General features: G+C 71.0%; 113 protein-coding genes and 1 pseudogene (1 of these 114 running past the window's edge). 55 read left to right on the top strand and 59 right to left on the bottom strand.

Going from position 1 to position 110252, the window contains the following annotated elements; all coding sequences use genetic code 11:
- The 5 genes from ACFYZQ_RS21125 to ACFYZQ_RS21105 form a co-directional block, all read left to right on the top strand.
- Positions 1-585: the 3' portion of an ABC transporter permease gene (locus ACFYZQ_RS21125; protein WP_389149777.1), read on the top strand. 678 nt of this gene lie to the left of the window's left edge; 585 of the gene's 1263 nt are visible here — the last part of the coding sequence; the start codon falls outside the window, past its left edge; the stop codon is at positions 583-585.
- A complete protein-coding gene (locus ACFYZQ_RS21120; protein WP_389149774.1) occupies positions 582-992 on the top strand; it encodes a cytidine deaminase in 411 nt (136 codons plus the stop codon). The genes ACFYZQ_RS21125 and ACFYZQ_RS21120 overlap by 4 nt, the downstream gene beginning before the upstream one ends.
- A gap of 73 nt (positions 993-1065) precedes the next feature.
- On the top strand, positions 1066-2343 hold the full coding sequence (locus tag ACFYZQ_RS21115; RefSeq protein ID WP_389149772.1) for a thymidine phosphorylase: 1278 nt from the start codon (positions 1066-1068) through the stop codon (positions 2341-2343).
- Between the two features lie 95 nt (positions 2344-2438).
- Positions 2439-3023, top strand: coding sequence for a Uma2 family endonuclease (locus ACFYZQ_RS21110; protein ID WP_389149769.1), 585 nt, complete (start codon positions 2439-2441; stop codon positions 3021-3023).
- A gap of 50 nt (positions 3024-3073) precedes the next feature.
- A complete protein-coding gene (locus tag ACFYZQ_RS21105; protein WP_389149766.1) occupies positions 3074-3427 on the top strand; it encodes an STAS domain-containing protein in 354 nt (117 codons plus the stop codon).
- On the opposite strand, the gene ACFYZQ_RS21100 is transcribed toward ACFYZQ_RS21105, so the two are convergent.
- Positions 3311-4330, bottom strand: a complete 1020-nt coding sequence (locus tag ACFYZQ_RS21100) for a sigma-70 family RNA polymerase sigma factor (RefSeq protein WP_389149764.1) — start codon at positions 4328-4330, stop codon at positions 3311-3313. The two genes, ACFYZQ_RS21105 and ACFYZQ_RS21100, sit on opposite strands and share 117 nt — an antisense overlap.
- A 170-nt stretch (positions 4331-4500) precedes the next feature.
- Positions 4501-5784 (bottom strand): MFS transporter, encoded by a 1284-nt coding sequence (locus ACFYZQ_RS21095; protein ID WP_389149761.1) that lies wholly within the window; start codon positions 5782-5784, stop codon positions 4501-4503.
- 63 nt (positions 5785-5847) lie between these two features.
- Between ACFYZQ_RS21095 and ACFYZQ_RS21090 the strand changes: the two genes are divergently transcribed.
- Positions 5848-6798, top strand: coding sequence for a LysR family transcriptional regulator (locus tag ACFYZQ_RS21090; RefSeq protein ID WP_389149758.1), 951 nt, complete (start codon positions 5848-5850; stop codon positions 6796-6798).
- A gap of 17 nt (positions 6799-6815) precedes the next feature.
- Here the strand turns inward: ACFYZQ_RS21090 and ACFYZQ_RS21085 are convergent, their stop codons facing one another.
- The gene (locus tag ACFYZQ_RS21085; protein WP_389149756.1) at positions 6816-7580 is read right to left on the bottom strand and encodes an alpha/beta hydrolase family protein; all 765 of its coding nucleotides are present in this window, start codon (positions 7578-7580) and stop codon (positions 6816-6818) included.
- Positions 7581-7693: 113 nt separating this feature from the next.
- On the opposite strand from ACFYZQ_RS21085, the gene ACFYZQ_RS21080 reads away from it, so the two are divergent.
- Both ACFYZQ_RS21080 and ACFYZQ_RS21075 read left to right on the top strand, forming a co-directional pair.
- Complete coding sequence (locus ACFYZQ_RS21080) at positions 7694-8851, top strand: adenosine deaminase (RefSeq protein ID WP_389149753.1); 1158 nt, start codon at positions 7694-7696, stop codon at positions 8849-8851.
- A 138-nt stretch (positions 8852-8989) separates the two neighbouring features.
- On the top strand, positions 8990-9325 hold the full coding sequence (locus ACFYZQ_RS21075; RefSeq protein ID WP_389149750.1) for an ATP-binding protein: 336 nt from the start codon (positions 8990-8992) through the stop codon (positions 9323-9325).
- A 93-nt stretch (positions 9326-9418) separates the two neighbouring features.
- Here the strand turns inward: ACFYZQ_RS21075 and ACFYZQ_RS21070 are convergent, their stop codons facing one another.
- From ACFYZQ_RS21070 to afsQ1, 5 genes are all read right to left on the bottom strand, one after another.
- Positions 9419-9619 carry a PspC domain-containing protein gene (locus ACFYZQ_RS21070; protein ID WP_388791921.1) on the bottom strand — a complete coding sequence of 67 codons (201 nt, stop codon included), beginning with the start codon at positions 9617-9619 and terminating at the stop codon, positions 9419-9421.
- A 95-nt stretch (positions 9620-9714) separates the two neighbouring features.
- Entirely contained in the window at positions 9715-10257 is a 543-nt protein-coding gene (locus tag ACFYZQ_RS21065) for a VanZ family protein (protein WP_389149747.1), read from the bottom strand.
- Positions 10258-10361: 104 nt separating this feature from the next.
- A complete protein-coding gene (locus tag ACFYZQ_RS21060; protein WP_389149745.1) occupies positions 10362-10964 on the bottom strand; it encodes a hypothetical protein in 603 nt (200 codons plus the stop codon).
- Positions 10961-12547, bottom strand: a complete 1587-nt coding sequence (locus tag ACFYZQ_RS21055; protein ID WP_389149742.1) for an ATP-binding protein — start codon at positions 12545-12547, stop codon at positions 10961-10963. Before ACFYZQ_RS21055 ends, ACFYZQ_RS21060 begins: the two co-directional genes overlap by 4 nt.
- Positions 12544-13221 (bottom strand): two-component system response regulator AfsQ1, encoded by a 678-nt coding sequence (gene afsQ1, locus ACFYZQ_RS21050; protein ID WP_388791929.1) that lies wholly within the window; start codon positions 13219-13221, stop codon positions 12544-12546. Before afsQ1 ends, ACFYZQ_RS21055 begins: the two co-directional genes overlap by 4 nt.
- A gap of 239 nt (positions 13222-13460) precedes the next feature.
- On the opposite strand from afsQ1, the gene ACFYZQ_RS21045 reads away from it, so the two are divergent.
- Positions 13461-14213, top strand: coding sequence for a SigE family RNA polymerase sigma factor (locus ACFYZQ_RS21045; protein ID WP_389149739.1), 753 nt, complete (start codon positions 13461-13463; stop codon positions 14211-14213).
- Positions 14214-14428: 215 nt separating this feature from the next.
- On the opposite strand, the gene ACFYZQ_RS21040 is transcribed toward ACFYZQ_RS21045, so the two are convergent.
- On the bottom strand, positions 14429-15067 hold the full coding sequence (locus tag ACFYZQ_RS21040) for a uridine kinase (RefSeq protein WP_389149736.1): 639 nt from the start codon (positions 15065-15067) through the stop codon (positions 14429-14431).
- A 127-nt stretch (positions 15068-15194) separates the two neighbouring features.
- On the opposite strand from ACFYZQ_RS21040, the gene ACFYZQ_RS21035 reads away from it, so the two are divergent.
- On the top strand, positions 15195-15479 hold the full coding sequence (locus ACFYZQ_RS21035; protein WP_389149733.1) for a hypothetical protein: 285 nt from the start codon (positions 15195-15197) through the stop codon (positions 15477-15479).
- Positions 15480-15550: 71 nt separating this feature from the next.
- Here the strand turns inward: ACFYZQ_RS21035 and ACFYZQ_RS21030 are convergent, their stop codons facing one another.
- Genes ACFYZQ_RS21030 through deoC form a run of 3 tightly spaced genes read right to left on the bottom strand, consistent with a single transcriptional unit; the run spans position 15551 to position 18829 of the window.
- A complete protein-coding gene (locus tag ACFYZQ_RS21030) occupies positions 15551-16441 on the bottom strand; it encodes an aldehyde dehydrogenase family protein (protein ID WP_389149731.1) in 891 nt (296 codons plus the stop codon).
- Positions 16434-17870: an aldehyde dehydrogenase family protein gene (locus tag ACFYZQ_RS21025; RefSeq protein ID WP_389149728.1), complete on the bottom strand. Its 1437-nt coding sequence runs from the start codon at positions 17868-17870 to the stop codon at positions 16434-16436. Before ACFYZQ_RS21025 ends, ACFYZQ_RS21030 begins: the two co-directional genes overlap by 8 nt.
- Positions 17871-17875: 5 nt before the next feature.
- On the bottom strand, positions 17876-18829 hold the full coding sequence (deoC, locus tag ACFYZQ_RS21020) for a deoxyribose-phosphate aldolase (RefSeq protein ID WP_389149725.1): 954 nt from the start codon (positions 18827-18829) through the stop codon (positions 17876-17878).
- A gap of 136 nt (positions 18830-18965) precedes the next feature.
- Here deoC and ACFYZQ_RS21015 point away from each other — a divergent pair, with 136 nt between their 5' ends.
- Complete coding sequence (locus tag ACFYZQ_RS21015; RefSeq protein ID WP_389149722.1) at positions 18966-19652, top strand: PH domain-containing protein; 687 nt, start codon at positions 18966-18968, stop codon at positions 19650-19652.
- A 498-nt stretch (positions 19653-20150) separates the two neighbouring features.
- Here ACFYZQ_RS21015 and ACFYZQ_RS21010 read toward each other — a convergent pair whose 3' ends face one another.
- The 4 genes from ACFYZQ_RS21010 to ACFYZQ_RS20995 all read right to left on the bottom strand — a co-directional run bounded on the left by ACFYZQ_RS21010 (position 20151) and on the right by ACFYZQ_RS20995 (position 23922).
- Positions 20151-21782 (bottom strand): phospho-sugar mutase, encoded by a 1632-nt coding sequence (locus tag ACFYZQ_RS21010; RefSeq protein ID WP_389149719.1) that lies wholly within the window; start codon positions 21780-21782, stop codon positions 20151-20153.
- A gap of 424 nt (positions 21783-22206) precedes the next feature.
- Positions 22207-23031, bottom strand: a complete 825-nt coding sequence (locus tag ACFYZQ_RS21005) for a purine-nucleoside phosphorylase (RefSeq protein ID WP_389149716.1) — start codon at positions 23029-23031, stop codon at positions 22207-22209.
- A gap of 111 nt (positions 23032-23142) precedes the next feature.
- A complete protein-coding gene (locus ACFYZQ_RS21000) occupies positions 23143-23427 on the bottom strand; it encodes a type II toxin-antitoxin system RelE/ParE family toxin (RefSeq protein ID WP_389149713.1) in 285 nt (94 codons plus the stop codon).
- A 54-nt stretch (positions 23428-23481) separates the two neighbouring features.
- Entirely contained in the window at positions 23482-23922 is a 441-nt protein-coding gene (locus ACFYZQ_RS20995; protein ID WP_389149711.1) for a gamma-glutamylcyclotransferase, read from the bottom strand.
- Positions 23923-24052: 130 nt separating this feature from the next.
- On the opposite strand from ACFYZQ_RS20995, the gene ACFYZQ_RS20990 reads away from it, so the two are divergent.
- Both ACFYZQ_RS20990 and ACFYZQ_RS20985 read left to right on the top strand, forming a co-directional pair.
- Positions 24053-25501 carry an NAD(P)H-quinone dehydrogenase gene (locus ACFYZQ_RS20990; RefSeq protein ID WP_389149708.1) on the top strand — a complete coding sequence of 483 codons (1449 nt, stop codon included), beginning with the start codon at positions 24053-24055 and terminating at the stop codon, positions 25499-25501.
- A 166-nt stretch (positions 25502-25667) separates the two neighbouring features.
- Positions 25668-26624: a DeoR/GlpR family DNA-binding transcription regulator gene (locus ACFYZQ_RS20985; RefSeq protein WP_389149705.1), complete on the top strand. Its 957-nt coding sequence runs from the start codon at positions 25668-25670 to the stop codon at positions 26622-26624.
- A 371-nt stretch (positions 26625-26995) separates the two neighbouring features.
- Here the strand turns inward: ACFYZQ_RS20985 and ACFYZQ_RS20980 are convergent, their stop codons facing one another.
- Both ACFYZQ_RS20980 and ACFYZQ_RS20975 read right to left on the bottom strand, forming a co-directional pair.
- A complete protein-coding gene (locus ACFYZQ_RS20980; RefSeq protein ID WP_389150400.1) occupies positions 26996-27571 on the bottom strand; it encodes a TetR/AcrR family transcriptional regulator in 576 nt (191 codons plus the stop codon).
- A gap of 210 nt (positions 27572-27781) precedes the next feature.
- Complete coding sequence (locus ACFYZQ_RS20975; RefSeq protein ID WP_389149702.1) at positions 27782-29554, bottom strand: acetyl/propionyl/methylcrotonyl-CoA carboxylase subunit alpha; 1773 nt, start codon at positions 29552-29554, stop codon at positions 27782-27784.
- Between the two features lie 373 nt (positions 29555-29927).
- On the opposite strand from ACFYZQ_RS20975, the gene ACFYZQ_RS20970 reads away from it, so the two are divergent.
- Positions 29928-30455 carry a hypothetical protein gene (locus ACFYZQ_RS20970; protein ID WP_389149699.1) on the top strand — a complete coding sequence of 176 codons (528 nt, stop codon included), beginning with the start codon at positions 29928-29930 and terminating at the stop codon, positions 30453-30455.
- Here ACFYZQ_RS20970 and ACFYZQ_RS20965 read toward each other — a convergent pair.
- The 4 genes from ACFYZQ_RS20965 to ACFYZQ_RS20950 all read right to left on the bottom strand — a co-directional run bounded on the left by ACFYZQ_RS20965 (position 30427) and on the right by ACFYZQ_RS20950 (position 33125).
- Complete coding sequence (locus ACFYZQ_RS20965) at positions 30427-31044, bottom strand: Maf family protein (protein WP_389149696.1); 618 nt, start codon at positions 31042-31044, stop codon at positions 30427-30429. The two genes, ACFYZQ_RS20970 and ACFYZQ_RS20965, sit on opposite strands and share 29 nt — an antisense overlap.
- Positions 31045-31076: 32 nt before the next feature.
- Positions 31077-31205, bottom strand: a complete 129-nt coding sequence (gene mmpB / locus ACFYZQ_RS20960; RefSeq protein ID WP_351351856.1) for a morphogenic membrane protein MmpB — start codon at positions 31203-31205, stop codon at positions 31077-31079.
- Between the two features lie 81 nt (positions 31206-31286).
- The gene (locus tag ACFYZQ_RS20955) at positions 31287-31496 is read right to left on the bottom strand and encodes an acyl-CoA carboxylase epsilon subunit (RefSeq protein ID WP_389149693.1); all 210 of its coding nucleotides are present in this window, start codon (positions 31494-31496) and stop codon (positions 31287-31289) included.
- A gap of 9 nt (positions 31497-31505) precedes the next feature.
- Positions 31506-33125, bottom strand: coding sequence for an acyl-CoA carboxylase subunit beta (locus ACFYZQ_RS20950; RefSeq protein WP_389149690.1), 1620 nt, complete (start codon positions 33123-33125; stop codon positions 31506-31508).
- A gap of 110 nt (positions 33126-33235) precedes the next feature.
- Between ACFYZQ_RS20950 and ACFYZQ_RS20945 the strand changes: the two genes are divergently transcribed.
- Positions 33236-34093 (top strand): biotin--[acetyl-CoA-carboxylase] ligase, encoded by an 858-nt coding sequence (locus tag ACFYZQ_RS20945; RefSeq protein WP_389149687.1) that lies wholly within the window; start codon positions 33236-33238, stop codon positions 34091-34093.
- A gap of 220 nt (positions 34094-34313) precedes the next feature.
- On the top strand, positions 34314-35441 hold the full coding sequence (locus ACFYZQ_RS20940) for an adenylate/guanylate cyclase domain-containing protein (protein WP_389149684.1): 1128 nt from the start codon (positions 34314-34316) through the stop codon (positions 35439-35441).
- 38 nt (positions 35442-35479) lie between these two features.
- On the opposite strand, the gene ACFYZQ_RS20935 is transcribed toward ACFYZQ_RS20940, so the two are convergent.
- On the bottom strand, positions 35480-36073 hold the full coding sequence (locus ACFYZQ_RS20935; protein WP_389149681.1) for a hypothetical protein: 594 nt from the start codon (positions 36071-36073) through the stop codon (positions 35480-35482).
- A gap of 188 nt (positions 36074-36261) precedes the next feature.
- Here ACFYZQ_RS20935 and ACFYZQ_RS20930 point away from each other — a divergent pair, with 188 nt between their 5' ends.
- The 3 genes from ACFYZQ_RS20930 (at position 36262) to hutH (ending at position 39926) form a co-directional block, all read left to right on the top strand.
- Complete coding sequence (locus tag ACFYZQ_RS20930; RefSeq protein WP_389149679.1) at positions 36262-37056, top strand: enoyl-CoA hydratase/isomerase family protein; 795 nt, start codon at positions 36262-36264, stop codon at positions 37054-37056.
- A 100-nt stretch (positions 37057-37156) separates the two neighbouring features.
- Complete coding sequence (locus tag ACFYZQ_RS20925) at positions 37157-38299, top strand: diguanylate cyclase domain-containing protein (protein ID WP_389149676.1); 1143 nt, start codon at positions 37157-37159, stop codon at positions 38297-38299.
- Positions 38300-38387: 88 nt separating this feature from the next.
- Positions 38388-39926, top strand: coding sequence for a histidine ammonia-lyase (hutH, locus tag ACFYZQ_RS20920; protein ID WP_389150398.1), 1539 nt, complete (start codon positions 38388-38390; stop codon positions 39924-39926).
- Positions 39927-39984: 58 nt separating this feature from the next.
- Here hutH and ACFYZQ_RS20915 read toward each other — a convergent pair whose 3' ends face one another.
- Together ACFYZQ_RS20915 and ACFYZQ_RS20910 are read right to left on the bottom strand one after the other, a co-directional pair.
- On the bottom strand, positions 39985-40776 hold the full coding sequence (locus tag ACFYZQ_RS20915) for a hypothetical protein (protein ID WP_389149673.1): 792 nt from the start codon (positions 40774-40776) through the stop codon (positions 39985-39987).
- Positions 40777-40817: 41 nt separating this feature from the next.
- Positions 40818-41138: a hypothetical protein gene (locus ACFYZQ_RS20910; protein ID WP_389149670.1), complete on the bottom strand. Its 321-nt coding sequence runs from the start codon at positions 41136-41138 to the stop codon at positions 40818-40820.
- Positions 41139-41247: 109 nt separating this feature from the next.
- On the opposite strand from ACFYZQ_RS20910, the gene ACFYZQ_RS20905 reads away from it, so the two are divergent.
- From ACFYZQ_RS20905 to ACFYZQ_RS20885, 5 genes are all read left to right on the top strand, one after another.
- The gene (locus ACFYZQ_RS20905; protein WP_389149668.1) at positions 41248-41589 is read left to right on the top strand and encodes a hypothetical protein; all 342 of its coding nucleotides are present in this window, start codon (positions 41248-41250) and stop codon (positions 41587-41589) included.
- Positions 41590-41823: 234 nt separating this feature from the next.
- On the top strand, positions 41824-43074 hold the full coding sequence (locus ACFYZQ_RS20900; RefSeq protein WP_389149665.1) for an Ig-like domain-containing protein: 1251 nt from the start codon (positions 41824-41826) through the stop codon (positions 43072-43074).
- A gap of 168 nt (positions 43075-43242) precedes the next feature.
- Complete coding sequence (locus tag ACFYZQ_RS20895) at positions 43243-44748, top strand: ABC transporter permease (RefSeq protein ID WP_389149662.1); 1506 nt, start codon at positions 43243-43245, stop codon at positions 44746-44748.
- Positions 44749-44785: 37 nt separating this feature from the next.
- On the top strand, positions 44786-45469 hold the full coding sequence (locus ACFYZQ_RS20890; protein WP_389149659.1) for an ABC transporter ATP-binding protein: 684 nt from the start codon (positions 44786-44788) through the stop codon (positions 45467-45469).
- A 317-nt stretch (positions 45470-45786) separates the two neighbouring features.
- Entirely contained in the window at positions 45787-49026 is a 3240-nt protein-coding gene (locus ACFYZQ_RS20885; protein ID WP_389150392.1) for a S8 family serine peptidase, read from the top strand.
- A 76-nt stretch (positions 49027-49102) separates the two neighbouring features.
- Here the strand turns inward: ACFYZQ_RS20885 and ACFYZQ_RS20880 are convergent, their stop codons facing one another.
- Positions 49103-49996 (bottom strand): helix-turn-helix transcriptional regulator, encoded by an 894-nt coding sequence (locus ACFYZQ_RS20880; RefSeq protein ID WP_389149657.1) that lies wholly within the window; start codon positions 49994-49996, stop codon positions 49103-49105.
- 117 nt (positions 49997-50113) lie between these two features.
- On the opposite strand from ACFYZQ_RS20880, the gene ACFYZQ_RS20875 reads away from it, so the two are divergent.
- Positions 50114-51154, top strand: coding sequence for an NAD(P)-dependent alcohol dehydrogenase (locus ACFYZQ_RS20875; RefSeq protein WP_389149655.1), 1041 nt, complete (start codon positions 50114-50116; stop codon positions 51152-51154).
- Positions 51155-51233: 79 nt separating this feature from the next.
- Here the strand turns inward: ACFYZQ_RS20875 and ACFYZQ_RS20870 are convergent, their stop codons facing one another.
- Positions 51234-51968, bottom strand: coding sequence for a Type 1 glutamine amidotransferase-like domain-containing protein (locus ACFYZQ_RS20870; RefSeq protein WP_389149653.1), 735 nt, complete (start codon positions 51966-51968; stop codon positions 51234-51236).
- 220 nt (positions 51969-52188) lie between these two features.
- Here ACFYZQ_RS20870 and ACFYZQ_RS20865 point away from each other — a divergent pair, with 220 nt between their 5' ends.
- Positions 52189-53715: a lysyl oxidase family protein gene (locus tag ACFYZQ_RS20865; protein ID WP_389149651.1), complete on the top strand. Its 1527-nt coding sequence runs from the start codon at positions 52189-52191 to the stop codon at positions 53713-53715.
- A 62-nt stretch (positions 53716-53777) separates the two neighbouring features.
- Here the strand turns inward: ACFYZQ_RS20865 and ACFYZQ_RS20860 are convergent, their stop codons facing one another.
- The 6 genes from ACFYZQ_RS20860 to ACFYZQ_RS20835 form a co-directional block, all read right to left on the bottom strand.
- On the bottom strand, positions 53778-55055 hold the full coding sequence (locus ACFYZQ_RS20860; RefSeq protein ID WP_389149649.1) for an ATP-binding protein: 1278 nt from the start codon (positions 55053-55055) through the stop codon (positions 53778-53780).
- Between the two features lie 130 nt (positions 55056-55185).
- Positions 55186-55776, bottom strand: a complete 591-nt coding sequence (locus tag ACFYZQ_RS20855; protein ID WP_389149647.1) for a DUF4291 domain-containing protein — start codon at positions 55774-55776, stop codon at positions 55186-55188.
- A gap of 80 nt (positions 55777-55856) precedes the next feature.
- Positions 55857-56963 (bottom strand): serine hydrolase domain-containing protein, encoded by a 1107-nt coding sequence (locus ACFYZQ_RS20850; protein ID WP_389149644.1) that lies wholly within the window; start codon positions 56961-56963, stop codon positions 55857-55859.
- Positions 56964-57166: 203 nt separating this feature from the next.
- Positions 57167-57307 (bottom strand): hypothetical protein, encoded by a 141-nt coding sequence (locus tag ACFYZQ_RS20845; RefSeq protein ID WP_389150389.1) that lies wholly within the window; start codon positions 57305-57307, stop codon positions 57167-57169.
- Between the two features lie 108 nt (positions 57308-57415).
- A complete protein-coding gene (msrA, locus tag ACFYZQ_RS20840) occupies positions 57416-58081 on the bottom strand; it encodes a peptide-methionine (S)-S-oxide reductase MsrA (protein ID WP_389149641.1) in 666 nt (221 codons plus the stop codon).
- 133 nt (positions 58082-58214) lie between these two features.
- On the bottom strand, positions 58215-59333 hold the full coding sequence (locus ACFYZQ_RS20835; RefSeq protein WP_389149638.1) for a hypothetical protein: 1119 nt from the start codon (positions 59331-59333) through the stop codon (positions 58215-58217).
- 130 nt (positions 59334-59463) lie between these two features.
- Between ACFYZQ_RS20835 and ACFYZQ_RS20830 the strand changes: the two genes are divergently transcribed.
- Positions 59464-60618, top strand: a complete 1155-nt coding sequence (locus tag ACFYZQ_RS20830) for a cystathionine gamma-synthase (protein ID WP_389149635.1) — start codon at positions 59464-59466, stop codon at positions 60616-60618.
- A 29-nt stretch (positions 60619-60647) separates the two neighbouring features.
- Here the strand turns inward: ACFYZQ_RS20830 and ACFYZQ_RS20825 are convergent, their stop codons facing one another.
- From ACFYZQ_RS20825 to ACFYZQ_RS20815, 3 genes are all read right to left on the bottom strand, one after another.
- Positions 60648-60896 carry a hypothetical protein gene (locus ACFYZQ_RS20825; RefSeq protein WP_389149632.1) on the bottom strand — a complete coding sequence of 83 codons (249 nt, stop codon included), beginning with the start codon at positions 60894-60896 and terminating at the stop codon, positions 60648-60650.
- A gap of 34 nt (positions 60897-60930) precedes the next feature.
- A complete protein-coding gene (locus tag ACFYZQ_RS20820) occupies positions 60931-61434 on the bottom strand; it encodes a sigma factor-like helix-turn-helix DNA-binding protein (protein WP_389149629.1) in 504 nt (167 codons plus the stop codon).
- 159 nt (positions 61435-61593) lie between these two features.
- Entirely contained in the window at positions 61594-62100 is a 507-nt protein-coding gene (locus tag ACFYZQ_RS20815; protein ID WP_389149626.1) for a MarR family winged helix-turn-helix transcriptional regulator, read from the bottom strand.
- Between the two features lie 164 nt (positions 62101-62264).
- Here ACFYZQ_RS20815 and ilvA point away from each other — a divergent pair, with 164 nt between their 5' ends.
- From ilvA to ACFYZQ_RS20800, 3 genes are all read left to right on the top strand, one after another.
- Positions 62265-63494: a threonine ammonia-lyase gene (gene ilvA / locus ACFYZQ_RS20810; protein WP_389149623.1), complete on the top strand. Its 1230-nt coding sequence runs from the start codon at positions 62265-62267 to the stop codon at positions 63492-63494.
- A gap of 181 nt (positions 63495-63675) precedes the next feature.
- Positions 63676-64677 (top strand): ATP-binding cassette domain-containing protein, encoded by a 1002-nt coding sequence (locus ACFYZQ_RS20805; protein WP_389149620.1) that lies wholly within the window; start codon positions 63676-63678, stop codon positions 64675-64677.
- A complete protein-coding gene (locus ACFYZQ_RS20800) occupies positions 64674-65531 on the top strand; it encodes an ABC transporter permease (protein ID WP_389149617.1) in 858 nt (285 codons plus the stop codon). The genes ACFYZQ_RS20805 and ACFYZQ_RS20800 overlap by 4 nt, the downstream gene beginning before the upstream one ends.
- A 70-nt stretch (positions 65532-65601) precedes the next feature.
- Here ACFYZQ_RS20800 and greA read toward each other — a convergent pair whose 3' ends face one another.
- Both greA and ACFYZQ_RS20790 read right to left on the bottom strand, forming a co-directional pair.
- Positions 65602-66102: a transcription elongation factor GreA gene (gene greA / locus ACFYZQ_RS20795; RefSeq protein ID WP_389149614.1), complete on the bottom strand. Its 501-nt coding sequence runs from the start codon at positions 66100-66102 to the stop codon at positions 65602-65604.
- Between the two features lie 168 nt (positions 66103-66270).
- On the bottom strand, positions 66271-66669 hold the full coding sequence (locus ACFYZQ_RS20790) for a DUF4307 domain-containing protein (RefSeq protein WP_389149611.1): 399 nt from the start codon (positions 66667-66669) through the stop codon (positions 66271-66273).
- Positions 66670-66768: 99 nt separating this feature from the next.
- On the opposite strand from ACFYZQ_RS20790, the gene mca reads away from it, so the two are divergent.
- On the top strand, positions 66769-67650 hold the full coding sequence (gene mca / locus ACFYZQ_RS20785) for a mycothiol conjugate amidase Mca (protein WP_389149608.1): 882 nt from the start codon (positions 66769-66771) through the stop codon (positions 67648-67650).
- A gap of 1 nt (position 67651) precedes the next feature.
- On the top strand, positions 67652-67897 hold the full coding sequence (locus ACFYZQ_RS20780) for a hypothetical protein (protein ID WP_389149605.1): 246 nt from the start codon (positions 67652-67654) through the stop codon (positions 67895-67897).
- Positions 67898-67904: 7 nt separating this feature from the next.
- Here the strand turns inward: ACFYZQ_RS20780 and ACFYZQ_RS20775 are convergent, their stop codons facing one another.
- The gene (locus tag ACFYZQ_RS20775; RefSeq protein ID WP_389149602.1) at positions 67905-71102 is read right to left on the bottom strand and encodes a tetratricopeptide repeat protein; all 3198 of its coding nucleotides are present in this window, start codon (positions 71100-71102) and stop codon (positions 67905-67907) included.
- A gap of 105 nt (positions 71103-71207) precedes the next feature.
- Positions 71208-71594, bottom strand: coding sequence for a hypothetical protein (locus ACFYZQ_RS20770; protein ID WP_389149599.1), 387 nt, complete (start codon positions 71592-71594; stop codon positions 71208-71210).
- 115 nt (positions 71595-71709) lie between these two features.
- On the opposite strand from ACFYZQ_RS20770, the gene ACFYZQ_RS20765 reads away from it, so the two are divergent.
- Both ACFYZQ_RS20765 and ACFYZQ_RS20760 read left to right on the top strand, forming a co-directional pair.
- Positions 71710-72288, top strand: a complete 579-nt coding sequence (locus ACFYZQ_RS20765) for an ArsR/SmtB family transcription factor (RefSeq protein ID WP_389149596.1) — start codon at positions 71710-71712, stop codon at positions 72286-72288.
- A complete protein-coding gene (locus tag ACFYZQ_RS20760) occupies positions 72269-74299 on the top strand; it encodes a thioredoxin domain-containing protein (protein WP_389149593.1) in 2031 nt (676 codons plus the stop codon). The genes ACFYZQ_RS20765 and ACFYZQ_RS20760 overlap by 20 nt, the downstream gene beginning before the upstream one ends.
- Before the next feature lie 25 nt (positions 74300-74324).
- On the opposite strand, the gene ACFYZQ_RS20755 is transcribed toward ACFYZQ_RS20760, so the two are convergent.
- From ACFYZQ_RS20755 to ACFYZQ_RS20740, 4 genes are all read right to left on the bottom strand, one after another.
- A complete protein-coding gene (locus ACFYZQ_RS20755) occupies positions 74325-75056 on the bottom strand; it encodes a Mut7-C RNAse domain-containing protein (RefSeq protein ID WP_389149590.1) in 732 nt (243 codons plus the stop codon).
- Positions 75057-75089: 33 nt separating this feature from the next.
- Positions 75090-75725 (bottom strand): TetR/AcrR family transcriptional regulator, encoded by a 636-nt coding sequence (locus tag ACFYZQ_RS20750; protein WP_389149587.1) that lies wholly within the window; start codon positions 75723-75725, stop codon positions 75090-75092.
- Positions 75726-75727: 2 nt separating this feature from the next.
- Positions 75728-77320, bottom strand: coding sequence for an MFS transporter (locus ACFYZQ_RS20745; RefSeq protein ID WP_389149584.1), 1593 nt, complete (start codon positions 77318-77320; stop codon positions 75728-75730).
- Between the two features lie 115 nt (positions 77321-77435).
- Entirely contained in the window at positions 77436-78149 is a 714-nt protein-coding gene (locus ACFYZQ_RS20740; protein WP_389149581.1) for a hemolysin III family protein, read from the bottom strand.
- Positions 78150-78497: 348 nt separating this feature from the next.
- On the opposite strand from ACFYZQ_RS20740, the gene ACFYZQ_RS20735 reads away from it, so the two are divergent.
- Both ACFYZQ_RS20735 and ACFYZQ_RS20730 read left to right on the top strand, forming a co-directional pair.
- Positions 78498-80321, top strand: a complete 1824-nt coding sequence (locus ACFYZQ_RS20735) for a phosphoenolpyruvate carboxykinase (GTP) (protein WP_389149578.1) — start codon at positions 78498-78500, stop codon at positions 80319-80321.
- Positions 80322-80503: 182 nt separating this feature from the next.
- Positions 80504-80680: a hypothetical protein gene (locus tag ACFYZQ_RS20730; RefSeq protein WP_389149575.1), complete on the top strand. Its 177-nt coding sequence runs from the start codon at positions 80504-80506 to the stop codon at positions 80678-80680.
- A gap of 412 nt (positions 80681-81092) precedes the next feature.
- Here the strand turns inward: ACFYZQ_RS20730 and ACFYZQ_RS20725 are convergent, their stop codons facing one another.
- Positions 81093-81503, bottom strand: coding sequence for a hypothetical protein (locus tag ACFYZQ_RS20725; protein ID WP_389149572.1), 411 nt, complete (start codon positions 81501-81503; stop codon positions 81093-81095).
- A gap of 52 nt (positions 81504-81555) precedes the next feature.
- Positions 81556-82767 (bottom strand): pyridoxal phosphate-dependent aminotransferase, encoded by a 1212-nt coding sequence (locus ACFYZQ_RS20720; protein WP_389149569.1) that lies wholly within the window; start codon positions 82765-82767, stop codon positions 81556-81558.
- A gap of 124 nt (positions 82768-82891) precedes the next feature.
- On the opposite strand from ACFYZQ_RS20720, the gene ACFYZQ_RS20715 reads away from it, so the two are divergent.
- Both ACFYZQ_RS20715 and ACFYZQ_RS20710 read left to right on the top strand, forming a co-directional pair.
- Complete coding sequence (locus ACFYZQ_RS20715) at positions 82892-83575, top strand: hypothetical protein (protein WP_389149566.1); 684 nt, start codon at positions 82892-82894, stop codon at positions 83573-83575.
- Between the two features lie 154 nt (positions 83576-83729).
- Positions 83730-84602, top strand: a complete 873-nt coding sequence (locus ACFYZQ_RS20710; RefSeq protein WP_389149563.1) for a serine protease — start codon at positions 83730-83732, stop codon at positions 84600-84602.
- 64 nt (positions 84603-84666) lie between these two features.
- On the opposite strand, the gene ACFYZQ_RS20705 is transcribed toward ACFYZQ_RS20710, so the two are convergent.
- Together ACFYZQ_RS20705 and ACFYZQ_RS20700 are read right to left on the bottom strand one after the other, a co-directional pair.
- Positions 84667-86280, bottom strand: a complete 1614-nt coding sequence (locus ACFYZQ_RS20705; protein ID WP_389149560.1) for an amidohydrolase family protein — start codon at positions 86278-86280, stop codon at positions 84667-84669.
- A 9-nt stretch (positions 86281-86289) separates the two neighbouring features.
- Complete coding sequence (locus ACFYZQ_RS20700) at positions 86290-87561, bottom strand: amino acid deaminase (protein WP_389149557.1); 1272 nt, start codon at positions 87559-87561, stop codon at positions 86290-86292.
- 194 nt (positions 87562-87755) lie between these two features.
- On the opposite strand from ACFYZQ_RS20700, the gene ACFYZQ_RS20695 reads away from it, so the two are divergent.
- The 10 genes from ACFYZQ_RS20695 (at position 87756) to ACFYZQ_RS20650 (ending at position 96738) form a co-directional block, all read left to right on the top strand.
- Positions 87756-88739 carry a sugar kinase gene (locus ACFYZQ_RS20695; RefSeq protein ID WP_389150387.1) on the top strand — a complete coding sequence of 328 codons (984 nt, stop codon included), beginning with the start codon at positions 87756-87758 and terminating at the stop codon, positions 88737-88739.
- Positions 88736-89497, top strand: coding sequence for an IclR family transcriptional regulator (locus ACFYZQ_RS20690; RefSeq protein WP_389149554.1), 762 nt, complete (start codon positions 88736-88738; stop codon positions 89495-89497). The genes ACFYZQ_RS20695 and ACFYZQ_RS20690 overlap by 4 nt, the downstream gene beginning before the upstream one ends.
- A complete protein-coding gene (locus ACFYZQ_RS20685; RefSeq protein WP_389149552.1) occupies positions 89494-89904 on the top strand; it encodes a RidA family protein in 411 nt (136 codons plus the stop codon). The genes ACFYZQ_RS20690 and ACFYZQ_RS20685 overlap by 4 nt, the downstream gene beginning before the upstream one ends.
- 138 nt (positions 89905-90042) lie before the next feature.
- Positions 90043-91518 carry a GntP family permease gene (locus ACFYZQ_RS20680; protein WP_389149549.1) on the top strand — a complete coding sequence of 492 codons (1476 nt, stop codon included), beginning with the start codon at positions 90043-90045 and terminating at the stop codon, positions 91516-91518.
- A 54-nt stretch (positions 91519-91572) separates the two neighbouring features.
- A complete protein-coding gene (locus ACFYZQ_RS20675) occupies positions 91573-92097 on the top strand; it encodes a hypothetical protein (protein ID WP_389149546.1) in 525 nt (174 codons plus the stop codon).
- A gap of 98 nt (positions 92098-92195) precedes the next feature.
- Positions 92196-93176, top strand: a complete 981-nt coding sequence (locus tag ACFYZQ_RS20670; protein WP_389149543.1) for a DUF4129 domain-containing protein — start codon at positions 92196-92198, stop codon at positions 93174-93176.
- A gap of 35 nt (positions 93177-93211) precedes the next feature.
- A complete protein-coding gene (locus ACFYZQ_RS20665; RefSeq protein ID WP_389149540.1) occupies positions 93212-93709 on the top strand; it encodes a hypothetical protein in 498 nt (165 codons plus the stop codon).
- A 64-nt stretch (positions 93710-93773) separates the two neighbouring features.
- Positions 93774-94781, top strand: coding sequence for an AAA family ATPase (locus ACFYZQ_RS20660; RefSeq protein ID WP_389149538.1), 1008 nt, complete (start codon positions 93774-93776; stop codon positions 94779-94781).
- A 65-nt stretch (positions 94782-94846) separates the two neighbouring features.
- Positions 94847-96124: a DUF58 domain-containing protein gene (locus ACFYZQ_RS20655; RefSeq protein WP_389149535.1), complete on the top strand. Its 1278-nt coding sequence runs from the start codon at positions 94847-94849 to the stop codon at positions 96122-96124.
- Positions 96121-96738, top strand: coding sequence for a hypothetical protein (locus tag ACFYZQ_RS20650; protein WP_389149532.1), 618 nt, complete (start codon positions 96121-96123; stop codon positions 96736-96738). The genes ACFYZQ_RS20655 and ACFYZQ_RS20650 overlap by 4 nt, the downstream gene beginning before the upstream one ends.
- Before the next feature lie 67 nt (positions 96739-96805).
- On the opposite strand, the gene ACFYZQ_RS20645 is transcribed toward ACFYZQ_RS20650, so the two are convergent.
- On the bottom strand, positions 96806-98149 hold the full coding sequence (locus ACFYZQ_RS20645; protein ID WP_389149529.1) for a M14 family metallopeptidase: 1344 nt from the start codon (positions 98147-98149) through the stop codon (positions 96806-96808).
- 293 nt (positions 98150-98442) lie between these two features.
- Here ACFYZQ_RS20645 and ACFYZQ_RS20640 point away from each other — a divergent pair, with 293 nt between their 5' ends.
- Genes ACFYZQ_RS20640 through ACFYZQ_RS20630 form a run of 3 tightly spaced genes read left to right on the top strand, consistent with a single transcriptional unit; the run spans position 98443 to position 99450 of the window.
- Positions 98443-98769 carry a PadR family transcriptional regulator gene (locus ACFYZQ_RS20640; RefSeq protein ID WP_389149526.1) on the top strand — a complete coding sequence of 109 codons (327 nt, stop codon included), beginning with the start codon at positions 98443-98445 and terminating at the stop codon, positions 98767-98769.
- Positions 98766-99122, top strand: a complete 357-nt coding sequence (locus ACFYZQ_RS20635) for a DUF1048 domain-containing protein (protein WP_389149523.1) — start codon at positions 98766-98768, stop codon at positions 99120-99122. The genes ACFYZQ_RS20640 and ACFYZQ_RS20635 overlap by 4 nt, the downstream gene beginning before the upstream one ends.
- A 1-nt stretch (position 99123) precedes the next feature.
- Positions 99124-99450, top strand: coding sequence for a DUF1048 domain-containing protein (locus ACFYZQ_RS20630; protein WP_389149520.1), 327 nt, complete (start codon positions 99124-99126; stop codon positions 99448-99450).
- A gap of 78 nt (positions 99451-99528) precedes the next feature.
- On the opposite strand, the gene ACFYZQ_RS20625 is transcribed toward ACFYZQ_RS20630, so the two are convergent.
- Positions 99529-100356, bottom strand: a complete 828-nt coding sequence (locus ACFYZQ_RS20625; protein WP_389149517.1) for a hypothetical protein — start codon at positions 100354-100356, stop codon at positions 99529-99531.
- The gene (locus ACFYZQ_RS20620) at positions 100337-100558 is read right to left on the bottom strand and encodes a DUF397 domain-containing protein (RefSeq protein WP_389149514.1); all 222 of its coding nucleotides are present in this window, start codon (positions 100556-100558) and stop codon (positions 100337-100339) included. The genes ACFYZQ_RS20625 and ACFYZQ_RS20620 overlap by 20 nt, the downstream gene beginning before the upstream one ends.
- A gap of 80 nt (positions 100559-100638) precedes the next feature.
- Here ACFYZQ_RS20620 and ACFYZQ_RS20615 point away from each other — a divergent pair, with 80 nt between their 5' ends.
- On the top strand, positions 100639-100824 hold the full coding sequence (locus ACFYZQ_RS20615; protein ID WP_389149511.1) for a hypothetical protein: 186 nt from the start codon (positions 100639-100641) through the stop codon (positions 100822-100824).
- Positions 100825-100961: 137 nt separating this feature from the next.
- On the opposite strand, the gene ACFYZQ_RS20610 is transcribed toward ACFYZQ_RS20615, so the two are convergent.
- On the bottom strand, positions 100962-101819 hold the full coding sequence (locus ACFYZQ_RS20610; RefSeq protein WP_389149508.1) for a hypothetical protein: 858 nt from the start codon (positions 101817-101819) through the stop codon (positions 100962-100964).
- Entirely contained in the window at positions 101816-102385 is a 570-nt protein-coding gene (locus ACFYZQ_RS20605; protein WP_389149505.1) for a SigE family RNA polymerase sigma factor, read from the bottom strand. Before ACFYZQ_RS20605 ends, ACFYZQ_RS20610 begins: the two co-directional genes overlap by 4 nt.
- Before the next feature lie 492 nt (positions 102386-102877).
- On the opposite strand from ACFYZQ_RS20605, the gene ACFYZQ_RS20600 reads away from it, so the two are divergent.
- A complete protein-coding gene (locus ACFYZQ_RS20600; protein ID WP_389149502.1) occupies positions 102878-104476 on the top strand; it encodes an RICIN domain-containing protein in 1599 nt (532 codons plus the stop codon).
- Positions 104477-104654: 178 nt separating this feature from the next.
- Here ACFYZQ_RS20600 and ACFYZQ_RS20595 read toward each other — a convergent pair whose 3' ends face one another.
- Both ACFYZQ_RS20595 and ACFYZQ_RS20590 read right to left on the bottom strand, forming a co-directional pair.
- A complete protein-coding gene (locus ACFYZQ_RS20595; protein WP_389149499.1) occupies positions 104655-106358 on the bottom strand; it encodes a chitinase in 1704 nt (567 codons plus the stop codon).
- A 147-nt stretch (positions 106359-106505) separates the two neighbouring features.
- The gene (locus ACFYZQ_RS20590; protein WP_389149497.1) at positions 106506-107135 is read right to left on the bottom strand and encodes a hypothetical protein; all 630 of its coding nucleotides are present in this window, start codon (positions 107133-107135) and stop codon (positions 106506-106508) included.
- An 18-nt stretch (positions 107136-107153) separates the two neighbouring features.
- Between ACFYZQ_RS20590 and ACFYZQ_RS20585 the strand changes: the two are divergent.
- Positions 107154-107231 (top strand): annotated as a pseudogene (locus ACFYZQ_RS20585) (IS630 family transposase); the annotation flags it as partial.
- A 31-nt stretch (positions 107232-107262) separates the two neighbouring features.
- Here the strand turns inward: ACFYZQ_RS20585 and ACFYZQ_RS20580 are convergent.
- Positions 107263-108135 carry an SDR family oxidoreductase gene (locus tag ACFYZQ_RS20580; protein ID WP_389149494.1) on the bottom strand — a complete coding sequence of 291 codons (873 nt, stop codon included), beginning with the start codon at positions 108133-108135 and terminating at the stop codon, positions 107263-107265.
- A 143-nt stretch (positions 108136-108278) separates the two neighbouring features.
- Between ACFYZQ_RS20580 and ACFYZQ_RS20575 the strand changes: the two genes are divergently transcribed.
- Complete coding sequence (locus ACFYZQ_RS20575) at positions 108279-108683, top strand: winged helix-turn-helix transcriptional regulator (RefSeq protein WP_389149492.1); 405 nt, start codon at positions 108279-108281, stop codon at positions 108681-108683.
- A 245-nt stretch (positions 108684-108928) separates the two neighbouring features.
- On the opposite strand, the gene ACFYZQ_RS20570 is transcribed toward ACFYZQ_RS20575, so the two are convergent.
- The 3 genes from ACFYZQ_RS20570 to ACFYZQ_RS20560 all read right to left on the bottom strand — a co-directional run.
- Positions 108929-109333 carry a contact-dependent growth inhibition system immunity protein gene (locus ACFYZQ_RS20570; RefSeq protein WP_389150384.1) on the bottom strand — a complete coding sequence of 135 codons (405 nt, stop codon included), beginning with the start codon at positions 109331-109333 and terminating at the stop codon, positions 108929-108931.
- A gap of 203 nt (positions 109334-109536) precedes the next feature.
- A complete protein-coding gene (locus ACFYZQ_RS20565) occupies positions 109537-109803 on the bottom strand; it encodes a hypothetical protein (RefSeq protein WP_389149489.1) in 267 nt (88 codons plus the stop codon).
- Positions 109804-109805: 2 nt separating this feature from the next.
- Positions 109806-110252: hypothetical protein (locus tag ACFYZQ_RS20560; protein WP_389149486.1), on the bottom strand; the 447-nt coding region annotated here is incomplete at its 5' end.

Below are 110252 nucleotides of genomic sequence, written 5' to 3'. Positions count from 1 at the left end.
TGGGTGCTGTGGCGGACCGCCTTCGGCCTGCGCCTGCGCTCCTGCGGTGAGAACCCGGTGGCGGCGGAGTCCCTCGGCGTCAACGTGTACAAGTACAAGTACATCGCGGTGATCATCTCCGGCGGCTTCGCCGGCCTCGGCGGCGCGTTCCTGTCGATCGTGGCGTCCAACGTGTACCTCGACGGCCAGACCGCCGGCCGCGGCTACATCGGTCTCGCCGCGATGATCTTCGGCAACTGGATGCCGGGCGGCCTCGCCCTCGGCGCGGGCCTGTTCGGCTACACCGACAGCCTCAACCTGCGCGGCGGCACGGTGAACGTCCACGCGCTGATCCTGCTGCTGGCGATCCTGCTGGTGTTCGGGGCGGCGTACCTGGCGTGGCGGAAGAAGTACGTCCCCGCCGTCGTCACGTTCGTCATCGCGGCCCTGATGTTCGTCTGGTACACCTCCACGAACGAGGTCCCGCGCCAGCTCGTGACGGCCACCCCGTACATCGTCACGCTGCTCGTCCTCTCGCTGTCCGCGCAGAAGCTGCGCATGCCGAAGGCGGACGGTCTGCCCTACCGGAAGGGACAGGGCAAGTGACGCCGACCCCGTCGGCCGCCGACTTCGACTGGGAGGCGCTGCGGGCCGAGGCGCGGGAGGCCATGTCCCACGCCTACGCCCCCTACTCGGGCTACCCGGTCGGGGTCGCCGCCCTGGTCGACGACGGGCGCACGGTCACCGGCTGCAACGTCGAGAACGCCTCCTACGGGCTCGGACTGTGCGCCGAGTGCGGGCTGGTCTCCCAGCTGCAGCGCACCGGGGGCGGCCGGCTGACGCACTTCACGTGCGTGGACGGCACCGGCGGCCTGCTGGTGCCGTGCGGCCGCTGCCGCCAGCTGCTGTACGAGTTCGGTGGGCCGGACCTGCTCCTGGACACCCCCGCGGGCGTCCTGCCGCTCTCCGAGATGCTGCCCCAGGCCTTCGGGCCGGACCATCTCACCAAGTAAGTCCCGTACGGCCCCCCTCGACGCGTTCAGGGGGGCCGTGCACTTCGCAACCCCGGAAGGGAAACCCATGGCCATGGACGCCATCTCCGTCATCCGCACCAAGCGGGACCGCGGTGAACTCAGCGACGAGCAGATCGACTGGGTCATCGACGCGTACACGCGCGGGGAGGTCGCCGACGAGCAGATGTCGGCGCTCGCGATGGCCATCCTGCTCAACGGCATGAACCGCCGCGAGATCGCCCGCTGGACCGCCGCGATGATCGCCTCCGGCGAGCGCATGGACTTCTCGGCGCTGTCCCGTCCGACGGCCGACAAGCACTCCACGGGCGGCGTCGGCGACAAGATCACTCTTCCCCTGGCCCCGCTCGTCGCCGCCTGCGGCGCGGCCGTCCCGCAGCTCTCCGGCCGCGGCCTCGGCCACACCGGCGGCACCCTCGACAAGCTGGAGTCGGTCCCCGGCTGGCGAGCCCTGCTCTCCAACGAGGAGATGCTGCACGTCCTGGACACCACCGGCGCGGTGATCTGCGCGGCGGGCGACGGACTGGCCCCGGCGGACAAGAAGCTGTACGCGCTGCGGGACGTGACCGGCACGGTGGAGGCGATCCCGCTGATCGCGTCGTCGATCATGTCGAAGAAGATCGCGGAGGGCACGGGCTCGCTGGTCCTGGACGTGAAGGTGGGCACGGGCGCCTTCATGAAGACCATCGAGGACGCCCGGGAGCTGGCCTCCACGATGGTCGGCCTCGGCACGGACCACGGTGTGAAGACGGTCGCGCTCCTCACGGACATGTCCACCCCCCTGGGCCTGACGGCCGGCAACGCCCTCGAGGTCCGCGAGTCGGTCGAGGTCCTCGCGGGCGGCGGCCCCGCGGACGTGGTCGAGCTGACGATCGCCCTGGCCCGCGAGATGCTGGACGCGGCCGGCGTGAAGGACGCCGACCCGGCGAAGGCCCTGGCCGACGGTTCGGCCATGGACGTGTGGCGCCGCATGATCGCGGCCCAGGGCGGCGACCCGGACGCTCCGCTCCCCACGTCGAGGGAACAGCACGTGGTCAAGGCCCCGTCCTCCGGCGTCCTCACCCGCCTCGACGCCTACGACATCGGCGTCGCCGCCTGGCGCCTCGGCGCGGGCCGCGCCCGCAAGGAGGACCCGGTACAGGCGGGCGCGGGCGTCGAGATCCACGCCAAGCCGGGCGAGCCGGTGCGAGAGGGCGAGCCCCTTCTCACCCTGCACACCGACACCCCCGAGCGCTTCGAGTACGCGCTGCAGTCGGTGGAGGGTTCCTTCGACATCGCGCCGGAGGGCACGGAGTTCTCGGCGTCGCCGGTGGTGCTGGAACGTATCGCCTGACCAGGGGAATTCTCTTTCGTGTGAACGGGATCGGTGGACCTCCGCCGGTCCCGTTCGGCATGCTGAGATCGGTGACGCACCGATAGGAGACCGCCATGAGCGCACTCACCGTGGGCCACGACCCCGAGCAGGGCTGGGACGACCTCGTCCGGTTCTGGGAGGAGATGGAATGGCCTGAGGGCAGCAAGGTGGAGATCATTGAGGGGATCATCACCGTGTCACCTGCTCCCGCGTTTCGCCACAACGTGATCGCGGCTCGCATCCAGCGTCGCCTGTACTCAGTGATCCCTGAGGACTGGGAAATCTTCCAGACACTCGCGATCTCCGTGCCGTCGCGCCTGGGAATGCTCATCCCGGACCTGGTGGTCGCCCCAGTGCAGGAACACCCGGAGTCGGACTCCCATATTCCGGCGGCCCTGGCTGAACTCGTCGTCGAGGTCACCTCCAAGTCCAACGCCCGCCAGGACCGCGTCAGCAAGCCAGCCGCATACGCCACCGCGGGGATTCCGCTGTATCTCCTCATCGACCGTTGGGCTCCCGAAGGCCCCACCGCGACGCTCTACGGAGAACCGAAGGGCGACGTCTACCGCCCGCTGAGCAGTGCCAAGTTCGGCGAAGCGCTCAAGATTCCCGCCCCCTTCGACCTCGTGATCGACACCAGTGAGTTCCCTACCGAGTAGGGGCCCACCCTGATCCGATGAGTTAGGGGTGGCCACCCGGTCTACAGCACGTGGACCCCAAGACACCCCCCGTACTCGTCCTCCCCGGCCCCGTCACCAAAGACGACGTGCCGGGGCTCTGTGACGACCTACGGGCGCTGCTGGACGCGACCGGAGGCGGAGTCGTCGTCTGCGATGCCGCCGGGCTCGGGCCCCCCGGACTCGGCGCCGTCGACCTGCTCGCCCGTCTCGCCCTCACCGCCCGCCGGGCCGGAGGCCGCATACGCCTGCGGGACCCCACTCCCGGACTACGCGCCCTGCTCGACCTGGTCGGTCTCCGCTTCCAGGTGGAGGGGGAGGTCGAAGAGCGGGAACCAGCGCTTGGTGTCGAGGAAGAAGTGGAACCCGGTCAGTCGGCCCTCTGATATCTCCAGCACCTGCACCGCCCACGCGGTGAACCCGCCGGCTTCCGGGTCCGGCTTGTACTGGGCGAAGCCCGGCAGCCCGTTGACCTCGACCGGCAGCAGCCGGGAGCCCGCGCAGGCCGCGCCGAGGGTCGTCATGAAGCCCGTGATGTCGTCGTGGCCGGTCAGCCACAGGTCGAACGGCGGCATCGTCATGACGGCGTCCTCGTGCAGCAGGGCCGTCAGCGCCGTCATGTCGTACCCCTCGAACGCCTTCACATAGCGCTCCAGGAGCTTCTGCTGCTGCTCGTCCAGCGGATCGGACACCGCCGCCCCGGCGCCCTTGTCGTCCCGCTCGGCGAGCGTCGCCCGCGCCCGCTGCAGCGCGCTGTTGACCGAGGCGACCGTGGTGCCGAGCAGCTCGGCGACCTCGCTCGCCCGCCAGGCCAGCACCTCGCGCAGGATCAGCACGGCCCGCTGCTTGGGCGGAAGCTGCTGCAGCGCCGCCATGAAGGCGAGCCGGACCGACTCCTTGGCGACGGCGGCCTCCGCCGGGTCCTCGACCGTCGGCAGCACACGGGCGTCCGGCATCGGCTCCAGCCAGGTGTGGTCCGGGCGGGGGGAGAGGGCCGCCCGGGCGAGCGGCGTCGACTCCGTGAGATCCATCGGCCGGGCCCGCTTGTTGCCCGCGGACAGCATGTCCAGGCAGACGTTCGTCGCGATCCGGTACAGCCAGGAGCGCAGGCTGGAGCGGCCCTCGAACTTGTCGTAGCTCCGCCAGGCACGGACCAGGGTGTCCTGTACCGCGTCCTCCGCCTCGAAGGACGAACCCAGCATGCGGTAGCAGTAACCCGTCAGCTCGGTCCGGTGCTTCTCCAGTGCGACGTCGAGGTCCGTCCTCGTCGCCGTGCCGCCGTCGCCCATGGTCCACCCACCCCTGCCCGATCCTTCGCGCGCCTTCGCGCCCCAGCACTTCGGAAGCTACCGCAGCCCACTGACAACGGCCCCCGGAGCGCTCGAAAGGGCAGGTCAGGGCCATGACGGGGCACGGTCAGACGAGCTGCTTCACGGACATCAGCAGATGCCGGTGTGGTTCAGTGCGCGCCGACCGGCTCCCGGCGGGCCGCGACCCGGGCCGCGTGCGAGCCGAACACCGTGATCGCCACGACGCCGAGGACCGCCAGCAGGCCGACCCCGACCGTGCCGGCCCAGCCGCCCGCGTGGAAGGCCGTCGCGCCGAGCGTGCTGCCCACGCTGGAGCCGATGTAGTACGTGGACTGGTACAGCGCCGCCGCCTGGGCCCGGCCTGTCGTCGCCGTCTTGCTGACCGCCGAGGACGCGACCGCGTGGCCCGCGAAGAACCCCGCGGTGATCAGGACCAGGCCCAGCAGGACCAGCGGGAGCCAGGCGGTGAGGGACAGCAGCAGGCCCGTCGCCGTCGTGCCACCGGCCAGGTACAGCGCGCCGCGCCGGCCGAGGCGGCCCACCAGCCGGCCCGCCGCCGACGCCGAGACCGTACCCACCAGGTACACCAGGAAGATCGAACCGATGATGCCCTGCGGCAGCCCGAACGGCTCCTCCGTCAGGCGGTAACCGATCACCGTGTACACGCCGCCGAAGACGGTCATGAAGAGCGCGCCGATCGCGTACAGGCGGCCCAGCAGCGGGTTCGCGAGGTGGTCGCGGACCGTGCGGGCCAGCACCCGCGGGCGCAGCGAGCCCGGTGTGAAGTGCTTCGGGGCCGGCAGCAGCAGCCGGAACGCCACCGCGCAGGCCACCGCGACCGCGCCGACCACGCCGACCGCGACGCGCCAGCCCCACTCCTGGGCCACCCAGCCGGTGATCACCCGGCCGCTCATACCGCCGACGCTGTTGCCCGCGACGAACAGGCCGATCGCCGTGACCAGCGCCTTCGGCCGGACCTCCTCGGCGAGGTACGCCGTGGCGGAGGCCGGCACCCCGGCCACGGCCGCGCCCTGGAGCGCCCGCAGCACCACCAGGACGCCCAGTGACGGCGCGAACGGCACCAGCATCCCCACGGTCACCGCCACCGCCAGCGAGGCCGTCATCACCGTGCGGCGGCCGAAGCGCTCCGACAGCGCGCTCATCGGCAGCACGAACAGCGCCAGCCCGCCGGTCGCCGCCGCCACCGTCCAGCTGGCCTCGCTCGCCGCCACCCCGAAGTCGTTCGAGATCAGCGGCAGCAGGGCCTGGGTGGAGTACAGCAGGGCGAAGGTCGCGACACCGGCCAGGAAGAGTGCGAGCCTCATCCGGCCGTAGCCGGGGCCGCCGGGGGCCAAACGGGAGTCGGAGGAATCGGAGGAGTACGACGTTGCGGCGCCCACGACGGTGGACGCCCCGGTATCGGCGGGAGACATGTTTCGAACCTACGGACGAGCCCTTTCATCCGTCCAATGCACAGACTCGTCATAATCGTTCCCATGGTGCATCAGCCGAGGTCACAGGAGCGTCTGTCACGATCCAGTGACACAGAAGACATCGTCATGTTGCTCGCGCCACGCCTGGCGTACTTCGCCGGCGTCGCCCGCACCGAGCACGTGACCCGCGCCGCGCAGGAGATGAGCGTCCCGCAGTCCACGCTCTCACGCGCCATGGTCCGCCTGGAGCAGGACCTGGGCGTCGACCTCTTCGCCCGCCACGGCCGCACCGTGTCCCTCACCCCCGCGGGACGCACCTTCCTCGGCTCCGTCGAACGCGCCCTCGCCGACATCGGGCGGGCCGCCGAAGAGGTGCGCGCCGACGCCGACGCGACCACCGGCAAGGTCGCCTTCGGCTTCCTGCACACCATGGGCGCCGAGACGGTCCCCGGTCTGCTCCAGGCCTTCCGCGCCGACCACCCCCGCGTCCGCTTCAGCCTCGTCCAGAACTACGGCGAGGCCATGCTGGAGCGGCTGCGCGCCGGGGAACTCGACCTCTGCCTGACCTCCCCGGTCCCCGACGCCCCCGACCTGGTCGCCCGCCGACTCGACGAGCAGAAGCTCCGCCTGGTCGTCCCCGCCGACCACCCCCTGGCCGGCCGCAGGCGCGTCCGGCTCGCCGAGGCCGCCGACGAAACCTTCGTCACCCTGGAACCCGGCTACGGTCTGCGCCGCATCACCGACGACCTCTGCAACGAGGCGGGCTTCAAACCCCGCGTCGCCTTCGAGGGCGAGGAGGCGGAGACCCTGCGGGGTCTGGTCGCGGCGGGGCTGGGCGTGGCCCTGCTGCCACCGCCGGTGTTCCCCCGGCCGGGCGTGGTGGAACTGACGGTCACGGCACCACGAGCGGCACGCGAGATCGGCGTGGCCTGGCTGGCGGGCCACCCGGACACGCCTCCGGTGGCCGCCTTCAAGAGGTTCCTGCTCTCACGCCGCGGGAATCTGCTGCCCTGACCGTGCCGGCCCCTGCGTCAGCCTCTGCGGATCGACCGCCCGAACCCCGCGGCCAGCGGCATCCGCAACCCGATCGGCGGCGGCGCGGCCAACGCGTCCTCCAGCGGACGGGCCAGCGTGTGCCCGAACAACGCCCCCATCGTGAAGTCCTCGACCAGCGCCTGCACTTCACTGCGGTACTGGTGCAACCCGTGTCCGTCCGAGTGCACTTCGAACCGGCACACCTCCCGGTTCGCCTTCTTCGCCCGGACCGCCAGCCGGAACGACAGCTCGGGGTCACTGCGTCCGTCGTTGGTGCCGTGCACGAGCAGGACGCGTCGTCCTGCCAGCTGCTTCACCGGTTCCGCGGGGGCGGCCATGTCGTCCTCGGGCAGCCAGGGCGCGACCGCCACCACGGAGTTCACGGCCTCGTGCCCGCCCGCCCGCAGTGCCGCCCGCCCGCCCATCCCTACGCCCACCAGGCAGACCGGGACGTCGCCGTAGCGCCGTACGACCTCGTCCGCCGCCCAGGAGGCGTCGCCCGCCAGATGGGCCGCGCCGCCGTTCCAGCCGCGGTAGCGGTAGTGGACGACATGGGTGGCGAGCCCCTCGTCGCGGCCCGCGCGTGCGAGCCGGCGTCCGAGGGCGCGGACGAAGGCCGTCGCCCAGACGGGGGACGGCCTGCGGTCGGATACCTCCTCGCCGCCGGGCAGCAGCAGGACCGCGCCGCTCACCGCCGACGGCACCGGTCCGACTGCCCTGCCCAGCCGGGCCGTTCGGGCCGGCGTCACTTCCTGTGCCATGACAGAACAGTGTCAGAAGTGCCGGTGTACGCCACCCGTCCGTGCGGTCACTGTTACGTATCGGCGGAAACGTAAACCGGGTGATCTACGCGCGTAGGAGGTAGAGTGCGGAAATGACGAGCCAGAGCACCGCGAACACCCCGACGCCGGACCGGATCCGCCGGGCGCCCAAGGTTCTGCTGCACGACCACCTCGACGGCGGACTGCGTCCGGGGACGATCGCCGAACTCGCCCGCGAGTCGGGGTACTCCCAGCTTCCCGAGACCGATCCCGGCAAGCTCGGCGCCTGGTTCGCCGAGGCCGCCGACTCCGGGTCCCTGGAGCGGTACCTGGAGACGTTCTCGCACACCGTCGGTGTGATGCAGACCCGCGAAGCGCTCGTCCGGGTGGCCCGGGAGTGCGCCGAGGACCTGGCCGAGGACGGGGTCGTGTACGCCGAGGTGCGGTACGCGCCCGAGCAGCACCTGGAGGGCGGACTCACTCTCGAGGAGGTCGTCGAGGCCGTCAACGAGGGCTTCCGGGACGGGGAGGCGATCGCCCGCCGCAACGGTCACCGCATCCGGGTCGGCGCCCTGCTGACCGCCATGCGGCACGCGGCCCGCGCCCTGGAGATCGCCGAACTCGCCAACCGTTACCGCGACCTGGGCGTCGTCGGCTTCGACATCGCGGGCGCCGAGGCCGGTTACCCGCCCACCCGGCACCTGGACGCCTTCGAGTACCTCAAGCGGGAGAACAACCACTTCACCATCCACGCCGGCGAGGCCTTCGGGCTGCCGTCCATCTGGCAGGCGCTGCAGTGGTGCGGCGCCGACCGGCTCGGGCACGGCGTGCGGATCATCGACGACATCCAGGTCCGTGAGGACGGCTCGGTCGAGCTCGGCCGGCTCGCGTCCTACGTCCGGGACAAGCGCATCCCGTTGGAGCTGTGCCCGAGCTCCAACCTCCAGACCGGGGCCGCCGCCTCCTACGCCGAGCATCCGATCGGGCTGCTGCGGCGCCTGCATTTCAGGGCCACCGTGAACACGGACAACCGTCTCATGTCCCACACCAGCATGAGCCGGGAATTCGAGCATCTCGTCGACGCGTTCGGCTACACGCTCGACGACATGCAGTGGTTCACCGTCAATGCCATGAAATCGGCGTTCATCCCTTTCGATGAACGACTGGCGATGATCAATGACGTCATCAAGCCCGGATATGCCGAACTGAAATCCGAATGGCTTTTTCAGCAGACCGCCTCTACCAGCGGTTCTGTGGATCCGGAGAGCTGACCGGAGGGCGGCCGGCGGCATGGAATGCGGGCGGCTTCCCGCCAACCGTCCGCATTTCAATGTTTGCGGGGGTGGCTTCGCGTGTTTACGGTCGTGGACCGCTCAGTCCCCCGTCATCCAGTCAAGGACGCATTCAAGATGAAGCAGTCTGCTGTCAAGACCCTCGGTGTCGCCGCCCTCGGTGTCGCCATCGCCGCCGTCGGCGCGGGCACGGCCGACGCGGCCGCGGGCCCGAACGCCGGAAAGACGCTGGACGGTGTCACCAAGACGCTGCCGACCAAGAACGTCGAGAAGGCGCTGCCGGGTGCCGGCCAGGCGCTCTCCAAGGGCCGGCCCGCGGTCCTGGCGGGCACCACCGCCGCCCGGCCGGTCGCCGACCAGGCGCTCCGGCAGGGCCCGACCTCGCCGGTCGGCGGGCTGCTCGGCGGCCTGCCGGTGGTGGGGGGCCTGGCGAAGGGCCTTCCGGTCGCCTGATCCGGGCCACCGCACCTGCCGTCGGGGCGCGGCCGTCACGCACGGCGCGCCCCGACGGGGAACGGTGCGGGCATCCCCAGGACCCGTCAGGCCCTACCAGGCCGTGCGCGCCTTGTCCTCCGCGGGCAGCAGGATCCACAGCGCTATGTAGAGCAGGAACTGCGGCCCCGGCAGCAGGCAGGAGACCAGGAAGATCACCCGCATCGTCGTCGCGGAGGTGCCGAAGCGCCGCGCCAGCGCTGCGCACACTCCGCCGATCATGCGGCCATGGGTGGGGCGGGCAAGGGCGGTCATGGTCGGCTCCTTCGTGAGCGTCTGTGGCGAGGCCACCCGGTCGGCTGCCTCAACTGACATCCACGCTACGCGGACGAAGCGGACGAAGCGTCGCTCTACGGTGCGATACCGACCCTGGGAATCGTCGGGGTCCGACCCTGAGAGCCCTCCTCCTGCGGGGGGCGGCCACGCTCGTTCCTGCGGCGGAGCCAGGACCGGCCCGCCGGGACGAGGGCGAGGTGGGCCAGCACCACACCGGCCGTGTTCAGCAGCAGGGAGTCGATGTCGACGACCCGCCCGGGCACACCCGTCTGCAACAGCGCTATGCCCAGGGAGATCAGGGCGCCCGCCGTGGCCGTACGGATCAGGGAGGCGAGCGGGGACACGGCGAGCCTGCCGTGCGCCATCGGCAGCAGCACGCCCAGCGGTGCCAGCAGTGCGAGACCCTCACCGATCCGGCGGGACGCCTCGGCCCAGCCCAGCGCCAGGTCGGCCCGGATCCCGGCCAGCGGACGCAGATTGGCGGGCATCATCCAGGGCACGTCCAGGGGCCGCAGCGTGAGCCAGGCGACGAGCGCGAGGTGTGCGACCAGGAGGGCACCCCCTGTCACACGGACGCGGATCGCGGCGCTGCCGCCGATGGAGCCTTGACGCTGCACGCCCCCGTAGACGCGCGCGCGTGCACGATCGGTTCCGGATCCGCCTCACGCGGGTACACAAGGCTTCCGGCGCACCCGGCGCCGCACGGGCGGTGCCCGGCCCGTCAGCCCGCCGTCACCTTATTGGACGTCGGTTTCCCGCTGCCCGGCCGGTTCCGCACCTCGTCGGTGCACTCGTACCGGCGCAGCGGCCCGCCACCCGGCCCGCCCAGGATCACCGAACCGTCCCCCTCGGCCGCGGCCGAGTCGGAGAAGGTGCACACGATCTGGGCGAGGGCGTAGGGCGTGAGCTGGTCGGGGGCGGTGCTCAGCCGCAGCGCGTCCTCCGGGTCCTTCGGGTGCGGCCCGGTCACGGCCATGCCCCCGTGCACGTACGTCGTGTATCCGGCGTTCTTCTCCCCGGTGGACGGCGTCTGGGCGAGCTGGTCCAGCAGTCCCTGGGCCACGAGCACCCGGCGCTTGGCGTCCGCCGTGCCGTCCGGGACGCGCACCGACCGGTCCACGGTGACCAGCGACGAGCCGCACAGCAGGAAGACCTGCACGGGCACCCCGTGCGAGGACTGCGTGGTGCGGTCCGGCTCGGTCAGCGAGCATGGCACGCGGGAGGGCGCCGCGCCGAAGTCCGTGGGGACCTGGGTGGCCCTGATCCCGCAGCCGGTCAGCAGCGCGGCGAGTATGGGGAGCGCCAGCAGGCGTCGCGCGTTCATGACGCCTCTTCCTTCGAATCCGCAAGACCCTTCGAACCGTCGCCCTTGCCGTCGCTCCCCTCCGCCAGCGCGGAGGCGTCCTTCGGCAGCCGCAGTGTGAACACCGCGCCGCCCTCGGGCGAGTTGGCGGCGGTGATCCGGCCGCCGTGGATGCCCGCGTTCTCCATCGCGATGGACAGGCCCAGGCCGCTGCCCTCGGAACGCGGCCGGGAGGCGCTGGCCTTGTAGAAACGGTCGAAGACGTGCGGCAGGACGTCCTCGGGAATGCCGGGACCGTGGTCGCGCACGGCGACGACCAGGTCCTCGCCGTCGATGTGGACCGAGACCCGCACCGGCGACCCGCCGTGCTTGAGCGCGTTGCCGATCAGGTTGGCGAGGATGACGTCCAGGCGGCGCGGGTCGAGCCGGCAGTGGATGCCGCGCTCGGCGTCCAGCTCCACGGCGTCCAGCCACGCACGGGCGTCGATACAGGCGGTGATCTGGTCGGCGATGTCGACGTCGTCCAGGACCAGACGGGCGGTGCCCGCGTCGAAGCGGGTGACCTCCATCAGGTTCTCGACGAGGTTGTTCAGCCGCCGGGTCTCGCTCACCACCAGCCGCACGGCGGGCTCGATCATCGGGTCGATGCTGCCGGACTCCGCCTCCAGCTCCTCCTCCAGCACCTCCGTCACGGCGGTGATGGCGGTCAGCGGAGTGCGCAGCTCGTGGGACATGTCGGCCACGAACCGCCGGGACGCCTCGTCCCGCGCGGCCATCTCCGCGACCCGCTGCTCCAGCGCCTCGGCCGCGTTGTTGAAGGTCCGCGAAAGATCGGCGAGTTCATCGGTGCCGGAGACCCGCAGCCGGGTGTCCAGTCTGCCCTCGCCGAGCCGGCGTGCGGCGACGCCGAGCCGGTGCACCGGCTTCAGCACGGTCCCCGCCGCGGCCTGTGCGAGCAGCGCCGAGCCGATCAGCGCCAGCCCGGTGGCGATGCCCAGCGACCAGGCGAGGGAGTTGAGGTCCTTGGCCTCCGGCTCCAGCGACTTGACCATGTAGCCGGTCGGGCCGCCGCCGATCACCTTCGTGCCGGCGACCAGGTACGGGGTGCCGTGGTCGACGACCCGCTGCCAGTACAGGTGGTACGGCGACTTGTTGCCGTCGGCCACCTTCTGCTGCTTGTTCACCGCGGCCCGCAGCGATCCGGGCACGTCGCCCAGCGCGAACCCGTTCAGGCCGCCGGAGTTGCCGTACACCGTCTTGCCGTCGGCGTCCGTCGCGACCAGCAGCACACTGAAGCGCTGACTGCTGGCCGCCATCTGCCCGGCGGTGCGCTGCAGTTCGTCCTGGGTGGGCGGCACGGGCAGCGCACCGGCCCGGTTCTGCATCTCCTGCTGGAAATCGCGCAGCACCGCGTCCTGGGCGCGGGTCAGCACCGCCTCACGGTTCAGCCAGTACGCGATGCCGGAGGCCGACACGGCGGCGGTGAGGGCGACCAGCCCGAAGACCACGACCAGCCGCAGCCGCAGACTGGTGAAACGCAGCCGCGACACAGCTCCCCTGCGCCCCGCGGACCAGCCGCGGAACCCCCCTTGCTCCTTGGTCACTGAGGCGTGTCCAGCCGGTAGCCCACACCACGGACGGTACGGATCAGCGTCGGGGACGACGGGACGTCCTCGACCTTGGCCCGCAGCCGCTGCACACAGGCGTCCACCAGCCGTGAGTCACCCAGGTAGTCGTGCTCCCACACCAGCCGCAGCAGCTGCTGCCGGGACAGCGCCTGCCCGGGCCGCCGGCTCAGCTCCAGCAGCAGCCTCAACTCGGTCGGCGTCAGCTGGAGGTCCTCGCCGTTCTTCGTCACGGTCATCGCCGAGCGGTCGATGACGAGACTGCCGAACGTCGCCGAGTCGCTGGACTCCCGCTCGCCGCGCCGCAGCACGGCCCGGATCCGGGCGTCGAGAACCCGGCCCTGCACCGGCTTGACGACGTAGTCGTCCGCCCCGGACTCCAGCCCGACCACCACGTCGATGTCGTCGTTGCGGGCGGTCAGCAGGATGATCGGCAGCTGGTCCGTGCGCCGGATGCGCCGGCACACCTCGAACCCGTCGATGCCGGGCAGCATCACGTCCAGCACGATCAGGTCCGGCCGCTGCTCGCGCAGCAGCTTCAGGCCGTCCTCGCCGGTGGCAGCGGTGGCAACCCGATGACCCTGGCGCGTAAGAGACAGCTCCAGGGCCGTACGGATGGCGTCGTCGTCCTCGATCAGCAACAGGGAAGGCACGGGCTCATTCTGGCCTATGGAGGGGCTCCTGGACGACCTGTGGGCCGGGGTGCCCTCCCGGCACCCCGTACCGCCACTACCTGTGCGCACGGTGTGACAGCCGTGTGGCCGACCCCTGTGACAGGTCTGTGACAGTCGGCGGACATGGCCATGAAGTGCCGTCGGCAAGCTTTTCGGCACAGGCAAGCCAGACCGCCTGAGCGAGACGAACACCGGAAGTCCACGACGGGGGGCGCGAGATGAGCACGCTGCACGGCACCAGCACCAGCGCAGTGGTCACGCGGCTGCACGACGTGAACCGGGGTTCCGAGAAGTCCGGGGCTGTGAGCATGCGGGGGTGCGCTCGCGGCGCCGGGCGTCAGCTTCCGGCATACATGTCGGTGGTTGACGCGCACACGGGGGAATCGCACGGGGGAGCCGCGTACAGGGAGGACTCGGGGGAGCGCCGCTCGCTGACGGAGACTGTGGATGCCGAAGCGGCGTTCACCGCCTACGTCCAGGAGCGCCGCGCCTCCCTGTACGCAACCGCCTACCACCTCACCGGTGACCGTTTCGAGGCCGAGGACCTGCTGCAGAGCGCGCTGTTCTCGACGTACCGGGCCTGGGACCGGATCAGCGACAAGGCCGCGGTCGGCGGATACCTCCGCCGCACCATGACCAACCTGCACATCAGCGCCTGGCGGCGCCGCAAGCTCAACGAGTACCCGACCGAGGAACTGCCGGAGACGCCCGGCGACACGGACGCCATGCGCGGCACCGAGCTGCGCGCGGTGCTGTGGCAGGCGCTGTCCCGGCTGCCCGAACTCCAGCGCACCATGCTGGTCCTGCGCTACTACGAGGGCCGCACGGACCCGGAGATCGCGGAGATCCTCGACATCAGTGTCGGCACGGTCAAGTCCAGCATCTGGCGGTCGCTCCGCCGGCTGCGCGAGGACGAGGTCCTCAGCTTCGGCCGTGACGAGGAATACGCCTTCGGGGAGCTGGTCGCCTGAAGGTAGGGGCCCGCGGCCGTCGGCCGCTGATGGGCTCGGTGGGGGAGTACCACCCGGGGGGAACACGGGGGAAGTACACGGGGGAAGCAAGGGGGATCGCGGGGAACTCCGTCACGGGGGACGTGGACGGAGTGCGGGACTGGAGGGCCGGGGGGTCCGTCCAGTCCCGCTTTTTTTTTGCGCCCGCTTCTCTGCGTTCGGCGTACGTCCGCCGGTCAGGCCGCCGTACGCGTGCCCCGGGTCTGCCGGCCCACCGCCGCGGCCGCCAGCCTGCCCAGGGCCTCGTCCCGGTCGCAGGGGTGGGCGCCCAGCGAGACCTGGCGGGCGACGATCGACCGTTCCGCGCGCATCAGCCGCCAGCCGCGGCGCAGCAGGAACGGCACCGACTTGCGGCCCTCCTGCAGATCCCGCAGGAAGCGCCGGCGGAAGGTGGTGACCGGCCCGCGGGTCAGGCAGAGCGCGTCCGCCAGCACCCCGAGCTCACGGCAGCGCTCGACGATCTCGGCGGCGAAGATGCCCTCCGCGATGAACAGCGGGGCACGCCCGATGCGCAGCGTCTCCTCGCCGGTACGGGCGCTCAGCGCGATGTCGTACACCGGTACGGGCGTCGATCCCTTGGCGCACAGCCGGGTGATGGCCTCGACCGCGACGTCCGCGTCCCACGACTGCGGATGGTCCCAGTCGATGTCCGAACTCCCCTCCACCAGAGGCAGCGTCGGGTCGTCGCCCTCCTTGTAGAAGTCGTCGAGGCGCAGGACAGGGAGCCCGGAACGGGCGGCGACGAGTGACTTGCCCGAGCCCGAGGGGCCGCACAGCAGTACGACACGGGCGGGGGACGGGGGTTGAATGCTCACGGAACACCAGTTTGACGCATGGTGAGCCCTCTGCCGACCCCGCGGGTCGGCTTTGGAGTGAGCATCACACCTCTACTACTCTTCGTGTTTGCTTCCTCGCTGTGCGTACCGGAAGGCGGCATCAGCAATGGCACGAGACACGTTCCCCCGACCCTCCGCGGTGCGGCGCGACCTGATCGCCCTCGCGGCCGCCGTAGCGGCCCTGGGCGCGGGCGCGGCGACGGCGTCCGCGGACGTCTCCCTGGGTGGCCCCCTGCCGTACGTGCTCGGTCCGGTCACCGGCTTCGACCCCGACGCCCTCGCGGGCGCCGGCGTCGGCCCGATGTCCGGCCCGACGGGGCAGGCGGCGCCGTTCGGCCAGACGTCGGCGGGCCGGCAGGTGACGGCCGAGCAGGGCGTCGTACAGGGCTGACGCCCCGACGAGAGAGCCGCGCCTCCCCTGGTCGGAGGGGAAGCGCGGCTCTCGGTCTTGTCGCGGCCTGCTCAGTACGACGAGCCAGACGCGCCCAGCGACCCCGTCGGGTGCCAGACCGTCTTCGTCTCCAGGAACGCCGTCATGCGCTCGGTCCCCGGAGTCGCCGACCAGTCGTCCACAGGCTGTGGACGAAGAACCCGCTTCAGGTTGTCCGCCGCCGCGATCTCCAGCTCCTTCGCCAGCACCTCGTCGGCGCCCGCCAGGTCGATCGCGTTGACGTCCTGGTGCGCGGCCAGCGGCGCCGCGATCTCCGCCGTGCGGCCGGACAGGACGTTGACGACTCCGCCGGGCAGGTCGGAGGTGGCCAGCACCTCGCCCAGCGACAGAGCCGGGAGCGGGGCCTTCTCGGACGCCACCACGACCGCCGTGTTGCCCGTCGCGATCACCGGGGCGATCACCGAGACCAGGCCCAGGAAGGACGACTCCTGCGGGGCCAGCACCGCCACCACGCCCGTCGGTTCGGGCGAGGAGAGGTTGAAGAACGGGCCCGCGACCGGGTTGCCGCCGCCGACCACCTGGGCGATCTTGTCGGTCCAGCCCGCGTACCAGACCCAGCGGTCGATGGTCGCGTCGACCTGGGCCGCGGCCTTGGACTTCGACAGGCCCTCCGCGTCGGCGACCTCCTGGACGAACTGGGCCCTGCGGCCCTCCAGCATCTCGGCGACGCGGTAGAGGATCTGCCCGCGGTTGTACGCCGTCGCGCCCGCCCAGCCGCCGAACGCCTTGCGGGCGGCGACCACCGCGTCTCGGGCGTCCTTGCGGGAGGAGAGGGGGGCGTTCGCCAGCCACTTGCCTTTAGCGTCGGTCACCTCGTACACCCGGCCGCTCTCGGAACGCGGGAACTTCCCGCCGACGTACAGCTTGTAGGTCTTGAAGACGGAAAGTCGCTCATCAGACATCGAGGTACGCCTCCAGGCCGTGGCGGCCGCCCTCGCGGCCGAAGCCCGACTCCTTGTAGCCGCCGAACGGCGAGGTCGGGTCGAACTTGTTGAACGTGTTGGACCAGACGACACCGGCGCGCAGCTTGCCCGCGACGGCCAGGATGCGGGAGCCCTTCTCGGTCCAGATGCCCGCCGACAGTCCGTACTGCGTGTTGTTCGCCTTGGCGACCGCCTCGTCCGGCGTACGGAAGGTCAGCACCGACAGCACCGGGCCGAAGATCTCGTCGCGGGCGATGGTGTGCGCCTGGGTGACGTTGGTGAAGAGCGTCGGCGCGAACCAGTAACCGGCCGTAGGCAGGTCACAGGCCGGCGACCAGCGCTCGGCGCCCTCCGCCTCGCCCTGGTCGGCGAGCGCGGTGATCCGGGCGAGCTGCTCGGCGGAGTTGATCGCGCCGATGTCGGTGTTCTTGTCGAGCGGATCGCCCAGACGGAGGGTGGACAGTCGGCGCTTGAGGGAGTCGAGCAGCTCGTCGTGGACCGACTCCTGGACCAGCAGGCGCGAGCCCGCGCAGCAGACCTGGCCCTGGTTGAAGAAGATGCCGGTGACGATGCCCTCGACGGCCTGGTCGATGGGGGCGTCGTCGAAGACGATGTTGGCGCCCTTGCCGCCCAGCTCCAGGGTGAGCTTCTTGCGGGTGCCGGCGACCGTGCGGGCGATCTCCTTGCCGACGGCGGTCGAGCCGGTGAAGGCCACCTTGTTCACGTCGGGGTGCGCGACGAGCGCGGCGCCCGCGTCACCGTAGCCCGGGAGGATGTTGACGACACCCTTGGGCAGGCCCGCCTGACGGCAGACGTCCGCGAAGAACAGCGCCGACAGGGGAGTGGTCTCGGCCGGCTTCAGGACCACCGTGTTGCCGGTGGCCAGCGCCGGGGCGATCTTCCACGCCAGCATCAGCAGGGGGAAGTTCCAGGGGATGACCTGACCGGCCACGCCCAGCGGCTGCGGGTTCGGTCCAAAGCCGGCGTGCTCCAGCTTGTCCGCCCAGCCCGCGTAGTAGAAGAAGTGCGCGGCGACCAGGGGCAGGTCGGCGTCGCGGGTCTCCTTGATGGGCTTGCCGTTGTCCAGCGTCTCCAGGACGGCCAGCTCACGGCTGCGCTCCTGGATGATGCGGGCGATGCGGAACAGGTACTTGGCGCGCTCCGAGCCGGGCAGCGCCGACCACTTCTCGAAGGCCTTGCGGGCGGCCTTCACCGCACGATCGACGTCCGCCTCACCGGCCTGCGCGACCTCGGAGAGGACCTCCTCGGTGGACGGGCTGACCGTCTTGAAGACCTTGCCGTCGGCCGCCTCGGTGAACTCGCCGTCGATGAACAGGCCGTACGAGGGCGCGATGTCGACGACTCCGCGGGACTCGGGCGCGGGTGCGTATTCGAATACCGATGCCATGGTGATCAGTCCACCGTCACGTAGTCGGGGCCGGAGTAGCGGCCGGTGGCCAGCTTCTGACGCTGCATCAGCAGGTCGTTCAGGAGCGAGGAGGCGCCGAAGCGGAACCAGTGGTTGTCCAGCCAGTCCTCGCCGACGGTCTCGTTGACCAGGACGAGGAACTTGATCGCGTCCTTGCTGGTGCGGATGCCGCCGGCCGGCTTCACGCCGACCTGAACCCCGGTCTGCGCGCGGAAGTCCCGCACGGCCTCCAGCATGAGCAGGGTGTTGGCGGGCGTGGCGTTCACCCCGACCTTGCCGGTGGAGGTCTTGATGAAGTCGGCCCCCGCCAGCATGCCGAGCCAGCTCGCGCGCCGGATGTTGTCGTACGTCGACAGCTCGCCCGTCTCGAAGATGACCTTCAGGCGGGCGGAGGTCCCGCAGGCCTCCTTCACCGCGACGATCTCGTCGTACACCTTCAGGTACTTGCCCGCGAGGAACGCCCCCCGGTCGATGACCATGTCGATCTCGTCGGCGCCGGCGAGCACGGCCTCGCGGACGTCGGCCAGCTTCACGTCGAGGGCGGCACGGCCGGCCGGGAAGGCGGTGGCGACCGAGGCGACCTTCACGCCCGAGCCGGCGACGGCCTCCTTGGCGGCGGTCACCATGTCGGGGTAGACGCAGACGGCCGCGGTCGCGGGGGTCGTACGGTCGGTCGGGTCGGGGTGGACGGCCTTGGCGCCGAGCGCCCGGACCTTGCCCCGGGTGTCCGCGCCTTCCAGCGTCGTCAGGTCGACCATCGAGATGGCGAGGTCGATGGCGTACGCCTTCGCGGTGGTCTTGATGGAACGGGTGCCGAGCGAGGCGGCGCGCGCCTCCAGGCCGACCGCGTCGACGCCGGGCAGCCCGTGGAGGAAGCGGCGCAGCGTGCTGTCGGACGCGGTGACGTCAGCGAGAACAGCGGGTGCAGTACTGGGCATGGTCACCAGCCGAGCATATCTACGCGCGTAGCGGCTGTACACCCCCAGGTACTCGTCCCAAGGCCGGCGCCGTGGCCGAGTACCCGTCCGGGACCGCGTACGTGGGCTGCCGGAAGCGTCGGGCAGAATCGGGAGCATGACGACCCCGGACCACCAGTCACCCGCGCCGCAACCCCCGGCGCCCGCCGCCAAGGACCGGATCTACCGCTCTCCGATGGCGCTCCTGGGCGGTGTCCTGCTGCTCGCCATCGTCGCGTGGCTCGGCGTCGACGCGCTGGTCAAGGGGCACGGCCGCACCCCGTGGCTGGCGCTCGCCGGGCTCATCCTCGTCGTTCCGCTGGTGACCGCCTTCACCCTGCGCCCGGCGGTCTTCGCGGGCGACGACCGGCTGCGTGTGCGCAACCCCTTCCGGGTGATCACGCTGCCCTGGGGTCAGATCGCCTCCCTGCGCTCCGGCTACTCGAACGAGGTCGTCACCAAGTCCGGCACCAAGTACCAGCTGTGGGCCATCCCCGTCTCGCTGCGCGCCCGCAAGAAGGCCACCCGGCGGCAGACCCGCGCCGAGGCGCAGGCCCGTGCGGGCGGCACGACCGGCGGACCGGGCGGCGGGTTCGGCGCCGGCGGCCAGCGGGGCTCCGCCGTGCCGGACGGCCCGACCCGTGCCGAGACCGACAAGATCATGGACGAACTGCGCGGGCTCCTCGAGGACCGCGAGCAGGCGGAGACGGCACAGGGCGAGGTCACCGTCCGCTGGGCGTACGAGATCGCGGCGCCCGCGGTGGCCGGGGCGATCCTGCTGACGATCCTGCGCTTTACAGGCTGACGGGCCGTCGGGTTGACGGATCCGGCTGGAGCGCAGGTTCGGCCTGCCGTGCCCCTGCCGGCGGACGCCCGCCGAGGCGGTGGCCACCATGAACCGGGCCGCGCCCGCTCCCGGCCCGGACGGCCCGCACCGCGCAGGCCTCCGTGTCGCGCGTCGTCGCGCGACCGCCCCTCACGCCCACCACCCCGGGATCACCGCCCCGCGGCGCACCGCCCCGCGCCTGCCCGCCCCGGCCGACGCCGCTACCGCGGCCGCCGCCCGCCTCGCCGCCGTCGGCGGGGCGGCTGCCGTAGGGTCTGTCCGGCGGGATCAGGTCGCAGGAAACGGACGGTGCCTCATCGGCGTGCCAAGCCCCGCGTCCGCGGCATGATCCGCCGGACAGACCCTAGCGAGCCGGCAGGACGGGCCCGGCCGGACAGCACCGATGGGATGCCCCTGGCGGCAGGGACATCCCATCAGCGTGACGTGACCGGCACGGCGGCACGGCGTCCGTACGGCTCAGATGCCGGCGACCGCCGACAGATCGCGCCTGACCGCCGCGAGCAGTTCGGCGGCCCGGGCGCGGGCGGCCGGCAGCCCGTCGTGCGAGGCGACCGGCACGACGACCTCCAGGTAGCACTTCAGCTTCGGCTCGGTGCCGCTGGGCCGGACGATGACGCGTGCCCCGTCGAGGGTGTAGCGCAGGCCGTCGGTGGGCGGCAGCCTGTCGGTCCCCTCGGTGAGGTCCTCGGCCCTGGTGACGGAGAGCCCGGCCAGCTCGGTCGGCGGCTGCTCGCGCAGACGCCGCATGGCCTCGGAGATGACCGACAGGTCCTGGACGCGCACCGAGAGCTGGTCGGTGGCGTGCAGCCCGTGTTCCACGGCGAGGTCGTCGAGCAGGTCGAGCAGGGTCCGCCCCTGCTCCTTGAGCTCGGAGGCCAGCTCGGTGACGAGCAGGGCGGCCGTGATGCCGTCCTTGTCCCGTACGCCGTCCGGGTCGACGCAGTAACCGAGGGCCTCCTCGTACCCGTACCGCAGCCCGTCCACCCGGGCGATCCACTTGAAGCCGGTGAGGGTCTCCTCGTACGGCAGCCCCGCCTTCTCGGCGATCCGGCCGAGCAGCGACGACGACACGATGGACTCGGCGAAGGTGCCGGTCGCCCCGCGCCGCACCAGGTGGGCGGCGAGCAGGGCACCCACCTCGTCCCCGCGCAGCATCCGCCACTCGCCCCGGTCCCGCACGGCGACGGCGCACCGGTCCGCGTCGGGGTCGTTGGCGATGACCAGGTCGGGCTCCGCCTCCCGCGCCTTCGCGAAGGCCAGGTCCATCGCCCCCGGCTCCTCCGGGTTGGGGAAGGCGACGGTCGGGAAGTCCGGGTCGGGCTCGGCCTGCTCGGCGACGAGCACGGGCTCCGGGAACCCGGCCCGCGCGAACGCGGCCAGCAGCACGTCCTTGCCGACGCCGTGCATCGCCGTGTAGACGGCACGGGCGGTACGCGGGGAGCCCTCGGCCAGAACAGCCTCGGTACGGGTGAGATAGGCGTCGAGGACCGAGTCGTCGAGGGTCTCCCAGCCGGTGTCGGGACGCGGGACGTCGTCGAGGGAGACGATCCCGTCGATCTCCGCGGCGATCTCCGCGTCGGCGGGCGGGACGATCTGGGAACCGTCGCCCAGGTACACCTTGTAGCCGTTGTCCCGGGGCGGGTTGTGACTGGCGGTGACCTCGACGCCGGCGACCGCGCCGAGGTGCCTGATGGCGAAGGCCAGGACGGGCGTCGGCAGCGGCCGGGGCAGCACGGCCGCGCGCAGCCCCGCGCCCGTCATCACGGCGGCGGTGTCGCGGGCGAAGTCCTCGGACTTGTGCCGGGCGTCGTAGCCGATGACGACGACTCCGCCGGCCTGCCCCTTCTTCCTCAGATACGCCGCGAGCCCGGCGGCGGCCCGGATGACCACGGCCCGGTTCATCCGCATCGGCCCCGCCCCCAGCTCGCCCCGCAGCCCCGCGGTACCGAACTGCAGCGTCCCGCCGAACCGCGCGGCGAGCTCCTCGACGTCCCCGGCGTCGATCAGCGCGGCGAGTTCCTCACGGGTCTCCACGTCGGGGTCCTCGGCGAGCCACGCCTTGGCCCGTGCGATCAGATCGTCGTGCACGTCGGGTCAACCTCTCGTTGGTGTCGCTTACTGCTTGCCGTATGCCGGGGGCTGCCGCCCCCAGACCCCCGCTTCGGCCTGAACGCCCTCGTCCTCGAACGCCGGACGGGCTGGATGATGCCGGGCGGCGCCGGAGCCTCCCGCCAACGGAGCCCGATGGAGTGCGGGGCAGGAGCCCCGCGAGGGGCTGTACTGGCGGAAACCCGCGAAGGATGAGGGGCGGCGCCCCGCGAAGGATGAGGGGCGGCGCCCCGCGAAGGATGCAGGGGCGGAGCCCCGGGGGTGCAGGGGGCGGAGCCCACGCTGGGGTCTGGGGCGGAGCCCCAGGGGGCCACTTTTCAGTTGGCTGTCACGGGTGGGTGGGTGGGAAACGCCGGGGTCTGGGGCGGAGTCCCAGCCGGCCCCCGCCAGAGCCGACCCGCGCCTACAACCGGCCGAGCACGCGCGCGAGCAACGTCCCCATCCGCGCCGCCGAGTCCCGCCCGGCCTGCAGGACCTCCTCGTGGTTCAGCGGCTCCCCGGTCATACCGGCGGCGAGATTCGTCACGAGGGAGATACCCAGCACCTCCGCCCCGGCCTCCCGCGCCGCGATGGCCTCGAGCACCGTCGACATGCCCACGAGGTCCGCCCCGATCACCCGGGCCATCCGGATCTCGGCCGGCGTCTCGTAGTGCGGGCCGGGGAACTGGGCGTAGACGCCCTCCTCCAGCGACTCGTCGATCTCCTTGCACAGCGCCCGCAGCCGCGGCGAGTACAGGTCGGTCAGGTCCACGAAGTTCGCCCCGACGATCGGCGAGGTCGCCGTCAGGTTGATGTGGTCGCTGATCAGCACCGGCTGCCCGGGCCGCATGCCCTGCCGAAGACCCCCGCATCCGTTGGTGAGCACCACGGTCTTGCAGCCCGCGGCCACCGCCGTACGCACCCCGTGCGCCACGGCGGCGACACCGCGGCCCTCGTAGTAGTGCGTACGTCCCAGGAAGACCAGCGCGCGCTTGTCACCGATGACGTACGAGCGGACCTTGCCCCCGTGGCCCTCGACGGCCGGCGCCGGGAACCCGGGCAGCTCGGTGACCTGGAACTCCGCGTCGGGAGCCCCCAGGGCGTCGACGGCCGGAGCCCAGCCGGAGCCCATCACGAGGACGACGTCGTGGGTCTCGGCGCCCGTGAGCTCGCGCAGGCGGGCGGCGGCCGTGTCGGCGGCGGCGTAGGGGTCGCCCTGGATGTCGTCCGGAAGAAGAGATGCGTTCACGCGGACGAGGGTAGCCGCTCCGAGCCTACGCGCGTAGATGTCGGAGCTCACGGGAACGCGATCGTTGTCTTGTCGTTTCCGGCGAGCCGGGCGACGGGCGCCCGGACCGGGTCAGCCCTCGCCTGGGATGAGGACGTCCTTGTCGTTGAAGACCTCGACGATGAAGATCAGCAGTCGTCCCCGGCTGACCGTGTACTCCACCAGGATGTTCTGCGTGAGCCGGATCGTGCGGTCGTCGCCGGTGGAGCTTATGGGGCGGGACACCGGGAGGAAGGGGTCGCGGGACAGGAGCGCGATGCCCTTGTCGAAGGCGTTGCGCTGCTGGTCGTCGAGCCGGTCGCGGGCCGCGGCGGCCTGCTCGGTGTAGTACACGTCGTACGTGGTGATGGGGGCCATATGGGTGCCCTCCCGTTCCTGCTCCGGTCGGACCGATTTTAGAGGCGTACCTCCTCAGCAGGGCCGTTTCCGCAGCTCCATCACATAGTCGTGCGGGGCCCCCGCCGACTCCGCCGCGTCCGCGATCTCCCCGAGGTACCGGGCCGAGGGCAGCCCGCCCTCGTACCCGTTCAGCACGTACACCCACGCCGGCTCCGACCCGTCCAGCGTGTGCACCCGGACGCGCATCCGCCGGTAGATGCCGAGGCCGACGCCCTCCCACCGGTCGATGGACTCCTCGTCCATCGGCGCGATGTCGTACAGCGCCACGAAGACCTGCGACAGGGGGTCCTCGACGAGTGTGGCCAGCGCACCCTCCCAGCCCAGCTGCTCACCGCCGAAGGTCAGCCGCCACCCGTTCAGCCAGCCGGTGGCGCGCAGCGGCGAGTGCGGGGCGCGGCGGGACATCAGCCGCGCGTCGAGATTGCCGGCGTACGCGGCGTAGAGCGACGACATGGATCGAGGGTACGGCAGTGGGAACGCCCGGCCTCGTCATCCCGGTCCCACCAGGCGGCCGGCACGGGGGCGACCTCGCGGAGCGAGGCCCGGCGCCCCCGGACGGAAGCACTTCGAGGCGTGCGGGACAATGGAGTACGTGACTCGGATCGTGATCATCGGTGGCGGACCCGGCGGCTACGAAGCGGCGCTGGTGGCCGCGCAGCTCGGCGCGGAGGTGACCGTCGTCGACTGCGACGGTCTGGGCGGAGCGTCGGTGCTGACCGACTGCGTGCCGTCGAAGACGCTCATCGCGACGGCGGAGGTGATGACCACCTTCGACTCGTCGTACGAGGAGCTGGGCATCATCGTCGCGGACGACACCCCGCCGCTGGAGCAGGCGGCCCGGGTCGTCGGGGTGGACCTGGGGAAGGTCAACCGCCGTGTGAAGCGGCTCGCCCTCGCCCAGTCCCACGACATCACCGCCTCCGTCACGCGTGCCGGCGCCCGGGTCATGCGCGGCCGCGGCCGGCTGGAGGGCATGCAGGCCCTCGACGGCTCCCGCAAGGTCGTCGTCCGCGCCGCCGACGGCACCGAGGAGACGCTCACCGCCGACGCCGTCCTCATAGCCACCGGCGGTCACCCGCGCGAGCTGCCCGACGCCCAGCCCGACGGCGAGCGCATCCTGAACTGGACCCAGGTCTACGACCTCACCGAGCTCCCCGAGGAACTAATCGTGGTCGGCTCCGGTGTCACGGGCGCCGAGTTCGCCGGCGCCTACCAGGCCCTCGGTTCCAAGGTCACCCTCGTCTCCTCCCGCGACCGCGTGCTCCCCGGCGAGGACCCGGACGCCGCCGCCGTCCTCGAGGACGTCTTCCGCCGCCGCGGCATGAACGTCATGGCCCGCTCCCGCGCCCAGTCCGCCAAACGGGTCGGCGACCGGGTGGAGGTCACCCTCGCCGACGGCCGCGTCATCTCCGGCTCGCACTGCCTGATGGCCGTCGGTGCCGTCCCGAACAGCGCGGGCCTCGGTCTGGAGGAGGCCGGCGTACGGCTGCGCGACTCCGGGCACATCTGGACCGACCGGGTCTCCCGGACCAGCGCGCCCGGTGTGTACGCGGCGGGCGACGTCACCGGGATCTTCGCCCTCGCCTCCGTCGCCGCGATGCAGGGACGTATCGCCATGTACCACTTCCTCGGCGACGCGGTGACCCCGCTCAACCTCAAGACCGTCTCCTCGAACGTCTTCACCGACCCCGAGATCGCCACCGTGGGCCACTCCCAGGCCGACGTCGACGCGGGCAAGATCGACGCGCGGGTCGTCAAGCTCCCGCTGCTGCGCAACCCGCGCGCGAAGATGCAGGGCATCCGGGACGGCTTCGTCAAGATCTTCTGCCGCCCGGGCACCGGGATCGTCGTCGGCGGCGTGGTCGTGGCGCCGCGCGCCTCGGAACTCATCCACCCGATCTCGATCGCCGTCGACAACAATCTGACGGTCGAGCAGATCGCGAACGCCTTCACCGTGTACCCGTCGCTTTCGGGGTCGATCGCCGAAGTGGCACGGCAGTTGCACACGCGCAAGACGGGTGCCGAGATCTGACGGCGATACGAACTTCCCGCTGGTCACGGGGGGTTGCCGGATCATGCGCGCGGCATAGGCGGGATGGATAGGTCCTATACCACTTCCCGCCCTGCCGTGCGAACAACTTCTGTTATTCGGCGCAAACCGCTGAAAGCAGACGGTCACCCGCGTTACTGTCAGTTTCGTGTTCGCTGCAGAACGTCGCCAATTGATCCTCGAAATGGTGCGAGCGAACGGGGCCGTGTCGCTCCGTGAGCTCGCCCGTGTCGTCCAGACCTCCGAAGTGACCGTACGACGGGACGTGCGGGCACTGGAGGCAGAAGGACTCCTCGACCGCCGGCACGGCGGTGCGGTACTGCCGGGCGGGTTCACGCGGGAGTCCGGCTTTCCGCAGAAGTCCCATCTCGCGACCGCCGAGAAGACGGCCATCGCCGACCTCGCCGCGGGACTCGTCGAAGAGGGCGAGGCCATCGTGGTGGGGGCGGGGACCACCACGCAGGAGCTGGCCCGTCGGCTCGCCCGGGTGCCCGGCCTGACCGTCGTCACCAACTCCCTGCTCGTCGCCCAGGCGCTCGCCCACGCCAACCGCGTGGAGGTCGTGATGACCGGCGGGACCCTGCGCGGCTCCAACTACGCCCTCGTCGGCTCCGGCGCGGAGCAGTCCCTGCAGGGGCTCAGGGTCTCCAAGGCCTTCCTCTCCGGGAGCGGCCTCACCGCGGAGCGCGGGCTGTCCACGTCCAACATGCTGTCGGCGTCCGTCGACCGTGCCCTGGTGCAGGCGGCCGCGGAGGTCGTGGTCCTCGCCGACCACACCAAGCTGGGCACGGACACGATGTTCCAGACCGTCCCCACGGACCTCATCACCCGTCTGGTCACCGACGACCCGCCCGCCCACGACGACCGTGCCGCCACCGAGCTCCAGGCCATGGCCGACCAGGGGGTGCAGATCGCCGTGGCCGGGGCGACGGGAAGCCTGGGGGGTGACCACGTCCCGGCGCGTCAGCAGCGCCGGGACGTGCCCCTGCCCGGCCCCCGTCGCGGCCAGGTCCCCGGTACGGGCCTGCGCTCCGCCTCCGTCCTGGGCACCGACCAGCCCACGACCGCGGACCGCCCCCGCGTGGCGGACATGCGCCGTCGCTAGGCGCTGCCGCGAGCGGGGCGGTCCGGGCGTCTTGCCGTGAGGGCCGCTGTGCCGCGCCGCCGTCAGGGCTGCCGCTGGTCCTGCGGCGCCTCTGTGGGCGGGCCCCGCGCCCGGTGCCCTGCGGACGGCCGGGAGTGGCTGCTCGCCGCTCGCGGCCCGGACGACTGCGTCCCCTGCGCCCCTGGGCCTTGTTTCCCACCCACCCGTGACGGTCGGCTGAGCAGTCACCCCACCCTGGGGCTCCGCCCCAGACCCCGGCAGGGCTCCGGCCCTGCGCCCCGGCGGAGCGCAGCGTGCGGGCTGCCACGCTGCCCACTGGCTCCCCGTTCCGGTCTGCACGTCGGTGCGCCCGGTCGGACCGGATCGTCCGATCACCCCTTGGTAGGGCGTGTGCCTTCCTCGGGAGCCCTCAGCCCCCGGAGGGTGAGCCGCAGCAAGCGGTCGGCCAGGTCGGGGTCGCCCGGGGACTCGTCGGCCGCGAGGGCGATCGCGTGGGTCAGCTGGAGGAGGTCCCCGATCGGGACGTCCGGCCGTACCGCGCCCGCCTCCTGGGCGCGGGCCAGCAGCGCGCCGCCCGCCTCGCGGATCGGGGTGCTGCAGCGGGCCAGTGCCGAGGAGGGCTCGGCGGACACCGACATCAGCGCCCGTGCCAGACCGCGGTACTCACCGGCGTGCGTGACCATCTCCCGCAGCCAGGTCACCAGGGCCGAACAGGGCTCGGGGGAGTCGAGGAGCTCACGGGCGCGGGCGAGGAGTTCGCCCACCGCGTCCTCGAAGACCGCGCTCATCAGCGCCTGCCGGTTCGGGAAGTGCCGGTAGAGCGTGCCGATGCCGACGCCCGCGCGCCGCGCCACGTCCTCCAGGGAGGCGTCGGTGCCGTACGCGGCGAACGCGGCGCGGGCCTCGGCGAGCAGCCGCTCGTGGTTCCGGCGGGCGTCGGCGCGCATGGCCCGCGGGACGCCGGGCGGCACCGCCGTGCCCCCGGGCCGGGCAGCCCCCTCCCCGGTCGCACCCACCTGGCCTCCACCCGCCCTCTCGCCGCCCCGACTCGCCTCCAGGATGCCACCGGGCCGGAGAGACCCGCCCGGCAACAGGACGCCCGGCGGACGAGTGCTTCGTCCGCCGGGCGCCCGGAGTCCTGTATTACTACCGGAAGATCAGTCCTTGATCTCGCAGATCGCCGCGCCGGAGCTGATGGACGCGCCGATCTCCGCGCTGAGACCCTTGATGGTGCCCGCCTTGTGCGCGTTCAGCGGCTGCTCCATCTTCATGGCCTCCAGGACGACGACCAGGTCGCCCTCCTTGACCTCCTGGCCCTCCACGACCGCGACCTTCACGATCGTGCCCTGCATCGGGGAGGCGAGGGTGTCGCCGGAAGCCACCGGGCCGGACTTCTTCGCCGCGCGCCGCTTGGGCTTGGCGCCCGCGGCCAGCCCGGTGCGGGCCAGCGACATGCCCAGCGAGGAGGGCAGGGAGACCTCGAGCCGCTTGCCGCCGACCTCGACGACGACCGTCTCACGACCCGGCTCCTCGTCCGTCTCGCCGTCGGCCGGAGCGGTGAAGGGCTTGATCTCGTTGACGAACTCGGTCTCGATCCACCGGGTGTGGACCTTGAACGGTTCCGCCGAGCCGGTCAGCTCGGGGGCGAACGCCGCGTCCCGGACCACCGTACGGTGGAACGGGATGGCCGTGGCCATGCCCTCGACCTGGAACTCGTCCAGCGCACGCGCGGCCCGCTCCAGGGCCTCCTTGCGGGTGCGGCCGGTGACGATCAGCTTGGCCAGCAGCGAGTCCCACGCCGGGCCGATCACACTGCCGGCCTCCACACCCGCGTCCAGCCGGACACCCGGACCCGAGGGTGCGTCGAAACGGGTGACCGTGCCGGGGGCGGGCAGGAAGTTGCGGCCCGGGTCCTCACCGTTGATACGGAACTCGAACGAGTGACCGCGCAGCGGCGGGTCGTCGTAACCGAGCTCCTCGCCGTCGGCGACGCGGAACATCTCCCGCACCAGGTCGATGCCGGCGACCTCCTCGGTCACCGGGTGCTCGACCTGCAGACGCGTGTTGACCTCCAGGAAGGAGATCGTGCCGTCCTGGCCCACCAGGAACTCACACGTGCCGGCGCCGACGTACCCGGCCTCCTTCAGGATCGCCTTCGACGCCCGGTAGAGCTCCGCGACCTGCTCCTCGGACAGGAACGGCGCGGGAGCCTCCTCCACCAGCTTCTGGTGCCGCCGCTGGAGGGAGCAGTCACGGGTCGACACCACGACCACGTTGCCGTGCTGGTCGGCCAGGCACTGCGTCTCCACGTGCCGCGGCCGGTCGAGGTAACGCTCGACGAAGCACTCGCCCCGGCCGAACGCGGCCACGGCCTCACGGACCGCCGAGTCGTACAGCTCGGGGACCTCCTCCAGCGTCCGGGCGACCTTCAGACCCCGGCCGCCGCCACCGAACGCCGCCTTGATCGCGATCGGCAGCCCGTGTTCCTTGGCGAACGCGACGACCTCCTCCGCGCCCGAGACCGGGTCCGGCGTACCCGCCACCAGCGGGGCGCCCGCACGCTGGGCGATGTGACGGGCCGCCACCTTGTCACCCAGATCGCGGATGGCCTGCGGCGGCGGACCGATCCAGATCAGACCGGCGTCCAGGACGGCCTGGGCGAACTCCGCGTTCTCCGACAGGAAGCCGTAGCCCGGATGGATGGCGTCGGCGCCGGACTCACGGGCGGCACCGAGGACCTTGTCGATGTCGAGGTAGCTGGTGGCCGGAGTGTCACCGCCCAGAGCGAACGCCTCATCCGCGGCGCGGACATGCAGAGCGTCCCGGTCCGGGTCGGCGTAGACGGCAACGCTCGCGATACCCGCGTCCCGGCATGCCCGGGCCACGCGGACAGCGATTTCGCCACGGTTGGCGATGAGCACCTTGCGCACGATTGAGGCTCCCTCCTTGAAACAAGCCGAGTTTAGGGACTGCCGACACGGCACTTCGACCCGTCCCCAATGGTGAGCTTGCCCACACGGAGCGTGATTCGAGGCTCGCTCGACCCGCGAAAGCCCATGTCGCACCCAGGTGCGCAGGACCCCACCGGGCAACCCTAGTCCCGTCATGTGGTCAAGGTCTCTGTGAGAGCGTGCCGCGCCCCACTCGGTTTCTTTGTCGAGTCCCTACGAATGGCCCAACGACTCTTTGCTTCCGACCGGACCCTTGTCCCGAGGTTTACCCGTTAGTAGCGTTCAGGATGTCTCGGACGTACTGCAGGCAACGCGGCTCTGGTCGAGCCGCGGTCGAAAGTGGGTGGGGCCGGTGGTGCGCAGACCGGTGGCGTGGATCGTGGCGGTCATACTCCTCGCCGAGGCGTTCGGTGTCGCGGCACTGAACTGGTTCCTCGGAGTGGTCGTCGACCACCAGAACATGTCCCTCGCCGGCCTCGACGCGGACAAGATGGCACTCTCCTCGAAGATCGGCGGAGTGCTCTTCGGTCTGTACTTCGCGCTGTGCGCCCTGGTGGCGCTGCTGGTGGCCGTCCGCGACCGCGCACCGGCCGGCTTCGGCCGCGTCCTGCTGATCAGCGTGGCGGTGGTGCACGGGTTGCTGGGCGCGTTCGCCGTGGGACTGGTGGGCTGGAAGGCGTTCACCTTCATGGCGGTGGTGCTCGCGCTGATCGTGCTGCTCCTGATGACGTACGACCGTCAGGAGGGCCCCGCCGTTGCTGCGGCCGGGGGCACGCCCGGCGACGGCGGCGGCCCCGGCGGCGCCCCGGCCCCGGACCCCGAGCCGCAGGACGAGGTGCCCCCCGTCCCGGTCACTCCGCCGGCGCCCACAACTCCGTGATACCGACGCCCAGTTCTCCCAGCAGCCGCCGGACCAGAGGCAGGCTGATGCCGATCACGTTGCCGTGGTCGCCGTCGATGCCCTCGATGAACGGTGCCGAGCGGCCGTCGAGGGTGAACGCGCCGGCGACGTGGAGGGGCTCGCCCGAGGCGACGTAGGCGGCGATCTCCTCGTCGGTGGGTTCACCGAAACGGACCACGGTGGAGGCGGTCGCGGACACGTACCGCTTGGCCGCCGTGTCCCACACGCAGTGACCCGTCTGGAGGATCCCGGCCCGCCCGCGCATGGCCTTCCAGCGGGCGGCGGCCTCCTCGGCGTCCGCCGGTTTGCCCAGCGCCTGCCCGTCGAGCTCCAGCACCGAGTCGCAGCCGATCACCAGGGCGCCCTGCACCTCCGGCCGGGCGGCCACCACGGAGGCCTTCGCCTCGGCCAGGGCGAGGGCCAGCTCGGCGGGGGTGGGTGCGGTGACGGCGTCCTCGTCGACCCCGCTCACGATCACCTCGGGCTCGATCCCGGCCTGCCGGAGCAGACCGAGCCGGGCGGGGGACTGGGAGGCGAGCACGAGTCGCCTGCGCGGCTTGGCAGTCATGCGGTCAGGTTAGCGATGCCGGTCCGGCCCCTTCACCTCAGCCCGATCACGATCATCGCGAGCACCATGGCCAGCGCCATGAGAAGGCCGAGCCGCCGAAGCATGTCCTGCATGTCGCGCAGTTCTTTCGGCGGCTCGTTCTCAGGGTCGGACCACAGCATCTCCCCATGGTCCGGCGGAGCCCGGGGCCGGCGCCTGAGTACGCGTACTCAACTTGGCCGCGAGGGTTCCGCTTGTCCGGTTCACCCGGGCCAGTAGGTGCGGCTCCACGCCGCCGGGCCCGGCTGGGGCAGCCGGTGGGCGGCGATGCGGGCCGGGTCGGCCCAGGAGTCCCGGGGTCCCTCCGCGCCGGACGGCGTGTCCGCCGCCGCCGCGGCGCGGGCCCGGACCACCGCCAGGGCGGCGGCCAGCTCCTCGGGGGTCGGATTGCCCCGTACGACTCTGATCGTCACAACGGCTCCTTACAGCGGAATGTTGCCGTGCTTCTTCGGAGGAAGGGATTCCCGCTTCGTACGCAGCTGACGCAGGCCCCGCACCACGTGACCGCGCGTGTCGGCCGGCATGATCACCGCGTCGATGTAGCCGCGCTCGGCCGCGACGTACGGGTTGAGCAGGGCGTCCTCGTACTCCTGGATGAGCCGCGCCCGGGTGGCGTCCGCCTCGCCGGCGGCCTCCGCCTCGGCGATGGTGCGGCGGTGCAGGATGTTGACCGCGCCCTGCGCGCCCATCACGGCGATCTGCGCGGTCGGCCAGGCCAGGTTGAGGTCCGCGCCCAGGTGCTTGGAGCCCATGACGTCGTACGCCCCGCCGAAGGCCTTCCGGGTGATCACCGTGATCAGCGGGACGGTGGCCTCGGCGTACGCGTAGATCAGCTTGGCGCCGCGCCGGATGATGCCGTCGTGCTCCTGGTCGACGCCCGGCAGGAAGCCCGGCACGTCGACGAAGGTGATGACCGGGACGTTGAAGGCGTCGCAGGTCCGCACGAACCGGGCCGCCTTCTCGCTCGCCGTGATGTCGAGGCAGCCCGCGAACTGCAGCGGCTGGTTGGCGACGATGCCCACCGGGTGGCCCTCGACCCGTCCGAAGCCGGTGAGGATGTTCGGCGCGAACAGCGGCTGCGTCTCGAAGAACTCGGCGTCGTCGAGGATGTGCTCGATCACCGTGTGCATGTCGTACGGCTGGTTGGCGCTGTCCGGCACCAGCGTGTCCAGCTCCCGGTCCTCGTCGGTGACGGTGAGGTCCGCCTCCTCCGGGAACACCGGGGCCTCGCTGAGGTTGTTGGACGGCAGGTACGACAGCAGCTGCTTGACGTACTCGATGGCGTCCTTCTCGTCGCCCGCCATGTGGTGGGCCACCCCGGAGGCGGTGTTGTGGGTCCGGGCGCCGCCCAGCTCCTCGAAACCGACGTCCTCACCGGTGACGGTCTTGATGACGTCCGGGCCGGTGATGAACATGTGCGAGGTCTGGTCGACCATGACGGTGAAGTCGGTGATCGCGGGCGAGTACACGGCACCGCCCGCGCAGGGGCCGACGACCAGCGAGATCTGCGGGATGACACCACTGGCGTGGGTGTTGCGCCGGAAGATCTCCCCGTACGCGCCCAGCGAGGCCACGCCCTCCTGGATCCGCGCACCGCCGGAGTCGTTGATGCCGATGACGGGGCAGCCGGTCTTCAGCGCGAAGTCCATGACCTTGACGATCTTCTGCCCGTACACCTCGCCCAGCGCCCCGCCGAAGACGGTGAAGTCCTGCGAGAACACCGCGACTGGACGCCCGTCGACGGTCCCGTAACCGGTCACCACCCCGTCCCCGTAGGGCCGGTTCTTCTCCAGCCCGAAGTTGGTGGACCGGTGCCGGGCGAACTCGTCCAGCTCGACGAAGGAGCCCTCGTCGAGCAGCAGTTCGATCCGCTCACGGGCCGTCAGCTTGCCCTTGGCGTGCTGCTTCTCGACGGCGCGTGCGGAGCCGGCGTGCGTCGCTTCCTCGATACGGCGCTGGAGATCCGCGAGCTTGCCCGCGGTCGTGTGGATGTCGATCCCTTGGATCCCTTGGATCTCTTGACGCTCTTCCGGCTCGGACATCGGGATGCGGCTCCCTGCCTGCTCAAAAGTGGGGACGGTTACTCATCGGAAGCCTAGTGGTGGGCCCGCCGGTCGGCAGTGCGGTGTATGCCACACCTAGGGTGGCTTGCATGACGCCACGAGATGCAGCAGACAGCCGTTGGTCCGATCTGGACCGCCCGCCCCTGAACGCCGCGGCACTGCGGCGGGCGCTGGTGCGGGAGGGCGGTCTGTGGACGGGGCTGGAGGTGGTGCAGCGCACCGGATCCACCAACAGCGACCTGGTGGCCCGGGCCGACGAGGGCAAGGCCGCCGAGGGCGCCGTGCTCGTCGCCGAGGAGCAGACCTCCGGCCGGGGCCGCCTGGAGCGCCAGTGGACGGCCCCCGCCCGCTCCGGCCTGTTCTTCTCCGTCCTGCTGCGCCCCGCCGAGGTGCCCGTGGCCCGCTGGGGCTGGCTGCCCCTGCTGACCGGGGTCGCCGTGGCCACCGGCCTGTCGCGGGCGGCGGGCGTCGACACGGCCCTCAAATGGCCCAACGACCTGCTGATCACCGTGGGCGGCGAGGAACGCAAGGCCGGCGGAATCCTCGCGGAGCGGGCCGGGGACGACGGGGTCGTCATGGGCGTCGGTATCAACGTCTCCCTGCGCGCCGAGGAACTGCCGGTCCCCCAGGCCGGTTCCCTGACGCTCGCCGGCGCGGTCACCACGGACCGCGACCCGCTGCTGCGGGCGGTGCTGCGCTCGCTGGAGGACTGGTACGGACGGTGGCGGCGGGCCGGGGGCGACCCGACGGCGAGCGGCCTGCAGGAGACCTACGCGGCGGGCTGCGCCACCCTCGGGCGGCACGTACGGGCCGAGCTGCCGGGGGACCGGTCGGTCGTCGGCGAGGCGGTGGCGATCGACGGGGACGGACGGCTGGTGCTCGCGACGGAAGAGGGGGGACGGGAGCCGGTGGGGGCGGGGGACATCGTGCACCTGCGACCGGCGTGAGTATGCACAGCCTGTCCGGCCTTTGAGGACGAGGCCGTTCAGGCCGAAGCGGGGGTCTGGGGGCGGCGGCCCCCAGCCGACGACAAGGTCACCAGGGCATCAGCAAACCGGCACCGGCCACTGAACCCCCGCCGAACCCAACGGAGTGAGCTGGCGCACACCTGCCGTAGAGTGAAGGCCGGTCGATAACTGACCGTGGCAGATCGGAAGGGCAGCAGGCGTGACCGTCGACGACACGGGCTCCGGCGCGGACGCGGACGGCCGGGTGGACCCCCTTGCCGCCGACTCCGGCGAGGACAACCCGCTCGCCCTGCGCCTCGAGCACCTCATCCTGGGCGCCGAGCGGCGCTACACCCCTTTCCAGGCGGCCCGCAGCGCCGGCGTCTCCATGGAGCTGGCCTCCCGCTTCTGGCGGGCCATGGGCTTCGCCGACATCGGGCAGGCCAAGGCGCTGACGGAGGCCGACGTACTGGCGCTGCGGCGGCTGGCCGGTCTCGTCGAGGCGGGGCTGCTGAGCGAGGCGATGGCCGTGCAGGTGGCCCGCTCCACCGGGCAGACCACCGCCCGGTTGGCGGAATGGCAGATCGATTCCTTCCTGGAGGGGCTGACCGAGCCGCCCGAGCCGGGCATGACCCGCACCGAGGTGACGTACCCGATCGTCGAGCTGCTCCTGCCCGAGCTGGAGGAGTTCCTCGTCTACGTCTGGCGCCGCCAGCTCGCCGCCTCGGCCGGCCGGGTCGTGCAGGCCGCGGACGACGAGGAGATGGTCGACCGCAGGCTGGCCGTCGGCTTCGCCGACCTGGTCGGCTTCACCCGGCTGACCCGCCGGATGGAGGAGGAGGAGCTCGGCGAACTGGTCGAGGCGTTCGAGACGACCGCCGCCGACCTGGTGGCCGCACGCGGCGGCCGGCTCATCAAGACCCTCGGTGACGAGGTCCTGTACGCCGCCGACGACGCGGGCACGGCCGCCGACATCGCGCTGCGCCTGGTGGAGACGATGGCGAACGACGAGACCATGCCCGAGCTGCGCGTCGGCATGGCGTTCGGCACGGTGACCACGCGCATGGGCGACGTCTTCGGTACGACGGTGAACCTCGCCTCCCGGCTGACGTCGATAGCGCCCCGCGACTCCGTGCTCGTCGACAGCGCCTTCGCCGAGGAGATCATCCGCACCGGCGAGGCACCCGCGTCGGAGGCGGAGGCGGCCGAGGCCGCGGCCGCCGCCGAGAAGGAGGGCGAGGAGCCGCCGACGTACCGCTTCGCGCTCCAGCCGATGTGGCAGCGCCCGGTCCGCGGCCTCGGCGTCGTCGAGCCGTGGCTGCTCTCGCGACGGGACAGCGACTCCTAGCGGGCTCCTGGCGGACTCCTGGCGGAGGAGACCGGCTCCTAGCGCGAGGTCCGCTCCACGCACAGCCCTATGATCGGCACGCACACGCCCCCTGGCTGGCTCCGCGTCGGCGCGGGACCGCCCGTGCTCCGGCTCGGTGCCGGCGCCGGGGCCTGGGGCGACGCAGGGGCGCGGTGTGTCGTCGACGGCCTCGGCGTGGCCGCCGGGGCCCCTGGGGCCTCGGCCTTCGTGGGGATGGTCGTCGGGACGGTCGCCGGGGGTGCTGTCGCCGCGGCGCGGGCGGAGCCCGGGAGTGCCATGGGCGACGACGCGGCGGCCGGCGTGGGGCGCACACTCGCCCCGCCCATCGTGGAGGTCGCCGAAGGCAGTTCCGTCGGTACGGCGCCGATGGTGACGGACCGGTCCGTGGTGGCGCCGGTGTCGGGCCGTGGTTCGGCCTCCGCGGTGCGCGGGACGCCGACCCCCGCGTCCGGTGCCAGCCGTACGAGGCTCAGGGCACTGGCGGCAAGGGCCAGGCCGCCGGCGGCGATCAGGGCCTTGCGGGGGCGGGGCTTGCGGTGGCGGCCGCGCCGGAACATCGGTGCGGAGTTCCGGGCCGGGACCGTATTCGCGTGTATGTCCGTGTCTGTCATGTCGCTCCCTCCCCGCCGCGTGCCCCGATACCCCGAGCAGCGCACGCTATGCGCTCCCGTGGGCGGTTGGGCCCGACTCGGGCGGGATGTCACTCGAACGGGGTAGCGGTCCGCCTCTTTCCCCGGTCGGGTGCGGCTGCGATGATCAGGTGCGTCAGGGAGTTAACCCGCGTTAACCGGAGGGTGTCATGAGCGAGGAGCGGTTCGGGGAGTTCGTGCTGGTGCGACGGCACGGGCACGTCGCGGAGCTCGTGCTGGACCGGCCGGGGGCCATGAACGCCGTCTCGACCGACATGGCCCGGTCCGTCGCGGGCGCATGTGCCGCGCTCGCCGCCGACCGGGACGCGCGCGTGGTCGTGGTGACGTCCTCGCACGAACGGGCGTTCTGTGTCGGGGCCGACCTGAAGGAGCGCAACTCGTTCAGCGACGCCGACCTGGTGCGGCAGCGGCCGGTGGCCCGGGGCGCGTACACCGGGGTGCTGGAACTGCCGATGCCGACCATCGCCGCGGTGCACGGGTTCGCGCTGGGCGGCGGCTTCGAGCTGGCGCTGTCCTGCGATCTGATCGTGGCCGACCGCACCGCCGTGCTCGGGCTGCCCGAGGTGTCCGTGGGCGTGATTCCGGGCGGCGGCGGTACGCAGCTGCTGCCGCGGCGCGTCGGGGCGGCACGGGCCGCCGAGCTGATCTTCACCGCGCGGCGGGTGGAGGCGCCCGAGGCGCTGGAGCTGGGGCTGGTGGACCAGTTGGTGGAGGCGGGACGGGACCGGGACGAGGCCCTGTCGCTGGCCGCCCGGATCGCCGGGAACTCGCCGGTCGGGCTGCGGGCGGCCAAGCGGGCGCTGCGGCTGGGGCAGGGGATGGAGCTGCGGGCGGGACTGGAGATCGAGGACGCGGCCTGGCGGGCGGTGGCGTTCTCGGGGGACCGGGCGGAGGGGGTGGCCGCGTTCAACGAGAAGCGGAAGCCCCAGTGGCCGGGGGAGTGAACGGGACGGCGAACGGGCCGTAGTCGCACCGCAGACCCGTTTGGCACCGTATTGCCGTCTTTTTCCGGAGGTTCCGGTGAAACGTACCTAACCTGGGGTGATGGGTGAGGACAAGCGGCTCGCCGCCGTGGTCGCACTGGCGCAGGGCATGGCGGCGGCGCGCACGCCCCGTGAGTCCTGGCGGGCCGCCGCGCTCGGCGCGTGCCGGGCGCTGGACGGGAGCTTCGCCGCGCTGTCCGTGTGGGAGCGGGACCGGGGGCAGCTGCGGGTCCTGGTGAACGTGGGGGAGCGGGCCCCGGACGAGGAGGAGTTCCCGGCCCACGAGGCCTATCCGGTGCACCAGTTCCCGGAGATCACCGAGTTCCTGCACGAGCGGTGGGCGGGCGGTCAGGGACCCAACGCCTGGGTGGAGACCGCCGAGGGGCCCGCCGCCGGCCGTCCCGGCTACTTCCACCAGCGCGTCGCCGCCCTGCGCCGCCGTGGACGCGGCTGCTGCGTGGTCGCACCGGTCCTGCTGTACGGCAGGGCCTGGGGCGAGCTGTACGTCGCCCGCGCGGCCGACGTACCTGTCTTCGGCCGGGGCGACGCCGACTTCGCGACCGTGCTGGCGGCGGTCGTCGCCGCGGGGCTCGCGCAGACCGAACGGCTGCAGGAGGCCCGGCGGCTGGCGTACACCGACCCGCTGACCGGCCTGGCCAACCGCCGCGCCGTCGACGTACGCCTGGAGGAGGCCGTCGAGCGGCACCGGCGGGAGGGCGTCGTGGTCAGTCTGGCCGTGTGCGACCTGAACGGGCTCAAACGGGTCAACGACACCCAGGGCCACGCCGTGGGGGACCGGCTGCTGGAACGCTTCGGCTCCCTGCTCTCGCTGTGCGGGGCGACGCTGCCCGGGGCCCTCGCGGCCCGTCTGGGCGGGGACGAGTTCTGTCTGCTCGCGGTGGGGCCGCCGGCCGACGCCGTGGTCAAGGCGGCGGACGAACTCTGCCGCCGCGCCGCGGAGCTGGACCTGGGCGAGGGCGTGGCCTGCGGAGTCGCGTCCACCGCGGACCCCATCGGTGACGTGCGTTCCGCCCGCCGGCTGTTCCGGCTGGCCGACGCGGCGCAGTACCGTGCGAAGGCACTGGGTGCGGGCCGGCCGGTGGTCGCCGGACGGGCGGGCCCCGACGATCCGGTGGTCCGCCTCGCCGACGAGCCGTCGCCCGAGCGGGCCGAGCGCCGCCGGTTCCGCGGCCGCCGGCCGTGACCGCCGATGTGTCCGGCCGAGTAAGGGTCGCACCCGCACCCCACTAGTGACATCCCCGCATTCAATGCGTACGCTCCTGAATATGGATATGCACACTGTGGTGGTGGGGACGACGGGTGTCACCGCGTCCGACGTTCTCGCCGTGGCGCGCGGCGGCGCCCGCGTCGAGCTGTCGCGGGAAGCGGTGACGGCCCTCGCGGCGGCCCGGGGGATCGTGGACGCCCTGGCGGCCAAGCCGGAGCCGGTCTACGGCGTGAGCACCGGCTTCGGAGCCCTGGCGACCCGGCACATCAGCCAGGACCTGCGCACCCAGCTGCAGCGCAACATCGTCCGCTCGCACGCCGCCGGCATGGGACCGAGGGTGGAGCGGGAGGTCGTCCGGGCCCTGATGTTCCTGCGCCTCAAGACCGTCTGCTCGGGGCACACCGGTGTCCGGCCCGAGGTCGCCCAGACCATGGCCGACGTCCTCAACGCCGGAATCACCCCGGTCGTGCACGAGTACGGCTCGCTCGGCTGCTCCGGCGACCTCGCCCCGCTGTCCCACTGCGCCCTGACCCTGATGGGCGAGGGCGACGCCGAAGGTCCCGACGGGACGGTCCGCCCCGCCGGTGAGCTGCTCGCCGAGCACGGCATCGCGCCGGTCGAGCTGCGCGAGAAGGAAGGCCTCGCCCTCCTCAACGGCACCGACGGCATGCTCGGCATGCTGGTCATGGCCCTCGCCGACCTCGACCTGCTCTACAAGTCCGCCGACGTCACCGCAGCCCTCAGCCTGGAGGCGCTGCTCGGCACGGACAAGGTGCTCGCGCCCGAGCTGCACGCCATCCGCCCCCACCCCGGACAGGGCGCCTCCGCCGCCAACATGCTGGCCGTGCTCAAGGGCTCCCAGCTCACCGGCCACCACCAGGACGACGCACCCCGCGTCCAGGACGCCTACTCGGTGCGCTGCGCCCCCCAGGTCGCCGGCGCCGGACGCGACACCCTCGCGCACGCCCGGCTGGTCGCCGAGCGCGAGCTCGCCTCCGCGGTGGACAACCCGGTCGTCCTCCCCGACGGTCGCGTCGAGTCCAACGGCAACTTCCACGGCGCCCCGGTCGCCTACGTCCTGGACTTCCTCGCCATCGCCGCCGCCGACCTCGGCTCCATCGCCGAGCGCCGCACCGACCGGCTGCTCGACAAGAACCGCAGCCACGGCCTGCCGCCGTTCCTCGCGGACGACGCCGGCGTGGACTCCGGGCTGATGATCGCCCAGTACACACAGGCCGCGCTGGTGAGCGAGATGAAGCGGCTCGCCGTGCCGGCGTCCGCCGACTCCATCCCGTCCTCCGCCATGCAGGAGGACCACGTGTCGATGGGCTGGTCGGCGGCGCGCAAGCTGCGCACCGCGGTCGGCAACCTGGCCCGGATCATCGCCGTCGAGCTGTACGCCGCCACGCGTGCAGTAGAACTCCGCGAGGGGCTCGCCCCGGCACCTGCCTCGCAGGCGGTCATCGACGCCGTACGGGGCGCGGGCGTGCAGGGCCCGGGACCGGACCGGTTCCTGGCCCCCGACCTGGCCGCCGCCGAGACGTTCGTGCGCGACGGCGGGCTCGTGGCCGCCGTGGAGACGGTCACCGGACCGCTGCAGTAGGCCTGTGCCGGAAGAGGGGCCCTGTCCTCGGACAAGGGCCCCTCTCACATGCCGTGCGTCACTTCAGCTTGGCCGCCTGGGCCTTGATCACGGCAGCCGACACCGTGTAGGCCTTCTTGGTCATCGCGGCGCCGATGTTGATGGTGCTGTACGTCGCGACGGTGTTCCCGTGCCGCACGACCTCGCCGTGGAGCGGAACGGCCCCGTCCGGTGTGTCGTTGGTCGCGGTGAAGGCCAGCGACTCGTCACCCGTGGCCGAGGACTTCTCCTCGGCGACCTTGGTGAACTTCCCCTTCTCGCCGGCCTGGTCGCCCGAGAAGCCGCCCGCGCACGCCTTCACCGCGTCGGAGACCGACCGCAGGGCCTGCTCGGCGCCGTCCCCGTCGTACGAGGACAGGGTGACCACGGTGACGTCCGAGACCATGGAGTCCTTGAGCGCGTCCTCGAACTTGCCGTCGGCCAGGTCGTCCAGGGACGTGGCGTCGTCCGTGGGGTCCTTCTTGTCCTGCCTGGCCATGCGGCTGGTGTTCGTCTCGGGGTCGCCCGGCGCGACGCCGGTCAGGACGTCGAGCAGCGGGTCGCACTTGGCGTCGTCCGTCTTGACCGCGCTGTCGGCGGGGATGCCGCCCTGGACGGCCCCGACCTTGAAGCCGGGCACCTCTCCCTTGGCGATGATCAGCTTCTTCAACTCGGCGGCGCTCAGCGCCTTCGCGGCCGGCTTCTCGCTCTTGCCGTCCTCGCCGTTCCCGGAATCGCCGGAACCCCCGTCGGAACAGCCCGTGACAAGGGCGAACGACAGCACGCTCACTGAGGCAGCGGCGCAGAGTCGCACGCCCGATGATCTCTTCATGAGCGGACTATGAGAGACGAGTCAAAGAATCGTCAAGTCCTTTAAAAGCCGAGGCGTTCCCGGCGTACCGAATACACCACGAAACCGGCGCCCACGGCGAGGCAGAAAGTACCGCCGATGACATACGGCGTGGTGTCGGGGCTTCCGGTGTCGGCGAGCCGGGCGTCGTCCGCCGAGGCCGACGTGGTCTCCGCCTCCGTCTCCGCCGCGGACACCGCCTTCGCCTGCGTGACCTGCGTCGCCGGGGTCTCCGCTCTCACCGTGGTGTCCTGCGACGCGTTCGCGGACGGGACGAACCACAGGGCGCCCAGGAGGGTGCCCGCGGCGGTGGCGGTCAGCAGCGGGCGGCGAACGGATGACACGGAATATCGATCCCCTTGTGACGCTGGCGAATTGGCCGTGTGGGGCGATGTTAGTGAAAGGCGCGGGTCACAGGAAAGTCACGGGAGGTTTCCGCCGTACTCTCCGGGCATGAGCACTGAAGAGACATCACGTTTTGTACGGCTTCGGGTGGAATTGGTCCTCGAAGTGGAGGACGACGAAGAGGTCACCAGGGCCGCGCTGCGCCGGCTCGCGGCGGATCCGGAGCTGCCGGACGACGAACGGGCGCAGGCTGAGAGCACTGTGACGGAAGACACCGCGGAGGCCCTGGCCTACCTGGTCGATCCGTTCGACCTGGTCGGTGAGGTGCCGGGGGTGGAACTCCAGCAGGCCTCCTGGTCCACCGAGCGGATCGACTACGACCCCGATTCGCCCGACTGGGACCTCGACGAGGATGATGACGAGGAGGAAGACGAAGGCGACGAGGCCTGAAGCGGCGGCATCGGCTGGGCATCAGGGGGACGAGCGACCTCGGACGGCAACCGCCGACCGGGGTTTCGTCGTCTCAGGGGGCGCACGACCTACTCCCGCACCACCCGCCCCTCGCACGTGGTGTGGCCCACACCTGCCGGGAATGCGGAACGGGGCGCACCGGTCGTAGCGTTGAAGATTCGCAGCGGGGGACTCGGGGTCTTTGGGGATTCGGCGAACATGGAGAAGCGTGTGATGACGGACAGTAAGCGGCGCAAGGGCCTGATGGCCGCGTCCGCACTGCTCGGTGGTGTACTGGTGCTCTCGGCGTGTTCCGGTGGCGACGACAAGTCCTCCGGCAGCGGCGGCGGCGACAGCTCGCAGGCCCAGGCCGACGAGGCGGCGGCCAAGAAGTCCTCCGAGGCCCGGATCACGATCACGCCCAAGGACGGTTCGGACAACGCGTCCATCAACAAGTCCGCCGCCGTCCAGGTCGCCAAGGGCACGCTCACCGAGGTGACCATGACGACCGCCGACGGCAAGGCCGTCGCGGGCCGGCTGGCCGCCGACAAGAAGAGCTGGAAGCCCAGCGTCCAGCTCGAGCGCTCCACCACCTACAAGGTCGCCGCGGCCGCGAAGGACTCCGAGGGCCGCGTCGCCCACGAGAACGCCTCGTTCACCACGGTCTCCCCGGCCAACAGCTTCATAGCCAACTTCACGCCGGAGGACGGCTCCACGGTCGGCGTCGGCATGCCCGTGTCGATCAACTTCGACAAGGCGATCACCAACAAGGCCGCCGTCCAGAAGGGCATCACGGTCTCCTCCAGCAGCGGCCAGGAGGTCGCCTGCCACTGGTTCGGCGCCAACCGCATGGACTGCCGTCCGCAGGACTACTGGAAGGAGAACTCCACCGTCACGCTGAAGCTCGCGCTCGACGGTGTCGAGGGCGCCTCCGGTGTCACCGGCGTCCAGCAGAAGACGGTCACCTTCCACATCGGCCGCAACCAGGTCTCCTACGTCGACGCGAAGACCAAGCAGATGAAGGTCACGCAGGACGGCAAGACCGTCAAGACCATCCCGATCTCCGCCGGTTCGCCCGAGAACAAGACGTACCAGGGCGTCATGGTGATGCAGGAGAAGTTCAAGCAGACCCGTATGAACGGCGCGACCGTGGGCTTCACGGACGACGACGGCAAGGGCGAGTACGACATCAAGGACGTGCCGCACGCCATCCGTCTCACCAGCTCCGGCACCTTCCTGCACGGCAACTACTGGGGTGCGAAGTCCATCTTCGGCAGCGTCAACACCAGTCACGGCTGCGTGGGTCTGTCGGACACCAAGGGCGCGAACGACCCGAACACACCGGCCGCGTGGATGTACAACCACTCGATCCTCGGTGACGTGGTCGTCGTGAAGAACACCGGCGACAAGACCGTCGCCCCCGACAACGGCCTCAACGGCTGGAACATGGACTGGGCGCAGTGGAAGGCCGGCTCGGCCGTCTGACGCTCACCCGACCCACATCCTTCCGGTGCCGCCCCCAGGGGCGGCACCGGTGTTTCCGGGGTCTTTCCGGGCTCCTTCACGGGTCTTTCCGGGGCCGGCCACAGCCTTCTCATGCTCCTCTTATTTCGGCCTTATCGAGTCATCACGGTCCGTCCCTACCTTGCGGCCATGTTCTTCACCTACCTGAGGCGCGAACTGCGCCGCCGCAGAAAGGCGGCCCTCGTCGTCGCCTCCGGACTCGCATTGGGCATCGCGCTTGTCATCGTGGTCAACTCCGTGTCGAACGGCATGGGGAAGGCGCAGGACAAGGTCCTCCAGTCGCTGTACGGCCTGGGTACGGACATGACGGTGACCAAGGCGGCCACGCCCACCGCCGGCAGCTCGCAGCAGCCCCGCTTCCGGTTCGACGCCAGGGGCGACGACGACAACTCGACGCAGAGCAGCGACCGGGTCCGCGTGCAGGGCTTCACCACCCTGTCCGCCTCCACCGTCACCAAGGTCGCGGACCAGCAGGGCGTCTCCTCCGCCGTCGGCGGGCTGAGCCTGAACGTGGTGAAGATCAGCGGCCAGTTCACCCGCGGCCAGTTCCAGCAGAACCAGAACCAGAACTCCGGCGCCGGCCGGGAGGGCGGGCCCGGCCAGGGCGAAGGCCGGCCGCAGGGCGAGGTGCGGGGCGGCGGCGCGAACTTCGACGTCAACCAGTACACGGTCTTCGGAACCGACGTCACCAGGACCGCACTGGGCCCGCTGACCTCCTCGAAGATCACCAGCGGCCGCACCTTCAGGACGACCGAGACGAACGCCGAGGTCGCCGTGGCCGACTCGGCCTACGCGAAGACGAAGAAGTACAAGGTCGGCTCCACCGTCACCATCAAGGGCGTCAAGTTCAAGGTGATCGGCATCGCCACCGCCAGCAGCGGTGACTCGGCGGCCAACCTGTACATCCCGCTCGAGCAGGCGCAGACCCTCGCGGACGAGAAGAACAAGGTCACCACGATCTACGTCAAGGCGACCGACTCCCAGAAGATCGACTCCGTCAAGGGTGCCATCCAGAAGAACGTCTCCGGTACGACCGTCACCACCTCCGCGGACCTCGCCAAGACCGTCTCCGGTTCGCTGTCCACCGCCTCCAGCCTGGCCACCAACGTCGGCAAGTGGCTGTCCATCGCGGTGCTGGTGGCCGCGTTCCTGGTCGCCGGCCTGCTCACCTCCTCGGCGGTGTCCCGGCGGGTGCGCGAGTTCGGCACGCTCAAGGCGCTGGGCTGGAAGTCGGGCCGGGTGACCCGGCAGGTGATCGGGGAGGCCATGGTCAACGGCCTGGTCGGCGGTGCCCTCGGTATCGGGCTGGGCCTCGCGGGCGCGTACGTCGTCACCGCGATCAGCCCGTCGCTGCAGGCGCAGCTCGGCAGCACCGGCGGCGGCGCGGGCGGTCCGGGCGGCGGCCCCGGCGGGGGCTTCGGCGGCGGGGCCGGCTTCGGTGGCGGGGGCGGCTTCGGCGGCCCGGGACGGCGGGCCGCCAAGACCCTCGAGGTCGCACTCACCGCGCCGGTCAGCGTGACGACCATCGTCCTCGCCGTCGGTCTCGCGGTGGCCGGTGGCCTGATCGCGGGTGCGTTCGGTGGCTGGCGGGCGTCGCGGCAACGGCCCGCGGACGCGCTGCGGCGCGTCGAGTAGTCCAACCCCACTAGTTCCCACAGGAGTTGCACCCACCATGTACGAACTCAGAGGCGTCACCAAGCGCTACACCCGAGGCAAGGACATCGTCCACGCCCTCGACGGCGTCGACCTGGCCATCGGCGACGGCGACCGCCTGGTCATCCAGGGGCCCACCGGCGGCGGCAAGTCGACGCTGCTTCAGATGCTCGGTGGCCTGGACCGCCCCACCTCCGGCGAAGTCGTCCTCGACGGTACCGACCTGGCCAAGCTGTCCGAGGCCCGGCTGACGAGGGTCCGCAGCGAGAACATCGGCTTCGTCTTCCAGTCCTTCAACCTCATCCCCACCCTGACCGCCCAGGAGAACGTCGAGACGGCCCTCGTACCGCTCGGGGTGAAGGGGAAGGAGCGGCGCGAACGGGCCGCCGAGGCGCTGAAGTCGGTCGGCCTCGGTGAGCGGCTCGGGCACCTGCCGTCGGAGATGTCCGGCGGACAGCAGCAGCGCGTCGCCATCGCCCGGGCGCTGGTGAAGCAGCCGAAGGTGCTGCTCGCCGACGAGCCCACCGGCAACCTCGACGAGGGGATGCGTGACGAGATCATGGACGTTCTCGAACGCCTGTGGAAGGAACACGGGTTGACCTTCATCATGGTCACCCACGACTCCTCGATCGCGAAGAGGGCACCGCGACTGGCGACCATCCGCAAGGGGCAGATCACCGTGAAGGAGAACGCCGCCACCTGAAGGCGCATCTGAGGCCGCACTTATAACACCGTGCGCCGGTGGTGCACTTCCCGATTCTGTAACGGTGTTCCCCCTGGTGCGTAACAGTTCCCGGTAGCGCTTTCTCACCTGTCTCTCATCTATTGAGTCGTCAGATCACTCCCCGGCATACTGCGTGCTCCGGGGGGTTGACGTTCATGCGTACGAGACTGCCCCCGGCCGGGTGAACGGGGAATTCGCCCGGTACTCCGTCTCCAGGGGGAGTTTTGCGCAGACAAGTGAAAAGAGCGGCTGCGGCCACCGTGGCCACTGCGGCCGCCGTCGCCCTCGCCGCGGGTATGACCAGCCCGGCGTCGGCGAGGCCCGAGCAGCGGTCGACGACCGCGGCCACATCGCTCACGTCCAAGCACCGCATCACCCTGATCACCGGCGACCGGGTCGCCGTCGACGCCAAGGGCCGGGTCGTCGGCCTGGAGCGGGCCAAGGGACGCGAGCACATCCCGTTCCAGATCCGCAAGGCCGACGGACACACCCTCGTCATTCCCGCCGACGCAGCCCACCTGGTCGCCTCCGGCAAGCTGGACCAGCGACTGTTCGACGTCACCGAACTCAACAAGGCCGCCACCCGCAAGTCCCAGAAGAACGGCCTGAAGGTCATCGTCGGCTACAAGGGGGCCGCCACGGCCGCCAAGTCCGACGTCCGCGACGCGGGCACCCTCCGCCACAGCCTCAAGACGCTGAACGCGGACGCGGTGCAGACCCCGGCCAAGGAAACGCCCGAGCTGTGGGACGCGGTCACCAACGGTGACAAGACCGCCTCCGGCATCGCCCACGTCTGGCTCGACGGCGTCCGCAAGGCCAGCGACGACAAGTCCGCCCCGCAGATCGGCGCCCCGACCGCGTGGGCGGCCGGCTACACCGGCAAGGGCGTCAAGATCGCCGTCCTGGACACCGGTGTGGACACCACCCACCCGGACCTGAAGAGCCAGGTCATCGAGTCCAAGAACTTCTCGACGGCGGCCGACGCCAAGGACCACTTCGGCCACGGCACGCACGTCGCGTCCATCGCTGCGGGCACCGGAGCCAAGTCCAACGGCAAGTACAAGGGCATCGCACCCGACGCCAAGATCCTCAACGGCAAGGTCCTGGACGACAGCGGCTCCGGTGACGACTCCGGCATCCTCGCCGGCATGGAGTGGGCGGCCTCGCAGGGCGCGAGCGTCGTCAACCTCAGCCTGGGCGGCTACGACACGCCCGAGGTCGACCCGCTCGAGGCCGAGGTCAACAAGCTCTCCACCGAGAAGGGCATCCTGTTCGCGATCGCCGCGGGCAACTCCGGCCCCCAGTCGATCGGTTCGCCGGGCAGCGCGGACGACGCGCTCACCGTCGGCGCCGTCGACAAGAACGACAAGCTGGCGGAGTTCTCCTCCACCGGCCCGCGCACCGGTGACGGCGCCATCAAGCCGGACGTCACCGCGCCCGGCGTGGACATCACCGCCGCCGCGGCGCCGGGCAGCGTCATCGACACGGACCCCGAGGTCCCGCACCCGGCGCCCGGCTACCTGACCATCTCCGGTACGTCGATGGCCACCCCGCACGTCGCGGGCGCCGCCGCGATCCTCAAGCAGGAGCACCCGGACTGGGGCTTCGCCGAGCTGAAGGCCGCGCTGACCGGCTCCGCGAAGGGCGGCAAGTACACGCCGTTCCAGCAGGGTTCGGGCCGTATCGCGGTCGACAAGGCCATCAAGCAGACCGTGGTCGCCGAACCGGTGTCGGTGAGCTTCGGCACGCAGGCGTGGCCGCACACCGACGACACGCCGGTCACCAAGCAGGTCACGTACCGCAACCTCGGCACCAAGGACGTCACGCTCAACCTGGCCGCCACCGCCACCAACCCCAAGGGGCAGGCGGCTCCGGCGGGCTTCTTCAAGCTCGGCGCCACCAAGGTGACGGTCCCCGCGGGCGGCAAGGCCTCCGTCGACCTCACCGTCAACACCAAGCTGGGCGGCACCCTCGACGGCGCGTACTCCGCGTACGTGACGGCGACCGGCGGCGGCCAGACCGTGCGCACGGCCGCGGCCGTGCAGCGTGAGGTGGAGTCCTACACGGTCACCCTCAAGCACACCGGCCGTGACGGGAAGCCGACGGGCTTCTACGACACCGAGCTGTCCGGCTACACGGGCATCGCCAAGGACCAGTTCTTCACCGCGCAGCCCGACGCCTCCGGCACCACGACCCTGCGTCTGCCCAGGGGCACGTACCTGCTGGACTCCCAGATCAGCAAGGACTTCACCACGTTCGAGGGCGGCATCGACTGGCTGGTGCAGCCGAAGCTGAGCGTCACCAAGAACCTCACGGTGGACCTGGACGCCCGGACCACCAAGGCGGCCGACATCACGGTGCCGGACGCCCAGGCCAAGCCGAAGTCGGCGATGATCGACTACATGTACGACCCGGTGGGCGGTATCGGCATCGGCTTCGACAGCTTCGACAACATCCGCATGGCGCACCTCGGCCCGGAGGTCGCGAACGGTCTGACCCAGACCTGGAGCGGCCAGTGGACGAAGGACGCGAGCACCGAGTACGACGTGGCCACCAGCGCGAAGGTCAAGAAGATCCAGGGTGGCAAGGTCCGCCACTTCAAGACCGGTGAACTGGCCACGGTGAAGAACGCGGTCGGCGCCGCCGCCTCCGGCAAGACCGGCGGCATCTCCCCCTGGGCCGTCCTGGGCGACGACATAGTGTTCGGCAACCCGGTGGAGCAGAAGCTGCCCGGTACGCGCACGATGTACGTGTCGGCCGTCGACGGCGCCCGGTGGAGCTTCGACGTCGACCAGTACTCGGGTCACGACGCCGACGGCTTCCCGATCCCGGACGCCTTCTACTCGCTGGGCAACCCGCAGACCTTCAAGGCGGGCCAGACCTACAACAAGACCTTCAACACCGCGGTCTTCGGCCCGCACCTCAACTCCGAGTACGGCCTGTTCCGGCAGGACAACGAGATCTACGGCTCCCTGCCGCTGTTCGCGGACAGCAGCGGGCACGCCGGTTCCTCGGACTTCACCGCGGTGACCACCACCCTGTACCGCAACGGCACCAAGGTGGGCTCCAACAAGGACCCGCTGTTCGGCGAGACCTTCAAGGTTCCCGCCGGTGACGCCGAGTACAAGCTGACCACCTCGGTGACGCGGACCGTCAAGGTCGCGGCCGCCTCCACCCGGATCGACGCGAGCTGGACCTTCCACTCCAAGAAGCCGGCCGGCGGTTTCGCCCAGCTCCCCGCCTCCACCGCCCGCTTCAACGCCAAGACCGGCCTGGACAGCCGCGTCGAGGCGGGCAGGACGGTCACCTTCCCGGTCACCGTCGAGGGTGCGGCCGCGGGCCGCAACCTGAAGTCCCTCGCGGTGTGGGTGTCGTACGACTACGGCCAGACCTGGAAGCAGGTCACGGTCAACCACGGCAAGATCACCGTGAAGAACCCGGCGAAGGGGAAGGCCATCTCCTTCCACGCCAAGATCGCCGACAAGAAGGGCAACAAGTCGACGATCTCGATCTACAACGCGTACTACGGCAAGTAGTTCGTAGGCAGTAAGAGGGGCGTACCGGAGATCTCCGGTACGCCCCTCGCCGTGTGCGAGGCCGGGCGCCGCCCGATCAGCCGGCGGCCCCCGCCCGGGTCGCGTCCGCTCCCCAGCTGGCCAGCAGGCGCAGGGCCTCCGCCGACGGGGAGCCCGGTTCGGCGTGGTAGACGATCAGGGACTGGTCCGCGTCGTCCGTCATCCTGAAGGACTCGAAGTTCAGGGACAGCGCACCCACCAGCGGATGCCGCAGCCGTTTGACGCCGTGGCTCTTCTCCTTGACGTCGTGGGTCGCCCACAGGCGCCGGAAGTCCTCGCTCTTCACGGAGAGCTCACCGACCAGGGCGGACAGCCGGGGATCGTCCGGGTAGCAGCCGGCGTCCATCCGCAGGGCGCAGACGATGTCGATCGCCTTCTGCTCCCAGTCCTCGTACAGGTCCTGGTACTCGGGCCGCAGGAACACCAGCCGCGCCCAGTTCCGCTCCGCCGCCGGCAGCTCGGACCAGTCACCGAAGACCGCCGCCGCCATCCGGTTCCACGCGAGGATCTCCGAGCGCCGCCCGACGACGTACGCGGGCACCGCGTCCATGGTCTCCAGCAGCTGCCCGATCGACGCCCGCACCTGCTGCGGCCGCGCCGACGGCTTCTTCTTGTGCTGCTTGCCCTTGGCGAGACGGGTGAGGTGGGCCTGCTCGGCGTCCGTCAGCCTGAGGGCCCGGGCGATGGAGTCCAGCACCTCCGCCGACACGTTCTGCCCGTTGCCCTGCTCCAGCCGTGTGTAGTACGCCACGGACACCCCGGCCAGCTGCGCCAGCTCCTCACGGCGCAGGCCCGGCACCCGCCGGTGCCGCCCGAGGTCGGGCAGCCCCACGTCCTGCGGCTTCAGCCGGGCCCGCCGGGTGCGCAGGAACTCGCTCAGCTCGGCACGCCGGTCGAGGGAGGGGCCGGAAGGCTGGGGTTGTGCGTCCATAAGGCCAGTATTCATGGTCGTACGTCCGTGAGCCTGACCCCGCCAGTGGTAGGCACGGCAGTCGTACGAAGAGGCGTGATCTGGGTGGAGCCGGAGTCCTGGGGCAGGCTGGACGTCATGACCACTGTTGCTGCATACGCCACCCCCGCCGCGAAGGCCCCGCTGGAGCGGACCACCATCGAGCGGCGGGCGGTCCGCGAGAACGACGTACTGATCGACATCAAGTTCGCCGGCATCTGCCACTCCGACATCCACCAGGCCCGCGAGGGCTGGGGCAAGGCCATCTTCCCGATGGTGCCCGGCCACGAGATCGCGGGCGTCGTCTCCGAGGTCGGTCCGGGCGTGACCAAGTTCGCCGTCGGCGATCGCGTGGGCGTCGGCTGCCTGGTCGACTCCTGCCGCGAGTGCGACAACTGCAAGGCCGGCCTGGAGCAGTACTGCACCGGCGGCGCCGTCGGGACGTACAACGCGGTCGGCAAGGACGGCGAGCCCACCTACGGCGGCTACTCGGAGAAGATCGTCGTGGACGAGCGCTTCGTCGTCCGCATACCCGACGGCCTTTCGCTGGACGAGGCCGCGCCCCTGCTGTGCGCCGGCATCACCACGTACTCGCCGCTCCGGCACTGGAACGCCGGCCCCGGCAAGAAGGTCGCCGTCGTCGGCCTCGGTGGCCTCGGCCACATGGGCGTCAAGATCGCGCACGCGCTCGGCGCGGAGGTCACCGTCCTCTCGCAGTCCCTGCGCAAGAAGGACGACGGCCTCAAGCTGGGCGCCGACCACTACTACGCCACCAGCGACCCCGAGACGTTCGAGGAGCTCAAGGGCTCCTTCGACCTGATCCTCAACACGGTCTCGGCGCCGCTCGACTTCGCCGCCTACCTGTCCCTGCTGCGCACGGACGGCGCGATGGTCAACGTGGGCCTGCCCGAGGAGCCGGTCAACATCACCCTCCAGTCCGTCTTCGGCAACCGCCGCAGCCTCAGCAGCTCCGGCATCGGCGGCCTCCCGGAGACCCAGGAGATGCTGGACTTCTGCGCCGAGCACGGCCTGGGCGCCGAGATCGAGCTGATCAGCGCGGACCAGATCAACGAGGCGTACGAGCGGGTGCTGGCGAGCGACGTCCGCTACCGGTTCGTGATCGACACGTCGACGATCTGATCCGACAGCCTCGTCAACTGACCCGGGCCAGGCCGGCTCAGCCCTCGCGGCTGACCGGCCTCCCGGGTTCCCCGACCCGTCAGTCGACCGGTGTGACGGGAAAGGTCCCGCCGGCCGAGTAGGACTGCAGGAGTACGTCCCCGTCGCCCGTCGGCCGTACGACATGCGCGCGGCCGAGCCCCGAAACCCGGGCGTGTCCGTCGCCGGCCACCTCCACCAGCGTGTTCTCGTCGAGCGCGACACCGTACGGCATGTCGCCACGCCCGACGGCGGCGATCAGCCGCGGCAACGTCCCCCACTGTGCGGCGTGCACGTCCACCCCGAAGGGCACGAGCCCGAGCCCGGCCCGCACGTCGACCTCCGCCAGGTCCTCCGCGCTGTCCTGCGGGCACACCGGCACTCCGTCCAGCAGCCACCCGCCCACCACGGCGCGGCGCGCGGCGACCGCGGCCCCCGCGGAGAACCCGGCGTACGGAAGACCCCGCTCGGACAGCAGCCGGCGAAGGCCGTCGAGGCACCCCGCGAACGCCTCCTGGTACGCGGGTGTCAGCCCACCGCACACCAGCACCCCGTCGACGTCCGCAAGGAGCCCCGGCTCGAACCGCCCGCCGACCGGCACCAGCAGCGGTACCGGTGTGCAGTCCCCGGCCTTCGCCAACGCCCCTTCGTACCGGGCGAACTGCTCCTTGCCGTCCCCCTCGTCGACGATCACGCACCCGATGCGCGGCGCGGCCCCTGCCGCCCGCAGAAACGGCCCGTAGACCTCGGCGGGGGCGTCCCACCCGCCGCCTGTCAGAAACGTGCGACTGCTCACCGTGGTTCCTCCTCCGTGCCGGGCCGTGCCGGGCCCGGCCGCGAATCCACGAGAGCGGGCAGCGGTCGCAAACCGGCAACTGGCCGACATTCAGGGCGACTTCCGGATGCCGGGCAACCTGGAGCCGCTTTTGGCACTTTTCACAGGTGGCGCAAAGAACCTCCATAGGCGCTTGCAAGACGCGCACTGCACGTCCCGATCAACGCACAGCGAGGAACTCATGACCACACACCACCGTAGAGCCTTACGCCGCTCGACGATCATCGCCGCCGCCGCCCTCACCGCCGCCACCGCCGGGACCCTCGCCGCACCCGGCGCGGGAGCGGCCGCCCAGGCGGGCGCTCCGAAGCTCAAAGTAGTCGCCGTCTCCGACAAGGTGACCCTCGAGCGCTATGAGGAAGAGGGAGGTGTCTACCTCGACCTCGGCACCTATGTGACGGTCGACGGGGGGCCGTTGGACCTGCGGGTGACGCGCAAGTCCTACAACGACCCGATCGTCGCGTCGCAGGTCATCCACTCCGGCAGCCGCACGGTGACCAAGTCCCTGCCGAGCGGGCTGGTGAAGGACTTCTCCGGCCTGCCGGACTTCCTGAAGATCAGCATCACCAACCAGTCGGGCGCCAAGGTGCTCGACACCACGCAGTCCTTCTGTCCCAACAACCGGACGGGCCGCGTCCGGCCGGACGCCCCGGCCGACTCGAAATACCCCGACACTTGCGCCTACAACCCGTTCGCGCTCGGCGGCGTGTGGGGCGTGGACAAGGGCTGGGCGGCGGTCACCACCTCGGGCTACGACGGCAAGTCGGTGGATCTACCGGTCGGCGAGTACACCGCCAAACTTTCGGTGGCGAAGAAGTACCGCGACCTGTTCGGCATGCCCGACACGACCCGGACGATCAAGGTGACGGTTCGCAAGGGCTCCGAGGGCGGCGAGGGCGAGGGGCACGGCATCACCCGCGGCGACCACGCCCACAAGGGCTCGCTGAAGACCCTGAAGCCGGCGTCCAAGCGCCCGGTCGGCAAGGGCGCCGTCCCCGTCAACACACCCAAGCCGGACCTGCGCGCCCTCCCCGCATGGGGCATCACCGTCACCGACGGCGAGGAAGGCGGGGAAGGCGCCGCCCCGGGCAAGGAGTACCTCGCCTTCGGCGCCACGGTCTGGAACGGCGGGCCCTCGCCCCTGGTGGTGGACGGGTTCCGCACCCCGGGCAAGGACAAGATGGACGCCTACCAGTATTTCTACGACGCCAACGGCAAGCAGGTCGGCTACAACAAGACCGGCACGATGGAGTGGGACCCCCGGGAGGGCCACCAGCACTGGCACTTCAGTGACTTCGCCAGCTACCGGCTGCTCGGCGCGGACAAGAAGGAGATCGTCCGCAGCGGCAAGGAGGCCTTCTGCCTGGCCAACACCGACGCCATCGACCACACCGTGAAGAACGCCAACTGGCACCCGTACAACACGGACCTGGAAAGCGCCTGCGGTGAGTACAACTCGCTCTCCGTCCGCGAGGCCCTGGAGGTCGGCAACGGCGACACCTACGAGCAGTTCCGGCCCGGCCAGTCCTTCGACATCTCGAACCTGGCGAACGGCACGTACTACATCCAGGTCATCGCCAACCCGGACAACCGGCTCGCGGAGCAGAGCAAGGCCAACAACGTCACGTACCGCAAGGTCGTCCTCGGCGGAACGCCGGGGCACCGCACGGTGACCGTGCCGAAGTACGGCCGCGTCGACGCTCCCTGACCACCCCGCGCGGACGGGGGCCCCGCCCCCGTCCGCGCACCCCGCCCGTGACCGCGCGGGGATCAGAGCCGGCTGTACTTCTCGATGTCCTCGGTGAACTCCTCGATCGCCCGAGTGGTGAGCGTCGGCCGGGTGTCGGCGATGGCCGCCATGAAGTCCTCGGTGGTGGCCGACCGGCCCCGCCGGTGCGCGACCTCCTGCTCGAACGCCGCCTGCGCGCCCTTGCGGGCCGCGAACTCGATGTCGGCCGGGGTGAACAGCTCGCTGGCCTCGACCAGCCGGGCGAGGTCAACGGAGCCGGCGGCGGCCGTGAGATAGCGGGTCCAGATCGCGCGGCGGGCGGTGGGGTCCGGCGGCCCGATGGGGATGACGTAGTCGAACCGGCCCGGCCGCAGGAACGCCGCGTCGAGAGAACGGACCGAGTTCGTGGCGCACGCCAGCAGCCGCGCGTCCTGCTCGCGGAAGACGGGGATGAGCTTGAGCAGCTCGTTGGTCACACCGTGCCCGGGATCGACCGCCTTCCCGGACCGCACGCCGGCGATCTCCTCGACCTCGTCGATGAAGAGCAGCACCGAGTCCAGCTCCGCCAGCTCCGCGAAGACCTCCCGCAGCGCCGCGGCCAGCCCCTCGCTCGTGTCGGCCGCCAGCCGGGAGGGGAAGAGCTCCACGAACGGCCAGCCGAGCCGTGAGGCCACCGCCTTGGCGAAACTGGTCTTCCCGGTGCCGGGCGGACCGAACAGCATGACCGCCTTGGGCGGAAGGACGCCGTAGCGGTCGGCCAGCGCCGGTTCCGTCAACGGCAGCACGACACGGCGCTCGACGACCTGCTTCTCCCGCTCCATGCCGGCCATCGCGTCCCAGAGCCCGTCGGGCAGCATGCGGCCGCCGAGCGCCGCGAGAACCCCGGCCTCGGCCGCACCTGGCGGCTCGAACTTCTCGTAGTAGGTCAGATCCTCGCGGAACCGGTAGCCCGAGTTCTCCAGCGCCTTCGTCCCGGCCGCGCCCGCGGGCAGTAGCGCGCTGATGTGCCGCACTCCGAGCGCCCGCAGTCGTCGCTCCAGCTCGGCGAGGAGAGCGCTGCCGATCCCGCGCCGGCGCCAGCGGGAGGCGAGCGCGACCTGCAGGATCCACCCCCGCTTGCCGTGCGCCTCGGCCACGGCCATGCCGACCAGTTCCTCACCGACCGCCGCGACCACCGCGGGCTGCCCGGCCTTCGCCGCGGCCATCACCTCGGACACCGGGAACACGGGGTCCTCGTCGGCATGGCGGCTCTGGTCCCAGATCTGGATCGCCTGGTCGAGATCGTCGTCGTGATAGTCACGCAGACGCCATGCGGGCATCGTCACCACCTCGCCCGTCCCGGGAGCCTCATTGTCTCCCGCCGACCCGCTGAGGCACGAGCGCACACGGGAGCCGGGGCCTGGTCCCCGTGCCGGCCACGGCCTGTCGCCACGGCCCGGTCACCTCACGTCACCGCAGGTGGGCCATCAGTGCGTCCTCGGCGGGGTACGGCCGTTCCTCGGGCAGCAGCCGGCTCGCCGCCTCCAGGTCGCCGTCACCCACTCGGGCCCGGATCTCGGTGGCGAGCGGGGTCACGTCCCTGATGGAGACCGTCCACTCGTCCGCGTACCGCCGTACGGCCTCACCGGAGAGCCCCAGTTGCAACGACCGGTAGGGCAGGGGCTGAAGCCGCAGATCCCGCTCGGGGTCCCACTGCACCCGGGCCGGTGCACGCTTCAACTCCCGTTGCCAGGCACTCCGGTCCGGATGCAGCCCCCGTACGTAACTCGACAGGCACGCGTTGCGCAGCGCCCACTCGAAGCCGTCCCGAGCGATCTCGACGGCCAGCACGGTCTCCTGCCCCGGCTTCGTGCCCCAGCCGCAGCGGTACATCATCCACAGGAACGACGGCTTGATCCACGTCATGCGGTCCCGCTTCCACACGGCGGGAAAACGGCCACGGCGAACCGCGGGCACGCCGATCTCCGGCGAGTACGCCTGGTAGACGGTGATCGTGGAGGCCGTGTGGAGCGCGCGGATCCTGTGTTGTGGTTCTTCCATGGCGTACAGAGTGCGGCCGACGCGTTCGGCCGGGCCAACGGTTTTCGAATGGGCAGGCCCGGCCGGTCCGCCGTCCTGGCTCAGCCGCGCAGGCCCCCCAGCCCGTCGTAGGCGGCCATCACCAGTTCCAGTCCCCGGTTGTCCTCCGCCGGTTCGCGCATCTGGTCGGTCACGTACGCCACCGCCATACGGTTCTCCGGATCGATCATGACCAGCGAGCCGCCCCAACCGCCCCAGCCGAAGGTGTCGCCGAAAAGCCCGTAACCCAGCCCGTAACGGACCGACATGCCCAGGACGCGGTCCTCGCCGCTGAACTGCTCCTCCCGCGCACGGTCAGCACCCGCCCGCGACAGCAGTCGCACCCCGCGCACTGTTCCTCCACAGGCCATCACCGACTGCACGAGGGCGACCGAGCGGGCGTTGCCGAAGCCGCTCGCGGCGGGGATCTGCGCGCGACGCCAGGCCACACTGTTGCCGTCACGGACCCGTATGACGGTGGCGGCGGAGGGGGACGCGCCGCTGCCGGGTGCGCTCGCCGCGTAGTCCTCGTCCCGGGACGACGGCGGGACGCTGAGCGCCACCCGGTGGTCGTGCTCGGCGGGCAGTCCGACGTGGAAGTCGGCACCCAGCGGTCCGGCCACCTCCTCCGCGAAGAACTCGCCCAGGTTTCGGCCGGTTACCCGGCGCACGACCTCACCCACGAGAAACCCCTGGGTGAGCGAGTGGTACCCGGCGGCGCTGCCCGGTTCCCACTGGGGAGCCTGCGCCGCCAGACGTGCCGTGGCGGAGGGCCAGTCGTAGAGCTCCTCGACGGGTCCGTTCCAGTCGGGCAGGCCGGCGGTGTGCGCGAGCAGGTGCCGCACCAGCACGTTCTCCTTGCCCGCCGTGGCGAACTCGGGCCAGTACCGGCCGACCGGTGCGGCCGGATCGAGCTCGCCGCGGTCGGCCAGGATCAGTGCGCACAGTGCCGTCATCGTCTTGGTGACGGAGAAGACGTTGGTGATCGTGTCCCGCTGCCACGGGATCGTGCGGTCCGCGTCCGCGTACCCGCCCCAGACGTCCACCACCGGCTCGCCGTCCACGAAGACCGCGACCGAGCCGCCCGCGTCTCCGTCGTCCAGCAGTAGGGCCAGTGCACTCGGCACCGCGGTGAACAGATCATCGTATGAGCCCTGAATGTCGGCCATACGCCGTATTAGCGCCTGTCCGGCCCGTCATGGGCAACCGGATTTCCCAGTTTCACGGCGACGCACTGGCGAGGAGGTCTGCGTAGGCACTCAGGATGCTGCGAGTCTCTCGCGGCGCCGTCCGCAGCTCGCCGGCGTGCAGCCAGGCCTCCTCGTGGTCGCGGCGTGAGCGGTCGGCGGGGCGGCGCGCCTCCCACTGCAGCTCAGTGCTTCCCCAGCTCGCGGGCGTCGGCCCGGGCGGCCTTGGTCGCGACGGTGGCATTGACCGTGAACTCGACGCGTCCCGCCGAGTTGTGTGCGGACTTCTGGAAGCCGAGCAGGGCCCAGGAAGCCGGGTGGGGCAGTTCGAAGATCTGTCCCGATCCCTTGAAGCCGAGCGCGCGCAGACGGGGGGGGCGATCCGCGTGCGGATCATGGAGGCGAACAGCTCCTGTGCCGTGGGCACCGGGCCGTCAGCCGTTGGCGGGCGCGACCCCGATCGGGCAGGACACGCCGGTCCCGCCCAGCCCGCAGTACCCCGCAGGGTTCTTGTCGAGGTACTGCTGGTGGTATGCCTCGGCCGCGTAGAAGGGGCGGCCCTCCGACGGGAGGATCTCCGTGGTGATCGTGCCGTGGCCGGAGGAGGTCAGGACCTTCTGGTAGGCGGCCCGGGAGGCCTCGGCGGCGGCGGCCTGTTCGGGGGTGTGGGTGTAGATGGCGGAGCGGTACTGGGTGCCGACGTCGTTGCCCTGGCGGAAGCCCTGGGTGGGGTCGTGGGACTCCCAGAAGGTCTTCAGGAGACGGTCGTACGAGACCAGCTTCGGGTCGTAGACCACGCGGACGGCCTCCGTGTGGCCGGTCAGCCCCGAGCAGACCTCCTCGTACGTGGGGTTCTCGGTGTAGCCGCCCTGGTAGCCGACCAGGGTCGTCCACACCCCCGCCGGAAGCTGCCAGAACTTGCGCTCGGCGCCCCAGAAGCAGCCCAGGCCGAAGTCGGCGACCTCCAGGCCGTCGGGGTAGGGGCCCTGGAGCGGGTTGCCCAGAACGGTGTGCCGGGCGGGGACCTCGAACGCGGGCGCGGGCCGGCCCTTGAGCGCCTGCTCGGGCGTGGGCAGCTGGGGCGTGCGGCCGAAGAGCATGGGGTCTCCCTGTCGGTCTGGGGGCTGGAACCACCGGCTCGCGATGGCACCCCTTACAACGTGCGGGGGGCCCGTCGCATTCCGGTCAGGCCGATGCCCCCGCGAGCACGCGTACCGCGACCGGTCCGGGAGGTCAGCTGAGCAGCGTCGCCGGGCTGCCGCCGTTCGCCTCGTAGCCCGCCACCGCCAGGGCGCGGTGCAGGGCGAACTCGGCGGCCGGGTCGGCGGACAGGATCCAGGGGAGGGCGCCGACATGGCCGTCGACGTGTATCAGCTGGTTCATGGCCTCCGACCAGCGCTCGGCGCGCACCAGGAAGAAGAACAGCAGATGGCGGACGTGGGCCTGGACCGGGTCGTCGGGGCGGGCCGCGTGCACCGCGTGGAGCGCGCCGTGGATCGCCCTGGTGACGACCTCGCTCTGGTAGAAGCTGCTCACGAGGTTCACCTCGGGCAGGTGCTCGAACACCGCGAACAGCGGCATCGCGGCCAGCAGGGAGCCCTGCGGGGCGCGGGCCGCCGCGGCCTCCGCGAAGGAGTACGCCAGCTCCCGGGAGCCGTGCCACTTCTCGCACCAGTAGTGCAGGGCCGCCAGATGGGCGCCCATGTGGGCGGGGGCGCGGTCGAGGATCCTCAGCCAGAGCTTCTCGAACTCCGGTTGGGACCAGCCGAGTCCGCGCGCCACCGACAGCTCGACGATGTGCGGGACCGGGTCGCCGGGCGCCAGCAGGGCCGCCTGGGCGCAGGCCTCACTGGCTTCCTCCATGATGATCCGGAAGTCGTCCGTGCCCGGCGTCGACGTACGCCACGCCTGCTGGACCAGGAACTCCGCGTGCACCGCCGCGCCGCCCGCGTCCTTGGGCTGCTCGGCCCGCCACACCCGCAGCCACTGTCCGCCGGGCGTCTCGTGCACCCCACCGGGCCGCTGCCGCAGCTCCAGCGCCGCCGCGCCCGCGAAGGCCTGTACGCGCTGCCAGCGCAGCTCGCCCTCGGACTCGGTGCCGGCCAGCAGCTGGGCCGCCGCGCGGTAGTCCTGGGTGCGCTGCACCAGGTCCAGGACGTCCAGCAGGTCCTGGTCGGGGCCGGGCATCCGGACGTCCAGGTCCTCCTGACGCACGAAGCCGTAGTCCGCCGGGTCGGCGGCGTCCGGGTGGTCCGGGGTCACCTGCTCGATCATCCCGCGCCTGCGCCGCAGCGTCGGCAGCAGCACGAAGCTCAGCATGAGCAGCGCCATCAGGACCCAGAGAATCGCCATGCGACAAGCGAACCAGACGCCGCCGACAATTGGCCAACCGGTTGGGGACGCCTGTGGAAAACCCTCCCGCTCCGCCGCCCGGACCCGGGCGTCCGTCATCAGCCCCGCGGGCGCATTACGCTCGGTCCCCATGAGCGACAGGCACATCAGTCAGCACTTCGAGACCCTCGCGATCCATGCGGGCAACACCGCCGATCCCCTCACCGGCGCCGTCGTCCCGCCGATCTACCAGGTCTCCACCTACAAGCAGGACGGCGTCGGCGGCCTGCGCGGCGGTTACGAGTACAGCCGCAGCGCCAACCCGACCAGGACCGCCCTGGAGGAGAACCTGGCCGCCCTGGAGGGCGGTCGCCGGGGCCTGGCGTTCGCGTCCGGGCTGGCGGCCGAGGACACCCTGCTGCGTACGCTGCTCAGCCCCGGCGACCACGTCGTCATCCCCAACGACGCGTACGGCGGTACGTTCCGCCTGTTCGCCAAGGTGGTGGCCCGGTGGGGGATCGAGTGGTCCGTCGCCGACACCAGCGACCCGTCCGCGGTACGGGCGGCCATCACCCCTGAGACCAAGGCCGTCTGGGTGGAGACCCCCTCCAACCCGCTGCTCGGTGTCACCGACATCGCCGCGGTCGCTCAGGTCGCCCACGACGCGGGCGCGAAGCTCGTCGTGGACAACACCTTCGCCACGCCGTACCTGCAGCAGCCGCTGTCGCTCGGCGCCGACGTCGTCGTGCACTCCCTCACCAAGTACATGGGCGGCCACTCGGACGTGGTCGGCGGCGCGCTGATCGTGGCGGACCAGGAGCTGGGCGAGGAGCTGGCGTACCACCAGAACGCGATGGGCGCGGTCGCCGGGCCGTTCGACTCCTGGCTGGTGCTGCGCGGCACGAAGACGCTGTCGGTGCGCATGGACCGGCACAGCGAGAACGCCACGAAGATCGCCGACATGCTCACCCGGCACGCGCGCGTGACGAGCGTCCTGTACCCGGGCCTGCCCGAACACCCCGGTCACGAGGTCGCCGCCAAGCAGATGAGGGCGTTCGGCGGCATGGTCTCCTTCCGGGTCGCGGGCGGCGAGGAGGCGGCCGTCGAGGTGTGCAACCGGGCGAAGGTGTTCACCCTCGGCGAGTCCCTGGGCGGCGTCGAGTCGCTGATCGAGCACCCCGGTCGCATGACTCACGCGTCCGCGGCGGGCTCGGCCCTGGAGGTGCCCGCCGACCTGGTTCGCCTCTCCGTGGGCATCGAGAACGTCGAGGACCTCCTGGAGGACCTCAGGCAGGCGCTGGGCTAGAACCCTTCTCCAAGGAGCCGGACCGCGGGTCACCAGCCCGTCAACGGTGGAGTCGTCCGGGACGGCGGCTCCACCCAGGGGCGGGCCGTCAGCGCCCAGACGGTGAAGGCCACGCACGCGGCGCACAGCAGCAGCCACAGCAGGCGGCGGGTCAGGGCCCTGCGGCGCAGCAGACGGCCGCCGCGCCGTACGGCGTCGGCGCACAGTTCCGTGGGCACCGGCGGCGGCGTACGCTCCATCATCCGCCGCACGGTCGCCTCGCGCTCGGACCGGTTCACCTCGGCTCCCCGCCGTCCCGTAGGCGTACGCCGGTCATGACGGCGCCGCCTTCGCCCGCACCACCGCCGGTGGCGGTCTGCGGGGCGGATGCAGAACGGTCGCCGTCGCACGGTCGCAGATGGCGTGCACCCGCTCGGTGGGCAGCCCGAGCAGGGCCGCCACCTGTTCCTCGGCGACTCCCTCGTACAGCCGCAGGACGAGGATCAGCCGCTCCCGCGGGGTGAGGGCGGCCAGTGCGTTGCGGGGATGGGGGCGGGGACGGGCGAAGCCGCCGTACTCGTGCCAGGCGCCATGGGCGAAGCGGGTGGCCAGGTACTGGCGGGCACAGTCGTAGGGATCCTCCCCGCGCAGCCGGTCCCAGCACGCGTACGTGTGCGCGAGCGCCAGCGTCAGCAGGCGCCGGGCGCGCGGGTTGTCGTCCGGCGCCTCCCCGGTGAGCAGGGTGGCGGCATGCAGCAGCCGCCCGCCCGCACCCGTGACGAACGCCTCGAACTCCCGGGCACGGCGGGCGGGTCCGGACGCCTTCCGTTCTCGCACCGCGCCTCCCCGCCTGAGGGGAACCCGCCGGCCCACGACGAACGCGAACGCCGTGTGCCACGAGGACCCGGTCTCATATGAGGCCAGTGGCGGCCCGCGGTCAAGAGCCGTGCGGCACGCGCGTGTGCGGGCCTGCCGTCCGTCGGGGCGCGGGCGGTCTCAGGAGACGGTCGGCGTCTCCGGCGCCGGCATGCCCTGGACCGCCATGCGCGCGGAGAGAGCGCTGTTGAAGCGCGTGAGGAGCGTGCAGAACGTCTCGCGCTCCTCCGGCGCCCAGTCGTGTGTCAGCTCTGCCATCAACTGACGCCTGGACGAGCGCACCTCCTCGAGCCGGGACAGCCCGCGCGGGGACAGCTGGAGCACCACCGCGCGCCCGTCCTCGGGGTGGGAGGTGCGCTTGACGAGTCCGGTGTCCACGAGTGGAGCAACCTGCCGGGTGACCGTCGAGGAGTCGATGCCCATGCTCGCGGCAAGCGCCTTGACGCCCATCGGGCCTTCCTTGTCGAGGCGGTTGAGCAGCAGGTACGCGGCGCGGTCCATGGAGTTGCGCACCTGCCCGACGCCGCCGAGCCGGGTCTGTTCGGCACGGCGGGCGAACACCGCGACCTCGTGCTGCAGCGTGTCGAGGAGGCCGGTGTCACCGACGGTCGTCATGTCCATCGACATTTCAGGTGTTGTGGGCATGGCCGGGGGCTCACTTCATGAAAAGGGGTGCTGGGTTGGGGGACAGGGTACGCGGCCCGGGGGCGGCCCGTACCGGCGCTGCGCAAACCGGTCTCGGAGCTTGGTCACACCACTCGGGGACGACTGTGAACTGCGAGACTGGAGTCATGAGCTACAGCACGGCTGACTCCTCCCTGCCCGTGACCCTCGACGACGTGCGCGGCGCCCAGAAGATGTTGTCGGGGGTGGCGCGGGTGACCGCGATGGAGGGCAGCCGGCACCTGTCCCAGCTGGTCACGGCGCCGGTGCACCTGAAGTGCGAGAACCTCCAGCGGACCGGTTCGTTCAAGCTGCGCGGCGCGTACGTCCGGATCGCCGGGCTGCTGCCCGAGGAGCGGGCCGCGGGCGTGGTCGCCGCGAGTGCCGGCAACCATGCGCAGGGCGTGGCGCTGGCGTCCGCGCTGCTCGGGGTGCACGCCACCGTGTTCATGCCGAACGGCGCACCCCTGCCCAAGATCAGCGCCACCCGTGACTACGGGGCCGAGGTCCGCCTGCACGGCCAGGTGGTCGACGAGACCCTGGCCGCGGCCCAGGAGTACGCGGCCGAGACCGGCGCGGTGTTCATCCACCCGTTCGACCACCCGGACATCATCGCGGGGCAGGGCACGGTGGGCCTGGAGATCCTGGAGCAGTGCCCGGAGGTGCGCACGATCGTCGTCGGCATCGGCGGCGGTGGGCTCGCGGCCGGCATCGCGGTGGCGGTGAAGGGGATCAGGCCGGACGTACGGATCGTCGGCGTGCAGGCGGAGGGGGCGGCCGCGTACCCGCCCTCACTCGCGGCCGGGCGTCCCGTGGCGATCGAGAACGCGGCGACCATGGCCGACGGCATCAAGGTCGGGCGGCCCGGCGACGTGCCGTTCGGCATCGTCGGCGACCTCGTCGACGAGGTCCGCACGGTCAGCGAGGACGAGCTGTCCGCTGCGCTGCTGCTGTGCCTGGAGCGGGCCAAGCTGGTCGTCGAGCCGGCGGGGGCCAGCCCGGTCGCGGCGCTCCTGAGCGACCCGGGCGCCTTCCCCGGGCCGGTCGTCGCGGTGCTCTCCGGCGGCAACGTCGATCCGGTGCTGCTCCAGCGCGTCCTGCGGCACGGCATGGCCGCTCAAGGGCGCTACCTGGCCGTCCGGCTGCGCCTGACCGACCGTCCCGGCGCCCTCGCCACGCTCCTCGGGGCGTTGACGGTGGTCGACGCAAACGTCCTCGACGTGAGCCACGTGCGGACCGACCCGCGGCTCGGGCTCGCGGAGGCCGAGGTGGAGCTGCACCTCGAGACGAAGGGGCCGGCGCACTGCGCCGAGGTCCGGCAGGCTTTGCGCGAGGCGGGTTACACGATCATCTCCTGAGGCCGGTGGCCTCCGGGTCACCCGTTCGAGAAAATCCGTTGAGGGACGCGATACATCGCGTTAGTGTGTGTCTCGTCCGCCACCTGCCCGCGTCACGGCGACGTGAGGTGACAGGGGCGGGCGTAAATCGGCGCACAGTACCTAACCTTGCCAAAGCATCCCCGACGACGTGGAGACACACATGCCAGGCGCCATCTATGCCGAAGGTCTGGTGAAGACCTTCGGTGACGTAAGGGCATTGGACGGCGTCGACCTCGACGTCCCCGAGGGCACGGTCCTCGGACTGCTCGGGCCGAACGGCGCGGGCAAGACGACGACCGTCCGCTGTCTGACGACCCTGTTGCGCCCCGACAGCGGCCGGGCGGTCGTCGCGGGCATCGACGTGCTCAGACAGCCCGACGCCGTACGCCGCTCTATCGGCCTCTCCGGCCAGTTCGCGGCCGTCGACGAATACCTGACCGGCCGCGAGAACCTGCAGATGGTCGGCCGTCTCTACCAGATGAGAGCCAAGGAGGCGAAGGCCCGCGCGGCGGAGCTGCTGGAGCAGTTCCATCTGGCGGACGCCGCCGACCGGCCGACCAAGACCTACTCCGGGGGCATGCGCCGCCGGCTCGACCTCGCGGCCGCCCTCGTGGTCTCGCCGCCGGTGATGTTCATGGACGAGCCGACGACCGGCCTCGACCCGCGCAACCGGCAGCAGCTCTGGGAGGTCATCAAGCAGCTGGTCTCCGGCGGGACGACCCTGCTGCTCACCACCCAGTATCTGGAAGAGGCCGACCACCTCGCCCACGACATCGCGGTCGTCGACCAGGGGCGCGTCATCGCCAAGGGCACCTCCGACCAGCTCAAGGCCCGCACCGGCGGTGAGCGCGTGGAGGTCGTGGTGCACGAGCGGGAGCACATCGCGGTCGCCGCGGAGGTGCTGGGCGGCTTCGGCAAGGGGAACACCACGGTCGAGGAGCACACCCGAAAGCTCACCGTGCCCGTCACCGGCGGCGCCAAGCTGCTCGCCGAGGTCATCCGCGAGCTGGACACCCGCGGCATCGAGATCGACGACATCGGACTGCGCCGCCCCACCCTCGACGACGTCTTCCTCTCCCTGACGGGGCACGCGGCCGAGGCGAAGGACGAGGAGAGCGGCGCCGCGACAGCCGGCACGAAGACCAAGGAGAGCGTGAAATGAGCGCCGTCACCGACGCCGTGCCGGTCGCGGCACCCCGCAACCCCGTCGGCCAGTCCGTCCGGGACTCGCTGATCGTCGCCCAGCGGAACCTGATCCGCATGTCCAGGATTCCCGAGATGGTGATTTTCGGGCTCATCCAGCCGATCATGTTCGTGGTGCTGTTCACCTACGTGTTCGGCGGCTCCATGCAGATCGGCGGCAGCACCAGCCCGGCCACCTACAAGAACTTCCTCATGGCGGGCATCTTCGCGCAGACCGTCACGTTCGCCACCGCCAGCTCCGGTGCCGGCATAGCCGACGACATGCACAAGGGCCTCATCGACCGCTTCCGCTCACTGCCCATGGCCCGCGGTGCGGTGCTCACCGGGCGCACACTCGCCGACCTGGTCCAGACGGCGCTGACCCTGCTCGTCCTGGCCGTGGTCGCCCTGCTGGTCGGCTGGCGCGTCGGGACGGTGGGCGACACCAACGCCCTCAAGGTCCTGGCCGCCTTCGGTCTGCTGCTCCTGCTCGGGTACGCGTTCACCTGGGTCGGCGCCCTGATCGGCCTGTCCGTGCGCACGCCCGAGGCGGCCACCTCCGGCGGGCTGATCTGGCTCTTCCCGGTGACCTTCATCTCCAACGCGTTCGTCGACACCAGCCACATGACCCCGTGGCTGCGCCACATCGCGGAGTGGAACCCGTTCAGCGCCACGGTGCAGGCGGCCCGCGTCCTGTTCGCCAATCCGGGCCAGTCCGCCTCGGACGCCTGGCCCATGCAGCACCCGGTGTGGGCCTCGCTGATCTACTCGGTCCTGATCGTGGTCATATTCCGGACGCTGGCGGTCCGCAAGTACCGCTCGGCGACGGCATGACAACGCCCCCGGTGTCGCGGGGACGCCGGGGGCGGTCGGGAGACTGTCGGCCGGGCCGGGCGGGAGCCGCTCAGTCCGAGTACGGCTCGGCCTTCAGGATCCGCACCGAGGCCTTCTTGCCGTTGGGCAGCTCGTAGTCCGCGTCCTCGCCGACCTTGTGGCCGATCACGCCGGCGCCCAGCGGGGACTGCGGCGAGTAGGTCTCGACGTCGGCGCTCGCGTACTCGCGCGAGGCGAGCAGGAACGTCAGGGTGTCGTCCTCGTCACCGTCGAAGGCGATCGTGACGACCATGCCTGGCGCGACCGCACCGTCGGCCGAGGCCGGAGCCTCACCGACCTTGGCGTTCTCCAGGAGCTGGGTCAGCTGGCGCACACGGAGCTCCTGCTTGCCCTGCTCCTCCTTGGCCGCGTGGTACCCGCCGTTCTCGCGCAGGTCGCCTTCCTCGCGCGCGGCCGCGATCTTGGCCGCGATCTCCGTGCGCGCAGGACCAGTAAGGTACTCAAGCTCATCCTTGAGCTTGTTGTACGCCTCCTGGGTCAGCCAGGTGACGTTCTCGCTGGTCTGGGTCACAGGTGCTCCTCGTCGGTACTGGGAATACAAAGCATCGCCCTACCCAGAAGAATGTTCCTCCATGGATGGGCGAAACCACGAGCCTAACAATTCGAGCGCCGAAGGGGGAGGACATAAGCCACCAGAATCACATCAGCGCAGGTGAGCGCCTACGTATTCCGGACGGCCTCAGTCGGCGTGGCACCCGAGCAGCTCGGCCGTCATGCCCTTGGCCGTCGTCCGGAGCGTGACGACCTTGTCGATCCGGGTGGCGGAACCGGTGAAGCGGAAGTCCGCCCGTCCCACGTCGTTGCCGTCGGCGCCCTGGGAGCGCAGGGTGCAGTAGCCGGAGGCGCCGGAGTCCTTGTGGACCTCCAGATGCACCTTGACCGCATCGTCCGAGGCCTGGAAGGCGACCACCTGAGCGCTGATCTTGTTCTGGACGACGTAGTGGTACGCGAGGTAGCCGACCAGCGCCAGCACAGCCGCGCCGAGGACCACCGCGGCGACCCTGAGCCTGTGGTCGGCGCGCTCGTCCGAGGAACGGCCGTATCGCCCCTCGGGCAGCCGCATGCTCGCCGTGCTCATGGTCGTCCCTCCGCGGAATTATTCGCCCGCCGTTTCGGTCACTATAGAAGCGCCGATTGCGCCCGAAGACACGGGGGCGCCGACTACGAGGATTGAGTCTTGACTGACCAACTGCGACTGATGGCCGTCCACGCGCACCCCGACGACGAGTCGAGCAAGGGCGCGGCCACCATGGCGATGTACGTGTCGGAGGGGGTGGACGTGCTGGTGGTGACCTGCACCGGCGGGGAGCGGGGCTCCATCCTCAACCCGAAGCTCCAGGGCGACAAGTACATCGAGGAGCACATCCACGAGGTCCGCAAGAAGGAGATGGACGAGGCCCGCGAGATCCTGGGCGTCAAGCAGGAGTGGCTGGGCTTCGTCGACTCCGGCCTGCCCGAGGGCGACCCGCTGCCCCCGCTGCCCGAGGGCTGCTTCGCCCTCGAGGACGTCGACAAGGCGGCCGGCGAGCTGGTCAAGCAGATCCGCGCCTTCCGTCCCCAGGTGATCACCACCTACGACGAGAACGGCGGCTACCCGCACCCCGACCACATCATGACCCACAAGATCTCGATGGTGGCGTTCGAGGGCGCGGCGGACACCGAGAAGTACCCGGAGGCCGAGTTCGGCCCGGCCTACCAGCCGCTGAAGCTGTATTACAACCAGGGCTTCAACCGCCCGCGCACCGAGGCACTGCACAAGGCGATGCTCGACCGGGGCCTGGAGTCGCCGTACGGCGAGTGGCTCAAGCGCTGGAATGAGATCGAGCGCAAGGAGCGCGTGCTCACCACCCACATCCCGTGCGCCGACTTCTTCGAGATCCGGGACAAGGCGCTGATCGCGCACGCCACCCAGATCGACCCCGACGGCGGCTGGTTCCGCGTGCCGATGGACGTCCAGAGGGAGGTCTGGCCCACCGAGGAGTACGAGCTGGCGAAGTCCCTCGTCGATACCTCCCTCCCCGAGGACGACCTCTTTGCGGGCATCCGCGACAATGCCTGACATGAGCGCAAGCCTGGCACTGACGCACCTCGTCCCCCTCGCCAAGGAGGTCGACGAGAACAAGGTCACCCCCGGCGTCCTCGGCTTCATCGTCTTCGCGGTGATGGCCGTGGCCGTGTGGGGCCTGATGAAGTCCATGAACAAGCACATGCAGAAGGTCGACTTCAAGGAAGCCCCGGACACCAAGGCCGAGGCCGCGGCCGAGACGGGGGCCGCCCCGGCCGAGCCCAAGTCGCACCAGGGCTGAGGGCGGTTCACTGCCTGGCCGGCACGGGGACGCCCATCACCTCCCGGGCATGCCGGTCGGGCACCATGCCCAGCCGCCACGCCTGCCAGCCCGCCTCCAGACTGACGCCTCGTTCCAGGAGCAGCTGGTACGCACCGGCGTACTCGCCCAGCTTCTCGTCCCTGGCCGGATGGCCGGTCCGGGCGAGCTGGGCCAGTTCCTCCTGGGCGACCGCCGTGCCGACCTCCACCCCGCCGGGGGCCGCATACGGCAGCAGGGTGCAGCGCAGGAAGCGGGCCCAGTCCGCACCGCGGTGGTCGCCGTAACCGGTGAAGAGGTCGAGCGCCTCGTCGCACAGGGCGAGGGCCTGCTGGGTACGGGCATTGCCCGCGTCGACGACCGCCAGCTCCAGGCAGGTCCACGCCTCGCCGTGAGCGACGCCGATGCGCTGGAAGTCGGCGCGCGCGTCGACCAGCAGCTGGCGGGCGAAGCCGGAGTTCAGCAGTGAGCCGGTCTGGGCGGCGCGCTGGTCGCGGGTGACGCGCGCCGAATGATGGCGGGCGCAGGCCAGGCCGTAGACGTCACGCATCCGCGAGAACATCGTGCGGGAGCGCTCCAGCTCGCGGACCGCCTGGTCCAGGTTGCCCGTCTCCTCCAGTGCCTGGCCGAGGTAGTACACCGTCCAGGCCTCCCCGCGCACGTCCTCGTTCTCCCGGTGCCGGACGGCCGCCCGGCGCAGACCCTCCACCGCGGGGGACGCGTCGCCGTCGACCAGACGGGCCCGGGCCAGCTGGGTCAGGGCCCAGGCCTCACCGCGGGCGTCACGGGTGCGGCCGTAGAGGTCGAGGGCGGCCTGAAGCTCGGTCTCCGCCCGCGGCACGTCGCCCATGCGCAGCGCCAGCTGGCCGAGCTGGAAATGAGCCCAGGCCTCGCCGTGCACAGAGCCGCCCTCGCGGTGCAGGACCAGGGAACGGGTCAGCAGATCCAGGGCTTCGCCCAGGCGGGCCCGGTCGCGCTGGACCGCGGCCAGCGCGTGCATCGTCCACGCACGGTCCGTGGCCAGCTCGGGCGCCGCCTGCAGGTCCAGCGCCTCCTGCAGCTTGGCCGCCGCCTCCGTGAGGTTGCCCTGATGGTGCAAGGTGATGCCCAGCGAGCACAGGGCACGGGCGGCACCCGCGTCGTGGTGGGCCTCCAGATAGAGGTCGACCACGGAGGTCAAGGTGGTGCGCGCCTTGTCCAGCTCGCCCAGCTGGCGTGCCGCGATACCGGTGCGCCACTGCACGGAACGGACCAGCAGCCCCTGGTCCACGGCCTGCGCGAGCTCGCTGATCTCGCCGAGGCGGTAGAGGTCGCCGCGCAGCAGGCAGTAGTCGCACAGCGCGCCGAGCAGATTCAGCACCGCCGACTGGTCCACGCCCTCCGCGTGGCGCAGCGCCGCCGTGATGAAGCTCGACTCGTCGTCCAGCCAGCGCAACGCCTCGTCGAGGGAGGTGAAACCGTGCGGACCGAAGCGGTCCGAGCGGGTCGACATGTTGCCGTCGACCAGACGGAGCACCGAATCGGCCAGTTCCGCGTAGTTCACGATCAGACGTTGCTGCGCCGCCGTGCGCTCGGCCGGGTCCTCCTCGTCCAGCAGTCGGGCCTGGGCGAAAGCGCGCACCAGGTCGTGCAACCGGTAGCGGTTGCCGCGGACGTGGTCGATCAGGCCCGCCCGCGCGAGCGCGACGAGATGCCGGGTCGCTTCCGCGTCGTCCGCGGCGAGCAGCGCGGCCGCCGCCGCGGCACCGAGCGAGGCCCGGCCGGCCAGCGCCAGCCGTCTCAGCAGCCGCCGGGCCGGCTCCGACTGGTCGGTGTAGCGCAGCCACAGCACACGCTCCACCGGCTCCACCGGGCCGTACGCGGCCAGGTCCGTGGCCAGCCCACGAGGCGAGCGCCCGCCCAGGCAGGAGCCCGCGATGCGCAGCGCCAGCGGCAGGCCGCCGCACAGCTCCCGGATCCGGTCACCGGCCTCGGCGTCGTACGGCCCCGAGGCGTCCTGCGCCACCGCGCCCAGCAGCTCCTCCGCGCCCGCCGTGTCCAGGGGCTCCACCGGGAGCTGGTGAACCCAGGCCGACAGGTCCGCGGGCAGGTCGAGGGGCTCGCGGGCGGTGACCAGGACCAGGCTGTCGGAGCGCTCCGGGACGAGGGCGCGGACCTGCTCGGCGTCCGAGGCGTCGTCCAGCACGATCGTCACCGGCAGGCCCGTCAGATGCTGGTGGTACAGCTCGCTCAGCCGCTTGATCTGCTGGTCGGGCGAGGACCGCTCGCGGAACAGCAACTGTTCGCGGGGCGCGCCGAGCCGGTTGAGCAGGTGCAGCAGTGCGTCCCGGGTGGGCAGCGGGGGCTCCTGACTGTCGCCGCGCAGGTCGACGACGACCGCTCCGCGGAAGTGGTCCTTCAGGTCGTGCGTGGCGCGGACCGCGAGAGTCGTCCGTCCGGAGCCGGGCGCCCCGTGCAGCACGACCACCGTCGGCCGGGTCTCGGTGGTCGCCCGGGCCGCCTGCACCCACTGCCGGATCCGGGCCATCTCCTGGCGGCGCCCCGCGAACGGGCCGTCGGCATCCGGCAGTTGCCCGAAGGACTGCTCCAGCACCGTGCGCCTGCGGGCCGCCGCGCTCTTGTCCGAGCCGCGCAGTTGGGGCCCGTTCTTCTTCGGACCCGTGGAAGCGGCGAGCACCCGCTGCTGGTCGAGGAAGGGACGGATGCCCCGCACCTCCAGCGCCGTCAGCCACTCCAGCCGGAGTTGTTCCGCACCGCCCGGCTGGCCCGCCGCACCCGCCCGGTGGTGGGCGGCGGGCAGATGGGAACCGGCCACCTTCACCACGGTGGCCGCCGCGGCGACGACCCCGACGGCGGCCCCCGCACCGAACGCGGTCGCCGCACCGGTGCCGAGAGAGAGGTCGGCGACGGTAGCCGCGACCGCTGCTACCGCCGCCACCAGCAGAGGAGTTCCGGCACCCTCGCGCGCGTACCGCTGGCCGAAGGTGAGCCGACCCGCCTCCGCCTCGTCGAGGGCGCGCGTGTACGCCTCGTACTCCTCGGAGGCCGTCCGGGCCATGGCGTCCAGTGCGCCCCGCGCCCGTGACAGCAGCACCTGTCCGTCGACGCGGCCGCCCGAGCGTCGCACCTCCTCCTCCACGGCCCGCACCACCAGCCGCTCGGCCTCCGCCCGATGGCCGTCCCGCATGTCCCGTCCCCCTCCGGCGTCAACTCCTTGGCCTATGAGTGTCCTTCGGTGAAGCCCGGAGCGCGAGGGTGTGGCGATCAGCGGATCCGTGTCATCGAATCCGTGTCATCCGGGGTTCGCCCTGCCACGCCCCTTCGACAGGGCCAGGAACACGCACGCCACCGCCAGCCCCCCTTCCGCCACCGCGCACGCCAGCGCTTCGAGGAGGGGGCCGCCGACCCGCGAGGTGGTTATGTCGAACCAGGCGTCCAGCACGGCGACGGAAGCGGTCGCCGAAGCGGTCAGCCGGGCCCGGGGGTCGCCGCGCAGCCCCAGTAAGGCCGTGGTGGCACAGCCCGCCGCCATCAGCACATCGAGGCCGATCCAGGCCAACGACCAGTTGTGCACACGGGTGCTGGCCGGAAGCGTCAGGGCCAGCACCACCATCCAGGGCACGAGCAGCACGGCCGCCGCCCCCAGCAGCACCAGCGCCCACTTCCTCTTCACGGCCATCGACATCACAGAACCTCCCCTTCTGCCACTACGTGTGCCCAGCCTAGACCGCAGAGAAAATTCTGCAGAGAAAGTTCTGCAGAAATCAGGGACGTCTCAGGGATACCGTGACGACATGACCGAGATGACCAGCCTTGAGCGCACCGCTCTCTACAAGTCCCTCGGCAACCCCCTGCGCCGCCGGATCCTCGAGTACCTCGGCCGGCACGGCGAGGCCAACTCCACCGTGCTCGCCCGCGAACTCGGTGAGAGCTCCGGCACCACCAGCTACCACCTGCGCAAACTCGCCGAGCAGCGACTCATCGAGGAGATCCCGGAGAAGTCCGGCGGCCGCGAACGCTGGTGGCGGGCGCTCCCCTTCAGCCACACCACCCCCGACCCGGCCACGATGTCCCCGGAGGAGTACGCGGCGGCCGAGCACCTGGCCCTGCTGAAGATCGAGGTCGACACCGAGCTGTACCGCCGCGCCCACCGGGAGTACCGGGGCCCGGAGGGCTGGGCCCAGGTCCAGCGGCACGGCTCCTGGATGACCAGGGAGGAGATGCTCGCCTTCATGCGCGACTACCAGGAACTCCTGTCCCGCTACGGCCACACCCGCGAGGAGGCCCCCGAGGGGGCGCGCCCGGTGAGCTTCCGTTTCTACGCCGTGCCGGACGGCGTGGGAGAGTGGAACGGTGAACCGACTGGCCCATGAGACGTCCCCGTACCTGCTTCAGCACGCCGAGAACCCGGTCGACTGGTGGCCCTGGTCGGACGAGGCGTTCGAGGAGGCCCGCAGAACCGAGAAACCCGTCCTCCTCAGCGTCGGTTACAGCAGCTGCCACTGGTGCCACGTGATGGCGCACGAGTCCTTCGAGGACGAGGCCACAGCGGCCTACATGAACGACAACTTCGTCAACATCAAGGTCGACCGCGAGGAACGCCCCGACGTCGACGCCGTCTACATGGAGGCCGTTCAGGCGGCCACCGGGCAGGGCGGCTGGCCCATGACGGTGTTCCTCACCCCGGAGGCCGAGCCCTTCTACTTCGGCACCTACTTCCCGCCCGCCCCCCGGCACGGCATGCCGTCCTTCAGGCAGGTCCTGGAGGGTGTCCGGCATGCCTGGAGCGACCGGCGCGACGAGGTGACCGAGGTCGCCGGGAAGATCGTGCGGGATCTGTCGCAGCGGGAGATCGGCTACCAGACCGCGCAGCTCCCCGGCGAGCAGGAAGTCGCCCAGGCCCTGCTCGGTCTCACCCGGGAGTACGACCCGCAGCGCGGCGGGTTCGGCGGCGCCCCCAAGTTCCCGCCGTCCATGGTGCTGGAGTTCCTGCTGCGCCACCACGCCCGCACGGGCGCCGAGGGCGCGCTGCAGATGGCGCTGGACACCTGCGAGCGCATGGCACGCGGCGGGATCTACGACCAGCTCGGCGGCGGGTTCGCCCGGTACTCCGTCGACCGCGACTGGGTCGTGCCGCACTTCGAGAAGATGCTCTACGACAACGCCCTTCTGTGCCGGGTGTACGCCCACCTGTGGCGGGCCACCGGCTCGGAGCTCGCGCGCCGGGTCGCCCTGGAGACCGCCGACTTCATGGTCCGCGAACTGCGCACCGCGGAGGGCGGGTTCGCCTCCGCACTGGACGCCGACAGCGACGACGGGACCGGCCGGCACGTGGAGGGCGCCTACTACGTGTGGACGCCGCGGCAGCTGACCGACGCGCTCGGCCAGGAAGACGCCGAGTTCGCCGCACGGTACTTCGGGGTGACCCAGGAGGGCACCTTCGAGCACGGGCAGTCGGTGCTTCAGCTTCCGCAGCAGGACGGCGTGTTCGACGCCGAGCGGATCGGGTCCGTCCGGGAGCGTCTGCTGCGGGTGCGCGGCGAGCGGCCCGCCCCCGGCCGCGACGACAAGGTGGTCGCGGCCTGGAACGGTCTCGCCATCGCCGCCCTGGCCGAGACCGGCGCCTACTTCGACCGCCCCGACCTGGTCGAGGCCGCGGTCGGCGCCGCCGATCTCCTCGTACGGCTGCATCTGGACGAGCACACCCACCTGCTCCGCACCAGCCGCGACGGCCGGGCGGGCGTCAACGCCGGTGTGCTGGAGGACTACGCCGACGTGGCCGAGGGCTTTTTGTCGCTGGCGTCCGTGACCGGGGACGGGGCGTGGCTTGAGTTCGCGGGGCTGCTCCTCGCCCATGTGCTCACCCGTTTCACCGATCCGGAGTCCGGCGCCCTCTTCGACACCGCCGCCGACGCGGAGCGGCTGATCCGCCGGCCGCAGGACCCCACCGACAACGCGACCCCGTCCGGCTGGACCGCCGCCGCGGGCGCCCTGCTCGGCTACGCGGCCCACACGGGTTCGGAGAAACATCGCGCCGCCGCGGAGAAGGCGTTGGGCGTCGTGAAGGCGCTCGGCCCGCGTGTCCCCCGGTTCGTCGGGTGGGGGCTGGCCGTCGCGGAGGCCCTGCTGGACGGGCCCCGCGAGGTCGCCGTCGTCGGTCCCGCCCTCGACGAGGAGGCCACGAGGTCCCTGCACCGTACGGCGCTGCTGGGCACCGCTCCGGGTGCGGTGGTCGCCGTCGGCACCCCGGGGAGCGACGAGTTCCCACTGCTCGCCGACCGGTCCCTGGTGGGCGGTGAACCGGCCGCGTACGTCTGCCGTGACTTCACGTGCGACGCGCCGACGGCCGACCTGGAGCGGTTGCGCGCCGCGCTGAGCGGCTGACCGGCCCGCCACACTCGGGCGGGCGCTAACCTCGGTCGGCGAACTCCGCGAGGGCGCGCTCCACGATGGCCTCCAGATGGTCGTGGTGCGCGCCCTTCCAGTAGGCGCGGCCGCACTGCGCGCAGTGCGCGAACACGTCGTACGAGCGCCGGGTGCCGTGTTCGAGCTGGTCGGCGACCTCTTCCTTCGTGGCGTCCCGCAGCAGCCCGTTGCACGCGGTGCAGCGGGTCCAGGGCCGCAGCTCGGGGCGGAAGCGGCCGAGGACGTCGCGGAGCTGGTCGTCGGGCCGGGTGCTGTAGACGAAGGCGCCCGCGAACAGTTCGCGGCGGCGCAGCAGGCCCCGGTCGCGGCTGAGCATGACCCGCTGCTCGGCCGCCGAGCGGGCGGCCAGCGCCGGGTCGCCGATGTCGGTCGACTCGTACGCGGTGTCCACGCCGAGCAGGCGCAGCTGGCGGGCCAGGGTGCCGAGGTGGACGTCGAGGAGGAAGCGCAGGGGAGCGCCGGTCACCTTCTGGGGGCGTGCGACCTTCCGTACGTCGACCCGCTCGCCGGCCGCCGGGATGTGCGAGGCGGGCACCTCGCGGCCGTTCACCACCAGTGCGCCGACCTCGGTCAGCGGGACGCCGAGGGACTCGACGACATGGCCGAGGGTCGAGACGCCGTCGGTGGGGACGGCGGTTGCGCCCAGGCGCCGGGCCTGCGGGACGAACAGGTGCAGCTCGGGGGCGACTTCGACATGGATCTCGGGACCGTTCACCTGGTCAGGATGGCACGGGAAGGGGGCCGGGCCTCACTGGTTTCCGGCGGGGAGGCCGTGTTCCAGGACATCCAGGGCGCGGTCCATCATGTCGCGGAGGTCGTCCTGGAAGCCGTTCTCCGCCCAGGACATGTTGACCTCCATCAGGCCGCCGACCAGGGCCATGGCGTAGACACGCACTTCGAGGCTGTCCGGGGTCAGACCGTGACGCTCGGCGAGAGCCGCACGGAGCATTCGTCCGGTCTCCGACATGCTCTCGACCATCCGTGAACGGACGGCGGGGACCTGGGCCGCGAGGTGGGCCCGCGTCCGGACCACCTCGGGGTCCTGGGCCATCATCGCGTCGATGGCCTTGTGCATCACGTACCGCACCGAGTCCGTCCACGACTCCCCGGCGGGCCGGGCGCGCAACTCCTCCAGCATCAGGGGGTCGTACTCGTCCGTGAGGACGATGTCCTCCTTGGTCGGGAAGTACCGGAAGACGGTCGACGGCGAGACCTCGGCCCGGTCGGCGATCTGCTCGATGGTGGTGGCGTCGTAGCCCTGTGCCTCGATCAGGGCGTACGTCGCCGTGCGGATCGCCTCGCGGGTCTTGATCTTCTTCCGCTCCCGCAGGCTCAGCGGGGGGCGGTCGGCCGGGGAGGAGGTGCTTGCCGTCATGGTGGTCATTGTCAGGCATCGAGGTCGGAGGCGGCCACGCCCGTTACGGACGCCCCCGCGTCCGCGTCCGGCGCCGAAGCTTTCGCGTCCGTGGCCGGCGCCGCGGGCAGGAACGCTCCCGCCAGCAGTGCGGTGACCAGGGAGGCGATGCCGCAGACCAGCAGGACCAGGCCCATGCCGTGCACGTAGGCGGCGTTCGCGGAGGCCGCCAGGTGCGCCCCGTGTCCGGGACCCGCCTGCGCGGCGACGAGGTGCGCGGCGACCACGGACTCCCCGGCGGTGTGCGCGGCCGCGCCGGGCAGTCCGGTGACGTCCAGCCGGTCGCGGAAGGCGCTCGCGAGCAGGCTGCCCAGCAGGGCGATGCCGATCGCGCCGCCCACCTGGCGCAGTGTCATCAGCAGCCCGGAGCCGCTGCCGGCCCGGTCGGTGGGCAGGGCGGCGAGCGCCCCGTCCATCGCGGGCACCACCGAGAAGCCGAAGCCGAGCCCGGCGACGGACAGCCACAGCGCGGTGAAGCCGTAGCCGGAGTCCACGGTCGTACGGCTGCCCAGCAGCGCGGCGAAGGCGAGCACCACAAGACCCGCGCAGACCACGGCCCGTGCCCCGAACCGGGCGACGACCGGCTGCGCGCCCTTCGCGGCGACCATCAGCCCCCCCATCATGGGCAGCAGCCTCAGCCCGGTCCCGAAGGCGTCATGGCCGAGGACGGCCTGCAGGTAGGGCGGCAGGACGAACATCAGTCCGGACAGGACGAACATCACCAGGGTCGCCGCGACGGTGTTGAGCAGGAAGCCGCGCCGGCCGAGCAGGGTCATGTCGAGCATGGGCCGGGTCATCCGGCGTTCGCGCAGCACCAGTGCGGCGAGGAGCACGACGGCGGCCGCGAACATCCCGGCGATCAGCGGGTCGCCCCAGCCGCGGTCGGGGGCTTCGATGATCGCGTAGATGAGGGTGCCGAGGCCGGCCGCGGTGAGCGCGGTGGAGGGCACGTCGAGCTTGGGGGAGGCCGGGTCGCGGGTCTCGGGGAGCAGGAAGACGCAGGCGGCGACGCCGATGCCGACCATGGGCACGTTGATCAGGAACACCGAGCCCCACCAGAAGTGGTTGAGCAGCCAGCCGCCGATGATCGGACCGAGCGGCATGCCGAGCGCGGAGGCGGCGGAGATGATGCCGACGGCCTTGGTGCGCTCCTCGGGCCCGAACAGCGACGGCAGGATGGACAGCGCCAGCGGCATGATCAGCGCCCCGCCGACACCCATGAACGCGCGCGCGGCGATCACCCAGTCGACGTCCCCGGCCAGCGTGCCGGCCAGGGAGCCCGCAAGGAAGAGGCTGAGCCCGGCGACCAGCATCCGGCGGCGGCCGAAGCGGTCGCCGAGCAGTCCGGCGGGGAGCATCAGCGCGGCGAAGACGATGACGTACGCGTCCGCCATCCACTGCTGTTCGCCGGTGGTGGCGCCGAGCTGCTCCGCCATGGTCGGCAGCGCCACGTTGAGGATCGTCATGTCGAAGCCGAGCACCAGCATGCTCGCGACCAGGGCCCCGAGGGCCCACCAGCGGCGGGGGTCTTGCCGCGTCTCCACGCGCTCTGTGAGAGTAGACATGAAATGAGAGTAACTATCAAAAGATGGCGAGCGTCAATAAGGCGGCAGTGTCAAGCACGAGAAATGGCCACGGCTCAAGAGCCGTGGCCACTGTGGAGAGGATGGAGCGGGTGTGTCAGCCGTGCTGGTACGCCACCAGGGAGATGCCCACGTAGTGGACGACGAAGGCGGCGAGGGTGAAGGAGTGGAACACCTCGTGGAAGCCGAACCAGCGCGGTGACGGGTTCGGCCGCTTGATCCCGTAGATCACGCCGCCCGCGCTGTAGAGGAGACCGCCGACGACCACCAGGACCAGGACGGCGACGCCCCCGGTGCGCATGAAGTCGGGCAGGAAGAAGACGGCGGCCCAGCCCATGGCGATGTAGCAGGGGGTGTAGAGCCAGCGCGGGGCGCCGACCCAGAAGACCCGGAAGGCGATGCCCGCGGCGGCCGCCGCCCAGATGCCCCACAGCAGCCACCGCCCCTTGGATCCGGGCAGAAGGAGCATGGTCAGCGGGGTGTAGGTGCCCGCGATGATCAGGAAGATGTTGGCGTGGTCGAGTCTGCGCAGGACGCGGTCCATGCGCGGGCTCCAGTTGCCCCGGTGGTACAGGGCGCTGACACCGAACAGCAGACAGGCGGTCAGGGCGTAGATGCTGCAGGCGATCCGGCCGCGGGGGGAGTCGGCGAGGGCGGTGAGCACCAGGCCCGCGATGAGTACGGCCGGAAACATGCCGAGGTGCAGCCAGCCCCGGAGCTTGGGCTTGACCGGATGCGGCAGGGAGAGCGCCACGGGACCGCGGCCGGCGGCCGGTGGTTCCATGGGCGCATCGGAGGCGGACGCAGTCATGTCCGGCATCGTACCTACGGAACCGTAAGTCGCCGATGGGTGCGGCCCGCTGACCGGCGCGGAGTGTTCATCGTCTCATGGGAGACCCGGTGCCGTGGCGCAAAAAGTCTCCCAGGTGAACCCAACGTGCGCGCAAAGGATCCCGGAGTTATCCCGGAGGTATCCCGGATGGGCGCGGTTAACCGTGGCCTTCCTCACGTCGCTCACATGTGAGGCCCTCTGGACAGATGCGCAGTACCATCGGATGATCAAATGAGTGCGGTCGACACCGGATGAGCGGCTACGAAGCATCCGGGTCGCAGCCCCCACGGGGCCAAAGATCAAAAAATCCCTCACTTAGGAGCAATCGTGGCGCGCGACATCGCGGCTCCCCCCGTCATCCCCACCAACCACCAGGAACTGATCTCGTGGGTGAACGAGATCGCCGAACTGACGCAGCCGGACAACGTGGTCTGGTGTGACGGATCCGAGGCCGAGTACGAGCGACTGTGCGAGGAGCTCGTCGCGAAGGGCACCTTCACGAAACTCGACCCGATCAAGCGCCCCCACTCCTACTACGCCGCCTCGGACCCGACCGACGTCGCCCGGGTCGAGGACCGGACCTTCATCTGCTCCGAGAAGGAGGAGGACGCGGGTCCCACCAACCACTGGAAGGCGCCCGCGGAGATGCGGGAGGTCTTCCAGGGTGAGAACGGCCTGTTCCGCGGCTCGATGCGGGGGCGCACGATGTACGTCGTGCCCTTCTGCATGGGCCCGCTGGGCTCGCCGCTCTCCGCGCTCGGCGTGGAGATCACGGACTCGGCGTACGTGGCGGTGTCGATGCGCACGATGACGCGCATGGGCAAGCAGGTGCTGGACGAGCTCGGTGACGAGGGCTTCTTCGTCAAGGCCGTGCACACCCTCGGCGCCCCGCTGGAGCCCGGCCAGGAGGACGTGCCCTGGCCCTGCAACCCGACCAAGTACATCTCGCACTTCCCCGAGAGCCGCGAGATCTGGTCCTACGGCTCCGGGTACGGCGGCAACGCACTGCTCGGCAAGAAGTGCTACGCCCTGCGCATCGCCTCCGTCATGGCCCGCGACGAGGGCTGGCTGGCCGAGCACATGCTGATCCTCAAGCTCACCCCGCCGCAGGGCGAGTCGAAGTACGTCGCCGCGGCCTTCCCCTCCGCCTGCGGCAAGACCAACCTCGCCATGCTGGAGCCGACGATCTCCGGCTGGACGGTGGAGACGATCGGCGACGACATCGCCTGGATGCGCTTCGGCGAGGACGGCCGCCTCTACGCGATCAACCCCGAGGCCGGCTTCTTCGGCGTCGCGCCCGGCACCGGTGAGCACACCAACGCCAACGCGATGAAGACCCTGTGGGGCAACGCGGTCTTCACCAACGTCGCGCTCACCGACGACGGCGACGTGTGGTGGGAGGGCATGACCGAGGAGCCGCCCGCCCATCTGACCGACTGGAAGGGCAACGACTGGACCCCGGCGTCCGACACCCCGACCGCCCACCCCAACGCCCGCTTCACCGTCCCGGCCTCCCAGTGCCCGATCATCGCGCCGGAGTGGGAGGACCCCAGGGGTGTGCCGATCTCCGCGATCCTCTTCGGCGGGCGCCGTGCCAGCGCGGTGCCGCTGGTGACGGAGTCCTTCGACTGGAACCACGGCGTCTTCCTCGGCGCCAACGTGGCCTCCGAGAAGACCGCGGCGGCCGAGGGCAAGGTCGGCGAGCTGCGCCGCGACCCCTTCGCGATGCTGCCGTTCTGCGGTTACAACATGGGCGACTACATGGCCCACTGGGTGGACGTGGCCAAGGGCAAGGACCAGTCCAAGCTGCCGAAGATCTACTACGTCAACTGGTTCCGCAAGAACGACGAGGGCAAGTTCGTCTGGCCCGGCTTCGGCGAGAACAGCCGCGTCCTGAAGTGGATCGTGGAGCGCCTGGAGGGCAGGGCGCAGGGCGTCGAGACCCCGATCGGCGTGCTGCCGACCCGGGAGGCCCTCGACACGCGCGGCCTCGACCTCGCCGACTCCGACCTCGACTTCCTGCTCACGGTCGACAAGGAGGCCTGGCGCGAGGAGGCGGGTCTGATCCCCGACCACCTGAACACCTTCGGCGGCCACACCCCGAAGGAGCTGTGGGACCAGTACCACGCCCTGGTGTCCCGCCTGGGCTGACCCACCCGAACTCCGCGGCCGGCCCGACTCAGCCCTGACCTGCGACGTCGTCCCGCCGGCCGCGGTGGCGCACCGAAGCCGGGCCCGCACGAAAGCGTGCGGGCCCGGCTTCGCGCCGTGGTGCAGCCAGGGCCTGCCCGGGTACTCGGTGGGTCCATCCCGTGACGAAAGGGTGATGAGCCATGGCAGGCGGTGGTGACTTCTACGACCGGGACCGTCCGGAGAACCCACAGCTGGCGGAGGACCGCCCGCGCGGCGGAGGCCCGGAGGACCGGCCCCGCAGCGGCGGGAGGCTGCTGGTCCCGATGCTCATCGTCGCGGCGGCGCTGATCGTGATCCTGTTCCTCATCTTCATCTGACGGCTGCGCACCTGCCTGGTCGGCGGGCCGCTCTGCCGCGGTGTCCAGGCCGCTGGGGGAGTCGGCCGGAGACCGTTCAACCTCCGGCTGCTCGCCAGGATCCTTGTCGGCGGCAACCCCGATCCGCCACAACGGCGCTCGACCACAACGGCGTCGACCGGCGGTCTGGCCGTCGGTGGTGAGCGCCAGCACGTCGCTCGGCCCGCGACAGGGGCCGCGCCGCGCTTGCGCGCCGGCGCGACAGGGAACGCCGCGCCTGCGCGTACGGCTCGGCCTGCGGCAGGCGACCCCGCGCGCATCCACACACCGCCGACCGAAAAACCTGGCCAGGGCCGACGCAGTGCTGTGGCTCCCGGTCCGCGCGTCGCTGCGGGTGCACGCGAACCGGGGCCGATGAGGGGACCCCGAGGGGTCAGTGGGCGGCGCTGACCGGTTCCTGGGCCGCCGCGTGGGCGTCCATCCGCTCCGCCGCGAGGATCGCCGCCGCCGTGTCCGCCCGGGAGGCCGCGACGACCAGGGCGCGGCCCGCGAGGGCGTGGGCCCGCTGGTGGAGCGTCGGCGCCCCGTCGGCCGTGGCCGTGGACGCGCGGAGCGGAGCCCGGCCGCCCCGCAGTCGCGACACCTGCGCGGCGAGCTGTTCGGCGGCCGTGTCCAGGTCGGTGGAGGGAGCCAGCGCGCGCAGTTCGTCCGTGACGGCGAGGAGTGCCGCGAGATGTCCCGCGAGCTGGATGTCCAGCTCCTCCTCGCGCGACCGGTGGGGGAAGTTCGAGGTGGTGCCGGCCATCGTGCGGTGGACCGACTTGCTGCGGATCGGTTCGTACATGGGAGATGGCCTCCTGTGCTCTGACAGGAAGCCATCCTAGCTTAGATTTCGTCTAAAGTTGGCTGTAACCGTCGAGGAAGGTGCCGATCCGCGTCACCGCGTCCCGCAGATCGCCCACCGACGGCAGGGTGACCACCCGGAAGTGGTCCGGTTCGGGCCAGTTGAAGCCGGTGCCCTGGACCACCATGATCTTCTCCTGGCGCAGCAGGTCCAGGACCATCCGCCGGTCGTCCTTGATCTTGAAGACCTGCGGGTCCAGGCGCGGGAAGAGGTACAGCGCCCCCTTCGGCCGTACACAGCTCACGCCCGGGATCTGGGTGAGCAGGTCGTACGCGACGTCCACCTGTTCCTTCAGCCGTCCGCCCGGCAGCACCAGGTCGTTGATCGTCTGGCGTCCGCTGAGCGCGGCCACGACACCGTGCTGCCCCGGCATGTTCGCGCACAGGCGCATGTTGGCCAGGATCGTCAGGCCCTCGATGTAGGAGTCGGCGTGCGCGCGGGGGCCGGAGATCGACATCCAGCCCACCCGGTAGCCGGCCACCCGGTAGGCCTTCGACATGCCGTTGAAGGTGAGGGTCATCAGGTCCGGGGCGATCGCCGCGGTCGGCGTGTGCGTCGCGCCGTCGTACAGGATCTTGTCGTAGATCTCGTCCGAGCAGACCAGCAGGTTGTGGCGGCGGGCGATGTCGGTCAGTCCGCGCAGCACCGTCTCGTCGTACACCGCGCCCGTCGGGTTGTTCGGGTTGATGATGACGATCGCCTTGGTGCGGTCGGTGACCTTGCGCTCCACGTCGGTGAGGTCGGGCATCCAGTCGGACTGCTCGTCGCAGCGGTAGTGGACCGCCGTACCGCCGGACAGGGAGACGGCCGCCGTCCACAGGGGGTAGTCGGGCGCCGGGACGAGGACCTCGTCGCCGTCGTCGAGCAGTCCCTGCATCGCCATCACGATCAGCTCGGAGACGCCGTTGCCGATGAAGACGTGCTCGACGTCCGTCTCGATGCCGATGGTCTGGTTGTGCATGACGACCGCGCGGCGGGCGGCCAGCAGTCCCTTGGCGTCGCCGTAGCCGTGGGCGGTGGAGACGTTGCGGAGGACGTCCTCGAGGATCTCGGGCGGGCACTCGAAGCCGAAGGCGGCGGGATTGCCGGTGTTCAGCTTCAGGATGCGGTGCCCTGCCGCCTCCAGCCGCATCGCCTCCTCGAGGACCGGGCCCCGGATCTCGTAACAGACATTGGCGAGCTTGGTCGACTGGATCACCTGCATGTCAGGAGCTTACGGCCCGGTAACGCCTGCCGGGTCGTGTTTTCCGACACGTGAGACGGGCGTTTTGCTCCGTTATCGCCGGTAGCTGTCCCAGGAGCCCCACCCGTACCTAGAATCGCAGCCCATGTCGAGCCCCACCCCGCCGCAGCCGGACGGCGAGTTCCTCCCGCCGCCGAACGTGTATCACCCGTCGGCCCCGGTGGCTCCGGCGTACGAGGAGTACGCCGATCCCGCGGCGGCCCACGGCTGGCAGAACGCCTACGACGAGACACGCGAGCTGCCGGCGGCCGTCGGTGAGGTTCACCGCGGCGCGGGAGGGGCCGTACGGCACCGCGCCGCCGGGCGCGGCTCCCGGAGGCGGGCGGGCGGGCGGCATGGCCGCCGTGCGGCGGTCGCCGTCGGAGCGGTGGGCGTCGCGTCGCTCGCCGCCGTGATCGCGGGACTCTCGGTCCCGGGGTCGTCGGACGCGCCGCAGGGACGGCACGGGCGTACGGCGTCGACGGCGGGGGGCGAGGCGTCGGTGCCCGAGCGGTCGGCGTCCCCGTCCGAGTCCGCGAGTGCCGCGACGCCGGGCACGCTCAAGGCCGTCGAGTCGGCCGCCGTCGGTGCGGCGGGCACGGCGTCCGCCGGCGGAAACGCGGACGGCACGACGCGGTCCGCGACCCCCGTCGCCACATCCGCCGCGCCTGCCGGCACCACGCCGGCCGTCTCGGCCACCGCGACGCCGACCGCCGCCGAGACGACGGCCGTGTCCGGCCCCGGCAACTCCAGGGGGCACGGCAGGGGGAGCACCAAGGGTCCCAAGTAGTCGCGTTTCGTGGTGGGTTGACCCTCGCGCGGCGAGCGGTGCATTGTCTGCGGCTTATTGCCGTCACCCCTCGATGAACATAACAATGCTCATGACAAGACGGCAGGCGGCCGGAAGATTTCCGGTCGCTCACGTCTGCAGAGGGGACCCCCACATGAACAAGCCTCTCCTTGCCGCGCTCGCGACCCTGGTGATCACCGGGGCGGGCATGGCACCGGCGGCAGCCGCCACGGCGGCCGAGGGCGCCACCGCGACCAAGACCACCGCGGCCAAGAGCGCGGCGCCCGCGATCAAGGCCGTCAACTTCGCCGGCACGGTGTCGCTCAGCAACTGCTCCGGCTCGGTCGTCCGCTTCCCGAAGTCCGCGGACAGCGACCCGGCGCTGGTGATGACGAACGGCCACTGCCTGGAGACCGGCTTCCCGGACCCCGGCGAGGTGATCGTCGGCCGGTCGTCCAGCCGCACCTTCGGTCTGCTCAACTCCTCGGCCACCCGGGTCGGGACGCTGCGCGCCAGCAAGGTCGTGTACTCGACGATGACCGACACCGACGTCACGCTCTACCAGCTCACCACCACGTACGCGCAGATCAAGAGCTCGTACGGGATCAGCGCGCTGACGCTCCAGGACACCCACCCGATGGCCGGCACCGCCATCACCGTCGTCTCCGGCTACTGGAAGAAGACGTACGCCTGCAACGTCGACGGCTTCGTCTACCGCCTGAAGGAGGGCGACTGGACCTGGAAGGACTCGGTCCGCTACACCTCCGCCTGCCAGACCATCGGCGGCACCTCGGGCTCCCCGGTCATCGACAACGCCACCGGCAAGGTCGTCGCCGTCAACAACACCGGCAACGAGGACGGCGAGCGCTGCACCGAGAACAACCCCTGCGAGGTCGACGCGAACGGCAACGTGACCGTCCGCAAGGGCATCAACTACGCCGAGGAGACCTACAACATCCCGGCGTGCTTCACCACCGGCAACAAGCTGGACCTCACCCTCAGCGGCTGCACCCTGCCCAAGCCGTGACAGGGCCATGATGGGCCGGTCATGACGGGCCGACCATGACGGACCGGGCATGACGGGCGGGCGGTCAGCACGGAGGAGTCCGGCGGACCGCCCGGCCCGCCAGCACGTCCGTCCGCCGGCCGTCCTCGGTCACGAACCGCCCGTCGACCAGGACGTACGGGATGCCGAGGGGCAGCGTGCGCGGCTGCTCGAAAGTCGCCCCCGCCGCGACCGTCGCCGGGTCGAACAGGACCAGGTCGGCGCGGTACCCCTCACGGACGAGCCCCCGGTCCGGCAGACGCAGCCGGGCCGCGGGCCGCGCGGTGAGATGGTGCACGCACTCCTCCAGCGACAGCACGCCCAACTCACGTACGTAGTGCCCGAGATAGTGCGGGAAGGTGCCGTACGCCCGCGGATGCGGCTTGGCGCCCTGCAGGATGCCGTCCGAGCCGCCGGTGTGCGTGCGGTGCCGCATGATCGCCCGGACGTTCTCCTCGTGCCCGACGTGCTGCAGGATCGTCGAGCCCAGCCGGTCCTCGACCAGCAGCCGCCGGGCCGTGGCCCAGGGCTCCTCGCCGCGCAGCCCCGCGGACTCCAGCACCGTACGGCCGACGTGGTCGGCGAGGGCCGGGTCGCTCACGCCGGAGATCTCGATGGTGTCCCACTCGACGGTCACGCCGTGGCAGCCGTCCGAGCCGGTGACCTCCAGATCGTGCCGGATCCGCTCGGCCGTCGCCCCGTCCGCGAGCCGCGCGAGCACCGCCTCCGGGCCGCCCGAGCTCGCCCAGCTCGGCAGCAGCGCGGCGAGGGTCGTGCAGCCGGGCGTGTAGGGGTAGGTGTCGAGGCTGATGTCGGCCCCGGCGGCGAGCGCGTCGTCCAGGAGGGCCAGCAGGTCGGCCGCGCGGCCCTTGTTCACGCCGAAGTTCATGGTGGCGTGGGCCAGGTGCAGCGGGCAGCCCGCCTTCCGGGTCAGCTCCACCATCTCCGCGTACGCCTGGAGCGCGCCCGCCCCGTACGAGCGGTGGTGCGGGCAGTAGTAGCCGCCGTACGACCCCACCACCCGGCACAGCTCGGTCAGTTCGGCGTCGTCGGCGTACATGCCGGGTGTGTAGGTGAGCCCGGACGACATGCCGACCGCGCCCTGCTCCATCCCCTCGGCGACCAGCTCCCGCATCCGGACGATCTCCTCCGGCGTCGCCGGACGGTCCTCCCAGCCGACGACCAGCGCCCGGACGGTGCCCTGGGGGATCAGATAGGCGGCGTTGACGGCGATGCCCCGGTCCAGGCGGTCCAGGTACTCGCCCACCGACCGCCAGTCGAAGTCGATGTCGTCGCCGTACCCGTTCCAGCCGGTGATGGCCCGGCGCACCCCGTCGAGCGTGCGGTCGTCGACCGGCGCGTAGGACAGCCCGTCCTGGCCGATGACCTCCAGCGTCACTCCCTGCGCGGCCTTCGCGCTGTGGTCGGGGTCGCGCAGCAGGGCGAGGTCGCTGTGCGCGTGCATGTCGATGAAACCGGGGGAGAGGACCAGGCCCTCCGCGTCCAGCTCCCGCATCGCGCGCGGGCGCTGGCAGCCCGCGGCGGCGGCCTCCTTGACGATGGCGGTGATCCTGCCGCCGTCGACGACCACGTCCGCGCGGTACGACGGCTGACCGCTGCCGTCGACGACGTCGGCGTCCCGGATGACGAGGTCTTCCACGCGGGCCTCCTAGAAGAACGTGCGGATGTAGTCGACGACCGTGCCGTCCGCCTCGGCCACCGGGATCAGCGGCCACTTGTCGAAGGACGTGCACGGGTGGGACAGCCCCATACCCACCCAGTCTCCGACCTCCAGGTCCGCCTCGGCGGTGGTGCCGAGCCAGGCGTGCTGGTCGGACAGCGCGGTGACCGTGACACCCGTGGCGGGCCGTTCGGCACCGTCCCGGCGGACCACCTGGGCGAACGGCAGGTCGAGGTCGTAGGCCGCGTCCCGCTTGCCCGCGTTCACGAACGCCTGCTCCTGCGAGGGGCGGGACACCACCTGCGCCCACAGCCGGAACGCGGGCTCCAGGGCGCCCTCCTCTGGCACCCGGTTGAACGGGGTCAGCTTGCGGTAGTGGCCGTCGTCGTGCGAGACGTACGCACCGGAGCGCAGCAACTTCAGCACCGGCAGGGAAAGTGCGGGGATGCCGGCGAAGACGTCGGCGACCGCGTCGAACCAGGCGCTGCCGCCCGCGCTCACCACGATCTCGTCGAGGCCGGCCGCCGCGAACCGCCCCGCCTTGTCGAAGTCGACGGCGAGCGCCACCAGCCGCCCCAGCCAGGCCGCCACCCGCTCCGGATCGGCCCGGGGCACCTCGCCCTCGTAACCGGCCACCCCGACCAGCCGCAGCGTGGGTACGGCGGCCACCGCGTCCGCGACCGCCGCGCACTCCGCCTCCGTACGCGCCCCGGTGCGGGCTCCCTCCCCGGCGGCCAGCTCGACCACCACGTCCACCGGACGGACGGCCCCCTTCAGTGCCGCGTCCATCAACTCCACCCCGCGCACCGAGTCGACATAGCAGACGAACCGGAAGGACGGGTCGGCGGCCAGCTCGGCGGAGACCCACCTGAGGGCCGCCGCGTCCACCAGCTCGTTGGCGAGGAACACCCGCTCGATCCCGAACGCCCGCGCCACCCGCACCTGGTGCGGCACCGCGAGCGTGATCCCCCACGCCCCGTGCTCGATCTGCCGCTGGAACAGTTGGGGCGCCATCGAGGTCTTGCCGTGCGGCGCGAACACCAGGCCGTGGCGGGCCGCGTACGCCTCCATCAGCTCCAGGTTGTGCTCCAGGCGTTCGGCGGACAGGGCGAGGACCGGGGTCGCGAAGCCGTCGGTGAAGAGGTTGCGGCGCTGGGCGGCCAGCTCGCCGACGGTGAGGCCGTCGGCGTCCGGCGGGAGGCCCTTGAAGCGGTGGTCGACGCGCTCCTCGGCCAGTCGGGCGAGCGCTTCGATGCTCATAAGGCCTCCTGAAATGCGGTGTTGCATCGTGTGCAACAGTCGTTGCGTATGTCGCTCACCGCTGTCTAACATCTCGGCCACGCCGGGTCAACGGCGTCCGCCCCCACCCGGACCGAGGAGCTACGACGATCGTGACCACCACCGGATCCCGCAAGGCCCCCGACGTCGTGGACGTCGTCGCGCTCGGCGAGTCCATGGTCACCTTCCTGCCCACCCGGCCCGGCCGCCTCGCCGACGTACCGTCCTTCGACCGCGCGATCGGCGGCGCCGAGTCCAACGTCGCCTGCGTGCTGGCGTCCGCCGGCCACTCCGCACGGTGGGTCAGCCGGATCGGCGCGGACGGCTTCGGCGACCACCTCGTCGAGACGATCGGCGGATACGGCGTCGACGTCACCACCGTCCGCCGCGACGAGGCCCGGCCCACCGGCGTCTACTTCCGCACCGCCGGGGACCGCGGCACCGACGCCCACGAGGTGGCGTACTACCGGGCGGGATCGGCGGCCTCCGCCATGTCGGCGGACACGGTGGACCTGACGGCGGCGCGCGCCGGACGCGTACTCCACCTGACCGGGATCACCCCCGCACTCTCCCCCGAGTGCCTGGCCCTGACCCGCGAGCTGACCGCCCCCCACCCCGGCCGCCCGCTCGTCTCCTTCGACGTCAACCACCGGCCCGGACTGTGGCGCGGCGCGGACGGACCCGGCGTCCTGCTGGGACTGGCCCGGGCCGCGGACATCGTCTTCGTCGGAGAGGACGAGGCCGAGGAGCTGTGGGGCATCGGGGGAGGCCCTGCCGCCCTCCGCGACGCGCTCCCGGAACCCGAGGTCCTCGTCGTCAAGCAGGGCGCGCACGGGGCGACGGCCCTGCACCCGGGCGGTGCCGCCTTCGTCCCGGCCCTCAGCGTCGACGTCGTGGCCACCACCGGCGCCGGGGACGCCTTCGCCGCCGGTTTCCTCTCCGCCACCCTGCGCGGACTCCCCGTCCCCACCCGGCTCCGGCACGGCCACCTGACGGCCGCCGCCGCCCTCACCGTCCCCGGCGACCTCGCCACCCCCTGCTCCCGCGACCACGCCGACCGGCTGGCCGCCCTCGACGAGGAGGCGTGGGGGACACTTCGACTCGGCCCCGGCTGGACACACGCCGACCACTGGGCCGACGAGGAGGTACGCACACCATGAGCCAGACCGTCGACCGCGCGCTGAGCATCCTGCCGCTGCTCGCCGAGGGCCCCGCCGACCTCGGCCAGGTCGCCGGCCGTCTCGGCGTGCACAAGTCCACGGCCCTGCGGCTGCTGCGCACCCTCCACGAGCACGGCCTCGTCTACCGCCAGTCCGACCAGCGCTACCGCCTCGGCGCCCGCCTCTTCGCCCTCGCCCAGGAGGCCATGGAGAACCTCGACATCCGCGAGATCGCCCACCCCCATCTCATCCGGCTGAACGAGAGCTGCGGGCACACCGTCCACCTCGCCGTGTACGAGGAGGGCGAGGTCCTCTACATCGACAAGGTGGACAGCCGCTACCCGGTGCGCATGTACTCGCGGATCGGCAAGCCGGTCGCCATCACCGTCGCGGCCGTCGCGAAACTCCTCCTCGCCGACCTCCCGGAACCCGAGCGCCGCGCCCTCGCCGACAAGCTCGACTACCCCATGTACACGGCCCGTTCGACCCCCAACGTCACCGCTTTCCTGCGGGAGTTGGAGAAGACACGCGAACAGGGCTGGGCCACCGACCTCGGTGGCCACGAGGAGTCCATCAACTGCGTCGCCGCGCCGATCCGGGGCGCCGACGGCCGCGTGGTCGCCGCGATGTCGGTCTCCGCCCCCAACGTCGTCGTCACCGCCGACGAACTCCTCACCCTGCTCCCGCTGGTGCGCCGTACGGCGGACGCCATCAGCGGCGAGTACTCAGGCAGGACCCCGATCAAGGAAGCCACATGACCGACAAGATCGCGCTCACCCCCAAGACCCACACCACCCCGCCCGCGAAGTTCTCCCACGGCGTCAGGAAGGGCAACATCCTCCAGGTCGCCGGCCAGGTCGGCTTCCTCCCGGCCGAGGAGGGCAAGCCGCCGACGCCCGCCGGACCCACCCTGCGCGAGCAGACCCTCCAGACCCTCGCCAACGTCAAGGCGATCCTCGAAGAGGGCGGCGCCGGCTGGGACGACGTGATGATGATCCGCGTCTACCTCACGGACACCGCCCACTTCGCCGAGATGAACGAGATCTACAACACCTACTTCGAGGAGCAGGGCCTCACCCAGCCGCCCGCCGCGCGCACCACGGTCTACGTCGGCCTTCCCGCCGGGCTCCTCATCGAGATCGACGCGCTCGCCGTACTCGGCTGACACCGGCCGCACTCGGCCGACCTCCGCCGACTCCCGCACCCCGTACGTCTCCACGGTACGGCGCCCCACCACCCCCACGGGCGCCGCGCCGCGATCCCCCCTGCCCGAAAGCTTCATGAACTTAACCAGAGGACCCCCATGTCCCACCCGCTCGCCGCGGCCACCCCCACAGCCCCGCCCCACACCGGAGGGCTGCTCCTCCTCGTCGACGGCACCACCGGCCTGCTCCTGGTCGCCGCCCTCGGAATAGCCCTCCTGCTCTACCTGATCATCAAGGTGAGACTGCAGCCGTTCGTCGCCCTGCTCGCCGTCTCCATAGCCGTCGGCCTGCTCTCCGGCCTGTCGGTCACCGAACTCTTCGGCACCGTCCAGCGCTCGGACGCCGTCTCCACCATCGAGTCCGGAATGGGCGGCATCCTCGGCCACGTCGCCATCATCATCGGCCTCGGCACCATGCTCGGCGCGATCCTCGAAGTCAGCGGCGGCGCCGAGGTACTGGCCTCCCGGCTCCTCAACCTCTTCGGCGAACGGCGAGCCCCCCTCGCCATGGGCCTGACCGGCCTGATCTTCGGCATCCCCGTCTTCTTCGACGTGGGCATCTTCGTCCTGGCACCGATCGTGTACGCGGCGGCCAAGCGAGGCGGGAAGTCGATCCTCCTCTACTGCCTGCCCCTCCTCGCCGGCCTCTCCATGACGCACGCCTTCCTGCCTCCGCACCCCGGCCCGGTGGCCGCCGCGGGACTGCTGCACGTCCAGCTCGGCTGGATCATCCTCATGGGCGTCGTCTGCGGCATCCCCGCCGTGCTCGCCGCCTGGGCCTTCTCCGCCTGGATCGGCAAGCGCCTCTTCGTCGCCGTACCGCAGGACATGGTCGAGGCGGCCGACGAGGCCAAGCGCGCGGTGGTCGAGGAGCAGCGCCGCGCCGGCGTCGAACCGCGGGAGGACCCCGTACCCCTCGGCACCGTCCTCGGCATCATCGGCACCCCGCTGATCCTCATCCTCGCCGCCACCTTCTCCTCCGTCGCCCTCGACCCCTCGACCGGTCGCTCGGTCCTCGAGTTCTTCGGCCACCCCTTCGTCGCCCTCACCATCGCCCTGCTGCTCGCCTACTACCTCCTCGGCATCCGGCGCGGCTGGTCCCGCAAGTCGCTGGAGGCGGTGTCGACCGCCTCGCTGAAGCCGGTCGGCAACATCCTGCTGGTGGTCGGCGCGGGCGGTGTCTTCGGCGCGGTCCTCAAGGCGAGCGGCGTCGCCCAGGCACTGTCGGACACCTTCCACGACGTCGGCCTGCCCGTGCTGGTCCTCTCCTACCTGATCTCCGTCGTCCTGCGGGTCGCCCAGGGCTCGGCCACGGTCGCGATCGTGACGACGGCGGGCATCGTGGCACCCCTGCTCTCCGAGGGCGACCACTCCCAGCCCTTCGTCGCCCTGGTCATCATGGCCATCTCCGCGGGCTCCATCGTCGCCTCCCACGTCAACGACGGCGGCTTCTGGATGGTCGCCAAGTACTTCGGCATCAGCGAGCGGGACACGCTGAAGACGTGGACCGTGCTGGAGACGGTGCTGTCGGTGGTGGGGTTCGCGGTGGCGGGGGTGTTGAGCGTGTTCGTGTAGCCGCGTGAGCCACCCGACTGGTTCCGGCACAGCAAAGTCGTCCATACTTCCGCCGTGGAGCAGCGCATAGGTTCGAGCAGCCAGCCCCTGGAGGGCGCCGGATTCGACCCGGCCTTCATCCCCGGGCTCAACTCGCCCGCGGCGGCGGAGTCCGAGGACGCCAAGCCCGACAAGGAGGACGCCAAACCCGAGAGGGCGGGGGCGGCCACGGAGGCGTCGTCCGACGAGCCGGCCACCGCCGCGCAGGTCGAGGACCACGAAGAGGAGGCGGACGAGGCGGCCGAGGCGGACGAGGCCCCGGAGGGCCCCGTCTTCGAGGCCTCCGACCGCCGCGCCAGAATCGTGGCCGACCGCAGGGGCGTCCGCCTGAGCCTGGACGAGGAGGCGTGCGAGTTCCGTTGGGACGAGATCGGCGCCGTCGAGACGGAGTCCCCCCGCTTTGGCAAGCGGTACACCGTCACGGTGCACACCCCTGACCGCCGCTGGTACCCGATCGAGATCGAGGCCTCGTCCAGGAGCCGCTTCCAGGAGTGGGACGAGCAGCTGGACGCGGTGCTGGACGCCTACTTCGAGGAGTAGCCGCCGCACGGGCAGGCCCTGGCTCCGCTGACCGGACAGGTCGGTGATACGCCGTCGGCCGGTGTGCGATGCTGCCGATCACAAGGGGGGGGTGTGGCGTGGGGCGGGAGCCTACGGCGGGCGGGCGACGGCCGCACAGCGCGATCGGCGCCGCACAGGCCGCGCCGGCCGTGCTGGTGGTGGGCGGATTGGCCCTGGGAGCACTGCTGCTGCGACCCGACACGGGCCTGTTGGCCAAGGGCCGCGGGCCACTCGGCGGCAACGCCGTTCTCGTGGTGGGCCTCGCCCTGCTGTCACTCCTGGGCGGCTTGGCGCTGCGCGAGAAGTACCGGGAGCAGGTCGGCGCCACCCGGGAACTCGACCCGGTGGAACAGCGGGTGGTCGACGGCGTGAACCGTGTCCTGCTGACCGCCTCGCTGGTCGTTCCGCTGCTGGTCCTGGTCCTGCACCGGTTCGGATCGTCCGGCGGCAGCCACCAGGCCGGCCGGGAGGGCGGCCGCGAACCGTTACCGCTCCCCAGCCCGCGACAGGACCCGGCACCCGCCCCGCCACCCGCACAGCACACCGGCCACAGCATGCACTTAGGGCTGACGCGCGTTCTGCTCGGCCTCGGCATCGCCCTGCTCGTCGTGGTCGTCGCGACCGCCGCGCTGCACCTGTGGCGGCATCTGACCCGGCCGCCGATCCTCAACTCCCCGGCGACGTACGCGACGCTCGACGACGAGCAGGAACGCCTGGCCCACGCCGTGGACTCCGGGCGCCGCGCCCTGCTGGACGGAACCGACGCCCGCGCAGCCGTCATCGCCTGCTATGCCGCCATGGAGAAGTCACTCGCCGACTCCGGCGTGATCCGGCGCGTCTCGGACAGCCCGCAGGATCTGCTGGAGCGGGCCGTCGCCGGTGGCCTGCCCACGGGGACGGCCGCCGGCACGCTCACCGCCCTGTTCCGCGAGGCCCGTTACTCCACGCACGCGATGGACGGCGGCCACCGCGACCGGGCCGCGGCCGCGCTCGCGGAGATCGCCGACGGCCTGCGCTCGCGGACGTCCGGCCCCGAAGCCGTGACGGGTACCCCGTGAAGGCGCCTGCCCCAGTCCGGGCCATCGTCAACTCCATGTCGTCCAAACCCGGTTCGGTACGGCACTCGCTGGTGGTACTTGGCACCGCCGCGGTCGCGACCGAGGTGCTGCTCGCCCTGGCCGACGGTGCCGCCGCGGCCGCCACCGGCCTCGCCCTCATCACCGCGGTCGCGCTGGCCCTGGGGCGCTATGCCGCGGGTGCGGCCGCCCAGGACAGCGGCCATCGCAGGCCGGTGCGCCTGCTGGACAGCCGGGCCCCGGCCCTCGGCGGGTGGCGGCGCATCGTGGCCAAGACCCTCGCGGACGACGGCGAAGCGCACCTCGCCACCGTCATGCGGCCGCAGTTGCAGCGGCTGTTCGCCGCCCGGCTCGCCGAACGGCACGGCGTGGCGATGTACCGGGACCCGCGGCGGGCCCGGGCGCTGGTCGGAGCCGAGCTGTGGCCATGGATCGATCCCGAGACGACCGCTCCGCGGCCCACTCTTCCCGAGCCCGTCCTGCGCTCCCTGCTCGACCGCCTGGAAGCCCTGTGACCAGTGGCGCTGCGGCCGACCCCGCAGCATGCGCATCCCGACCCCGCCCCGTGAGGAACCGACCGTGACCAGCCCGCAACCCACCTCGCACCACGACACCCTGACTCCCCGCCAGGCAGGTGAAAGGGCCGCGGCCGTGCTCGACGAGATCCGCACGGCCGTGGTCGGCAAGGCGGAACCGCTGGCGCTGGTGATGCTCGGCATCCTCGCCGGCGGCCACGTCCTCATCGAGGACCTGCCGGGACTCGGGAAGACGCTGCTGGCACGCTCCTTCGCCACCACTCTCGGCCTGGACTTCCGACGCATCCAGTTCACCCCCGACCTGCTGCCCTCCGACGTCACCGGAGCTCCGTTCTACGACCAACGCACCGCCGACATGGTCTTCCGGCCCGGGCCGGTCTTCACCCACCTGCTGCTCGCCGACGAGATCAACCGCACCCCGCCCAAGACCCAGGCCGCGCTGCTGGAGGCGATGGCCGAGTCCCAGGTGTCCATCGACGGAAGCACCCGGTCGCTGCCGAAGCCCTTCGTGGTCGTCGCCACCGCCAACCCCATCGAGTACGAGGGCACGTACACCCTGCCCGAGGCCCAGCTCGACCGGTTCCTGGTGCGGGTTCGTATGGGTTATCTGGCGGCGTCCGAGGAGGCGGGCATGCTGCGCGCGCGTGTCGACCGGGCGGCGCCCGAGGCCGTGCTGCGCACGCTCAGCGGTCCGGGCGAGGTGCTGGCCATGCGCGCCGCCGTCGAACGCGTCCAGGTGGACGACGACCTGCTGGAGTACGTCGTCGCGCTGGTCCGCGCCACCCGGGCCCACCCGCATGTCCAGGTCGGCGCATCTCCGCGCGGCGGCCTGGCCCTGGTGCAGCTCGCCCGCGCCCGCGCCGTCCTGGACCTGCGGGACTACGTGACCCCGGAGGACGTCAAGTCCGTGGCGGTGCCGGCCCTCGCGCACCGCGTCACCCTCAAGCCGGAGCTGTGGGTCCGGCAGATCGACGGTGACGACGTGATGCGCGAGGTCGTGCAGTCCGTGCCGGCCCCGCAGACCTTGCCGCGCACGCCCATCGCGTCGTGACGGGGCCCAGGCCGGCCCGCAGAGCGGCTGCCGCCGTTCGACGTGCCCTGGACGGCCGCCAGGACATGACCGCCCAACCTCCGCCGCCGCCTCCGCTCGGCCGGCGCGCCGGTGAACGCGCCCTGCGGCTGAGCACGTTGGCCGTCGTCGCGCTGACCGCCGCGCTGGTCACCGGGCGCCCCTGGGTCCTGGCCCTCGCCGCCGCGCCCCTGGTGCTGCTCGCCCTCGCCCTGCCGAGCGGACCGCGCCCGGAGGCGGTGACGGCCGAGGCCGAGGTGGAGCCGCGACGATGCTTCGAGGGCGAACAGGTGACGGTTCGGATCACGGTGTCCTACGACGGTGAGACCGGCCGCCTGGACCCGGGCGTCACCCTCGGCCACGGGGTCCGGCTCGACCACCTCGCCGTCGGCCCGCACCGCGTCGATCTCGTCCTGACCGCGCAGCGCTGGGGCCGCTGGACGCTCGGCACCGTCGACGTCGACGTCTACGACCGCGGCGGGCTGGCCCGGCGCACCGTCCGGGCCGAACTCGGTGAGATCGCCGTCTTCCCACAGCCCGGACACGCCGGCCTCACGCCCATCCCGGTCCGGCTGCCGCAACGGCTCGGCGAGCACACCGCCCAGCAGCGCGGAGAGGGCGTCGAGGTCACCGGCGTGCACCCGTATGTGCGCGGCGAACGGCAGCGGCGGATCCACTGGCCGGCCACCACCCGCCGGGGAACCCTGCAGGTCCACCAGTTCGCCGCGGAGCGCACCGCCGACACCGTGGTGCTGCTGGACGTGCTCACCGACGTGGTCGACCCGGTCACCGGAGCGTCCTCGCTCGACGAGACCTTCCGGGTCGCTGCCGGGCTGGTCCGCGCCTACCTGCGCACCCACGACCGGGTCGGCGTCGTGTCGGTCGGCGGCGCGACCCGCTGGCTGCGACCGGGCAGCGGCCAGGGGTACTTCTACCGGATCGTCGAGAGCGTGCTGGGGGTCCGCAAGGACCTCGCGTACCGTACGGAGGGACTCAGCCGGCTTCCACCGCCCGCGTTGCCCCAAGGAGCGCTGGTGTACGTCATCACGCCGCTGATCGACCAGCGGATCCTCGACATCCTGCACCAGGTGCGCGGACGGGCCAACCCGATGGTCGTGGTCGAGATCCCAACCGGCGAGCCGGTCCTGGAGCCCGGCGACACCGAGGGCGAACTCGCGCTGCGGCTGTGGCGGGCCGACCGCGACGCCATGCGCTTCGCCTTGGTGGAACGCGGTATCGCAGTCGTCGCCCACCGGCCCGGCGAGACCCTCGACCTCGCCCTCGCGCCGTTGCTGCGCACCCGCATCCGTGGGGGGACCCGATGACCACCGCCCCCGATCGGACCGCCGGACCGGGCTCGCGCCCGGCCGGCAGCCGAGCCGCCCTGCTCATCGCCCGTCTCACCTCCCCCATCACCTCCCGCATCACCGACCGCTTGCTCGGAACGGCCCTTGCCGTCGCCGCCTGCGACCCGCCCGCCGCCCTGCACGCACCACTGCCGGTCAGGTTGCTGGTCCTGGGAGCGGTGGCGGCCGCGTGGTGGGCCGCTCCGATGGTCGACGCGCGCCCCGTCCAGACCTCCATGCGCCGACGGACCCTCGCGGCCCGCCACCGGACCACTCTGCTGCCGGCCGCGGCGATCTCGGTCGCCGCGGCCACCGGTCCCCCGGTCTGGCTGGTCGTCTGCATCGCCGCCCTGCTGCCTGCCTATCTGCTCGTCACCGACCCGTGGACAGCCGGTGTCACCGCCCCGCCCGGCGGCCCACGAGCGACACCCGCACTCGCGGCCGCCGCCGCCACCGCAGTGGTACTGCTCGCCGCCCAGGCGCCGGCCGCGGGCACCTCCTGGGCACGTCTGCCCGCCTCACTCGCCATCGCCGCGACCACCGTCTGCCTGGTACTGGCGCTGCGCAGCCGTCGCAGGCCGCCCGGGGAGTAGCCGGCGGGCAGGTGGGCCCGAGGGGGGTCTTGTGGATCATGCCGGGGTCGCAGGGGCAAGACACCCCCTAGCCGCAGTACTGGGCCTGCTTCCCGATGGACCGGTACATGCAGTCCGCGTTCTCCAGAAGCTGGAACACCGCGTCCTTGTTCCGCGAGGTCTCCCGCTCGATCACCTCGTCGGGCGGGTAGAAGCCTCCGTCGAAGCTGGACGTCGGATACATCTCGAACGTGTAGTCGAAGATCTTCTGGGTGCCCCAGAGGTAGTCGTCGATCGACCCGTCCGTGATGTACAGGTCGCTGGACTGCTCCGCCGTGTAGCCGTTGCTGGCGGCCATCTTCTGCCCCACGGCCTTGAAGGCGGCGGCGTCGTCCGCCGTCATCCCGGTCGCCGTGTCGGAGTACGTGTACCCGAACGGCCACAGCACCAGCTCGCTGTACGTGTGGAAGTCGATGCCCGCCTTGATCTGCTGCCTCCCGCCGACGACCCGGCCGCGCACGAAGTCGGCGACCACCTTCACCTCGGGCGCCGACTCGGCGGCGGCCCCCCGGTAGGTCTCGGACGACGTCGACCCCGACGAGCCGCCGCAGCAGCCCCACTTGTAGTTCCAGTTCCGGTTGAGGTCGGTCCCGACGTACGACGAACCGGCGTTGGGCTGCCGGTTCTTCCGCCAGGACCGGTAGGACCCGGTCGCGATGTCGTACTCGCCGCCGTCCGGATTGAGATCCGGCACGATCCAGATCTCCCGGCTGTTCACGAGGTTCGTGGTGCGGGAGTCGCTCCCGTACCCGGCGCCGAGCTCGCGCAGCAGGTACAGCGCCATCTCCACGGTGAGGTGCTCGCGGGCGTGCTGATGGAAGGTCAGCAGCACCTCGGGCTCGTCCTCGTCCGTCCCGACGTTGTCGCTCACCTTGATGGCGACGATGTCCCGGCCCTGGTACGACTTGCCGATCACCCGCTTGCTCATGATGCCCGGGTAGGCGGCCAGCCGCTGGTCGATCTCCGTGTTCATCTCGGCGTAGTTGTGGTACTTCGAGTCGGCGCTCGGGAAGTCGAACAGCCGCGCCCCGGACCGCTCCGGCGCCGCCCCCACGGGGGTGACGCCGTAACCGAGTCGGCGCAGCTCACGGATCTGGTCGGCCCGCCCGGAGACGACAACGGTCTCCTCGTCGGCCTCGTCCACCGTGACACCGGTGCGCTGGATGGCGGTACGGGTCACGGGCGTGGTGCTCTGATGGATCTCGTACTGCCGGATGTCCTCCCGGGAGGGGGCGACCTTCCGGACGCTGTCGGCGCTGGCATCGGTGGCTGTCGACCAGACGGGAGCGGCAAGGGCGAGGGCCAGCAGCGCGCCGAGCCCGGCGACACGTCTGCTGCCGCGCGCGCCGGAGCCGCGAGTGCGAAGTCGCATGAACTCTCCTTGGATCTCCAGGAATCCCGGGATCGCCGGGATGTGGGGTGTGGAGCTGGGAGCGGTGTGCTTCAGTGCGACGTGCGGGTGGGGTGCGGGCCGGGGCGGAGGTTGCTGTGAGTCCGCTGTGCCGGTCGGCGCTCCATGGTCCAGCGATGTCATGGTCAGTTCAAGTGGTAGCAGAAAGGGCCGACTGGAAAACGCCAGATCGATCCGTTGTCGGCACTACTCGGTGCTACCGTATAGTGGTACTCGGTATCACGTAGTACCGGCAGGGCTGAGGAGCACCCGCGATGGACGACCTGACGGAGATGTTGAAGGGCACGCTCGAAGGGTGCGTGCTCGAAATCATCGGCAACGAGGAAACCTACGGGTACGCCATCACCCGTCAGCTGAACGAGCTCGGCTTCACCGACGTCATCGAGGGGACGGTGTACACCATCCTGCTGCGGCTGGAGAGGAACGGACTCGTCCAGGTGACCAAACGGCCATCCGGGGTCGGCCCGCCGCGCAAGTTCTACGCGCTCAACGACGCCGGACGCGAAGAACTCGCGAAGTTCTGGGCCAAATGGCAGTACGTCTCATCACGCATCGACAGGCTCAAGAGGGGCGGGAGATGAACTTCTGGGAGAAGGTCACAGGCAGCGATCTCACCAGGGACTGGAAGGCGTTCGAAGCCCGCGCCGAGGCCCTGCCGGACGACTACCAGGCGGCGTGGGGACAGATCATCGCCCACCTCTTCCCCTACGGGGACTTCACCGGCCGCAACCTCATGCCGATCCTCGACGCCGCCCTGGGGCTGCTCGAAATGGCAGCGGCGGACGGGCAGAGCGTCCACGAGGTGCTCGGCGACGACATCCAAGGCTTCTGCACCGCGCTTGCCGGTGGAGAAGGGGCTCGAACCCATCGCGACCGGTGGCGCGAGCAGTTGAACAGGAACGTCGCAAGGAAACTGAGCCGGCTGGGAGACTGACGTGAGCATCCGAGACATCATCGAGGGCAAGAAACAGTGGCGGGCGCACGTGGCCCGGGTCAAGGCCCTCCCGCCGGACTACCAGATCGTCTACAAGGAAATGCAGAAGTACCTGTTCAAGGTCGGACCGGTCAGCCTGTCCGACGAAACCCTCCTCCCCGGAATCGTCGACTTCTTCGAGGAGGGCGTCGCCGCGGGCAAGGGCGTCCTGGAACTCATCGGCACCGACGTCGCCGCGTTCTGCGACGACCTGGTCAAGGACTCTCCCACCTACGCGGACGTCTACCAGGCATCCATCAGCGGGGAACCCGGCGCGGACGAGAAGTGACGCCCGCCGCCCCACGCCGGGGGCTGTAGCCCGCCGCGCGACACCCCAGGACGCGAGCTCACCAGTCCCGAGGCCGGTCTACTGGACGAGGCTCGGCCGTCGCCGCTCGACGCGGTCGAGGTCGCCGCCCAGCAGATCGCGGTGACTGATGCCGAAGTCGCCGTTGCTCAGCGCCCGTCCGTCGCCGTAGTACCGGCCCACGACCCTGCCGGGAAGGAAGGCACGCAGACTGTGCCGCATGCGCGCCGGATAGTCGACCGGGACGCCCCAGCCGTCCGGGGCCTGGTCGGTGGAGAACAGAACCCAGTGGTCCACGGGGACGTCGGCGTCCAGATCCGGCGCGCCTCCGGTGTGGCTGTCCAGCGCGGGCAGAGTCAGCCGGTCCGGGTCGTGCGGCGAGTACCAGACCAGCAGGGGCTTGGCCCGTTGCGCATCGGCGTTGTCGAAGCAGCAGACGGCGATGGTGTGGTCGGGGAAGTGCTCGGCGTAGAAGCGCAGGAGATCCGGGTCGAGCCGGGGCCGCCGATGCGTGGGCACGCGATGGAGCACGTTGGGTATCAGGGTGGGATCGGAGGCGAGCAGCACGGTGTAGACATCGTGCTCGAAGACCTGCACGGTTTCCGGACCCGCGCCCATCCACGCGATGCCCTCGTCCTCGGCGTCCTTGGCTTCGACGGCGTCGACCATCCGGCGCAGGATGTCGTCGCTGCGCCCGGTGGAGACGAACTGCTGAGGCGTGACCCGCCACGTGGGCAGGTGCAGCAGCATGGCGTTCGGCCCGTCCGCCAGGTTCACGGCGGTGTTCTGGTACCCCATGACATGGATCAGACCGTGCGCCGGGTGGTGCAGCCGCCCGCAGTACAGGATGGTGCCGGAGAAGGCGGCGTCACCCGTCGAGACGCACATACGGGCCCACCGCGGAGGTGCTCGCCTTCAGGCCCTCGATGAAGGGGGTGAAGGCGTCGGTCGGGAAGGTGAGGGTGGCTCCGGCCGGGGCCTTGGAGTCGCGGACGGCCATGTGGGTGTCGAGGTCCGCGATCTCGACGCAGTCGTTTCCCTCGCCTCCTCCGGAGAAGGACGACTTCCGCCACACGATGTGGGTGATCATGCCGGTCCTCACAGCTCCATGAGCAACTGGTGGATGAGATCTCGCGACTGCTGTGGGAGCAGCGCTTCATCCTTCACCCTATGGAAAAGCGCTCGAAAGTGCTCCAGTTGGGCATCGGCATCGGCATCGGCGGAGGGGCCGGCTGCTCTCAGGGGGCGCCGCACCCGCAGCTGGTGAGGGCCTGCGCGCAGTACTGGGGGCGGCAGCCGTCGGCGCGGTTCGGGGACCGGGGGAAGTGCGTGTGGTGCGAGCTGGAGGCGGCGTGAGCGCTGTACCGGACGTGGTCTGCTCCGTCTTCCGCTATGGAGGCGGCGTGTTGCGCGGCCGTCGAGCGCCCAGGTGTTCCGACGTGGCGGCCCGAACGCCTCCCCTACGGAGGGCCACTCCGCGTGACGAAGCGCTACTAGGAGTCCCCGCCGGCGCTCGTATGCGCCGCGAATCCCCCGTCCACGGTGTACGCGTGGCCGTCGGCCGTCGCCGTGACGGTGCAACTGTCGTCCTTGGCGTTGCGGCCGCCCTGCTGGTGGTTGTACTGGCCGGCGAAGACCCACTGGCCCGCCGGGACCGTACGGCCGTCCTTGAGCGTCCAGGTGTAGACGAGGAAGCCGTTCCGCTCCTGGACGGTCTGGGTGAAGTCCGCCTCGGGCAGGGAGCGCCAGGCGCCGGTGGAGGCCACACCTCCCGTCTGGACGATCTTCAACCGGACGGTGAGCGCGGTGAGTTGGCTGGTCGTCTTCAGGGTGACATCGCTCTGGGCCCAGAAGTCGTTGCTGTGCGGGTCCATGGAGCCGTCCAGCCACAACGGGCCGCTCCGTTCGCTGTGGGTCGCGGGCGGCTGGGCGGAGGCCCGGGCGTTCGGCGACTCACCGGCACTCGGCGCACCGGACGGCCGCGTGGTGCCCACGCCGGGCGCCGGGGTGGCGGTGTGGACGGGCGGACGGCTCGCGGTCGCGTCCGGTGAGGTACTGGGTGTGGGGGAGACGGCGACCGTACGCTTCTGCTCGGGGGGCGCGTTCTTCACCGCGGACGCCACCGCGTACCCGCCGACGGCGAGCACCCCGGCGACCGCCGCGGTGGCGCTGACCACCCGCACCCAGCCCAGCAGCAGGGGCCGCGTGGCCCGGTGACCCACGGGGCGGGACGGCGGCGCGGCCATGCCGCGCTCCACGCGGGCCAGAATGCGCGCGCGGTCGGGTTCGTGGCCCCCGGCCGCCTCGTGCAGCCGGGCGCGCAGCTCGTCGTGCACGTCCTGCTGCCTCATCGGTTCCTTCCTCCGCTCTCGGCGCCGCCCCGGGCCATCGCCGCGTGGACCTTCCGCTCGGGACGCTGGGTGCCGAGCAGCCGTTGCAACTCGGCCATTCCCTTCGACGTCTGGCTCTTCACCGTACCCACCGACACCCCGAGGGCGAGCGCGGTGTCCTTCTCCGAGAGGTCGAACGCGTGCCGGAGCACCACGCACGCCCGTTTGCGGAACGGCAGCCTGCGCAGCGCCTCCTGGACATCCACCACGCCTGCGACGTCCGGGTTCTCGGTCCGCTCCTCGCGGTGCGGCCAGAACAGCGCGATCCGCCGGCGCTCGCGCACCGCGCCGCGGATGCGGGTGCGGGCCAGGTTGGCGACCACCCCCCGCGCGTACGCCACCGGATGGTCGGCCGCGCGCACCCGGTCCCAGCGGTGCCACAGCGCCAGCAGCGCATCCGCCGCCAGGTCGTCGGCGGCATCCGCCTCACCGGTCAGCAGGTGGGCCAGCCGGGAGAGTTCGGCGTAGTGACGTTCGAAGAAAGCATGGAACTCCACGGAGGCTGCGTCGTCGACGACTGTGCCCACGGGCGACCTTCCCTCGGTGCGAACTCTGCGAGTGTCATGTGGATGACATGCGAACATCCGGAGGATGCGCCCGGACGGAGATCCGGAAGCGTAGCAGTGATCGTTCGGTGAAGACGTACGTGAGTTCGGACGGTGTACGACCTGCTGAACCCGTTTCCTGGACACCTGGACACGTGAAAAACCTGAACGTGGCCGTTGTTCATCGACGGCGCCGGCGCCGTCACGGGCGCCCGTCGGTTCCGCTACCGCCTGGCCGGCCAAAAAAGTTCGTGGATCTCCGGGCGCGCGGCAACCTTTCGGGCCGCCCGGACCACTCAGTGTTGCCCGGCCAGGTGGTCCGGTCAGATGCAACGCCTGAAAGTGAGCACAGACATGTCCCCTCGCCCACCCAAGCCGACCGACTCAACCGTCGCGGTGAGACGAAAAGCGGCACATCGTGGCCGACGGCTGATCGCGCGGCGGAGTGTCTGGGCGGCCGTCGTCTTGGCTGTCGTGAGCGGCGCCGTCGTCGTGGTCAACAGCGCATCGGCCCAACCCGTGGATCCGAAGGCGTGGTACGTGCTGGTCAACCACAACAGCGGCAAGGTGCTGGACGGCCGTGCCTCCGCCACGAACGACGGGGCGGCGGTGGTGCAGTGGAACCGTCACGGCGCAGCCAACCAGCAGTGGCGGTTCATCGACGCCGGTGACGGCTACTACCGGCTGCAGAACCGGAACTCCGGCAAGGTGCTGGACGACTACCACTGGTCGAAGAGCAACGGCTCCGACCTCGTCCAGTGGAGCGACCGGAAAGGCTCCAACCAGGAGTTCAAGCTGGCGAAGTCGCCGGACGGCTACGTGCGTCTGATCAACCGCTTCAGCGGCAAGGCCGTCGCGGTCCACAACGCCTCGAAGGCCGACGGTGAACACGTCGTCCAGGACCGCGACCGGGGCGGCGCCGAGCAGCAGTGGAAACTCGTCCCGGCCGGGAGCACGGGAAGCGCCGGCACGCCCCCCGCGACGGGCGGCAGCTCTGCGAAACGCTTCATGGGCAGTAGCACGGTGCTCATCGGCGGCTCGATGTCCGACGCCTCGGCGAACGCCGCGCCGTTCGACGCGCGGTACGCCTATGTGCACAGCCGGCCCGCGCCCTCGTCGGACTACTACTCGGCATCGCGTTGCCAGGACGGGTGGTCGAACTGGTGGGGCTGCTGGAACGGCAGCACCACGGCGCCCGGCACTTACGTGACCTGGCGGGACAGCGAGGTGGCCAAGGCGACGTACAAGGGCCGCCCGCGTCCGCAGAAGATGCTCTGGACGTGGTACTCGTTGCGTGACCTCGGGGATCTGGCAGGCCAGGGCGACGGTCCGGGCGAGGTCCAGGCCATCGACCGGGTGGACCTGCTCACCCGGTACATGAACGACTACCGTTTCTTCCTCCAGAAGATCGGAACGTCGCGCGACATGATCGACCTCGAACCCGACTTCTGGGGGTACGTCCGGTCGCTCGGCAATCCCCACAAGGTCGCCGCGCAGGTCACGGCCGCGAATCCGAAGGACTGCGGATCCCAGGAGAACAGCGCCGCCGGACTCTCCCGCTGCCTGATCTCGATGGCGCACAAGTACGCGCCGCACACCGCCGTGGGGCTCCACCTCACCTGCTGGGACTGGCAGAACAACACCCAGGCATGCGTCAAGGACTACGCGAGCCTCGGGGCGCAGAGCGCCGACTTCCTGGTCAGCGACGTGTCGGACCGCGACGCGGGCTGGTACGCACAGCCGGCCCACGGCGGCCGTGACACCTTCTGGACCGGGCAGAAGGCCGCCGACTCGATGCGGTTCTACAAGACGATGGCCGAGTCCGTGGGCAAGCCGGTCGTCCTGTGGCAGATCCCCCTGGGCAACATGGCGCAGAACAACACCCTCAACCATTACAAGGACGACAAGGTGGACTGGCTCTTCGCCCACATGGACCAGGTGGCGAAGGCCCATGTCGCGGGCCTGATGTTCGGTCCGGGGCAGCAGGAACAGACCTCGGTCGAGACCGACGGCGGAAACCTGATCAGCAAGACCATCGCCTACCACAACTCGGGTGGTACTGCGCTGAAGTAGGCGATGAGACGCCGCACAGGACAGGTGCCCCAGCCGACGCACGGCCGGGGCGCCTCGAGGCGGTAAGTACCTCCGACGGACAGTGCCCGCAGCAGGCCCCTTCGAGCAGGAGGAGGCCGGGTTGGGGGCGGGCGCCACCAGTCGCCCGCCCCTCGCCTCACGGTGTCGCCATCACCCCTTACGGCAATCCGTGCACATGCGCCCCCACCGCGCTCGACCACGCGCTCCCCGACGCCGCGTCCCAGTTCGTGGACCACGTCATCGCGCCCCGCAGCCCGGGGTAGGTCCTGGACGGCTTGAAGGAACCGCAGTTCGTACCCCTGGCCAGGCAGTCCAGCGCGTTGTTCACGACCGACGGTGAGACGTACCCGCTGCCCGCCGCGCGGGACGAGGCCGGGAGGCCGAGCCCGACCTGGGACGGGGAGAGCCCGCCCTCCAGCTGGATACAGGCCAGAGCGGTCAGGAAGTCCACCGAACCCTGTGAGTACACCTTGCCGTCGCACCCCAGCATGGAACCGCTGTTGTAGTACTGCATGTTGACGACCGTGAGGATGTCCTTCACGTTCAGGGCGGTCTGGAAGTAGGCGTTCGACGTCGACTGCATGTCGATCGTCTGCGGTGCCATCGTGATGACGAGCGACGAGCCCGCCTTCGCCGACAGGGCGCGCAGCGCCTGGCTCATGTACGTCGCGTTGAGACCGTTCTCCAGATCGATGTCGACACCGTCGAAGCCGTACGTCTGCATCAGGGAGTAGACGGAGTCGGCGAAGTTCGCCGCCGATGCCGAGTCGCTCACCGACACCGTGCCGTTCTGGCCGCCCACCGAGACGATGACCTTCTTCCCGGCCGCCTGCTTGGCCCTGATGTCCGCCTTGAACCGGTCGACCGTGTAGCCGCCCAGCCCGGAGGAGTCGAGGTTGAAGGTCACGGCGCCCGGAGTCGACGTGGCGTCGGCGAAGGCCACGGCGATGATGTCGTAGGCGGACGGGACGTCGGAGAGCTTCTGGACGGTGGCCCCGTTGTTGAAGTTCTGCCAGTAGCCCGTCACGGCGTGCTTCGGCAGCGTACCCCCGCCATCACCCCCGTTCGTGGCCGTCGTCGCCGTCACCGCCGCGGATTTCGCCGACTCGCCGGCCGAGTTGGTGGCCGTGACCTGGAAGGAGTAGGAGGTGGCGGCCGACAGGCCGGTCACCGTCGCGGACGTGCCCGACGCCGACGCCACTTTCGTACCGCCCCGGTAGACGTTGTAGCCGGTCGCGTTCGACACGGCCGACCAGTTCAGCGACACCGACGAGGACGTCGTGCCCGTCACGTTCAGGCCCGTCGGCGCGGCCGGGACCGTCGGGGCCGGATCGTCGCCCGAGCCGCCGTCGGGGCCGTACACCGAGACGTCGTCGGCGTAGTACGCGGCCTGGCCGTACCAGCCGTGCGTGTAGACGGTGACCGACGTCGTGGACGGGCCTGTCGTGAACGACGTCGACAGCTGCTTCCAGGAAGTGGTGTCCGGGGTCCAGGTCGAGACGTCCGTCGTGCCCGTGCCCGTCACACCCAGGTACGCGTAGCCGCCCTGCACCCACGCGCCCAGGGTGTACGTGGAGTTCGGCTTCACCGCCACGGTCTGGGTGCACTGCGCGTTGTCCTGTCCGGCCGGCGTCGCCTTCAGCGCGGCCGTGCCGGCGTGCACCGGGGCGGCGACCGTCGTGTCGCTGCTCGCGGAGCAGTTCCAGTTGGTCAGGCCGGACTCGAAGCCGGCGTTCCGGACATTGTTCACGTCCGCCGCGGAGGCGGGGGAGGCGGCGAGGCCCGCGGTGGAGAGGGCCAGGGCGACGGTGACGCAGGCGCCCAAGCGGTTGCTTCGGCTGTGTCTTCTGTGGGGAGGCATGCGTTCAAGTTGGTCCAGACCAATTGAGGTGTCAATAGGTCCAGACCAAAACGGCCGTCAGTGGTCCGAGCTGGAGGCGGCCTGAGCGTTGCACCGGGTTCTGCGGGTACCTGGCCGGTCATGGCGGCGGGCCTGCCCCGTCTTCCGCTATGGACGCGGCGTGTTGCGCGGCCAACGCGCACCCAGGTGTTCCGACGCGGCGGCCCGGAACGCCTCCATCAGAGCGCCCCCCGGGTACGCCCCGAACACCGGGTGCTTCCAGCGGTGGTAGCACGACCAGTAGCTCACCACTCGTCGCTCCGTCCGCGCGAAGAAGACTGGGTTCCGTGTGATGAACTCCCCGTAGAGCCTGCGCTGGGCCGAGCCTGGGGCAGCGAGGTCGGCAAGCCCCTGCCCGATCACGTCAAGGATCTCCAACACGTACTCGCCGGCCAGCTGCACCACGAACGGGGCCACCCACGGCTGCGTCGATGCCAGGATCTGTTCCAGGTGACGATGGCGGACCCGGCCATCACTGTGCCGGGAGTACAGGCAATGCAGAATCACCTGCTGGGTTCCGGTGAGAAGCCGTTCAGAGTCGGCGCTCGGCTCGTCGTTGTAGATGCGCGAGGGGATGGCGACGGTCTCGCCCTGCACCTCGACCTCGAAGGATTCCACCGGCGCGTGCGTGGCGTCCGGCATCACCACCAGGACGCCATGAACGTCACCGGCAAGGTGGTTCGGAAACGCTGCGACCAGGACATCGGTGACGTTCGAAGGATCCCGAGGCAACCGCACAACATGAGGCTAACGCGCCTACGGCACATCCAGTACCGCAGCGAACTCATAGACGGCTGCCTCGCCGAGACCGGCCTGACAAACAGACCCACCTGAGCAACCCGACCACATCACGAGTTCGACCTCATCAATGCAGGGCGGCGACCGTGAGGGCTTCGGCCAGGGTTACGGGCGGGCGGCCGATCAGGCGGCGCAAGTCGCCGGAGTCGGTGTACATCTCGCCGCGGTTCATGCCGCGGTCAGCGTCAGCGAGGACCTCCGCCAGCTCGGCGGGTAGGCCCGCGGCGGCCAGTATCTGGGCGAATTCGGTCACCGGGAGGTCAGCGTAGGTAACCTGCTTTCGGGCCACAGCGGAGATCGCGGCGGCGAGCTCGGTCAGGGTGAAGGATTCGTCGCCGCCGAGCTCGTACACGGCGCCGGTGTGGCCTTCAGCGGTGAGGACGACCGCTGCGGCCTCGGCGTAGTCGGCGCGGGACGCGGCGCTGATCCGCCCCTCGCCCGCGGCGCCGACGACGGCACCGTTCTGCAGGATCTGCGGCAGTTGGCTGGTGTAGTTCTCCAGGTACCAGCCGTTGCGCAGCAGCACGGTGGGGATTTCGCGGTCCCGCAGATACTCCTCGGTCTCACTGTGGGTGGCACCGATGACGGTGGTGGCCGTGTCCGCGTGCGTCGTGCTCGTGTACGCCACTAGCGACACGCCTGCGGACGCGGCGGCGTCGATCACGCGGCGGTGGTTGGCGACCCGCTCGCCCACCGGGACCGAGGCCGAGATCAGCAGCAGCCTGTCCGCCCCCGCGAATGCCTCGGCCAGGCTTTCGGTGTCCGCGAAGTCGGCCCGGCGTACCGTGATGCCTCGGTCGGCCAGGTCCTTGATCCTTGCGATGTCCCGGCCGGTCGCGATGATGTCCGCGGCCGGGATCCCGCGCCGCAGCAGTGCCTCGACGGTGAGCCTGCCCAGCTGGCCGGTGGCTCCGGTGACGACGATCGGCATGATGGTCATTCCTTTCTCCGCGCGTGCCTCACACGCCTGCCGCGGTCCGTCCGCGGCGGGATGGAACACAGAATGACCTGCGCACTCTCCATTGGGGAGTAGCCACTCCTTGGTACGGTACTTACCCGACCGATAGCATCGAGGTGAGCTCTATGGCTGCTGCCGAGAACGTGACCGGGCCCACACCGTCATTCGATCCGTACGAGCGCGGTTGCCCGTCGCGGGACCTGCTCGACCAGATCGGCAGCAAGTGGGCGGTCCTGGTGCTGGGCGAACTCGGCCGGAACGGGACCTCCCGGTTCGGCCAGCTCCGGCAGGCACTGGCGGGCGTGAGCGAGAAGATGCTCACCCAGACGCTGCGCACCCTCGAACGCGACGGGCTGGTCAGCCGAACCGTCTACCCAGAGGTGCCGCCGCACGTGGAGTATGAGCTGACCGCGCTCGGCCAGACGCTGCGGGAACCGCTGAAGGCGCTCACGGAGTGGTCCGTGCTGCACATCGAAGAAGTCATCACCGCCCGCGAAGAGTACGACGACCGCGCTGAGCGCACCCGGTGATCGGCGGCGGCCGGCGGTCGCTCATAGACTGCTGCCTCGCCGAGACCGGCCCGACAATCGGACTCACCGGAGCAACCCGGCGACATCAATGAAGTCGTCCCACGCCCCTTGGCTTGGACCAGTGCCTGCTCGATCGCCGACGGTGGTGTCCACACAGTCGGTGCGGGAGGCGGGAAACCGGCAGGCACGGACCGAACGGCGGTGAGGTCTCCGATGGCTCGTGGCTCATGCCGCGGATCGCTCTCTCACAACGGGTCGGACAACGCCGTGCGGAATGCGTCCACTTCCTGCTGGATGTAGGGAGACAAGTCGGTCAGCATGGCGATGGTCTCGTTCAAGTGGCGAGCCCACTCGGCCGAGGACCTCCACGCCGGCTCTTTTCTCGTGAGCACAGCCGACAGAAGATCGTCGTCGTACCAACCGATGGCTGCTTCATCGGGAGCGGTCTCCCTCAGGAAGTCCAGGGCCATCGGCAGCAGCCACCGAAGCCCGAGGTCCTGCCCGATCAACCGGCGTAGATCCTCTACCGACAGATCTTTGACGGGACGCTTCCTCAGTTCATGCACGCCGCGGACCAGGGACGTGCTGTCCGCTGGCGGGGGCGGCCATCTGACCCCGTCCAGGTCCTCGATCGATTTTTCTCTGTCCACAAAATTCGAAAGCAAGACAGTTCTTCCATGACGCCATATCCGAGCTGACTTCCCGGCCGCAGTCACCTGGCCGCGTCGGCGCCGCCGTCATCAACACCAGTACCGGCGCCGCAGTCACCGTCACCGACGGCGGCTACTACCGTCCCACACCCGATTCCCCTACCGCTCCCGACGGGCAGGCCGGCCGGCTGCGCATGTCAGCCTTACGGCGCCTTGTCACGAAGGCGGCGTGCGATGTCGATATCCCTTTGCAACGCGCTGAACCGTGGCGGCTTGCGATTGGCGTCCAGGATGACGACGTGCAGTTCGTCGCCCACCTGGGGTGGTGCGACGCTTTCGTCCCACCAGTACGGGTGCTTGACCTGGTCGACGAATCCGGTCGCACCGTCCGTGTTGTTCACGATAACCTTGAAACCCACCGAGGCCACAGCGACCACTGTCACATCGAGCTCCTGATGGTTGCGGAACATGGTCAGTTCGGGCCTCCGAAAATAGATATCCAACTACGCCTCTGGGTCAATTCGTTGAATCTGTCGAGTTTTTCCACCGGGATGTCGAATTCAAGCCGTGGCGCACCATTCGGACCGTTGTAGTCGTGGATTTCGACATGATCGCCGAACTCTTCGAGGAATGACGGGTGCATTTCGTATTTCACCATACCTTTGGCGAAGTTCCGTCCGGTCGCTCCAGCGTACTCCGCGGCCACCCCCCTCTCGCCGAAATAGATCTTCCCGTCAGAGATAATTCCTCCGCCGATGTCGACGCCGGGCTGATGGTTGGCCGGGTTGGGGCCGTGATTCAGTTCGTACTCGGCGTGGGCACCCTTAGTACTGCAGCCGCAGTTGCCGTGACCGGCGGTCCGGACTCTCGTTGGACTGTGCATGGGTGGGGACGTCACGATTGACGAGGTGCACCGCTG

Source organism: Streptomyces sp. NPDC001843 (assembly GCF_042891955.1).
Classification (GTDB): Bacteria; Actinomycetota; Actinomycetes; order Streptomycetales; family Streptomycetaceae; genus Streptomyces.
Note: the sequence above shows the minus strand (reverse complement) of the source record. Positions and strands in the feature narration are given on the sequence as shown.

Excerpts from the sequence above, each read along its gene's own strand:
- ACFYZQ_RS21115 (WP_389149772.1), top strand. The coding sequence starts at position 1,066 with ATGGACGCCATCTCCGTCATCCGCACCAAGCGGGACCGCGGTGAACTC.
- ACFYZQ_RS21110 (WP_389149769.1), top strand. The coding sequence starts at position 2,439 with ATGAGCGCACTCACCGTGGGCCACGACCCCGAGCAGGGCTGGGACGAC.
- ACFYZQ_RS21100 (WP_389149764.1), bottom strand. The coding sequence starts at position 4,330 with ATGGGCGACGGCGGCACGGCGACGAGGACGGACCTCGACGTCGCACTG.
- ACFYZQ_RS21095 (WP_389149761.1), bottom strand. The coding sequence starts at position 5,784 with ATGTCTCCCGCCGATACCGGGGCGTCCACCGTCGTGGGCGCCGCAACG.
- ACFYZQ_RS21090 (WP_389149758.1), top strand. The coding sequence starts at position 5,848 with ATGGTGCATCAGCCGAGGTCACAGGAGCGTCTGTCACGATCCAGTGAC.
- ACFYZQ_RS21085 (WP_389149756.1), bottom strand. The coding sequence starts at position 7,580 with ATGGCACAGGAAGTGACGCCGGCCCGAACGGCCCGGCTGGGCAGGGCA.
- ACFYZQ_RS21080 (WP_389149753.1), top strand. The coding sequence starts at position 7,694 with ATGACGAGCCAGAGCACCGCGAACACCCCGACGCCGGACCGGATCCGC.
- ACFYZQ_RS21075 (WP_389149750.1), top strand. The coding sequence starts at position 8,990 with ATGAAGCAGTCTGCTGTCAAGACCCTCGGTGTCGCCGCCCTCGGTGTC.
- ACFYZQ_RS21070 (WP_388791921.1), bottom strand. The coding sequence starts at position 9,619 with ATGACCGCCCTTGCCCGCCCCACCCATGGCCGCATGATCGGCGGAGTG.
- ACFYZQ_RS21060 (WP_389149745.1), bottom strand. The coding sequence starts at position 10,964 with ATGAACGCGCGACGCCTGCTGGCGCTCCCCATACTCGCCGCGCTGCTG.
- ACFYZQ_RS21045 (WP_389149739.1), top strand. The coding sequence starts at position 13,461 with ATGAGCACGCTGCACGGCACCAGCACCAGCGCAGTGGTCACGCGGCTG.
- ACFYZQ_RS21035 (WP_389149733.1), top strand. The coding sequence starts at position 15,195 with ATGGCACGAGACACGTTCCCCCGACCCTCCGCGGTGCGGCGCGACCTG.
- ACFYZQ_RS21030 (WP_389149731.1), bottom strand. The coding sequence starts at position 16,441 with ATGTCTGATGAGCGACTTTCCGTCTTCAAGACCTACAAGCTGTACGTC.
- ACFYZQ_RS21025 (WP_389149728.1), bottom strand. The coding sequence starts at position 17,870 with ATGGCATCGGTATTCGAATACGCACCCGCGCCCGAGTCCCGCGGAGTC.
- deoC (WP_389149725.1), bottom strand. The coding sequence starts at position 18,829 with ATGCCCAGTACTGCACCCGCTGTTCTCGCTGACGTCACCGCGTCCGAC.
- ACFYZQ_RS21015 (WP_389149722.1), top strand. The coding sequence starts at position 18,966 with ATGACGACCCCGGACCACCAGTCACCCGCGCCGCAACCCCCGGCGCCC.
- ACFYZQ_RS21000 (WP_389149713.1), bottom strand. The coding sequence starts at position 23,427 with ATGGCCCCCATCACCACGTACGACGTGTACTACACCGAGCAGGCCGCC.
- ACFYZQ_RS20995 (WP_389149711.1), bottom strand. The coding sequence starts at position 23,922 with ATGTCGTCGCTCTACGCCGCGTACGCCGGCAATCTCGACGCGCGGCTG.
- ACFYZQ_RS20990 (WP_389149708.1), top strand. The coding sequence starts at position 24,053 with ATGGAGTACGTGACTCGGATCGTGATCATCGGTGGCGGACCCGGCGGC.
- ACFYZQ_RS20980 (WP_389150400.1), bottom strand. The coding sequence starts at position 27,571 with ATGCGCGCCGACGCCCGCCGGAACCACGAGCGGCTGCTCGCCGAGGCC.
- ACFYZQ_RS20965 (WP_389149696.1), bottom strand. The coding sequence starts at position 31,044 with ATGACTGCCAAGCCGCGCAGGCGACTCGTGCTCGCCTCCCAGTCCCCC.
- mmpB (WP_351351856.1), bottom strand. The coding sequence starts at position 31,205 with ATGCTGTGGTCCGACCCTGAGAACGAGCCGCCGAAAGAACTGCGCGAC.
- ACFYZQ_RS20950 (WP_389149690.1), bottom strand. The coding sequence starts at position 33,125 with ATGTCCGAGCCGGAAGAGCGTCAAGAGATCCAAGGGATCCAAGGGATC.
- ACFYZQ_RS20945 (WP_389149687.1), top strand. The coding sequence starts at position 33,236 with ATGACGCCACGAGATGCAGCAGACAGCCGTTGGTCCGATCTGGACCGC.
- ACFYZQ_RS20935 (WP_389149681.1), bottom strand. The coding sequence starts at position 36,073 with ATGACAGACACGGACATACACGCGAATACGGTCCCGGCCCGGAACTCC.
- ACFYZQ_RS20930 (WP_389149679.1), top strand. The coding sequence starts at position 36,262 with ATGAGCGAGGAGCGGTTCGGGGAGTTCGTGCTGGTGCGACGGCACGGG.
- ACFYZQ_RS20925 (WP_389149676.1), top strand. The coding sequence starts at position 37,157 with ATGGGTGAGGACAAGCGGCTCGCCGCCGTGGTCGCACTGGCGCAGGGC.
- hutH (WP_389150398.1), top strand. The coding sequence starts at position 38,388 with ATGCACACTGTGGTGGTGGGGACGACGGGTGTCACCGCGTCCGACGTT.
- ACFYZQ_RS20915 (WP_389149673.1), bottom strand. The coding sequence starts at position 40,776 with ATGAAGAGATCATCGGGCGTGCGACTCTGCGCCGCTGCCTCAGTGAGC.
- ACFYZQ_RS20905 (WP_389149668.1), top strand. The coding sequence starts at position 41,248 with ATGAGCACTGAAGAGACATCACGTTTTGTACGGCTTCGGGTGGAATTG.
- ACFYZQ_RS20900 (WP_389149665.1), top strand. The coding sequence starts at position 41,824 with ATGACGGACAGTAAGCGGCGCAAGGGCCTGATGGCCGCGTCCGCACTG.
- ACFYZQ_RS20895 (WP_389149662.1), top strand. The coding sequence starts at position 43,243 with ATGTTCTTCACCTACCTGAGGCGCGAACTGCGCCGCCGCAGAAAGGCG.
- ACFYZQ_RS20890 (WP_389149659.1), top strand. The coding sequence starts at position 44,786 with ATGTACGAACTCAGAGGCGTCACCAAGCGCTACACCCGAGGCAAGGAC.
- ACFYZQ_RS20885 (WP_389150392.1), top strand. The coding sequence starts at position 45,787 with ATGACCAGCCCGGCGTCGGCGAGGCCCGAGCAGCGGTCGACGACCGCG.
- ACFYZQ_RS20880 (WP_389149657.1), bottom strand. The coding sequence starts at position 49,996 with ATGGACGCACAACCCCAGCCTTCCGGCCCCTCCCTCGACCGGCGTGCC.
- ACFYZQ_RS20875 (WP_389149655.1), top strand. The coding sequence starts at position 50,114 with ATGACCACTGTTGCTGCATACGCCACCCCCGCCGCGAAGGCCCCGCTG.
- ACFYZQ_RS20865 (WP_389149651.1), top strand. The coding sequence starts at position 52,189 with ATGACCACACACCACCGTAGAGCCTTACGCCGCTCGACGATCATCGCC.
- ACFYZQ_RS20860 (WP_389149649.1), bottom strand. The coding sequence starts at position 55,055 with ATGCCCGCATGGCGTCTGCGTGACTATCACGACGACGATCTCGACCAG.
- ACFYZQ_RS20855 (WP_389149647.1), bottom strand. The coding sequence starts at position 55,776 with ATGGAAGAACCACAACACAGGATCCGCGCGCTCCACACGGCCTCCACG.
- ACFYZQ_RS20850 (WP_389149644.1), bottom strand. The coding sequence starts at position 56,963 with ATGGCCGACATTCAGGGCTCATACGATGATCTGTTCACCGCGGTGCCG.
- msrA (WP_389149641.1), bottom strand. The coding sequence starts at position 58,081 with ATGCTCTTCGGCCGCACGCCCCAGCTGCCCACGCCCGAGCAGGCGCTC.
- ACFYZQ_RS20835 (WP_389149638.1), bottom strand. The coding sequence starts at position 59,333 with ATGGCGATTCTCTGGGTCCTGATGGCGCTGCTCATGCTGAGCTTCGTG.
- ACFYZQ_RS20830 (WP_389149635.1), top strand. The coding sequence starts at position 59,464 with ATGAGCGACAGGCACATCAGTCAGCACTTCGAGACCCTCGCGATCCAT.
- ACFYZQ_RS20815 (WP_389149626.1), bottom strand. The coding sequence starts at position 62,100 with ATGTCGATGGACATGACGACCGTCGGTGACACCGGCCTCCTCGACACG.
- ilvA (WP_389149623.1), top strand. The coding sequence starts at position 62,265 with ATGAGCTACAGCACGGCTGACTCCTCCCTGCCCGTGACCCTCGACGAC.
- ACFYZQ_RS20805 (WP_389149620.1), top strand. The coding sequence starts at position 63,676 with ATGCCAGGCGCCATCTATGCCGAAGGTCTGGTGAAGACCTTCGGTGAC.
- ACFYZQ_RS20800 (WP_389149617.1), top strand. The coding sequence starts at position 64,674 with ATGAGCGCCGTCACCGACGCCGTGCCGGTCGCGGCACCCCGCAACCCC.
- ACFYZQ_RS20790 (WP_389149611.1), bottom strand. The coding sequence starts at position 66,669 with ATGAGCACGGCGAGCATGCGGCTGCCCGAGGGGCGATACGGCCGTTCC.
- ACFYZQ_RS20780 (WP_389149605.1), top strand. The coding sequence starts at position 67,652 with ATGAGCGCAAGCCTGGCACTGACGCACCTCGTCCCCCTCGCCAAGGAG.
- ACFYZQ_RS20775 (WP_389149602.1), bottom strand. The coding sequence starts at position 71,102 with ATGCGGGACGGCCATCGGGCGGAGGCCGAGCGGCTGGTGGTGCGGGCC.
- ACFYZQ_RS20770 (WP_389149599.1), bottom strand. The coding sequence starts at position 71,594 with ATGGCCGTGAAGAGGAAGTGGGCGCTGGTGCTGCTGGGGGCGGCGGCC.
- ACFYZQ_RS20765 (WP_389149596.1), top strand. The coding sequence starts at position 71,710 with ATGACCGAGATGACCAGCCTTGAGCGCACCGCTCTCTACAAGTCCCTC.
- ACFYZQ_RS20750 (WP_389149587.1), bottom strand. The coding sequence starts at position 75,725 with ATGACCACCATGACGGCAAGCACCTCCTCCCCGGCCGACCGCCCCCCG.
- ACFYZQ_RS20745 (WP_389149584.1), bottom strand. The coding sequence starts at position 77,320 with ATGTCTACTCTCACAGAGCGCGTGGAGACGCGGCAAGACCCCCGCCGC.
- ACFYZQ_RS20740 (WP_389149581.1), bottom strand. The coding sequence starts at position 78,149 with ATGACTGCGTCCGCCTCCGATGCGCCCATGGAACCACCGGCCGCCGGC.
- ACFYZQ_RS20730 (WP_389149575.1), top strand. The coding sequence starts at position 80,504 with ATGGCAGGCGGTGGTGACTTCTACGACCGGGACCGTCCGGAGAACCCA.
- ACFYZQ_RS20725 (WP_389149572.1), bottom strand. The coding sequence starts at position 81,503 with ATGTACGAACCGATCCGCAGCAAGTCGGTCCACCGCACGATGGCCGGC.
- ACFYZQ_RS20720 (WP_389149569.1), bottom strand. The coding sequence starts at position 82,767 with ATGCAGGTGATCCAGTCGACCAAGCTCGCCAATGTCTGTTACGAGATC.
- ACFYZQ_RS20715 (WP_389149566.1), top strand. The coding sequence starts at position 82,892 with ATGTCGAGCCCCACCCCGCCGCAGCCGGACGGCGAGTTCCTCCCGCCG.
- ACFYZQ_RS20710 (WP_389149563.1), top strand. The coding sequence starts at position 83,730 with ATGAACAAGCCTCTCCTTGCCGCGCTCGCGACCCTGGTGATCACCGGG.
- ACFYZQ_RS20700 (WP_389149557.1), bottom strand. The coding sequence starts at position 87,561 with ATGAGCATCGAAGCGCTCGCCCGACTGGCCGAGGAGCGCGTCGACCAC.
- ACFYZQ_RS20695 (WP_389150387.1), top strand. The coding sequence starts at position 87,756 with ATGGTCACCTTCCTGCCCACCCGGCCCGGCCGCCTCGCCGACGTACCG.
- ACFYZQ_RS20690 (WP_389149554.1), top strand. The coding sequence starts at position 88,736 with ATGAGCCAGACCGTCGACCGCGCGCTGAGCATCCTGCCGCTGCTCGCC.
- ACFYZQ_RS20685 (WP_389149552.1), top strand. The coding sequence starts at position 89,494 with ATGACCGACAAGATCGCGCTCACCCCCAAGACCCACACCACCCCGCCC.
- ACFYZQ_RS20680 (WP_389149549.1), top strand. The coding sequence starts at position 90,043 with ATGTCCCACCCGCTCGCCGCGGCCACCCCCACAGCCCCGCCCCACACC.
- ACFYZQ_RS20665 (WP_389149540.1), top strand. The coding sequence starts at position 93,212 with ATGTCGTCCAAACCCGGTTCGGTACGGCACTCGCTGGTGGTACTTGGC.
- ACFYZQ_RS20655 (WP_389149535.1), top strand. The coding sequence starts at position 94,847 with ATGACCGCCCAACCTCCGCCGCCGCCTCCGCTCGGCCGGCGCGCCGGT.
- ACFYZQ_RS20650 (WP_389149532.1), top strand. The coding sequence starts at position 96,121 with ATGACCACCGCCCCCGATCGGACCGCCGGACCGGGCTCGCGCCCGGCC.
- ACFYZQ_RS20645 (WP_389149529.1), bottom strand. The coding sequence starts at position 98,149 with ATGCGACTTCGCACTCGCGGCTCCGGCGCGCGCGGCAGCAGACGTGTC.
- ACFYZQ_RS20640 (WP_389149526.1), top strand. The coding sequence starts at position 98,443 with ATGGACGACCTGACGGAGATGTTGAAGGGCACGCTCGAAGGGTGCGTG.
- ACFYZQ_RS20635 (WP_389149523.1), top strand. The coding sequence starts at position 98,766 with ATGAACTTCTGGGAGAAGGTCACAGGCAGCGATCTCACCAGGGACTGG.
- ACFYZQ_RS20625 (WP_389149517.1), bottom strand. The coding sequence starts at position 100,356 with ATGTGCGTCTCGACGGGTGACGCCGCCTTCTCCGGCACCATCCTGTAC.
- ACFYZQ_RS20620 (WP_389149514.1), bottom strand. The coding sequence starts at position 100,558 with ATGATCACCCACATCGTGTGGCGGAAGTCGTCCTTCTCCGGAGGAGGC.
- ACFYZQ_RS20615 (WP_389149511.1), top strand. The coding sequence starts at position 100,639 with ATGGAAAAGCGCTCGAAAGTGCTCCAGTTGGGCATCGGCATCGGCATC.
- ACFYZQ_RS20610 (WP_389149508.1), bottom strand. The coding sequence starts at position 101,819 with ATGAGGCAGCAGGACGTGCACGACGAGCTGCGCGCCCGGCTGCACGAG.
- ACFYZQ_RS20595 (WP_389149499.1), bottom strand. The coding sequence starts at position 106,358 with ATGCCTCCCCACAGAAGACACAGCCGAAGCAACCGCTTGGGCGCCTGC.
- ACFYZQ_RS20580 (WP_389149494.1), bottom strand. The coding sequence starts at position 108,135 with ATGACCATCATGCCGATCGTCGTCACCGGAGCCACCGGCCAGCTGGGC.
- ACFYZQ_RS20575 (WP_389149492.1), top strand. The coding sequence starts at position 108,279 with ATGGCTGCTGCCGAGAACGTGACCGGGCCCACACCGTCATTCGATCCG.
- ACFYZQ_RS20565 (WP_389149489.1), bottom strand. The coding sequence starts at position 109,803 with ATGTTCCGCAACCATCAGGAGCTCGATGTGACAGTGGTCGCTGTGGCC.